Source organism: Hymenobacter nivis (assembly GCF_003149515.1).
In the GTDB taxonomy this organism is placed as follows: domain Bacteria; phylum Bacteroidota; class Bacteroidia; order Cytophagales; family Hymenobacteraceae; genus Hymenobacter; species Hymenobacter nivis.
In genome coordinates, this window is record NZ_CP029145.1 from 3,762,396 (window position 1) to 3,876,062 (window position 113,667).

Here is a 113,667-nt window from a genome sequence, read left to right on the forward strand (position 1 = left end):
CCGAAAACACGAACAGGGCCCCCAGCGCCACCCAGCACACACGGGTGAAGTAGCGCAGCGGCCGGGGCGGCGACATCGGCGGGGACGGCACGCTGGCGGCCGAGGCGTGGGGGGCAGGAATGGGCATGGCGAAAAAGACAGTAAGGAAACGGCGGGCGGGCCCCTGGGGCCCCGGGCTAGGCCCCGTTCAAAATCAAGGCAAACACGGCATAGTTGAGCATGTCGCGGTAGCTGCCCTCTACGCCTTCCGAAACCTGGGCCACGCCGCCGAGGTTCTCCAATTGCTTCACGCGGTGCAATTTCATCAAAATCAAGTCCGTGATGCTGCTCACGCGCATCTGGCGCCAGGCCTCGCCATAGTCGTGGTTTTTGGCCAGCAGCAGGCGGCGGTTTTCGGCGGCTTCGTGGTCGTAGGCGGCGGCCACGGCGTCGGGGCCTATGTCCAGGGGCGTGCCGGCGGGCAGGTGCAGTTGCATCAGGGCAATGAGGCAGTAGTTGACGATGGCCACGAATTCTTCGTCCACGCTGTCGGCAATCTGCTGGCTGCCAACTTCCTGAATGGTACGGATGCGGTTGGCCTTGATAAAAAGCTGGTCCGTGACGGACGGCAGGCGCAAAATGCGCCAGGCCGTGCCATAGTCGTGGGTTTTGGCCAGGAACAGCTGGCGGCAGCGCGCCAGCAGCAGGTCGTAGTGCGCGGGGGTGGCGGTCAAGGGGTGAATGAGTGAATGAGTGAATAAGTGAATTTGGCCGTGGTATTGTTGCCCTTCACCGCCGCAAGTTCGCCCCGCCCGGCGGATATTGAGCCACCTTGCCCCGCCCGGCTTATCCCAACCCACCCATGCTTTCCCCCCCGCTCGCCCCCGCCCATTCACGCATTCACGCATTCACGCATTCACTGCTGAGCCCCCACGGCCGCCTGCTCGACCTGCGCCGGCCGCGGGTGATGGGCATCCTGAACGTGACGCCCGACTCGTTTTTTTCCGGCAGCCGCGTGGCTGGGGAGGCCGACCTGCTGGCCCGCGCCGGGGCCCTGCTCGCGGCCGGCGCCACCGTGCTCGACGTGGGCGCCTATAGTACGCGCCCCGGCGCTGCCGACGTGCCCGTGGCCGAGGAGCTGGCCCGCCTACTGCCCGCCGTTGGGGCCCTGCGCCGCACGTTTCCTGGCGTGTTTCTGTCGGTCGATACCTTCCGGGCGGCCGTGGCCGAGGCCGCCGTGCACGCCGGCGCCGACCTGGTGAACGACGTGGGCGGCGGCACGCTCGACGCCGAAATGTTCGCCACCGTGGGCCGCCTACGCGTGCCCTACGTGCTGATGCACATGCGCGGCACGCCCCAAACGATGAGTAAGTTGACGGACTACGAAGACGACTTGGTGCTGACGCAGCTTCGGTTTTTCCGCGATGGGCTGGCTGCCCTGCGCGCCGCCGGGGCCCACGACGTGGTGCTCGACCCCGGCTTCGGCTTCGCCAAAACCGCTGCCCAGAGCTACGCGCTGCTGCGCCGCCTGCCCGAGCTGGGGGCCCTGGGGCGGCCCGTGCTGGCCGGCCTCTCCCGCAAAAAAATGGTGTATGGGCCCCTGGGCCTCACGCCCGAGGCGGCCCTCAACGGCACCACGGCCCTGCACGTGCTGGCCTTGCAGGGCGGGGCCCGCCTGCTGCGCGTGCACGACGCGGCCGAGGCTACGCAAGTAATTCAGCTGTATTTGAATATCTTTAAGCCAGAAGGCGCCAGCATAGGCTGAGCAGAGCAAGTTTTTGCATTCTGGCCGCGGTTTACTGGCAAAAAATTGCGTTCTTCGCAACGCCGGGGCGGTTTTCAAAATCTTTGCTTTGCCTGGATGCCCCCGCCGGGGCCCCGGGCCATTATCCCACCCTTCAGCGTCCTACCCGTGTCCGGCCCGTTCCCCGTCGACTTTTTGCGTTTCGGTTGGACCGACGCGGCCGATGTGCTGCTGGTGGCCGTGCTGCTCTACCAACTCTACAAGCTGCTGCGCGGCTCGGTGGCCCTGAGCGTGGCCGTGGGCTGGGCCTCGCTCTACCTGTTGTACCTGGTGGTGAAGGCGTTGGGTATGGAATTGCTCACCACCATCTTGGGCGAATTTATGAGCGTGGGCGTGCTGGCCACCATCATTTTGTTCCAGCAGGAAATCCGCCGGTTTTTGCTGACGGTGGGGCAGGCTACGGCCTTCGAACGGGTGCGGCGCTGGCGCTGGGGCTCGAACGCCGCCGAGCTGCTAGCCGTCGAGCCTTTCGTGGAAGCCGCCAAAAGCCTGAGCAACAAGTACACCGGGGCCCTTATCTGCTTCAGCCAGGCCTCCGACCTCAGCGCCTACGCCGAATCGGGCGACTGCCTCGATGCTGAGGTAAGCAAGCGCCTGCTGTTGAGCATTTTTAATAAAACCAGCCCGCTGCACGACGGGGCCGTGATTGTGGCTAATGGCCGCCTGCAAGCCGCCCGCTGCATCCTGCCGGTGAGCGACAACCCCGCCGTGCCCGCCGCCCTGGGCCTGCGCCACCGCGCCGCCATCGGCCTCACCGAAATCACCGATGCCGTCGTGCTGGTGGTCAGCGAAGAAACCGGCCAGATGAGCCTCGTGCGCCGCGGCGAGGTGTACCGCGGCCTCGATGCACCCACCCTGGCCGCCCGCCTCGGCGAGTGGCTGGGCGTGGACAATCGCTCCGCCGGCCAGCCCGTGTCCGTGGCTACCGCCACCTAGCCCCGGGAGGGGCACAAAGCCCAAGCTACACGCATAGAATGCGGATTTATACCTGTTCCGCGTCGAGCAGCGAGGCCGCTACTTGATAGCCAGGGGGGCCTTCGGGCTGCAGCTCGCTGAGCGAGGCGGGGGGGTGGCACAGCACGAGGCAGCCGCCGCGCTGGCGCAGGCGGTCGGCCCCCTGGCGCAGCAAAAACAGGGCGTGGGTGTTTAAATTGGCCAGGCTGCTGCAATCGACCCACACGCGGCGCTGGGGCTGGCGCAGGGCCCAGCGCAGGGCCCGGGCTAAGGGCGCGAGGCCCGCCCAGCCGTCGCTATCGGTGAGAATGAGGAGGCAGCTGTTGGGCAAAACTTCTTGGTAGACACGCATGACGGCTGGGCTTGTGGGAGGAAAGCGCCGGGCCCCCGGGCAGTTCGCGGGGCAGGGTGGTGGGTTGGCTGGCGCGGTGGGGAAGGCAACGCGGCAATCCAAGCTTCAAGCGTGTGCCATTGGATGGTAAACGCCTGAAGAGAAGAAGATATTGCAAATATACCAGCCAGGTCCAATGCTTTTACCTGGAAATATACTGATTTCACTTACGGACTATACGGAGGAAACTGCCAGGAACCGGGAGGCGCTGCGTCGGCCGTTTTGTCTTAAATAATTGAAGGATTGGTGCTTAATTCAAAGAAGCTCGCATAATTCCCACCAGTGCCGCTGTGCTACACCTAATCCAGCAGGCCCTCCGTTACGGCCCGGTGGATGAGGGCAGCGGTGTTCTTGGTTTGGGTTTTTTCCAGAATGTGCTGGCGGTGGGTTTCAACGGTGCGCTTGCTGGTGAAGAGCTTGGCGGCAATTTCGTTGGTGGTGAGGCCCGCGGCCAGCAGCTGAAGCACCTCCAGCTCGCGGGTGGTGAGGCGGCGGGCGCGCTGGCTGTTGGCCAGCGCCGCGGCCGTGGGGCCATGGGCAGCCGGAGCAGGGGCCAGTAACTGGTGCAACAAGCTCAGCCCCAGCTCCGAGCACAGGTACAGCTCGCCGGCCGCCACGGCCCGGATGGCCGCCAGCAACTCAATTTGCCCGGTGCTTTTGAGCAGGTAGCCCTGCGCGCCGGCTGCAAACAGCTCCCCAATGCGCTGGGGCTCGGCCACCATCGTGAGCACTAATACGCGCAGGGCGGGGTACTCGGCGCGCAGGCGCGCGGTGGTGGCCAGGCCGTCGAGCACGGGCATGGCAAGGTCGAGCAGTACCACGTCGGCGGGCGTGGTGGGCAGGCAATCGAGCAGCTCCTGGCCGTGGCTGGCTTCGCCCACCACTTCCAGGTCGGCCTCGGCGGCCAGCAGGGCACGCAGGCCGTTGCGCACAATGGAATGGTCGTCGACTACAAAGAGGCGGATCATGTCCGCCGGTGAAAAAAAGTGGGGCCCCGCGCCCCGCGCCGGTAATGCCGACCAGCCGGGAAGGTGAAGGGATGCATAGCGCTGGTTATTAACAGTAAACAGTGTAGCCAAGATAGAGAATTTTTTGAATATTCAATGGGTGTGCTTAGCTGAAAATTGCCGCGGGCGGCAGGGGCCGGGGCCCAACCCTATGCGGGGCCCTGCGTTAGCAAGCCCGCGCCCGTTGCGCCCCGTTTAGTCAATTCCCACCATGAAAATCGCCACCGAAAACCAAGACAAAGGCTTCCTGCCCGACGGTCGCCACCTGGTCGAAATCACCGGCATCGAAGAAGGCACCAGCGAGCACCAGAACGTGCCGTTTTTCGCCGCGCGCATGGAAAGCGCCGATGGCTTCGTGAGCCAGCGCTTCTACAATTCGCCCGCCGGCCATCCCATCATCCTGTCGCTATATGCGGCCGTGGGCATCCAGCCCCACGACGGCAAAGACCTGGACACCAAAGAGCTGATCGGCAAACACCTATCGGTGGAAGTGAGCGACCATAACTACACCGATCCCACCACCGGCAACGAGCGCAGCATCCGCCAGGCCACCGGCTTCCGGGCCGCGTAGCCGGGGCCCCAGGGCCCTAAAAAGAAAGGCGTCGCCCCGGCTGGGGCGACGCCTTTCTTTTTGGTTGTCCGTTGCTCGTTGCCAGTTGTCAGTCACTTGATGAGCAACGGACAACTGACGACGAGCAACTGACAACTAACGGATGACAACGAGCAACTGACAACTTACTTCAACACTTCCAGCTTCTTACCCACCTTTATGAAGGCGGCAATGGCTCGGTCGAGCTGGGTGCGGGTGTGGGCGGCGCTGAGTTGCACCCGAATGCGGGCTTTGCCCTGCGGCACCACGGGGTAGTAGAAGCCGACCACGTAGATGCCTTCGGCCAGCATTTGGGCGGCAAATTCCTGGGCCAACTTGGCGTCGTAGAGCATGACGGGCACGATGGGGTGCTCGCCGGCGGGGATGGCGAAGCCGGCGGCCGTCATCTTTTCGCGGAAGTACTTGGTGTTCTCTTCGAGCTGGTCGCGCAGTTGGGTGCTTTCCGTCAGCAGCTCCAGCACGCGCAGCGAGGCCCCCACAATGGCGGGCGCTAAGGTGTTGGAAAACAGGTAGGGACGGCTACGTTGGCGCAGCATGTCCACAATTTCCTTGCGGCCGCTGGTGAAGCCGCCCATGGCTCCGCCCAGGGCCTTGCCCAGCGTGCCGGTGATGATGTCGACGCGGCCCATCACGCCGCGCATCTCGTGGGTGCCGCGGCCGGTTTTGCCCAAAAAGCCGCTGCTGTGGCACTCGTCCACCATCACCAGGGCCTGGTACTTGTCGGCCAGGTCGCAGATTTTGTCGAGCTGGGCGATGGTGCCGTCCATCGAAAACGAGCCGTCGGTGACGATGATGCGGTGGCGCGTGCCCTTGGCCTGGGCGTCCTGGAGCTGCTTTTCCAGGTCGGCCATGTCGTTGTGCTGGTAGCGGTAGCGCTGGGCCTTGCACAAGCGCACGCCATCGATGATGGAAGCGTGGTTGAGGGCGTCGGAAATGATGGCGTCCTGCTCATTAAACAGCGGCTCGAATACCCCGCCGTTGGCGTCGAAGGCGGCGGCGTACAGAATGGTATCCTCGGTGCCCAGGAACTCGGCCAGCTTGGCTTCGAGCTGCTTGTGAATGTCCTGGGTGCCGCAGATGAAGCGCACCGAGCTCAGGCCGTAGCCGTGGGTGTCGATGGCTTCCTTGGCGGCCCGGATGACCTCGGGGTGCGAGCTGAGGCCCAGGTAGTTGTTGGCGCAGAAATTCAGCACTTCGCCGGCTTCTTCGGTGTCGATTTCCGCGCCCTGGGGCGAGGTAATTACGCGCTCTTTCTTGAAGAGGCCGTTGTCTTTGATTTCCTGGAGCTGCTGCTGAAGGTCGGGCTGGAGGGTGGCGTACATGGATGGGGAGTGAGGATAACTTTAGAACAAAGTTGGAAAATTTAATTCGTTGCCGGGCCGCCAGCAGATGCGGTACCGCACCGTGGCGCGGTGGGCGGCCGGGATAAGCTCTCGGGGCCCGAGAAGCTGTATAGCAAACAGGTCAATACAAACCAGGTTCCGTCGCGCAGCTCCCAAATCTGGTAAGAGTATCCCTTCCACAGGGCCCGACGTCTGAACGAGCGTCGGCTGTCGTAGCTCGTAATACCGGACACATCGGCCAGCGCAAAATGTAGTGCCGTACCAGCGTTGGTGTACGTGGCCGCCTGCGCGGTGCGGTCAATCGTCAGAGAGGCCCGCCGGTTGTGGCGCCAGTAGGTTAGGTGCAGCCAGAGGCCGCTGCCTCCCCAGCACAGTAGCACGGCGGCTAGTAGTAAGCTTAGGCCTGCCAGTGTGAGCTCATCGGCCAAGTGTACCGCGACGCTACCCATTGCAGCTCCCATCCACAACAGTGTGCCAGCCAGCAGCAGCGACAGCATATTTCGCCAGGGGCGGCTTTGGAAAACCACTACTGGCTTGTCCATTTTTTGGCTGTTGAAATGCAGCGCGTACGGGGCCCCCAGTATGAGTATAAAAGGCACGAGCAGCAGCAGATTCCACATGCCGTAAAGTTACCCATGCTTGCCACCGGCGACAAAAACGGCCGCGTGGGCGCGGCCGGTTGGGCGTTGGCATTCAGCGCTATAAATCTGAATGCAAACCAGTTTGGCGGCGCCAACATGCGGCTGAATATACCGTAGAACAAAGTCAAGCCAGGGCGTGCGCGCGCCTGTCCGTTCTTTTTTTTCCGCCTGGGCCCCTGGCCACCCGGCGCCTTATTCCGTTTCGCCATGCAAGCCCCCCAGAACCGAACAATTGTGCGCGGCAGCGAGCGTACCGCCCTGCCCCAGGCCCGCGCCGTGCGGCCCATCGCCCCCGACGAGCCGCTGGAAGTGACCGTGCGCCTACGCCCCCAGGGGGCCCCGGCAGACCTGTCGCCCAGCGCCTTTGCCGACCAGGCCCCGGCGGCCCGTACCTACCTCACCCGCACCGAGCTGGCCGCCCAAATGGGCGCCGCCCCGCAGGACGTAGCCGCCGTGACGGCCTTTGCCGCCGCCCACGGCCTGGCCGTGGTGCGCGCCGACGCTGCCCAGTGCTACGTGGTGTTGGCTGGCCCGGCCGGGGCCCTGAGCACCGCCTTTGGCACCGAGCTGCACCAGTACGAGTCGCCGGCCGGGCGCTACCGGGGCCGCACGGGGCCCCTGACGGTACCAAAGGCCCTGGGCGACATTGTGGCGGGCGTATTTGGGCTTGATGACCGGCCCCAGGCGCGGGCGCACTTCCAGGTACGGGGCCCCGCGGCGGGGGCCGTGGTGGCCCGCGTGGCGGGGCCCTCGTTCACGCCGCCGGCGCTGGCCAAGCTGTACAACTTCCCGGCCGGGCTCGATGGGCATGGCCAGTGCATTGGCCTTATTGAGCTGGGCGGCGGGTTTCGGCCAGACGATTTGACGGCCTACTTCACCCGCCTGAAACTGCCCGTGCCAGCCGTGGCCACGGTGGGCGTGGACGGCGGTAGTAACCAACCCACCACCGCCCAGGGCGCCGACGGCGAGGTGATGCTCGACATCGAAGTCGCCGCCGCCGTGGCCCCCGGGGCCCGCCTCGTGGTGTATTTCGCCCCCAACACCACCCAGGGCTTCCTGGATGCCGTGACGGCCGCCGTACACGACCAGGTGAACCAGCCGACGGTGATTTCCATCAGCTGGGGCGGGCCCGAAAATACCTGGACGACGGGGGCCCTCGACCAGTTCAACCAGGCGTTTCAGGCGGCGGCGCTGCTGGGCATCACCGTGTGCTGCGCGGCCGGTGACAACGGCTCGGGCGACGGCGTGGCCGATGGGCAGCCGCACGCCGACTTTCCGGCCTCCAGCCCGTTCGCGCTGGCCTGCGGCGGCACCAGGCTGACGGCGGCTGGCGCCAAAATCGGCAGCGAAGTGGTGTGGAACGCGGGCCCCGGCAGCGCCACCGGCGGCGGCATCAGCGCCCACTTTCCGGTGCCCGCGTACCAGAAAACCCTGAAGCTACCCATCGCCGCGCAAGCCAAGGCCGCTCAGCCCGGCCGCGGCCTGCCCGACGTGGCCGGCAACGCCGACCCTGCCTCGGGCTACGAGGTGCGCGTGGATGGCCAGGATTTGGTAATTGGCGGCACCAGCGCCGTAGCCCCGCTCTGGGCTGGGCTGGTGGCGCTCTTCAACCAAAAGCTGGCCAAGCCCGCCGGGTTTCTCAACCCGCTGCTGTACGGCTCGTTGGCCGGCCGGGGGCTGCTGCACGATATCACCTCGGGCACCAACGGCGCTTACGCCGCCCGCGCCGGCTGGGACGCCTGCACCGGCTGGGGTAGCCCCAACGGCGCGGCCCTGCTGGGGGCCCTGGCGGCCGCTCCGCCAACCAAACCTGCCTGACGGGCGCGGGCCGGCGGTATCTTTGCGGCCGATTTACGTTTCTCGTCTATTCTTTATTCTAGCGCAATGGCCCCCACCCCCGGCGATACCCCCACCTTACCCGGCACCGTGCTCGTTATCGGCGCCTGCGGCCAGCTCGGCCTTGAACTGACCGCCGCCCTGCGCCAGCGCTACCAGCCGCAAAACGTGGTGGCGGCCGACGTGCGGCCTCCCAAAAACCCGGAGACACTGGCCGGGGGGCCCTTCGAGCTGCTCGACGTGCTGGACAAGGACCGCCTGGAAGACCTCATCCGGCAGTACCGGCCGGTGCAGGTGTACCACCTCGCTGCCCTGCTCTCGGCCACGGCTGAGAAGGACCCGATGTTTGCCTGGAAACTGAACATGGACGGCCTGCTGAACGTGCTGAACCTGGCCGTGCAATACCGCGTGCCGCAGGTGTACTGGCCCAGCTCCATCGCCGTGTTCGGGCCCGACACGCCCCGCGAGCACACCCCGCAAACCACCGTCATGAACCCCAACACGGTGTACGGCATCAGCAAGCTGGCCGGCGAGCAGTGGTGCGAGTGGTACCACCGCCACCACGGCCTCGACGTGCGCAGCCTGCGCTACCCGGGCCTCATCGGCTACAAGAGCCTGCCCGGCGGCGGTACCACCGACTACGCCGTTGACATTTACCACAAAGCCGTGGCCGGCGAGAATTTCGAGTGCTTCCTGAAGGCAGATACATACTTGCCCATGATGTACATGCCCGACGCGCTAAAGGCCACCCTGGACCTGATGCACGCCCCGGCCGACCGCATCAAGGTGCGCACCAGCTACAACCTGGGCGCCATGAGCTTCTCGCCCGCCAAAATCACGGCCGCCATCCAGCAGGAAATCCCTGGTTTCCAGGTTAGCTATGCGCCCGACGGCCGCCAGGCCATTGCCGATTCCTGGCCCGCCAGCATCGACGACTCGGCCGCTCGCGCCGACTGGGGCTGGGCCCCGGAGTTCGATTTGGCCAAGATGACCCAGGACATGCTGACGCACTTGAAAGAGCCAGTGGTAGCATAATAAGAAAAAACGGGCGGTGGTCTAAACCGTGGTGATTTGTTTATTATGGTTATCGATACATATTTTGATTCTTGCATGGTGCAGGGTCAATGATTTACTGAACGAACAGGATTTGCGAACCAAGACCCCGCAGCGGTGGCGGAGCGACCAGTTGAGGGCCTCCACGGTACTGGTTCGCCCGCTGCCTTTGGCGCTGGGCAGGTGCGCGTGGGCGGGCAACACCGTGGCATAGGCTTCCCAGGCATCCGTGTAGTACGTCGTATTGGTCTGCTAACGGGCGGGTAAGGCTTGAAAGAGCCGCCGCTCTGTGGCCGCTCCCCGGCAGCCCAATACCCCGGCCACGATGCGCCGGGAGGCCCGTTCGACTGCCAACCACCGCCATACTTTGCGCTTGCCGACAAAGGTCCACCCTTCATCCGGTTCCAATACCGCTTCTTCCGGCTCAGCTACTTTCGTTCCAACCACCTTCGGTCCAACTACCTCCGGCTCAACCGCCTTCATTATGACTTTTTTTTATCCACCGCGCAATCGTCATGCGGGCAACACCCGTGACCCGCACCACGCTGCGTTGCGAGTTGCGCTCGACTAGCAACTTGAGCCCCTGCTCGTACTGAGCGGCCCGCTGCGGCGCGGCGGGGGCAAAAACCGCCTGATGGCCGCAGTCGTAGCAGCGATACTTGGCTTTGCCGCGACTCGCCCCGTTTTTTTAGAGCCGTTGGCTGGCACAATTGGCACACGTTAGAATAGTTAAAATCATACATAAATATAATAGCTCACCACGATTTAGACCACCCCCGTAGTTATTAAACGGCCCTTCTCAGCCCACACTGCTCTGTCCGCTCCCTACTCCACCACCAGCCCGTACTTCTCCAATAACCCCGGCAGGCTGGCCAGGGCGAACTGGGCCCCCGCGAGGCCGTTGGCTTCGGGGTCGAGGGCGAGGCCGGTGGCAGTGCGGAAATCGGCCCCGGCCAGCTGGGTGTCGTGGAAGACGGTGCCGGCCAGCGAGCAGTCGGCGAACAGGGCCCCGGTGAGGTCGGCGTTGGTGAAGTCGGCCTCGTCGAGGATGCAGTGGGCGAAGCGGGTGGCCGGCATTTTGCGGCCCCCGAAGGTGGCGTAGCGCAGCTGGCAATGGTCGAAGTGCACGCCGAAGAATAGGTCGCGGCAGGCGCCGAAGGGTACGCCCAGTAGCTTGCAGCCGTCGAAGGCCACGTTTTGCAGGGCGGTTTGGGTGAGCTGGGCCGCGGCCAGGTTGCAGCGCTCGAAGCGGCAGTCGAGGAAGCGCAGGCGGCTGAGGTCGGCCCCGCCAAAGTCGCCGCCGATGAAGTGAAACTGCTCGAATTCGGGGCCCTCGGCCAGCAGACGGCGGCCGTCCCAGCGCTCCACTACTTGGTCGGACGGGAAACGAGTGGGTGGGCGCAGCACAACGGGTTTGCGGGACGGTTTCATGGGTACGGAAGGCGAACGGTGGGGCCCCAAAAGTAGCGCCGCCGGCCGGCGCGCTTCATGCGGCGCACGGGCAAAGGCACTTTCTTTGCAGCCCGCTTATGCCGTTACTCCCGCTTGCTTCCGCCTGGCTGGCCGTCGTTGATTCGTACTGGGCCACCCTCACGTACCCCGTGGGGCTGGGCCTGGCCGTATGCCTGGGCAGCTGGCTGGCCCAGCGCCAGTACCTGCGCCACGGGCGGGCCTGGAAGCCCATTGGCGTGGAAGGCGGCATTTTTAGTATGTTCGGCCTGCTGCTCTCCTTCACGATGGTGGCCTCGGGCACGGCCGTGAAAGCCCGCGACGCCACTGTGCACGCCGAGGCCAGCAGCATTTCCGACCTGCACCGCCAGAGCCAGCTGTACCCGCCCGCGCTGCGGGCCCAGGTGCGGGCCTATCTGCTGGCGTCGTTGCGCGACCAGCTGGCCCACCCCACCCCCAACGCCGCCGAGTGCCTGCGCCTGGTGCACCGCGCCGACTCACTCAACCGCGCCCTCGACGCCGGCCTGCTGGCCCACCTGGCCGGGGCTCCCGCCGACCGCCCCGTGGTGCAGCAGGCGCTGACGCTGGCGGCGGCCAAAAATGCTAATTATTTCGCCTTGCTTTATACGTTTCGCGAGCGCACGCCGCGCACCATTCTGGTGGCGCTGGTGGTGGTTTCGCTGGGCATGGGCTTTTTGATTGGCTTCATGAACCGCTTCCAGGATTTTCCCAACCAGCTCATTCCCATCGTTTTCGTCGTCACGGTGGCCGTGCTCGTCACCACCATCCGCGACCTCGACAACCCCGGCCGCGGCGTGGTGACGCCCGATTACGACGACCTCTCCAACGTGGAAGCCGTCATCCGCCGGGGCCCCTAGCGGGCCCGGCATAACCTCGGCCGGCCTTTCGCAGTTTAGCGCAAATGGGCCGCCGCGCTCATCTTTTTTTCTTGCCAATGGTTGCTCGCTCCGTTTATTTTGAAAATGCCGTGGGGCGCGTTTGGGAAGAACCCCTGCACTACCTGCGGCTCGACTACTACGCCGCCCCGCGCGAGGAGGTGGCCTTTCGGGCCTTGCTCACGCACGCGCTGCACGCCCTGGTGCGGCGGGGCTGGGGCAAAATGCTCATCGACCAGCGCAAGATGGCGCCCTACTCCGACGCCGAGCGCGCCTGGATGTTGGACGAGTGGTTGCCGCGCGCCATCCGCGAGGGCGGCTACCGCTATGGCGCCGTGGTGCTGGCCGAAAACCCCTTCGCCCGCGTCAGCATGACGCGCCTCTCCCTGGCGGCCCGCGAACTGGGCAACACTTACAAAACCTTCGACACCGAAGCCGATGCCGCGGCCTGGCTCACGCAGGCTGTGGTGGCGCGGTAACCGCTTCCATAGTTCTATAAAAGCAAATAGGGGCCCCGGGCAATGCCTGGGGCCCCTGTCACGTAGAAACTGTCATGCTCATCTGGCGAAGCATCTTATCAGGGCTGAATGACCTGTTCGGCCCTGATAAGATGCTTCGTAAGCTCAGCACGATAGTTTCTATTCAGCTAGGCGCTTGCCGCGGCTTGGCGCGCTCGTACTGCACGGGCCAGGCCACGTCGGCGCCCAACTCGTGGGCGGCGTGCAGCGGGAAGTAAGGGTCGCGTAGCTCCTCGCGGGCCAGCAGCACGAGGTCGGCCTGGCCACTGGCCACAATTTCCTCGGCCTGGGCCGCGGTGGTGATGAGGCCCACGGCCCCGGTGGCCACGCCGGCCTCGCGGCGGATGCGCTCGGCAAATTCGACCTGATAGCCGGGCGCGCTCGGGATGCTGGCGTGGGGCACATTGCCGCCCGTGGACGTGTCGATGAGGTCGGCACCTTCGGCTTTCAGCACTTTCGCCAGCTCCACCGAATCCTCAATGGTCCAGCCGCCCTTCGTCCAATCGGTGGCCGAAATGCGCACGAGTAGCGGCAAGTGATTGGGTAATAGGGCCCCCACGGCGCGCACCACTTCCACCGTCAGGCGGATGCGGTTCTCGAACGAGCCGCCGTACTCGTCGGTGCGCTGGTTGCTGAGGGGCGAGTAGAACTCATGCAGCAGGTAGCCGTGGGCGGCGTGGATTTCAATAATCTGAAAGCCTGCCGCCAGGGCCCGCACCGTGGCGGCCCGGAAATCGGCAATAACTTTTTGGATGCCCGCCGCGTCCAGCGCCATCGGCTGCGGGTAGTCGTAGTTGAACGGCGCGTCGCCGGGGCCCACCACCTGCCAGCCACCGAAGAACACCGGCACGGCGCCGCTGCCCTTCCAGCTGGTGTAGGTGCTGGCCTTGCGGCCGGCGTGGGCCAGCTGAATGCCGGGCACGCTGCCCTGGGCCACGATGAACGTGTTGATGCGCCGTAGGAAATCGACGTGCTCATCTTTCCAGATGCCGAGGTCGTCGGGGGTGATGCGGCCCTCGGGCGACACGGCGGCCGCCTCGCAGATGACGAGGCCCGCGCCGCCCACCGCCCGGCTGCCCAGGTGAACCAGGTGCCAGTCGTTGGCGAAGCCGTCGATGCTGCTGTACTCGCACATGGGCGACACGACGAGGCGGTTTTTGAGGGTGACGCCGCGCAGGGCGAAGGAATCGAAGAGGGAGGGCATGGGCAAGGGGGTAAGGACTAATAACCGGGGCCCCGGCCGATGGTTTGGGGCCCCGCGGCCCGGGGTGGCCGGGGCGGGTATTCCCCCAGCCTTACCCCAATTACGCCGCGCCGGTTGCGCCGGGGCCCCACGCGGCGGGGCAGCGGCGCCCGCCCGGGCGGTAGCGGCGGCGGGCAATACCTTTGCTCGGGCCCCTTGGGGGCCCCACGCACCGGTTGCTCTTCGCTTCTCTTTCTCGTTCGCCCATGTTCAAAAAGGTTTTTCTCGCCGCGCTCTTGCTGAGCACGTTGGCCGGCCCGCTGGCGGCCCAAACCCTGAAGCTAGCCACCTACAACATTCGCTACGACAACAAGCAGGACACGGCCAACGCCTGGCTCCGGCGGCTGCCGTACATGGCGGGGCTCATTAAGTTTCAGGATTTTGACCTGTTTGGCACCCAGGAAGTGCTGCACAACCAGCTGCTAGACCTGGCCGGGGCCCTGCCTGGCTACGGCCACGTGGGCGTGGGCCGCGACGACGGCAAGGAGGCCGGCGAATACGCGGCCATCTTCTACAAAAAAGCCAAGTTCGAGCTGCTTAAACAGGGCACGTTCTGGCTCTCGCCTACCCCCGCCGTGCCCAGCAAGGGCTGGGACGCCGCGCTGCCGCGCATTTGCACCTGGGGCCAGTTTCGCGACCGGAGCACGGGCTTCGTGTTCTACTTCTTCAACACCCACTTCGACCACGTCGGCGTGGTGGCCCGTCGCGAAAGCGCCAAGCTGATTCTGGCCCAAGTGCAAGCCCTGGCCGGCACCGCGCCCGCCGTGCTGAGCGGCGACTTCAACGTGGACCAGCGCAACGAAAGCTACGCCCTGGTCAACGCCTCGGGCCGGCTGAAGGACGCCTACACCACGGCCGCGCTGGTGTACGCGCCCAGCGGCACGTTCAACAACTTCGACCCCAAAACTAAGTCCGACGCCCGCATCGACCACATTTTCCTGAGCCCGGCGTTCACCGTGGCCCGCTACGGCATCCTGACGGACACCTACGGCGGCGGCAAAATGCCCTCCGACCACTACCCCGTGGCCGTGGACGTGCGCTACGCCCGGCCCAAGTAAGGGCAACCCGCCCGCGGAAAGATGGGGCCCCGGCAAGCGCGGCCTTAGCAACGCAACCCCCGGCCCGGCACGTAAAGCCAAGCTGCTGCTCATCATTCCATCTTTTCGCGCTATGTTTCAAGAATCTTCCGCCCCGGCCTTCGTGCCCGAGGCCGACGCCCCCGCCGTGGGCGCCACCGACGCCTCGCGCCGCCAGTTCATCAACTACGCCGGGCACGGCCTGCTGGCCACCGCCGTGGCGGGGGCCCTGCCCCTGGCTGCCGCCGAAGCAGCCGACCTGAGCGGCTTCGGCACCCAGGCCCAAACGCCCACCGGCGACCTCGACATCAAGCTGCCGCCGCTGGATGCCTCCACCGACCCCAAGGCCGGCCCCTTCCCCAACCCCGACGCGCCCGACCAGCGCGTGGGCTACGCCATTGTGGGCCTGGGCCACCTCACGCTGGCCGAAATTTTGCCCGCCTTTGGGCAGTGCAAGCACGCCAAGGCCGTGGCCTTGGTGAGCGGCAACGCCGACAAAATGGCCACGGCCGCCAAGCAGTACGGCATCAAGCCCAGCAGCTGCTACTCGTACCAGACCTACGACCAGCTGAAGGATAACCCCGAGGTGCAGGTCATTTACATCGTGCTGCCCAACGCGCAGCACCACGAGTTCACCATCCGCGGGGCCCGGGCCGGCAAGCACATCCTCTGCGAGAAGCCGATGGCCAACTCTGTGAAGGAGTGCGAGGAAATGATTGCCGCCTGCAACAAGGCCAGCAAGAAGCTGATGATTGCTTACCGCATTCAGTACGAGCCCCTGAACCGGGCTGCCATGAAGCTGGTGCGCGACAAAACCTATGGCAAAACCAAGCTTATCCAAATGATGAACTGCCAGAACCAGGCCTACGACCAGCAGTGGCGCCACAAAAAAGCCCTGGCCGGCGGCGGCTCCTTGCCCGACGTGGGCTTGTACTGCCTCAACACCACGCGCTTTTTGCTGGGCGAAGAACCCAACGAGGTTTCGGCCCATATTTACAGCACACCCGGCGACGACCGTTTTAAGGAAGTGGAAGAGAGCGTGAGCTTTACGCTGCGTTTCCCGAGCGGAGTTATCTCGCAGTGCATGAGCGGCTACGGCTCGTTCAACGCCAAAAGCTACGCCGTGCACGCCGAAACCGGCACCATCAAAATGGACCCGGCTTTTCCCTACAAAGGCCTGAAGCAGGAGCTGGTGCACGCCCCCAACGGCAAGCAAGTAACCGAAATCCCCAACGACCCCGACAAGCAGCAGTTTGCCCTCGAAATGGACCACATGGCCGAGTGCGTGCGCAACAATAAAACGCCCTATACCCCGGGCGAAGAAGGCCTTCAGGACCAGCGTATTATGGAAGCTATCTACCAGTCGGCCAAGGAGAACCGGCCCGTGAAGCTGACCGCTGGCGTGGGCAAAACGGATGCCTTCCGGGGCCCCGCGCCCGCCGAAGAACCGGCGTAGCTTTGGCCGGCCTTTCCTACACTGCGGCAACGGCGCGGGCCCCCAGGGCCCCGCGCCGTTGCCTTTTCTACCCTTCCAAGCTATGTCCCTCCGCACTGTCCGGTAGCAGCACCGGGCCGTCAATGACCCCATTGCCGACCTGCTGACCTACCAGGCCCTGCCCACCAATTCGGTCGATTACGTCGACCCGTTTCTGTTCCGCAACCACCACGGGCCCCAGGTGTACCGGCTTTATAACCAGGGCCTTCCTTTCGGCCCGCACCCGCACTGCGGGTTCAGAACGGTGACGTTCATCCTGTAGGGCGACGTCCTGCACAAAGTACAGCAGCAGCTACGAGAGCGTGGTTGCGGCCGGCGGCGTGCAGTGTGTGACGGCCGGCGCGGGGCTGATTCACGCCGAAGTGCCGTCCGACGAGTTCAAGGAAGCCGTTGGGGGCCTGGAGATTTTGTAGCTCTGGATAAACCTGCCGGCCGAGCATAAGATGGCCGACCCGCACTACACCGGCCTTCAAAATCTTAATATTTAGCTGGTTACGGCCGTCGCCGGCGTTGCCATCCACGCCGTATCGGGCGAGTGGGCAGGCACCGTGGGGAGGCATCGCGTCGCTGATTGACGTGCACCTGGCCTGGCTCGATTTTGCGGCGGGGGCCCGGGTTGTGCTGCCCGTTGCGGCGGTGCGCACCATTTTCTTCTATACCGTGGCCGGCCAGCTGCGCGCCAACGGCACCGAAACCCAGGACCGCCAGCGTGTTGGAATTCAACCACGACGGCGATAAACTGACCGTCGAGGCCTTCACCGACAGCGTGGTGCTGCTCGGCCACGCCCTGCCCCTCAAAGAGCCTAAGGTGGCCTACGGCCCCTTCGTGATGAACACCTAAGCCGAAATCCAGCAAACCTACCAGGACTACCAACTGGGCAAATTCGGTACCTGGAACGGATAGCCGCGCCGCAACCGCAACAAATAAGGCCGCCGGTTCGCAACCCCTGAAATTGGTAAAAAACCAATTTTCTTCTTTACCAGGTGCCGGCCCCGGCACCGTATAGGATTACCGAAGCGGCGCCGGGGCCAGCTACGTGTTGGACACACGGGCCCGGACGGTTAGGCTAAAATGAGGATAGTTTTAAATTTATTTTCGGGCCGGGAAGTGAATTTAGACCAGCAATTATGCTAGAAATATGGTAGTTTATATGAGATGAATGCAAATAGCTATGTACCGCGCAGAAAGCGCTTAAAATGAATTGTGGGCCCAATAAATTCGGTGTTAATTTCATTAAAATCAGCAGCAGTCAACTAATAATGCCTGGCATTTTGCAAAAACAGTTTATGCATAATTTTTAGTTGTACTTCCTTAGCAGTCAATCTTTCATTCGATTTTCTATCATGCCCCATGAAAGCAGTAATCTTAGCGGGCGGCTACGGCACCCGCATTAGCGAAGAGAGTGGCGTGCGCCCAAAACCCATGATTGAGATTGGGGGCAAGCCGATTCTGTGGCACATCATGAAAATTTATGCCCACCACGGCATCACCGAATTTGTGGTGTGCTGCGGCTACAAGGGACACATGATTAAGCAATACTTCGCCGATTACTTCCTGCACAACTGCGACGTTACTTTTCGCATGGACCGCGACGAGATGCAAATCCACCGTACCCACGCCGAGCCTTGGACCGTGACGCTGGTGGATACCGGCCAGGAAACTATGACCGGCGGCCGCCTGCGCCGCGTGCGCGAGTACGTGGGCAACGAAACGTTTTGCCTCACTTACGGCGACGGGGTGAGCGACGTGGACATTCGCGCGTCCATCTGGCACCACCGGGCCGAGGGGGCCCAGGCCACGCTGACAGCCGTGCGCCAGCCGGGCCGCTTCGGCATGTTTAACCTGGCCGAGAACGACGACCGGGTAAGCAACTTTGAAGAGAAACCCGAAGGTGAAGCCACGCCGTGGATCAACGGAGGCTTTTTCGTGCTGGAGCCCAGCGTGTTCGAATATATTGAGGACGACACGACGGTGTGGGAAAAAGCGCCCCTCGAAAGGATGGCCGCCGCTGGGGCCCTCTCGGCCTACCGGCACACGGGCTTCTGGCAGCCCATGGACACGCTGCGCGACAAGAACGTGCTGGAAGACCTGTGGAAAAGTGGCCGGGCGCCGTGGAAAGTGTGGGACATAGCACCAGCCGCTGCTGCTGCCGAAGACGTGAACGTGCCCCTGGCCGGCATCCTGGCCGCCGCTGGCACCCGCCAGGGCCCCCGCGGCCCGGCGCACGAAAAATTCGCACGGATTGACGTACCTATGTAGAGGAAATAATTTCGACTTTATGAGCATTCCTACGCGCATTCTGATTACGGGCAACATGGGCTATGTGGGCCCCGGGGTGGTGCGCCACCTGCGGCACACCTTTCCCGCCGCTGAGCTGATTGGCTACGACGCGGGCTACTTTGCCCACTGCCTCACCGGCCCCCCCCGGCTGCCCGAATCGTATCTCGACCGCCAGGAATTTGGCGATGTGCGGACGCTGCCCGCGGCCTTGCTGGCGGGCGTGAACGCCGTGGTGCACCTGGCTGCCATCTCCAACGACCCGATGGGCCAAACCTACGAGGAGGCCACGCTGGCCGTGAACCACCGCGCCGGCATCCGGCTGGCCGAAATGGCCAAGGCGGCGGGGGTGCGGTCCTTTGTGTTTGCCAGTAGCTGCAGCATCTACGGGGCCGGCGGCGAAGGCGCCAAAACGGAAGATTCGGCCCTGAATCCACTCACGGCCTACGCCCGCTCCAAGGTGCTGAGCGAGCAGGATTTGGCCCCGCTGGCCGGCACGGGCTTCACGGTAACATGCCTGCGCTTCGCCACGGCCTGCGGCTGGAGCGACCGGCTGCGGCTGGACCTGGTGGTGAACGACTTCGTGGCCGGGGCCGTGGCCAGCGGCGACATCAACATCCTCAGCGACGGCACGCCCTGGCGGCCGCTCATCCACGTGCTCGATATGGCCCGCGCCATCGAATGGGCCGTGGCGCGCGAGGCCAGCAACGGCGGCGAATACCTGCGCGTGAACGTAGGCACCGACGTGTGGAACTACCAGGTGCGCGAGCTGGCCGCCGCCGTGGCCGAGGCCCTGCCCGGCACCAGCGTGCACCTGAACGCCGACGCGCCACCCGACAAACGCTCGTACCGCGTCGATTTCAGCTTGTTCCGAGCGTTGGCGCCCGACCACCAGCCCCTGCGCACCCTGGCCGGCACCATTGCCGAACTGCGCGACGGCCTGCGCGCCATGGGCTTCCACGACGCCGAGTTCCGCAATTCGCCCCTGATGCGCCTGCGGGTGCTCGGTGACTTGCGCGCCAGTGGCGCCCTGGGGCCCGACTTAGCCTGGGCCCCCGCCGCTACCGCGCCTGCATTGGCGGAAGCAACGGCCTAAGTATTGAGCTTTTAGCTGATAGCTTTCTTGTTGATGATTAGTTGGTTGCATCCGAATTAATGCGTGATTAATTCAGGCCAGGTATTTAGTATCCTTCCCTGCCAATCCTTCTCCCTCCTTATTGATGATTTTTACCGAAACCAAACTGTCGGGAGCGTTCATTATCGATGTGCAGCGCCTGAGCGACGAGCGCGGGTTTTTTGGCCGTTCGTGGTGCGAAGACGAGTTTGCCGCCCACGGCATTGCCATGCCGCCGGTGCAGGCCAACCTGTCGGCGAATCCCCGCCGCGGCACCCTGCGCGGCATGCATTACCAACTGCCGCCCCACGAAGAAACCAAGCTGGTGCGCTGCACGCGCGGGGCTATTGTCGACGTGATTGTGGACCTGCGCGAGGAATCGCCCACGTACAAGCAATGGATTGCGGTGGAGCTGACGGCGGATAGCTACCGGATGCTGTTCGTGCCCGGGCGGTTTGCCCACGGCTTCCTCACCCTTGAAGACAACACCGACGTGGCCTACCAGGTATCGGCCAAGTACACGCCCGGCGCCGAGCGGGGCCTGCGCTGGAACGACCCCGCCATCGGCATCGAGTGGCCGTTCGCGCCCGTGCTGGTGTCGGCCAAAGACGCGGGGCACCCCGATTTCCAGCCGCTGTCCATCGCGGCTGGCTAAACAATACTTTTTCTCTATAACAGACTTTTGCTCAGCTATTCATGATTATTGTTGACAATGCTTTAGCGGCGCGCGCCCGCGCCGGCCGGCCCATTCGGGTGGCCATGATCGGGGCTGGGTTCATGGCCAAGGGCGTGGCCCGCCAAATTTGCCGCTACGTGCCCGGCATGGAGCTGGTTGCCATTGCCAACCGCACGCTGGCCCACGCCCGGCAGGCCTACGCCGAAACCGACGTGCTCGGCGTGGCCGAAGTGGGCACTGTGGGGGCCCTGGAAGTCTGCATCGAACGGGGCCAGCCCGCTATTACCGACGATGCCCTGCTTGTCTGCCAAGCTGCGGGCATTGATGCCATCATCGAAGTGACTGGGGCCGTGGAGTACGGAGCCCACGCCGTGATGGAGGCCATCCGCCACGGCAAGCACGTGGTGCTGCTCAATGCCGAGCTCGATGGCACGGTGGGGCCCATCCTGAAGGTGTACGCCGACCGCGCCGGCATTATTTACACCGTGGCCGACGGCGACCAGCCCGGCGTGACGCTCAACCTGGCGCGCTTCGTGCAAGGCATCGGCGTGACGCCCGTGCTGTGCGGCAACATCAAGGGCCTGCACGACCCGTACCGCAACCCTACCACCCAGGCGGGCTTTGCCAAGCAGTGGGGCCAAAACCCGAGCATGGTCACGAGCTTCGCCGACGGCAGCAAAATCAGCTTCGAGCAGGCCGTGATTGCCAATGCTTTGGGGATGCGCGTGGCCCGGCGCGGCATGCTGGGGCCCACTGTGGCCCCCGGCACCCCCGTAACCGAAGCCGCCAACTGGTACCCGGCCGAGGAGCTGCTGAGCGGCGGCCCCGGCCTCGTCGACTACGTGGTGGGGGCCAGCCCGGGGCCCGGCGTGTTCGTGCTGGGTACCATCGACGACCCGGTGCAGCGGCACTATCTCAACCTATATAAACTCGGGGCGGGGCCCCTGTACTGCTTCCACACGCCCTACCACTTGTGCCACTTCGAAACGCCTACCTCAGTGGCGCGGGCGGTGCTGTTCCACGATGCGGCGCTGGCCCCCCGGGGCCCCATGTACGTGGAGGTGGTGACGGCCGCCAAAGTGCCGCTGGCTGCCGGCCAGGTGCTCGACGGCATCGGCCACTACCACACCTACGGCCTGGCCGAAAACGCCGACGTAGCCCAGCGCGAAAACCTGCTGCCCCTGGGGGTAGCCGAGGGCTGCACCCTGCGCCGCGACGTGCCCAAAGACTATGTGCTGACCTACGACGACGTAGTGCTGCCCGAGGGCCGGCTCATCGACCAGCTGCGGCGCGAACAAGCGGCGCACTTCCAAACAGCGGCGCAGGCCGTGGTGGCCCAGTGAACGAACCTGACCTACCCGCTGGGGCCCGCGTTTTCGTTGTGTCAGCCTACGACGACGCCGAGCCCATCGGTGCGTTTCGCCAGGCGGCGGCGGCCGACAAGTACAGCCGCCACCGCTTGGCAGACACGGCGGCGGATGCCGACTTGATTCTGTTCGTTGAAAACTCGCATTATCACCACGACCCGTTCTTCAAGCAGCTGCGCAACCACCCACTCGTGCGGCAGTACCCGGACAAGTCGTTCATGTACAACCCACACGATACGCCCTGGCTGGTGCTGCCCGGCCTTTACGCGTGCATGCGGGCCCCATTGCTCGACGCGGCCCGCGTCGCGGCCAATCCGTATCTTGAGAAAGTCAACGAACATATATACTGCGACTTCGGCATCGAGCCACAGTGGTTGTATTCATTCTATGGCAACGTGCAGCTGCCCGTGCGGCGCGAGCTTCCAAGCTTGCAGCATCCCCGGGGAGTGGTAAAATCGTGGGCCACGGGACTGTACCGGAACGACAAACCCCTGGCTCCCCAGCTGGAGTATGCCGACTTGCTGGCCAACAGTAAATTTATCCTTTGCCCGCGCGGTATCGGCCCGTCGTCCATTCGCCTGTTTGAAGCCATGCAAGCGGGGCGGGTGCCCGTCATTATTTCCGACGATTGGGCGCGGCCCCGGGGCCCTGTTTGGGACGAGCTGGCCGTATTCGTGCCGGAAGGGCAAGTCGCCCAGATCCCGCGCATACTGGAGGAAGCCGAAGCCCGATGGCCCGAAATGGCCCGCCGGGCCCGGGCTGCCTGGGAAGAGTTTTTTGCGCCCGAAACCATCTTTCACTACTGCATAGAGCAACTAGTGCTGCTAAAAAGCCCCGGGGGACGCATGAGGTTTCCTTTGCCGCTCTACCACAAAACGCAGTTTGCCAAGTGGTACTTTCGGGTTAAGGTGATCATGCCTGCCAAAAGCCTGGCGGCGAAAATAAGGCCCGCGGGGCCCCTGCCGGGTTTTATACCTCCACCTTGAGCGTGGCGGGCCGGTCGGTTACTTCGAACAGTTCGCCGTGGGGTACGATGGTGATTTGGCCGTATTCCTGGAGGAGCATTTTGTAGGCGTCGGCCACGGGGCGGGGCTTGCGGTCGAGGTCGTAGAGGCCGCAGGCGTTCACGGTGCCGGTTTTGGTGGCCAGGCCTTTGTCCCAGTCAATCTGGTCGATGAGCGAGTACCAGGTAAAGCCCAGCACGGGCACTCCTTCCTTGCGCATCTGCAAGATGTTGACCCACTGCTTCCAGAGCCACGTAGGGCCCTCCTTGGCTTCGAACACGTTAGTTTCGGTGTGCATCACCGGCTTTTTGTAGCGCTGGTAATATTCGCGGGTGATGCTGTACCAGCCCAGCACATCCATGCTGGTGACAATCTCGCCGTTGGGCAGCATGATTCTTTCGTTACGGCCGTAGTAGTCATTGCCCATCACCTGGTACCCGGGGGGCTCGCCGGCCATGAACCAGTCGTACTCGCGGCGGGTCAGACCGTTGTCGTACAGATAGTTGAGTGCTTCGCCTTCCGGGTGGTGGGCATACAGCAAATCCAGCGAGGTAAAGCGCAACAGGTTCTCCAACTGCACGGCCGGGGTATGTTCGGCGCGCAGCTCGTGGGTAAACTCCGCCGACTCGCTTTGCACAATTACGCAGTCGGGGCGCTGCTTGGCAATTTGCTGGGTGCCCATGATGCTGGCCGCCACGCAGTGCTTCAGGGCCGTCACGAAGGCCTTATCCGACTTTAGCTGCTCGTTCCAAACACCGTCCTTGGCGCTCATTTTGGCCGTCACGTAAATCTCGTTCACGGGCGTGTAGTAGCGCACCCACGGGTAGCGCCTAGCTACCTGCTCGCAGTAATCGGCGAAGTGTACCACCAGCTCGGGGTTCTGAAAATTGCCCAGCCAATCGGGTACCCCAAAGTGCATCAGGTCCAGGATGGGCGTGATGCCGAGGCGCTGCATTTCGGCCATCGCCAAGTCGGCAAACTCCCAATCGTACTTGCCGGGGCCCCGTTGAATTTTATAATAGGGCAATCCGTACCGTAATACCTTCAGGCCCATCTCTTTCACTAGGCCCAGGTCTTCCTTGTAGCGGTTATAGTGGTCGCACTCGGCCAGCATATCGCGGCGGGTAGTGCCGTGGTCGATAGTCGGGTAGCTGCACTCGATGCCGGTGGCAAACATGAAGTTGTTAGGCAAGCCCGTGGGCAAGCCGTTGCCGTTGTTGCCTTGGGCCCCGCCGAACTGGTCGCCCTCGTAGTTGCCGTCCCCAAAACGGTCTTTTATATCGGTGAGAAAGGATTTCATGCTGAATCAATTGATAATGAGTAATGAGCAACTAATCCTCCGATGCTACTGACAATTGCTCATTACTCATTGTCAATTGGTCATTGATTTATGCGTCCCGGTGCTGCTCGCGCTCCAGGAATTTATCGGCGGTGCGCAGGCTCAGGGCCATGATGGTGAGCGCCGGGTTTACGCTCAGGGCGCTGGGGAACGTGGAGTTATCGGAGATGTAGAGGTTGGGCACCTCGAAGGCGCGGCCGTCGCGGTCCACCACGGCGTCGTCGCCGCTCAGGCCCATGCGGGCCGTGCCGATGACGTGGGCGTAGCGGTTGAAGGCCCAGATATCGGTGGCCCCGGCGGCTTCCCAGATGTTGCGCATCACCTTTTCGGCGTGGGCGTTCATGCGGTGCTCGTTTTCCTGGGCTGTGAAGTGCAGGCGCGGCTTGGGCAGCTGGCGGGCATCCAGCTCATCGCTCAGCTCCAGGTAGTTGCTGGTGTGGGGCAGGCAGTCGCCGAGGATGTTGATGCCGGCGATGTGGTTGAAGTTGCGCATGTAGTCGCGCAGGGGCTGGCCCCACAGCTTGCGGCCCCGGGCCACCTGGCCCGAAAACGTCACGGGCATCACGCCGATGCTTTGCAGCAGGTAGCCGCCAGCAAAGTCAGCATCCTTGGGCCGGTGGGTGTCCTGCGAAATGAGGCCCCCGGGAATGCCCTTGTTGGGGCGCACTTCGTCGGCAAACGTGCCCCAGACCTGCACACCGGGGTGGGCCATCAGGTTGCGGCCCACCTGGCCGCTGCTGAGGGCCAACTCGTTCATTAGCAGCAGGCGCGGGGTTTCTACCGAGCCGCCGCAGAGGAACAGGTTGCGGCAGGGCTGGCGGTGCTGCTGGCCGTTTTGGGTGTACACCACGGCCGTGATAAGGCCCTGGGCGTTGCGCTCAATCTCGGTCACGAAGCTGTTGGGGCGGATGTCGGCCCCGTACTTCACCGCCAGCGGAATGAACGTCACATCCATGCTGGCCTTGGCGCCGTTCGAGCAGCCGGCCTGGCAGAAGCCGCGGTTGGTGCAGGCCTCGCGCCAGCCCACGCCCTCCTGGTAGTAGCGGGCCGACAGCGCCGCGTTGGGCGCCGGCGAGGTACGGATGCCAATTTTCTCGGCTCCGCGCACCATCAGTTGGGCGGCGCTATTGAGCGGCAGCGGGGCCAGGGCGTAGCCCTTGGGCCGGCTGGGGCCCCAGGGGTAGGGTGAGGGCCCCGAAACGCCCAGAAACTGCTCCACCTCCTCGTAGTACGGGGCGAGGTCGTCGTAGGTCAGGGGCCAGTCCTCGCCCTTGTCAAAGTCGCGCTTGATGTGCAAGTCGTCGGGCAGGGGCCGGGGCGTGTAAGCCGTATAGTGCAGCGTGGAGCCACCCACGCCGGTGCCCGAGTTGTTCTTGCCCATGGCCAGCGGGTCGCCGCCGGCCGAGAGGCGCTCGTCGTTCCAAAACAGGAAGTCCTGGGCCCGCTCGTCGGTGGCAAAGTCCTTCGCGGGGTTGTGCCAGGGGCCGGCTTCCAGGGCCACCACCTTCAGGCCGGCCTGGGCGAGGCGGGCCAGCAGCGGGGCCCCGCCAGCCCCGAGGCCGATGACCACGCAATCCACTTCTTCGAGCGGCGCGGTGGTGGGCTGGGCTTGTTCCTGCGGGATGGCCAGGGCCGGCGCGGTGGTGGGCGCGTCGGCCATCAGTTCGCGCAGCAGCGGGTCCTGAATTGCCGGCTGCACCGGGCTCAGCACACCTTCTTCTAATACTTCTTCGTCGGGCATTGGGGGAATGAGTAAATGAATGAATGGGTGAATGGACGGGGGCAGGCGCTAAGAGCTGGGGCGGTGTTTCGCTCCATCATTCCTTCAGTCCTGCGCTCATTCACTCATTGGTATTTCCCGGTCGTCCTTTTCGTTGAGGCCGATTTTCGTCCAGGCGGGCAGGTCGGCCATGCCCACGTAGCCGATTTCCTCCTGGGCCAGCGGGTGGGCGTAGTAGGTTTCGGTGAGCTCAGCCAGCATTTCTTCGAAAAAGCGGGCGGCGTCCAGCGTTTGCCAGGTGGTACCGGGCGGGGTGCCGCCGGCTACGGCTTGCATCACGTGGTGGCGCTGCTGGGTATCGAGAGTGGGGAAGTCGTTCAGGAACAAGGCCTGCGCCGTTTCCTGGATGCCACCCAGGCCCAGGCGGTAGGCTTCGCGGTCGGGCGGCAGGACGTCGTAGCGCCAGCCGTCGGCGCGGCCCTCGGCCAGGCGCTGATCCACGGACGGGGCCAGCGGAATGGGGTGCTCGGGACGGTCGGGCTGCGGAAACAAGCAGGCGGCCACAGCTTCGAGCAAAGCAAATGTTTCGGGGGCCAGCAGCTGCGGGGCGTAGTCGGCGGGCGCGTCGAGGCGCTGCTGCAAGGCGGCGCGGGTAGCGTCGGATACGTGGGCGGTGGGCAGCAGGGCGCGCACCGTGCCGGCCGGGTAGTGAGGAGCAGACATCAAGGATAGGGGGAAGCGGGCGGTGAAACGGCAGGAGCCAGTGAACTCAACGGCAGACGCCCGTTGCTGGTTGCTGCAAGCCTGCGTTACCGCTCAACCCGCCCGGGGCCCAATCGGTTGGCGCCGGGGCCCAAAAAAAGCAGCCGGCGGGGAGCCGGCTGCTTTCGTCAACAAGGAAAAGCGAGGACGGCTACTTAAACAGGGCCAGCGCCTTGAGGAACGTTTGCGAGACGCCCCAGGCGAGGGGCAGGCCCACGAAGAGCCAGGCAATGACGGCGGAACTACCCGACGAAGTATCGGCGGCGTTGGGGTTAGGGGCTTGCGGGTTCATGGCAAAGAGTGCTAAAAGGTGAAACGGCCGCAACTTAGTGGCCGCCTGCTTCGACGGTGACGGGGCCCTTTTCGTAGTACTGCTCCTTCACGGCCGTCACGGCCAAGTCGGCCAACAGGCCCACTACCAGCAGGCCCGCCATGGTGTAAAATACGTTCTGGTAGGCTGCCGCGCCGGTCAGGCCCTGCGCCTTGGCGCGGTCGTGCAGCTGGTGCACGATGAGCGGCCCCAGCACGCCGGCCGTGCTCCAGGCCGTGAGCAGGCGGCCGTGAATGGCCCCCACCTGGTACTTGCCGAACAGGTCGGACAGGAACGCCGGGGCCGTGGCAAAGCCGCCGCCGTACATGCTGACAATTACGCAGGCCGCAATTACATAGAACGTGAGCTGGAGGTTGTGCCCCAGCGTCGGTACCAGCATGTAGAGCAAAATGCCGAGGCCGAAATAAATGGCGTAGGTGGTTTTGCGGCCCAGCTTATCGGAGGCCGACGACCAGAAGAAGCGCCCCAGCAGATTGAACAGGCTGAGCAGCCCCACGAAGCCCGCAGCGGCGGCGGCCGTTACGCCCTGCCCAATGCCCATTGCTTTGTCCGAAAACGTGTCCTGGATGAGCGGCGAGGCAGTTTCGAGCAGGCCAATGCCAGCCGTTACGTTCGTGAGCAGCACCACCCACAGCAGCCAGAACTGCGGCGTTTTGATGGCATTGTCGGCCGATACGTTGCCCGTCGTCACGAGCGCGCTGTGCTCCATGTTGGGCACGTAGCCGGCCGGGGCCCAGTCATTGGCCGGCACCCGGATGGTCCACACCCCAAACTGCATAAAGATAAAGTAGATGATGCCCAAGGTGATAAAGGTGGGCGCTACGCCCTGCGGGGCCGTTGCTTTGAAGTGCGCCATCAATGCTACCGAGAGCGGGGAGGCAATCATGGCCCCGCCGCCAAAGCCCATGATGGCCATGCCGGTGGCCACGCCCTTGCGGTCGGGAAACCACTTGATGAGGGTGCTGACCGGCGAGATGTAGCCAATGCCCAGCCCAATGCCGCCCACGAAGCCGTAGCCGAAATAAACCAGCCAGATATTGTGCAGGCTGATGCCCAGCGACGCAATCAGGAAGCCGCCGCCGAAGCACAGCGCCGACGCCAGCATGGCCTTGCGGGGCCCCACGCGCTCCAGCCACTTACCAAACAAAGCGGCCGACAAGCCCAGCAGCACAATGGCGATGGAAAACGTGATGCCGATTTGAGTGGGCGTCCAGTCCAGGGCGTCGGGATTGACCGGGTCGCCGCTGATGAGCGAGCCCAACGGCTTGTTGAACACGCTGAAGGCATAGGCCTGCCCAATGGCCAGGTGAATGGCCAGGGCCGCCGGGGGCACTAGCCAACGGTTGTAGCCGGGGCCCGCAATGGTGCGGCTCCGGTCGAGGAGTGAGGTCGAAGTATCGGCCATTAAAAAGGGAAAGAGGGTGGGGAAAAGAAGTAGCCTAGCAAACCGGGCCCCGGGGGCTCGACGGTTCGCAGGAAGAAAGGTAGGTGGGTTTCTGAGCTTTCGGCCCTGCGGGCGCCAGGAAAGTTGCTAATTAGCTATACCTGCGTGGCCCGCCAATGAAAAGCCGGACCGCCCGCCCCGGAGGCAAGCGGTCCGGCCAGGGAGCCCAGTGGCCCCGGGGGCCCTACTCGTCGCTGCTGAGCTTGCCGCCGGTCACGTGCACGAGGCTGCCGGTCATGAACGAGCCGTCGTCCGAAGCCAGCAGCACGTAGGCCGGGGCCAGCTCGTCGGGCTGGCCGGGGCGCTTGAGGGCGACTTCGTGGCCGAATTTCTCAATCTCGTCCAGCGGCATGGTGCCGGGGATGTTGGGCGTCCAGACCGGGCCGGGCACCACGCAGTTCACCCGGATGTTGCGCTCGCCCAGGTACAGGGCCAGCGACTTGGTGAGGGCGTGAATGCCGGCTTTCGAGGCGGCGTAGTCTACCAAAAGCGGGATGCCCGTGATGCCCACGATGCTGCCCGTGTTCACGATGGCGTCGCCCGCTTTGAGGTGCGGAATAGCGGCCTGCGCCATCCAGATGTAGCCCAGGATGTTAGTATCGAACGTGCGGCGGATTTGCTCTTCCGGAATTTCCTCGAACTTCTCCTGCGCCATTTGGTAAGCGGCGTTGTTCACCAGGATGTTCAGCCGGCCGAACTCCTGCACGGTGCGGCGCACGGCCTGCTTGCACTGCTCGGGGTCGCGCACGTCGAGCTGGAGCACCAGGCAGCGGCGCTTTTCGGCCTCCACCATGGCCTGGGTTTGGTGGGCATCCTCCAGGTTTTCGTTGAACACGATGGCCACATGAGCGCCTTCCTTGGCGAAGGCCACGGCCACGGCCCGGCCGATGCCCGAGTCGGCCCCGGTAATGAGGGCAATCTTGTCTTGGAGCTTGCCGGCGGCGCGGTAGGCGCGCAGGTCCGACTGCGGCTGCATTTTCATGTCGGCCTGCTTGCCAGGGTAAGGCAGCTTCTGGGCCGCGGCCTTCATGTCCTTGGCCGTGGGGCGCACGGGAGCGTCGGAGGGCGCGGGCATTTTGGGCTTGGGGGCGTCGGTGGGGCCCTTAGGGGCCGCGGCGGTGGATTTTTGAGGAGGCATGGTGCGGAGGAAGAGTGACCCCCTGCTTTACGCAAAAAAGGTCGTGCCGGCCATGCGGAGCCCCGTTAGGCCGTGGCGTCGGGGTACACGGGTGGGCGCTCAGCCAGGGCTTTACGGGCCCGGTAGCGCCCAAACCACGCGGCCGCGGCCCACATGGCCAGCAGGGGCCCCACGAAGTAAAGCCACAGCGCTGGGGCCAGGCCGGCAGCGGCGGCCGTGCCCGTGGAGCGGGCCGGGTTCAGGCTCATGCCCGAAATGGGGCCCTCGAACACAATAAATACGGCCAGCATCAGCCCCGCCAGCGCCCCCACCCACGCTTTGAGCTGCGCCGAATGCAATGCCCGCAGCAGCAGCAGCATGAACGCCGCCGAAATGCCAGTTTCGGCGAGCAGCGCCCACAGCCAGCCGTAATCACCCTCGATGGGCCGGGTGGTGTTGTAATGAATGGCGGGGTAGCCAAACCATGGTCGCAGCAAGTGAAACATGGCAGAGCCCGCCGCCAGGGCCCCTGCAAACTGAAATGCGACGTACCACACCGCGTCGGCCGTGCGGATGTGGCCAATTTGCCAGAAACCCAGCGTCACGGCCGGGTTGAAGTGGGCCCCCGAGCGCTTGCCCCAGGGCGAGTAGGCCATGGCCATAATCAGCACCGCTATTACCAAGCCCAGCCCAACGCGCTGCCCCATTTCGCTGGGCCCGAAGGTGCGGGCCACCGCGGAATCGGGGTGGTGAAACACGACCGCCGCGGCGCTCGATACAATCAGAAAGGTTGCGGGGCCCGCTGCTTCTACCAGGTAGTAGGGCCAGTGGCAGCGCAGGGCCGAAAGCAATTCGGAGGCAAAACCCACGGGGCAAAAAGCGTTGGTAGACGCTTTCCAACGCAGAAACGCCCGGCGGGTTGGCAATCAGCGGCGAGCGGCGGCGGCGGGGTCGCGGGTGGCGGCGCGCAGCTCGGCGGCGGTGTGGCCGGCCTGCAGGGCCACAAATTCGGCCTGCCAGGCGCGCACGCGCAGCTCGTCGCGGGCGGGCAAGTCGAGGCGCACGCGGGCCAGGGCGGCGTTCACGTCGGCGTACACGGCGCGGGCGTAGTCCCAGTCGCGGTCGGTCCAGGCCTGGTGGCGCGCGCGCGTTTGCCGCAGCAGTTGCTGGTAGGGGCCCCCGATGGTGGCCGGCATCATGGCGTCGAGGTGCTCGGCGTAGGGCCCCAGCAGGTTGGCGGCGAAGATTTTTTTGCGGGCCGGGCTCAGGGGCTCGGCGCGGCGGGCGCGGTTGGCGGCGTCGTAGCGGGCGGCTTGGCGGCCCATGCGGGCCAGGGTTTGGCCGCCCTCGCGGGCCAGCGTGTCGAGCTTGCGCGACTGCTCGTGCACCACAGCTTGGCGCTCGCGCGGGGTCGAGTCGCAGGCCGTCAGCAAGCCGGCCAGGGCCCCCAGCGCCAGCGCGTGAATTGAAATAGAAAAGAACGTTTTCATGTTCGAAAGGTACTTTATGGCGTGCCGCCGTCCTCTAGCTGCTCGCGCAGGGCCAGCTGCTGCTCGCGCAGGCCGGGCAGGTGCGGGCACAGGGCCTCCAGCTGCTTTAGTGCGCGCAGGGCCCGGCGCGGGTCGGCCAGCTGCCGCAAAATGGCCGCCTGGCCCCACAGGGCCCCAAAGTGCCGGGGCTCGCGGCGCAGGGTTTCGGCAATGTCGGCCAGCGAGGCGCGGTAGTCGCCGCGCTGATAGTAAGCGGTGGCGCGCTTGTTCCAGCCCTCGGCCAGGTGTGGGGCGGCGGCAATCAGTTCGTCAAACACGCCAATGGCGCGGGTGAAATCGGCGGCTTGCAGGGCCCGCATGCCGGCCTCCAGTTGCTTGTCAAGGGCCGCGTCGCCGGTGGCCAGCCACACCTGCCAGATGCCGTTTTGCAGGGCCTCAATCTCGGCTGGCGCAGTGGCCACGCGGAGCTGGGCGAAGAGGTCGTCGAGCATATTTCAGTGAATAGTAAATAGTTATCAGTGAACAAGCATACGGTTTAACAGGGGGTGGTAGGGGCCCACTGGCTATCAGTCATTGCCAGCGCTAACTGTTAACTGCGCACTGTTAATTGATAACTAAAATTAAAACAGCTCCTTGGCCACTTTACGGATGCTTTCGGCCTTGCCCATCGAGTAGTAGTGCAGGCAGGGCACGCCGTGGGCCATCAGCTCGCGGCTTTGGTTGAGGCACCACTCGATGCCCACGGCGCGGGCGGCCTCGTTGTCGCGGCACTGGCTCACGGCTTCCACCAGGGCCTCGGGCAGGTTGAGGAAGAAGGTGCGCGGCAGCATGGTGAGCTGCGCTTTCGTCGTTAAGGGCTTGAGACCGGGGATGATGGGCACGGTGATGCCGGCTTCCCGGCAGCGGCGCTCGTAGTCGAAAAACTGCTCGTTGTCGAAAAACATCTGCGTCACGATGTAGTCCGCGCCGCGGTCCACCTTGTGCTTGAGGTAGCGGATATCGGCCCCGGAGTTGGGGGCCTCGAAGTGCTTTTCGGGGTAGCCGGCCGTGCCGATGCAGAAGTCGGTGGCCCAGGTATCGTCCTGGGCCTCGTCCAGGTACTCGCCCTTGTTAAGGTCGGCCAGCTGCCCGATGAGGTCGCAGGCGTAGGCGTGGCCGTCGGGCTCGGGCTTGAACACGCCGTCCGACTTTATCGGGTCGCCGCGCAGGGCCAGCACCGAGTCGATGCCGAGGAAGTGCAAGTCAATCAGCGCGTTCTCGGTTTCTTCCTTCGTGAAGCCGCCGCAAATGAGGTGCGGCACGGTGTCCACGTCGAAGCGGTTTTTGATGGCCGCGCAGATGCCCACCGTGCCCGGGCGGCGGCGCACGGTTTTCTTCTCCAGCAGGCCGTTGGGGTGCTGGCGGTACACGTATTCCTCGCGGTGGTAGGTCACGTCGATGAACGGCGGCTTGAATTCCATCAGCGGCTCGATGTTCGAGAACAGCGTGTGGATGTCTTCGCCCTTTTTGGGTGGCAGTACTTCGAAGGAAAACAGCGTCTTGCCGTCGGCTTGGGCAAGGTGGTCGGTGACTTTCATGGGGCGGGAACGGGCGGGGCGGGCTGCCGGCTTTTTCGCCGGCTGCCCGCTAATCGTAGAAGAAAATTTGGGCCCCCGACTGTCTGCTGATCGTCGCGGCCGTTGAATGCGTCTGGGGGCCCTGGGGGGTACCGGGCAGCCGGCGAAAAGCCGGCAGCCCGGGCCGGGTGGCGGCGCTACTTCGGTTCGTAATTCAGATTCGGCATCAGCCAGCGCTCCAGCTCGGGCAGGGCCATGTGCTTGCGCTGGGCCATGTCCGCCACCTGGTCGCGGCCGATTTTTCCGAGGCCGAAGTAGCGCGAATCGGGGTGGGCGTAGTACATGCCGCTAACGGCCGCCGTGGGGTACATGGCCAGGTTTTCGGTGAGGGTGATGCCCGTTTGGCGTTCGGCGTCAAGCAGTTGAAATAGGGTAATTTTCTCGGTGTGGTCGGGGCAGCCCGGGTAGCCGGGGGCTGGGCGCACGCCCCGGTACTTCTCCTGGATGAGGTCGTCGCCGGTCAGCTTTTCGTCGGCCGCGTAGCCCCAGAACTCTTCACGTACGCGCTGGTGCAGGCGCTCGGCGAAGGCCTCGGCCAGGCGGTCGGCCAGGGCCTTCACCATGATGCTGGAGTAGTCGTCGTGGTCTTTCTCAAAAGCCTCCACCAGCTTCTCGATGCCAATGCCGGTCGTCACAGCGAAGCCGCCCAGGTAATCGGCCCGGCCGGTTTCCTTGGGCGCCAGGAAGTCGGAAAAAGCGATGTTGGGGATGCCGGGGCCCTTCTCGCCCTGCTGGCGCAGGGTGAAGAACTCGGCCACGGGGGCCCCGCGCTCGTCGTTGGCGTACAGCTCAATGGTGTCGTAGCCCACGGTGTTGGCCGGCCAGAAGCCCACCACGGCGCGGGCCGTGAGCAGCTTCTCGTCCACGATTTTCTTTAGCATGGCCTGCGCGTCCTCGAAGAGCCGGGTGGCTGCTTCGCCCAGGTTTTCGTCGGTGAGGATGCGCGGGTAGCGCCCCTTCAGCTCCCAGGTGTGGAAAAACGGCGTCCAGTCGATGTACTGCGCCAGCTCGGCCAGGTCGTAGTTATCAAACGTTCGGGTGCCCAGGAAGGTGGGCTTGGTAATGGGGGCCCCGGCCCAGTCGATTTGCACGCCGTTGGCGCGGGCGGCGTCGATGGGCAGGTAGTTCTTGTCGCGCTGGCGGCCGGCGTAGTCGATGCGCAGGGCCGCGTAGTCGTCAGCCACGGTTTGGGCGTAAGCATCGCGGCCCGAGCCGAGCAGGCCAGCGGCCACGCCCACGCTGCGCGAGGCATCGTTGACGTGCACCACGGGCCCCCCGTAGCCGGGCGCAATTTTCACGGCCGTGTGCAGGCGCGAGGTGGTGGCCCCACCGATGAGCAGCGGTATTTCCAGGCCGCGCTTTTTCATGGCCTGCGCCACGTACACCATCTCGTCGAGCGAGGGCGTAATAAGGCCCGAGAGGCCGATGATGTCGGCGCCTTGCAGCACGGCCTCGTCCAGAATCCGCTCCAGGGGCACCATTACGCCCAGGTCTACGATGTCGAAGTTGTTGCAGGCCAGCACCACGCCCACGATGTTCTTGCCGATGTCGTGCACGTCGCCCTTCACCGTGGCCAGCAGAATCTTGCCGGCGGTTTGGCGGTCGCCGCTCTGCTTGTCGGCCAGCAGGTAGGGCTCCAGGTAGGCCACGGCTTTCTTCATCACGCGGGCCGACTTCACCACCTGGGGCAAAAACATTTTGCCGGCCCCGAACAGGTCGCCCACTACGTTCATGCCGCTCATCAGGGGCCCCTCAATCACGTCCAGGGGCCGGGCCACCTGCTGGCGCACCTCCTCGGTGTCCTGGTCAATGAACTCGGTGATGCCCTTGATGAGGGCGTGTTGCAGGCGCTCCTGCACGGGCAAGGCGCGCCAGGCATCGGCCACCACCTCGGCTTTGTCCTTCTTCTTGACGGTTTCGGCGAAGTCCACCAGGCGCTCCGTGGCGTCGGCGCGGCGGTTCAGCAGCACATCTTCCACCAGCTCCATCAGGTCCTTGGGCACGTCGTCGTACACGGCCAGTTGGCTGGGGTTCACGATGCCCATGTCGAGCCCGGCGCGAATCGCGTGCAGCAAAAACGACGAGTGAATGGCCTCGCGCACCACGTCGTTGCCCCGGAACGAGAAGCTGATGTTGCTCACGCCGCCGCTCGTGAGGGCCCCCGGCAGGGTAGCTTTTATCCAGCGCACGGCCTCAATAAAATCGAGCGCGTAGGTGCGGTGCTCCTCCATGCCCGTACCCACGATGAGGATGTTGGCGTCGAAAATGATGTCCTCGGCCGGGAAGCCGATGCCCATCAGCAGGTCGTAGCTGCGCTGGCAGATTTCCTTGCGGCGCGCCAGCGAGTCGGCCTGGCCGTCCTCGTCGAAGGCCATTACCACCATGGCCGCGCCGTACTGGCGCACGGTGCGGGCGCGCTGCAAAAACACTTCCTCGCCCTCTTTCAGCGAAATCGAGTTCACGATGCTCTTGCCCTGCACGCACTTCAGGCCGGCCTCCAGCACGCTCCACTTCGAGGAGTCAATCATCAGCGGCACCCGCGAAATGTCGGGCTCCGAGGCAATTAGGTTCAGGAAGGTGGTCATGGCCTGCTCCGAGTCGAGCATGCCCTCGTCCATGTTCACGTCGATGACCTGGGCCCCGCCCTCCACCTGGGCGCGGGCCACGGCCAGGGCCTCCTCGTAGGCCCCCGTGCGGATGAGGCGGGCAAAGGCGCGCGAACCGGTCACGTTGCAGCGCTCGCCCACATTCACAAACAGGCTGTCGTGGGTGATACCAAACGGCTCCAGGCCGCTCAGGCGGGTGGTTGGGGCCCCGGCGGCGGGCAGCGGGCGCGGCCGGTACTTTTCGGCCAGCTTGCTCAGTTCGGCGATGTGCTGGGGCGTGGTGCCACAGCAGCCGCCCACCACGGTGAGGATGCCGTCCTTTAAGTAGTCTTCCACCAGGGCTGCAAATTCCTGGGCCGACTCGTCGTAGCCGCCAAAGGCATTGGGCAGGCCGGCGTTGGGGTAGGCCGAAATGTGCACGTCGGAAATGCGGCTCAGCTCCTCCACGTACTGCTTGAGTTGGTTCGCGCCCAGGGCGCAGTTCAAGCCCACGCTCAGCAGCGGCAGGTGGCGGATGGAGTTCCAGAAGGCCTCCACCGTCTGGCCCGAGAGCGTGCGGCCCGAGGCGTCGGTGATGGTGCCCGAAATCATAACCGGCACCCGGCGCCCGCCGTCGTCAAAAAACTTCTGCACCGCGTAAAGGGCAGCCTTGGCGTTCAGGGTGTCGAAAATCGTTTCGATGAGCAGCGTATCCACGCCGCCGTCCACCAGCCCGCGCACCTGCTCCAGATAGGCCGCGGCCAGCTCGTCGAACGTCACGGCGCGGAAACCGGGGCGGTTCACGTCGGGCGAGAGCGAGGCGGTGCGGTTGGTGGGCCCCACGGCCCCGGCCACGAAGCGCGGCTTGTCGGGCGTGCTGTACTCGTCGGCCGCGTCGCGGGCCAGGCGCGCCGACTCGTAATTCAGCTCGTACACAATGTGTTCGAGCCCGTAGTCGGCCTGGGCGATGGTGGTGCCTGAGAAGGTATTGGTTTCCACCATGTCGGCCCCGGCGGCAAAATACTCGGCGTGAATGCCGCGGATAATGTCAGGCCGCGTCAGGCTCAGCAGGTCGTTGTTGCCGCGCAACGGCTTGGGGTGGTCGGCGAAGCGGGGGCCCCGGAAGTCCTCCTCCGTGAGCGGGTGGCGCTGAATCATGGTGCCCATCGCACCGTCCAGAATCAGCAAGCGCTGGCGCAGAATTTCTGGTAAAGGGCTACAACAAGCGGCGTCGGCCGCAGTCGTGGGGGGGGCAGTAAGAGTGGGTGAAGAAGCGAAACCGGACATGCTAACCAGATAAAAGCGGCGGATAAACGCGCCTATCCAGAAAGAAACCCGCCCCCTGTGAGGGCGGTCCCGGCTGTCATCTTCTTCGGCCAAACGCATTGGCAGAACGGGAGTTGGCACCTACTCAGAGCAGGTTGCCAAGACGTCACAGGGCCCAGTCCCTCGGTCTTTCTGGATAGCAGCTACTGCGAAGATACGCACGGCGCGTCACCTCACCCCGGCCCCTCTCCTGCGGAGAGGGGTGCCAGTATCTGGCCGTTGTGAAATGAACAAGCTTGTTGAGGTTCCGTGAGGTTTTCCGGGCCGGGATCCTACTGCTACGACAGCGGCCACGCCGGCCACACGGTGCCGGGGGCAAAGTCCGTCAGCTCGGCTGGCAGCTCCAAAAACGCATCGGCCCCGAGCAGGCCGGCCAAATCGCCGGAGCCGCCCACGGCTATCGGCGTGGCGCGGCGCACCCCCAGCGCATCCACGGCAATGGCCACCGGCAGCAGGTGCGCCAGCGCGGGGCGGAACTGCACGGGGGCCGTGAGCACGGCCGGCGTGGGCCCCGGGGCCCCGGCCGCCGGCTGCTGGGTGGCCAGCAGCCACGGCCGCACGTAGCGGGCCGCCGTCAGCAGCGTTGAAACCGGGTTGCCGGGCAGGCCGAACACCACGGGGCCTCCATCGGCCCGGGCCCCAAACCACATGGGCTTGCCGGGGCGCTGGTTCACTTCGTGGAAAATTTCCACCACGCCCAGCTCGCGCAGCAGCGTGGGCAGGTGGTCGGCGCGGCCCTTACTCACGGCCCCACTCAGCACCACGGCGTCGAAGCCAGCGGCGAGGATATTGGTCAGGCCCTGGCGCAGCCGGGGCAGGTCGTCGGGCAGATGAAACAGGTGCACGTCGGCCCCGGCGGGGGCCAGCAGGGCCTGCACTGCGTAGGCGTTGGAGCGCCGGATCTGGTGGGGCAAGGGCGTAGCGGCCACGTCCACCAGCTCGTCGCCGGTGCTCACCACCGCTACCCGGGCGAGGCGCGTCACGCGCACTTTGGGGGCCCCCACGGTGGCGGCTACGGCCAGGGCGGCGGGCGTGAGGCGGGTGCCGGCGGGCAGCAACAGATCGCCGCGGCGGCGGTCGGTGGCCTGGGTGTGCACGTTCGTGCCGGGCTGAGCGGGCGGCGCGATGTTAATGGTAGCCTGCTGGTTAGTAAGGGTGATGTCCTCGTAGCGTACCACCGCGTCGGCCCCGGGGGGCAGCACGGCGCCGGTCATCACCTCCACGGCCACGCCCGGGCCGGGTAGCGGCCGGGCGGGGGCCCCGGCAAACTGCGCGTGCGCCACCGGAAACACCGTTTGGCCCCCGGCCCAGGCGGCGTGGGCCACGGCAATGCCGTCCATTGCCACCCGGTCGAAGGGCGGAAAGTCGCGGTCGGCGGCCAGGTCTTCGGCCAGGATGCGGCCAGTGGCTTCGGGCAGGGGCAGGGTTTCGGGCGGCAGCGCGGGGGCGGTGGCCAGCACGCGGGCGTAGGCTTCGGCAACGGAAATCATAGCTAGTTGTCAGTTGTTTGTTGGCAGTTGCTGGGCGGCTGGTATGCGGGAAGTGCTCGGCTCGCAAAGGTGGCCCGGTCGCACCTTTGCGGCCACCAACTGCTAAAGCGGCCGGCGAAACGTATACGGCCCCATCGGCCTTCCGTCACGCTCGCCCTGACAACCGACAACAAACAACTGACAACTAGCAATGCTATCCGACAAATTCACCCACGTCAACGCCGCCAACCAGCCCACGATGGTGGATGTGGGCCAGAAAGTGCCTACCCGCCGCTTGGCCCGCGCCCACTGCCGCGTGGTGCTGGGCCCCGAGCTGCTGGGCCGCGTGCGGGCCGGCGAGCTGCCCAGCCACAAGGGGCCCGTCATTCACACGGCCATCCTGGCGGGCATCATGGGGGCTAAAAAAACCGCCGACCTCATCCCGCTCTGCCACCCGCTGGGCCTCGATGATTGCCAAATCACTATCGAGCCCGACGGCCCCGACGCCCTGCGCGTGGTGTGCACAGCCGTCGTCACGGGCCGCACCGGCGTCGAAATGGAGGCCCTGACCGGCGCCAGCGTGGCCGCCCTCACGATCTATGACATGTGCAAAGCCTTCTCGCACGATATCACCATTACGGGCGTGCAGCTGGTTGAAAAAACCGGCGGCAAGCGCGACTTTCTGCGGCCCGAAAACTCGTAATCCCCATGGAAAACCAACCCGATAAAGTGCCGAAACGCGCCAAGCACGCCGCCCTGGCCCGGCCCGACCTGGGCGAATTTGGCCGCCACGAACTGGCCATCCTGGGGGCCCCGTGCGGCGATATTCAAGCGCTGGTGGCGCGGCTGCTGCCCCACTTGGCCCCAGCCCTGCGCGTGGCCTACGTGGATGCCGACCACGCCGCCGCCGACGCCGCCCTAGGGGCCCCGGCATCCGCCCAGCTGGTGCCGGCCGTGGGCGAAAATGGCCTCTCGGCTGAGTTGATTGATAAAATCACGTACCGCCAGCTGAACACCGCCCGGGCCCTGGATAAGTTCTCGCAGCCCGAGCTGCTGGCCCACGAGAGCGTGGTGCTGGTGAACGGCAACCACTTCCGCGCCCGCCAGCAAGTCGTCATCGTCGACCCGCGCAAGCCCTTGGACAAGAAGCTCGACCGCCTCACCGACGTGCGCCTCGTGCTGCTGGCCGCCGGCCAAACCGAGCTGCCGCCGGTGCTGCTGGCACACCTGGCGGGGGCTCCGCAGCCGCCCGTGCTGCCCCTGGCCGATGCGGCCGGCATCGCCGCGTTCATCCAAAAATGGTACGCCGCGGCCGTGCCCGTGCTGCGCGGCTTGGTGCTGGCCGGCGGCCGCAGCGAGCGGATGCGCACCGATAAAGGGGCCCTGCGCTACCACGGCGCCGCCGACCAGCGCCAGCACACCGCCGCGCTGCTCCACGAGTTTTGCGCCGATGTGCGCGTGTCCGTGCGCCCCGACCAAGCCAACGAATTACCCGCCGGCCTCGTGCCGCTGCCCGACACGTTTGCCGGCCTGGGGCCCCTGGGTGGCCTCCTAAGCGCCTTCCGGGCCGACCCCAACGCCGCGTGGCTGGTGCTGGCCTGCGACCTGCCGCTGCTCACCCGCACCACGCTGGAGTTTCTGGTGAGCCACCGCCAGCCCGGCCGCTTCGCCACCGCCCTGCAAAGCCCCTGGAACGACTTCCCCGAGCCGCTCATTACCATCTGGGAACCAAGGGCCTACGGCGAGCTGATGCGCTTCCTCAGCCTCGGCTACTCGTGCCCGCGCAAGGCCCTAATCAACTCCGACACCGCCATACTAGCCCCGCCCGCGCCCGAGGAGCTGCGTAACGTGAACACGCCCGAGGAGCGCGCTGAAGTGGAAACAACGCTGCAAGGGGGTTGAGGAGAGGTGGTGGAAAGACCATTAATGCTAATGAAAAGGTCATGCTCATCTGGCGCCTGCATAGCCGAAGCATCTCTCCCGCTGAGTAACTATACTGCTCGCGAAGTGGAATGCAAAAACGAAGTAGGGTGCGGGGCTTGCCCCCGCCCGTCATTGAACGGTCCCGTCGGCTTTCGTGCAGCGACGGGCGGGGGCAAGCCCCGCACCCTACTTTGTGACGAGTATAATTACTACTGCGGGAGAGATGCTTCGGCTATGCGGGCGCCAGATGAGTATGACCTTTTTATTTTCTCTGGCCCTAAAATAAAACGGCATCAAATTCAAGACGATAGGGCCCCTACGGGTGCGCTGCTACCCACTCGGTGCCGTCCTCGTATTCCTCCCGCTTCCAGATGGTTACGACTTGCTTGAGCGTGTCGATGATGAACTGGCAGGCGGCGAAGCTCTCGGCGCGGTGGGGCGTGGCCACTGCTACCACCACGGCCACGTCGCCGAGGCTTAGGGTGCCTTTGCGGTGCACCACGGCTACTTCTTGCAGCATGGGCCACCGCTCGCAGGCCTGCGCCACCACGTGGCCCAGCTGCGTGAGGGCCATGCTGTCGTACGACTCGTAGTGCAGGCGGCGCACGCGGCGGCCTCCGCTCTGGTTGCGCACCGTGCCGATGAAGGAATTGACGGCCCCCGCGGCGTCGGTCTGCACGGCGGCCAGGGCCGCGGCCACGTCAATGGGTTGGTCGGTAATGGAGAGGTGGGGCGTCATTTTTCAGTTAAGTAGTTCGGTGGAATTGATTTAATTTTTTAGCACGTCATGCTGAGCTTGTCGAAGCATCTCTACCGCTCACTAAACCAATCGTTTAACGAAGTAGTAGAGATGCTTCGACAAGCTCAGCATGACCGCCTTTTTGCATAATCAATTCTACCAAACTACTTGTCAGTTAACAGTACGCAGTTAACAGGTCGGATAAAAACGATTCGATTATTGTTAACTGCGCACTGTTAACTAAAATGTTACCCGCCGGCTACGGGCGGAATCAACGCGATTTCGTCGTTGGAGCCGATGGCTTGCTCGGCGGGGGCGTACTCGCTGTTCACGGCCACGGCGCAGCTGCGCAACTGGCCCAGGGCCGGGTACTGGGCCCGCAGGTAGTCGAGCAGGGCCCCCACGGTGGCGGGGGCGGGGGTGGGCATCTCCAGCGTGGGCTGGCCCACAATGTCGCGGGTGATGCCGAAGAGAGCGATTTTCAGGGCCATAATTTTCGGTAAATTTACCCGAGCGGAAACGTCCGCCGGGGTCATTGGTGTTGCGCCCTTGAACACCGGCGGCCGATTAGAGGTTTAGCTGAGCCCGCCTGCTTTACGTACGACCGGGCAAATCCGGGACTGAATATGCTGACTTCTACGCTTTTGCCGGCTACCATCACGCCGGCTGCTACTCTTATCGACCAGCACGGCCGGCCGCTGGAGTACGTGCGCCTGGCCGTGACGGACCGCTGCAACCTGCGCTGCTTCTACTGCATGCCCGAGCAAGGCATCCAGTACATGCCTAAAAACGAGCTGCTTAGCTACGAGGAAATGCTGCGCCTGGTAGGCCTGCTGGCCGGCCTGGGTGTGCGCAAGGTGCGCCTCACCGGCGGCGAGCCCTTCGTGCGACGCGACTTGGTGCCCTTCATGGAGCGCCTGGCCGCCCTGCCGGGCATCGACGACCTCAGCCTGACCACCAACGGCGTGCTCACCGCGCCCCACGTGCCGGCCCTGGCCCGCATGGGCGTCAAAGCCGTGAACCTGAGCCTGGACACACTTGACCGCGAGCGGTTCTTCCAAATCACGCGGCGCGACGAGCTGCCGCGGGTGATGGAAACCTTCCACGCGCTGCTGGAGGCCGGTATTCAGGTGAAAATCAACGCCGTGGTGATGGACGGCCGCAACATCGAGGACCTCGTGCCGCTGGCTACCCTCAGCCGCGACCTGCCCGTGGACGTGCGCTTCATCGAAGAAATGCCCTTTAATGGCGGCAGCCACGTGGCCACGCCGGCCTCGTTGCCCTGGCACCACGGCCGCATCCGCCAGCACCTGGAAAACCACTTTGGAGCCCTGGCGCCGGTGGCCACGGAGGCTGGCGCTACGGCCTCAGAGTACCGCATTGCCGGGCACCGGGGCACGGTGGGCATCATTGCGGCGTATTCGCGCACCTTCTGCGGCACCTGCAACCGCCTGCGCCTCACGGCCGAAGGCGGCATCAAAACCTGCCTTTACGACCAAGGCGTGCTTGACGTGCGGGCCCTGCTGCGCGGCGGCGCCTCGGATGCCGACGTGGTGGAGGCCCTGGCCAATGCCTTCCGCTACCGTGCCGCCAACGGCTTCGAGGCCGAAAGCCAGCGCCCGCTGCACCAGCTCAACTTCGAGAGCATGGCCACCATCGGCGGTTAGGGCCCCGGGGCCCCGGCTTCAGGTTTTAAAAGCGGTGCTGCCGGGCCATTTCGCGCGCAAAACTTCGCTTGAAGCTCCGCTGCACGTAGGGCGGAAGCGGCTGGCCTTCCTCAAACTGCCGTACTATCGACGCTTCCCGGCGCTGGCTGAACCGCGCCCACCGCACAACGTCTATCACCATCAGGCCGGCGTAGTAGGGGATGACGGCGAACTGAACACCAGTGGTGAATTTTTTTTGGTCGCCAGGCCGGTTTGCTACGCTAACAACGCTCAGTGTGGTAGCGCCTGCGAGTACGAATGTGCCGATGCGGCCGCCAAGGCGGCCCCGGTGAAACACCCGGTGCAGCACGGCCAGACTATCGGCGTGCGTGGCACTGACGGCCGGGGGCCCCGGGGCCGGGCCGGTTTGGGCATGGGCTGGGCAAAGCCCGAGTAGCAAAGCCGCGGCGAGTAGGAGGTTCTTCATATAAACGGCTGGCTGACAAGTAGCCACGAATATATATCCCTTTCAGTATTTGGTTGATGAAGTTCAGTAAATAATACTTGCCGTGCTACTCCACCAGTTGCGCGTGCAGCTGGGCCAAGGTTTCGGCGGCGTTGGTGCATAGGCCGGGGTGCACGGGCGAGGTTTGCACCACGGTGCTGCGGGTGGCGGTGAGCCAGCGAAACCGTTCGGCAATAGCGAGTTGGCCAATGGGGCCCCCGGTGGCGCGGCCCTGGCAAATGCGCTCGAAGGCGTGCAAGCGCGCCGCCAGCTCGTCCAGGTCCAGCGCGGCCGAAAAGGCGCGCAGGCGGGCTTCGGGCAGCGTAAACCGGGCTTGCAGGAAGCCCTGGGCCCGGCAGTACACGATAACGCCCACGTTGAGGAATTCCTCGCGCTCGACGCGCGGTACCACGCGCAGCACGGCGTACTCAAATAAGTCCTTGGCGGGCATCGTCGGCTTCCTGAACAAAGGTGGGGGAGGCCGCCAGGCGGCTTTCGAGGAAGCGCACGTAGCCGGCGCGCTGGGCTTCGGGCGGGGCGTCGTCCGTCAGCCACTCGTCGGGCACCAGGGCCACCACGGCTCGGATGACGTCGGGCGTGAGGCGGGCATGGCCCTCGGCATCGGCCGCGGCCAGCGCGGTGGCCTGGGGCAGCAGCACGTGGGTTTTTATTTGCGGGAACAGGCGCTGGCCGCCGGGGCGCTCGGCCCAGTCGGGGCTGGTGTGGTGCACGTAGAGGGCCGCGCCGTGGTCAATCAGCCATAACTCCTTGTGCCACAGTAGTAAGTTGGTGTTGCGCACGGTGCGGTCCACGTTCAGCGTCAGGCAATCGAGCCAGACCACCAGCGAAGCCAGCGGGGCCCCCACGGGGGCCAGCAGCGGGTCGTAGGTGCTGGCCCCGGACAGGAAGTGCAGGGCCAGGTTGCGGCCGGTGCTGGCCCGCAGCAGGTCCTGAATTTCCTCGTCGGGCTCGGTGCGGCCGAAGGCTTCGTCGAGCTGGCAAAACACCAGCTCCGGCATCCGCAGACCCAGGGCCCGGGCCAGCTCGCCCACAATCAACTCGGCCACCAGCGCCTTCAGGCCCTGCCCCGCGCCCCGGAACTTCAGCACGTACAAAAACCCGTCGTCGGCCTCCACCAGCGCGGGCAGCGAGCCACCCTCGCGCAGCGGCGTCACGTAGCGCGTCACGTGCACGGTGCGGAGTTCTAAAGGAATAGCAGGCATGGGGGCAAGGAGGAAACGGGGGCTGCAAAGGACGCACAGATTGGCAGGTTTTGCGGTGCAGTGCGCCGCCCCGGGCCCCGGGCGGCGGCGATACCCCGGGGGGCCCGGGCGGCCGCATGGCCACCGGCAAGTGTTATAAAATCCTGTCTTTTTGTAAAGTATATTTTACATAAAGTAAATTATGCCTTACGTTTGCAGCGCAAGTTTCTCACTTCAACCAACTCATTATGCCGACGCAATTTTTGTTTCCGCACCGCTACAAGCGGGTGGGCTGGGTGCTGGCCGCCGGGGCCCTGGCGCTGGGCCTGCTGGAGATGTACGACGTGTTGCACCTGCCGCACCTGCTGGCGTGGCTGCCCTCGCCCATCGGCAACGGCGACCTGCCGGACGTAGTAGCCGGCCGTTCGGTGCGGGCCAACCACGATTTGTACGCCGTGCTGCTCATTGCCGGCAGTTTGCTGGCGGCTTGCTCGCGCGAGCGGCAGGAGGACGAATACATTGGCCAAATTCGGCTCGATTCGCTGTTGTGGGCCCTGTACACGTATTCAGCGCTGTTGGCGCTGGCCTTCTTGCTGGTGAGCGGCAGCGCGTTTTTTGTCGTGATGATGTATGCGCTGTTTACGCCACTGCTGCTGTTCATGGTGCGGTTTCAGGTGGCGCTGCGGCGCGGGGCCCAAGCGGCGGCGCATGACGAATAACCTGCGCGTGGAGCGCGCCATACTACGCCTCACGCAAGACGAGCTGGCCCGCCGCATCGGCGTGAGCCGCCAGACCATCAACGCCATGGAAGCCGGCAAGTACGTGCCCTCCACGGCGTTGGCCCTGAAACTAGCCCGTGTGTTCGGCAAGCCCGTCGAGCAATTATTCGGGCTGGAAGACGGCGACTGAAATGCCCCCGCTGGGGCCTTGGGCCCTTGGTAGAGGTTGCGCGGGCGCGGAATTTCAAGCCTTCCCAAGTCAGCTGGCGTTGGCCGCTGGGGGCACAAGCCGCGGCGGGCAGTTTATTTTGAGCCGTTGGGGCCCCAAACGAGTAGCGCGCGGCGGGCGCGTGGGTTTAAAAAACAATCCTTTGCGCTCGGCGAAGGCATAACCCTGGCCACCGTTTGGGGTTAGAGGAGATTGGTTTTTAACGCGCTTGGGGGCCCAGCGAGGCCCTGGGCATTAGTAGTGAATAGCGTATGATGGCCTTGGATTCTTCAGTTTTGGCGGCGGGCTCGCGCAAAAAGCACCGGGCGGCGGTGGGGGCCCTGTTTTTTTTGCTTGGGCTGTGCTTTGCCACGTGGGCCTCGCGCATTCCCAACATCCAGCAGCGCATGGGTGTGAGCGACGGCCAGCTAGGGCTGGTGCTGTTTGCCATTCCGGCGGGGCAGCTGCTGAGTTTACCGCTGGCGGGGTGGCTGGTGGCCAAACGCGGCAGCCGGCAGGTGGTGCTGGCAGGCGTATTGCTCTACGCCGTGGACCTGGCGGCGCTGGGCTGGGCGGCCAACCTCTACCAACTGGTGCCGCTGCTGATGATATTCGGAGTGGGCGGTAACCTGACTAACATCTCGGTTAATACCCAGGCCATCAACGTAGAGCGGCTGTACACCAAACCCATCATGGCCTCGTTCCACGGGCTCTGGAGCCTGGCGGGGTTTGCCGGCGCGGCCATCGGCACGGTGATGATTGGGGCCCGGGTGCCGCCGGGGTATCACTTCCTGCTCATCGCGCTGCTCATTGCCGCCGGCCTGGCCGTGAGCGCCAGCAATGTGGTGCGCCACGACAGCGGCGTTGACCCCAACCAACCAGCCTTCGTGCGGCCCGACAGCCACCTGCTGGGCCTGGGGGCCATTGCCTTCTGCGCCCTCATTTGCGAAGGCGCCATGTTCGACTGGAGCGGCGTATACTTCAAAAAGGTACTGCAAGTAGACCGCAATTGGGTGGGCGCGGGCTACACAGTCTTCATGAGCACCATGGCACTGGGCCGCTTCGGGGTCGACGGGCTGGCGGCCCGCCTGGGGGCCCGGCGCGTGATTCAGGGCAGCGGGCTGCTCACGGCCACGGGGCTGGCGCTGGCGGTGGCGTTCCCGGTGCTACCGGTGGCGCTGCTGGGCTTTTTGCTGGTGGGCTTCGGCACGTCGTCGGTGGTGCCGCTGGTGTACAGTGCAGCGGGGCGCTCCACCACCATGTCGGCGGGCATGGCCCTGGCGGCGGTGTCCACCCTCGGGTTCGTGGGCTTTTTGCTGGGGCCCCCGGTCATCGGCCTCATCGCCGGGGCCACCAGCCTGCGCGTATCGCTGGCCCTCGTCGCCGTGATGGGCCTGTGCGTATCGGCCGTGGCCAGCCGGGTAAAGATTTGATTTTTTAAATGTGGAGATATAAGGAGATGTGGGGAAATATGAAAATGTGGGAATAAGCCAAGGCCTAGTATTTTTTCACATCCTTCACATCCTTCACATTCTCATACATTTCACTACGCCCTCACTTGTGCCCTTTTAGCCACACGGAAGCTTCTTTATAAGATGGGGCCGTGCGGTCGCCGCCGGCCACCACCATTTGGAAGTAGCGCTTGGTACTGCGCAGGTCGGTGTCGGCCTCGGCCAGCTTGCCCAGGTTGAAGGCCGCGCCCTGGTAGTAGCCGCCGCTGGTGTTGGCCAGGGTTTCGGAAAACACGATGCAGCGCTGGTAGTAGTCGCGGGCGGCGTCGAGCTTGTGGTAGCGGTACTGCATCAAAAAGCCCAGGAAGTAGGTGGCGTAGCGCCCCGAGTAGCCCTCGTAGCCGGGCAGGCCCGCGTTGAGCTTGGCCAGGATGGATTTGCTGGCCTGCTCGCAGTTCGCCCAGTCGCCCTCGCGGAAGCAGAGCATGGCGTAGTTGCGCTCGAAGTAGCTGTTGTCGGGAAACTCGGCCACCAGCTGGCGGGCCACGTTCAGGGCCGCGGTTTCCTCGTGCTCGCGCTCGCTGCCCAAAATGCGCATGAGGAAGAACCGGGCCTCGATGGCCGTGTAAAAGCCGGTTTTGCCCACCGTGCGCAGCTGGGAAATACCGGCGTCGCGGTTGCCCTTCGGGAAGAAAAACAGCACCGGCCGCAGCCACGGATACTCGTCGGCAATCCACACGGCGTAGTAGTTGAACAGGCCCTGGCCGAAGAGAAATTCCGGACTCAAGTCGTTGGCCTCTTTGCTTTTGTCGAGGTATTCGAGCGAGCGTTTACTGCTCACCGTGGCCTTGCGCCAGTCGTGGCGCTCGGCGTGCAGGCGGGCGTCGAAGGCGTAGGCGGCCGAGAGGAAAAAGCAGGCTTCGTAGTTGTGCTTGTCGGCGTCGTACAGCTTTTTGGCTTTGGTGGTGGCCGTGTCCATGTAAGCAAAAAAGGTGCGGTCGTACTGTGTGGTGCCCATATTGGTGGGCAATATTTTCCACCACGTACTCAAGCCCATCAGGAAGTAGGCCATGGGGTGCTCGGGGTAGCGGCGGCGCAGCGACCGAAACTGCCGGTCGGCCCGGTCGAACTTAAAGTTGTAGAGGTTGTGCACGGCCCCGTTCAGCTCCTGCTGCACGTCCTGATCGAGCAGCAGCCAGCCCTTGGTATCGACGGCTTGCGGGGCCACTTCCACATCGGTCAGCTCAACTTCCTTGATGCCGGCCATGTGCCGCGCTGTATCAGCGACCTGGGCCACGGCCGAAAAAACCGGTAGCAGTAGCGCCAACGCCAGCAGGACCCGCCGGCCACGTGCTAAGAATTGGACAATATCCATAAAATAAGTGTATAAAGAATTGTTCAAGCAATTATAACCTCTTAGTCCCCTAAAAGTAGGTTTTTTGATTGATTATTGCCGCATGACAGTTGGTGATAAAGGGCCGGTTTTCTTGAAAATATTCTAAATGCCTCCCACCTGCCCAAATGCCGGGGCCCCTAATCCGGCAACTGCGGCAACCGCTGGGGGCCCCGGCCAGTACACAGGCAGCCCTTTTGCCTAATGCCCCGTTCGTTTTGACCGATACCTTATCCCACCGTCAGAAGATGCTCACCTTCGGCGGCATCCTGCTAGCCATGTTCCTGGGGGCCCTCGACCAAACCATCGTGTCCACGGCGCTGCCACGCATCGTGGCCGATTTGCACGGCCTCGACCGTTTCACGTGGGTGGCCACGGCCTATCTGGTGGCCAGCACGGCGCTGGTGCCCATTTATGGCAAGCTGGCCGACATGTACTCGCGCCGCACCATTGAGGTGGTGGCGGTCAGCGTGTTTCTGCTGGGCTCGGGGCTGTGCGGGCTGGCGGGAAAGTTTGGTACGCTGCCGCTGCTGGGCGACGGCATGACGCAGCTCATCGTGTTCCGGGCCGTGCAGGGGCTGGGCGGCGCGGGGCTGTTTGCGATGGCCTTCATCATCATTGCCAACCTGTTTCCGCCCGCCGAGCGGGGGCGCTACCAGGGCTACACGGGGGCCGTATTCGGCACGTCGTCGGTGCTGGGGCCCCTGCTGGGCGGCTTCCTCACCGACCGTGGCGGGGGCCTGATTCCGGGGGTGGAGGGCTGGCGGCTAGTGTTCTACGTGAACCTGCCGCTGGGCCTGGTGGCGCTGTGGTTCATCCTCAAGTACATGCCGCCGCTGCGGCCGCGCACCGCGCCCAAGTCGTTCGATTTTGTGTCGGCCCTGCTGCTGGTGAGCGGGCTGGGGCCCCTGGTGGCGGCCTTGCAGCTCAACCGGGCGCAGTACGGCTGGACGGCCCCGCTCACGCTGGGCCTGCTGGGCGGGGCCCTGGGGGCCCTGGCGCTGTTCGTAGGGCGCAGCCTGCGCCACGAAAACCCCATTCTCAACTTCAGCTTGTTCAAAAACAAGGTGTTCCGCACGGCCAACGCCGCCTTGTTCCTGCTGGGCGGGGCGTTCCTGGGGGTCATCATCTTCGAGCCCCTGTTCATGGTGAACGTGCTGGGCGAGTCGGCCACGCGGGCCGGCGTCAGCCTCATTCCGCTCTCGCTGGGCGTGGTCACGGGCTCGCTGCTGGCGGGCCAAATGGTGTCGCGCTACGGCCACTACAAGCGCTGGATGCTGGCGGGCATCTCGCTGCTGCTGGTAGGCCTGTCGCTGCTGGCCACCATGCCGCCCACTGTGCAATACTACCAAGTGCTCATCTACTTAGCGGTGTGCGGCCTGGGCCTGGGGCCCACCATGCCACTCTACACCCTGGCCGTGCAAAACGCCACCGCGCCCCAGCTCATGGGCCAGGCCACGTCGGCCAGCCAGTTCTCCCGGCAGATTGGCGGGGCCCTGGCCGCCTCGGCGCTGGGCGCGGTGCTCAGCCTCACGCTGGCCCATGCCCTGCCCGCCCAGGCGGCCAGGGCCCCGCGCCAAACCATCGCGGCCGCAAGGCCAGTGGCTGCTACCGGGGCCCCCAGCCCTGCGGTACGCAATGCCTTCGCCAAGGCCATCGGGCGGGTCTATTTATTAAATATTTTCCTGGTCGTGGGCGGGCTTATCACGACGCTTTTCATTCCGGAGCTGCCGCTGCGCAAAAGCAACGACGGGCCGCCCGCCGAATAGTGACCGTTGCCCGTCCCTGGTTTCGGTAAGCCAAGCCAATCCCCGCATATGCTAGCCATTGTAGGCGTCGCGGTAAAATGTCAGGGGCCGCAAATAACCGTCCAGCGAAGCCTTGGCTAGCTCGCCCCGCTTGCGGTACTCTTGCTCGCCCATGTCCACGGCCAAGCGCATGCACCGGGCTAGGTCGTCCACGTCGCCGGGCTCGGCCACCAGCGCAGCGGGGCCCCCAGCCTCGGGCAGCCCCCCATCGCGGGTGACGATGGACGGCACCCCCACGTTGCGGGCCTCGATGGGCGTCAGGCCCAAATCCTCCTTGGTATTGGCAGGAGCCAACAGCCAGCACGTGCTTGCCAGCAGCTTTTCCTTCACCTCGACCTCGACGAAGCCCGGCAAGTTCACCGAAGTCAAGCCCAGCTCGGTAATCAAAGCCAAAACCGTGGGCTTCAGGGGCCCGTTGCCGAGCAGCGTCAACGGCCAGGCTTTGGGGTCAAGGTTGCATTGTGAGTAGGCCCGAACGATTTCCTCCAGCCCCTTACCCGGAATCCAGCGGCCGATGAACAGAAACCCGCGCCGTTGCTCGGGCGGGCACCAACCCTCCGGCAGCTTCGATACCGTGGGGAAACTGTCGCTGGTGGCCGATTTCTCGTTCGGCTCCCACGTGTCCCACACAAACTTAGAGTTGAACCACCGGCGGTGCGCCAACTGCACCGACAGTCCCCACAGCACGTTGTGCAAGTTGAGCGTCCGGCGGCGCCAGTTGTGCACAGTCAGCAGAATCTTTTTTCGCAGCAGGCTGGCGCTAAAAACAACGTCGGGCGGGGTATTTTGAATATGCAGAACATCGGCCCACGTAATTAATTTTAATAATTGCAACGAGCTGCTTTGCACAAAATATACCTGAGAACAAACGGCGTTGGCCTGCTCCACCAAATCAGGAGCAGGCTCATGCCCCTTCACCATCTTAAAGCAGAGTTTTACTTCAAACTCGGGCCAGTGGGTTGCGGCTTCCGCCAGGGTTATCATAAATGCTTCCATTCCCCCGTAGGGCCCAAGGGTAGAGCCGATTATTAAAAGATTTTTAGTGCTAATGCCCATGTAAAGTAGTTGAGTTCGTTGGTACTGCTTGGGTCAAATATATTGTCGAAATCAATCAATTAATCAATCGTTGACTACGAGTAACTTTTTGAGCCTTTCCCAAAAGCCGACAAGCTAATTAATCCAGCTAGTACGATTTATAATGGTCAACTTAATTAGGTCGACTTGTCAGGTAATGTTGCGGGCAGCAATTAGACAATGCGCATGCTTCTTGACGATTCAAAAACCCTAATGTATTTCTCAGCAGCCTGGCTCACGCCGTAGTTGTCAGAGAAAGTATTTTTTTGACTCATGAATTGGTCAAGGTTACCAATCCGGTGGGCTTCCTCAACCCAATCAATTTTTCTCTCGTCGGTGACGAATGAATCCCTTAGTAAGAGTACGGGCAGGCCATTATTGAGCATGGCGGCAATGCTGCCACTCTTTTCAAATACAATCTTGGGATAAGTGCTCAATCCTACATCCGTGGAGCAAAAATAGTCAGCAATGTCCTGGTCGTTGCACTCACCAAATATATGGGTTTCCAAATTAAGCAACTCGCTCAGTTTTAAAAAAAAATTACTTACGCCAGTAGCTCGCCCCACGTGCGTAACTAAGAGGGTTTTGTCGGTGCTGGCAGCTAAAAACTTCAGGTTTGCAATGGTTAAGTCAGGGTTTCGATAATCCGAAGTACCAAAAAATGAAGCAATCAGGTACTGGTCCCTGTTTCGGCGTACTTTCCCGGGTAATTGGTCGTACAAACCCGTCCGGGGTTTATGGCCAACCGGTAAGTTGCTGAAGATATTTATTTGCCCCGCGTCAACACCGATCTTTGCCAAGCAAGTTTGATAAAATGAATTACTGGTTGAAACAGCATCAAACGCCAGGGTCTTGAATAGCAAGCGAATAGTTGCCTTCTGAAGCCAGCCTAAGACTTGCTCTTTTGAGAAAGATTTCGTGTCCTCGCCGACCCATAACTCGTGCACCATAACGTGCAACTTTCTTCCTTGGCAAATAAGATTAAGGTGTCCGCCTAAATCAAAATTTAACCCTTTGGGGTGAAATGAAAAGCAAACAAACTGCAAACTGATCCACTCAGGGTCAAACTGGTCAATCCATTCCCTGGCTACCGCGCTTCGCTTTTGTAGGGGCCACGTGTGAGGCAGCCGGAGAACGGAGATGCTACTGCCATCTAAGTGTTGCGTTTCAGCCAGCTGTTGTTCTGTGTTGCTGTCGGCCAGGGCCACGGCGGCTACTTCATGCCCTTGTTCGAGCAGCTTTCCGGCGAGCCGCCTGGTATAATCACCTACGCCGTCGCGGCCCGGTTCCAGCCCACCACAAAGAAAAATAATTCTCATAAAGTACTCGTTGCTAATTAGTTTGATGTAAAAAACGTCATGCTGAGCGTAGTCGAAGCATCTCTTATTCGGGGTTAACCACAATATTTAGAGTTAGTTACGCAGCATATATGCTTCAACAAGCTTAGCATGGCCGTCTGTTTTAGCATAAGCTATTTACCGACGGGTACTCAATGCTTTACAGAAAAAATGCCCCAGTTGCGCCGGCACCCGCACCAGGTGTAGGCACCGCACCTGCCGCATCCTGCGGGCGGGGCGCTTTTCCTGGGGCACGATGATTTGGTAGGGGCCCGACTTGGCCAGCAGGGGCTGGCCGAATCGGGCGGTGGCCAGCAGCACTACTTGGCTGGCAAACGCGTCGTCGAGCTCGGGCAAGGCAAAGACCCCGTGGTAGCCGTCGGCGGCTTCGGCCACCAGGGCCAGGGCCTTGCCGTGGATGGCCTTGCCCTGCGGGGCCCCCACCAGGGCCAGCACATCGGCCAGTGCCACGCCCTGGTAGGTGTGGGCCTGGTTATCTTTGCCGGTGGCGCGCACCTCCTGGCGGGGTAGGGCGGCGAGGGCGGCCGCCGTCAGGTTGCGGTTTTTGCCATCGAGGCCATCGAGGCCATCGAGGCGCAAGGCAGCTGGGGCCGTAACGCCGGGCGTCGGTTTGGCGGCGGGCGTCTGGGCTTGCGCTGGTGGGCCCCTGAGGAGCAAGGCAACGGCCAGCGCGGGCCCCCAGGAGCGCAGGGATGAATAAGGCATGAGAAAAGGCGCAGTGATTAGGGCAAATATAAACCTTGCCCGTTTGCCTGGCGTGGGCCCCCAGCGCGGCGGCCAAAACACCGGTCCGCTTCGGTGGTTTCATGCTTATAGCCTTTTTTGCATGGAACCCGCCATCTTGTTGCCCGCCGCTAGTTACGAGTACGCCACCGTGCAAAAGGTGTACGGCGAGGGCCCCGCCGAACCCGCTACCGACCAGCTGGCCGCCGAGGAGCCGCTGGAAATCCGGCTGGGCTACGCGGTGGCCGGCGGCCGCTCGCACCGCACGCTGTCCGTGACGATGCGCACGCCGGGGCAGGACGAGGAACTGGCCGCCGGTTTTTTGCTGACGGAAGGCATCATCCATGGCAAAGCCGACCTGCTGGGCGTGCGCCCCTGCCCCGACGTGCGGAAGCCCGAGGAGGCCGGCAACGTGGTGCGCGCCGAGTTGGCCGACCACGTTCCCGTTGATTTTCAGGGCCTGGAGCGGCATTTCTACACCAGCTCTAGCTGCGGGGTGTGCGGCAAAACCAGCATCGACGCCATCCAAACCACCACCTGCCCGGTGCTGCCCGCCCAGGGGCCCCACTTGGCCTACGCCACCGTGCACCAGCTGCCCGCGCGGCTGCGCGCCGCCCAGGCCGGCTTCGAGCAAACTGGCGGGCAGCACGCGGCGGCCCTGTTTTCGCCGGCGGGCGAGCTGCTGCTATTGCGCGAAGACGTGGGCCGCCACAACGCCCTCGACAAGCTCATTGGGGCGGCGCTGCTGCAAGACTGGCTGCCGCTGCACCAGCACGTGCTGCTGGTAAGCGGCCGCGCCAGCTTCGAGCTGGTGCAGAAAGCGGCGGCGGCGGGCCTCGGTATTTTGGCCGCCGTGGGGGCCCCCAGTAGCCTGGCGGTGCAGGCCGCCGAGCGGTTCGGGATGACGGTGCTGGGCTTCGTGCGCAACGAGCGGTTCAATATTTACTCGCACCCGTGGCGGGTGGGGCCCGCGGGCGAATAGCTGGGGCCCCGGGTGCTGCGCTACAAAGCCGGCTTCACTTCGAAGGTGAAGCTGGTGCTGCCGGCCAGCCCATTGGCGGCCACGCCCTGCACCACTACCCGGTAGCTGCCCACTTGGTCGGAGGTGTAGAACGTGGGCGCGGGGCCCGCACCGGCCCTGATTTCCGGGTTCCAGTAGAGCAGGTTGCGGAAGTCGGGCAGCCGGCTCTGGCGCTGCTGGGGCGTTTCGTAGCGGGGGGCGTAAAATTCCCGCTGGCCTTGCAGGCCTTCGTATTCTTGCAACAGCGCGTACGCGGCAAGGGGAAAGCCGGCCAGGTCGCCCTTGTAAGTGGCGTAGCTCACGATGCCGTTGAATACCTGGGGCCCCAGGATGTAGCGCTTGGTGACAACATCCAGCTGCTTGATTTTCAGCGGGTCGAAGGCCATGATGCGGTTGGTGTCGAAGATGGGCAGGCCGTCCAGCAGCACCAGCGGGTCCTCCAGCACACCCCGGGCGTCGTCGTTCATCACCAAAAAATGAAAGCCGTCTTTACGGATGCGCACCAGCACGCCCGGCACGTATTCGCGCATCACCTCCTCCAGCACCTTGAAGCGGGTGTAGTCGTCGAGCCGGTAGTGCTCGTCCGGCTTGCCGTAAAACGCCAGGCTGTCGGTGCGGGGAGCCCGGTACGCCACGGGCGGGCCCTGGTAAAACTGGCGCTGCACCCCGGCTTGCACGTGCCGCCGCAGCAGGGCGGGGGCCAGGCCCTCGCGCAGCCCGGGGGCCCCGGGCCGCGGGGCCGCGTACTGCCGCGCGAACGGGCTAAAAATTTCCACCTGGTAGAGGCTGTCGCGTCGGCCGTCGGGCTGGGCCACCAGCTGCTGGGTCCCGTACAAGTCGCCCACTTCAAACTGCACGCTGCCGCCGGCCTTGCTGATGGAATTGTAGAGCTGGATGCGGCGGCTGGGGGCGCTGAGGTAGGCCGTGACGCCCACCGCCGGGGCCCCCGTGGCGCGGCTCACCACCCGGCCCCGCACCAGCTGGCCGTGCAGCTCGGGCAGGTAGGCCAGCGAGTCGGGCCGGCCGGCCAGCACGGCGGGCCACCGGAACCGGCTCCAGCCCTGGGTCAGCATCAGGTCGTCGGCGGCGGCGGCGGCTTCGGGGCTGGCGGCCAGGTAGTAGTCCGGGTGTTCCACGGGGCCCCGCAGGTCGGCGGTCAGCCAGAGGTAGCTGGCCACGTCGGGCCCGCCGGTGGCCGCGAGCGAATCGAGCTGGTACACCGCTACCGACAGGCTGGCGGGCAGGGGCGCGCCCGGGGCCCCGGCGGCTAGCTGCAAGGTCACCTTTTGGCGGGGGCCGTACTGGGGCTGGTCGGCCCGGGCGGTGAGGGGCAGCTGGGTAGCGGGCGGCCGAAAGTAGAGCCGCTCGCACACCGGCTGCTGGTGGCCGTCGAACAGCGTAAAATGCGAAATGCCGTCGGCCAGCCGTTGCTTGTTCACCACGAAGCTGGCCTGGCCGTCGCGCAGCCGGGCCCCAGCCGCCACGCCGATTTGCTGCCCGGTGTGGCCCAGCAAAAAGAGGGTGTCGGTGGCCAGGGCCGCGCCGCTGGCCTGCACCACCACGCGCAGCTGCGCGGGGCCGGCCTCTTCCAGGCGCAGCACGTAGCCCTGCTCGCGCACCGGCGGCAGCGGGCAGGTAAAGGCTTGCCCGTTGGCGGTGACGACGGCCGTGTAGGCCGCGCCGGCCCGCACCGGCGTGAAGGCGAAGCTGCCCAGGCCAAACTGCCGCGTTTGGAAGTGCGCCACCACAGCCCCCGCCGCGTCCAGCACGGTGCCTTCGGCGGCCACGCCCCGGCCGGTGCCGTCGGTAATTTTGAACCCCACCCGGCTGCTGAGGCCCCGCACCAGGTAGCCGCCCTCGGGGAAAAACTGCGGGTCGTAGGCCGGGGCCGGGCGGGCCGGCGGGGCCCCCGCCGGGGCGTTGGTGTTCACCACGGCAATGCTGGTTTGGAAGTACAGCCCGGGGTCGAAATTGCGCATCCAACTGGTGTAGGCCCGCACCGTGTAGCGGCCCGACGCCAGGGCCGCGGGCAGCACCAGCGAGCCGTGCCCGGTGGCGTGCCGCAGGGCAATGGCGGCTTGCAGCACGGGTTGCTGCGCGCCGTCCAGCACCTCCACGTAGGCCACCTGGCTGGCCGGTAGGGGCCGGTGCCCGGTGCCCTCCACGGCGTAAATCTTAAACCACAGCGTTTCGCCGCTCGCGTAGCAGGGGCGGTCCAGGTGCAGGAACAGCTTCTCGGTGGGCGTGCGTTGGGCGTAGCGGGCCAAGCGCTGGCCGGGGCCCCGGAGCGAGTCGGCCTGCCCAAACGCCGGGCCCGCGCCCAGCAGCCCGGCCAGCCCCAACCCGGGCAGAACGGCCCGCCGGAGCAGGCGGCGCAGCGAAGCGGCAATCAGCGAACGGCGAACGGTCATGGGGCGGGCACGCGGGGTAAGGGTAGTAACAAAAGCGGTATCAACCAAAAGGCTATGGCCAGAAGCTTGGTTTTACGTTGGTGCCCCGCAGGCGGCAGTCCACGCAGCCCGCCGAAGCCCCGCTGTACCCCATCAAGGTCCCGTCTCTGCTATTGTACAGCTCCTCGAGGGGCAGCGACGTGGGGCTGCTGAAGTACGATTGGGCGGCGCTCAGGCGCACGGTATCGGGCGGGACGCACGTTTCGTAGCCGGTTTGGAACTTGATGGAGCGCGGAAACGAGCTGTTGTCGATGAACAAGCGCCGCTCCGTGACGGTGGTGGCCCCCACGTAGCCCAGCACCGGCTCGGCGGCGTCCTGGAGGCAGTGCACGTTGCCGGTGAGCTGCGTGGGCAGCGGGTCGAACAGGGTGCCGATGTCTTCCGTGTTCTTTTTTAGCTTTTCCCAATAGGCGTATTCCTCCGGGGTTTGGGCGTATTGCCGCACCAGCACGCTGTACTTGATGCGCAGCTTCGCGGAGTTTTCCGGCAGCGAAACCACGGGGAAATTGGCTACTACGTCCTGGCTCAGCGCCGTGGTTTTGCCCAGCGGAATGGTGGTGGAGGGGGCCGTGGCCCAGCAGTGGTAGATGTCTTCCGTCCGCGGTTCTATGACGCGGGTATTCGGGTTGTACATTAAAAACGACGGGTAGGCCGACCGGAATTCCCACGTTTCAACGTAGGTCCAGCGGTAGTAGCGCGTAGCGCTGGTGGCGTCGTGGGCACTCACTTGCACGTGCACGCCCAGGGCGTCCCGGTCCCACGACAGGTTGTCGATGGGCGGGGCCAGCTTGGCCGCCACCAGGTCCGATTCGTAGTCGCGGCCGGCGGCGGTGTGCAGGTGCAGCTGGTACTTGCGGGCGGGGCTCAGGTACAGAAAGGCCGAGGCGTAGGTGCCGGCCCCCAGCTCGGCGAGCGGGTAGCGGGCCCCGGCGTCGTCCTGGAGGTAGCCGGTGGCCCGCGTTTCGGCCGGCGGCGGCACGGGGTCGTTCAGGCCCTTGGTGCGCGAGAGCCGGATGGTGCTGATGCCCTGGAGGTTGACGAAGCCATCAACGACTAGGTAGCTATTGGGCGCGCTGATGACGTCGGGCGCGTAGGGCTCGACGCACCCCGCCAGCCCCGCCCCCAGCGCCACGGCCAGGGCCCCCGAAAAACACTTTCTCAAACGCAGCATGGCGGCAGTTAAAACTTGAAATTGTAGGTGACCGACGGAATGGGCTGGCCGAAGAGTGAGAGCTGGTAGCCCGAAATTTTACCGTCCACCGACTTGAAATACACCGAGTACGGATTTTTGCGGCCGGTCAGGTTGTACACCGAAACCGTCCAGGAGCTGCGGGCCAGCCGCTTCACCTTGTGGCCGCCCTCGATGTTGAGCGCAAAGTCAACCCGGTAGAAGTCGGGCACCCGGTAGGCGTTGCGGTCGGAGTAATACACCCGCTCGGCCCCGCCGATGACGTACGTGGCCAGCGGCAGCGTAATGGGCCGGCCGGTGGAGTAGTTGAAGTTGAGCGACGTGCTGAAGCGCCTACTGAAACGGTAGTTGCCCACCAGCGTCACGTCGTGCGGCTTGTCGAAGTTGCTGGGGTAGTAGTTACCCCCGTTGATGCGCTCGGCCGGCGTGCCCGGGTTCACCCGCACCAGCGAGCGGGCGTAGGTGTAGCTCAGCCAGCCGTTAATTTTGCCCGTTATCTTCTTGATGGACAGCTCCACCCCGTAGGCCTTGCCCTCGGCGTTCACCAGGTCGGTTTCGAGGTGGTGGTTGAGCAGCAGCGAGGCCCCGCTTTTGTAGTCTACGAAGTCGTGCACGGCCTTGTAGTAGGTCTCGACCGACGTCTCAATGGTGTTGTGCTTGAAGTTGTGGTAGTAGCCCAGCGCCACCTGGTCGCCCACCTGGGGCCGGATGTAGGCGTCGCTCAGCTTCCAGATGTCGGTGGGCGACACCGTGGCCGTATTCGACAACTGGCTGATGTACTGGCGCGTGCGGTTGTAGCTGGCCTTCACCGAGGCGTTGTCGGCCAGCGCGTACCGCACCGACACCCGGTACTCGGGGCCGTGGTAGGTGGCCACGGCGGCCCCCGCGCCGTAGTGCAGCGTGTCGCGGGCCCCGCCGGGCGAGGGCGGCTCGCCGGGGGCGTACTGGGCCACGTCGCGGGGCCCCAGCGCCTGGTAGAGCGAGTAGCGCAGGCCCAGGTACACGGCCAGCCGGGGCGTCAGGTTGAGCTGATCCGACACGTAAAGGGCGCTTTCCTGGGCCTGCTCGTGGGCCAGCGCGTCGGGCAAAATCAGCGACGCGCTGCCCAGCGGGGCCAGCGTGCCGGGCGCGGTGCGGTAGCGCAGGGTGCTGCCCCCAAACTCGACGGTGTGCGTGGCGTTGTGGAAGTAGCTGAAATCGGCCTGGAGGCCCACCTGGCCGATGCCAAAGGTCAGGGCCGAGGCGTTTACCGGGATTTTGTCGTTCGTGATGCGGTACTGGTACTGGCTGGCGGTGCCGGTCAGCACGCCGTACAGCTTGTTGCCGAAGATGTGCTTCCACTTCAGGCTGGCGGCCCGGTTGTCGTAGGCATACGCCGTGTCGGCGGCCAGCTTAAACCGGTCGTGGCTGAGGTAGCCGGTGGCGTACACGGTGTTGTTGGCGTTGAACTGGTGCGTGATGTGGGCGCTCACGTCATAAAACGAAGCCGCGCTTTGGCGCAGCGCCTGGCTCGGCAGCGTGTGCAGCAGCCAGTCGGAATACGAAGTGCGGCCCCCGATGATGAACGAGCTTTTGCCCTTGGCCAGGGGCCCCTCCAGGGTGAGGTGGCTGGTGAGCAGCCCGATACCGCCCGTGCCGGCAAACTGCTTGTTGTTGCCGTCGCGGGTGGCAATGTCGAGCACCGACGAGATGCGCCCGCCGTAGCGGGCCGGAATGGCGCTTTTGTACAGCTCCACCGATTTGAGCAGGTCGGAGTTGAAGGCCGAAAAGAAGCCGAACAGGTGCGAGGGGTTGTAAATCGTCGCGTCGTTGAAGAGAATCAGGTTCTGGTCGGTGGCCCCGCCGCGCACGCTGATGCCGGTGCTGCCCTCGCCGATGGTTTTCACGCCGGGCAGCAGCATCACCACCCGCAGCACGTCGATTTCGCCGAAGGCCGTGGGCACCTGGCGCAGGGTCTTGATGTCGAGCCGCTCCAGGCCCATCTGCATACCGGCCACGTTCTTGTCCTTCTCCGCCTCCACCAGCACTTCCTTGAGCGCGGTGATGTCCTCGGCCACTTCCACGTCCAGCTGGCCGTCGGCGCGCAGCACAATCCGGCGCTGGGTATTCTTAATGCCGATGCCCCGGATGTTCAGCACGTGGGGCCCCACGGGCAGCGTAAGGGAGTAGTACCCAAACTGGTCGGTGGTCGCCCCGATGGCCGGCGACACGACGTACACCGCCGCCCCCAGCACCGGCTCGCCCGATTTGGCCTCCCGGATGTGGCCCGCCAGGGTAGCCCGGCCGGTGCCGGCCGCGCTCGCCGGGCCAATCTCGTAGAGCCGCGCCGGGGCGTCGGTTCCGCGGGCCGTGGCCGCGGGGGCCCCCGGCCCGGTGGCGGGGGCGCTGCTGGCTACGGCCCCGGGGGCCCCGGGGGCCCCGGGGGCCCCTTGGAAGTAGCCGTCCGGCAGGGCGGTGGGCACGGCCGCGCCGGCCGTGAGGAACACGTTGTGCTCCTCGTCGATGGCGAACCGCAGCGCCGTGGGCCCTAGGGCCTGCTGCAACACGCTGGCCAGCGGCTGGCCCTGCGCCTGCACCGTGAGCCGCACGCCCCGCACGGCCACCGAATCGAAGAAAAAGCGGTACGGGGTCTGGGCTTCAATCCGCCGCGCAAACGCTTCTACGCTCAGGTCCTGGAAGTTACCGCTGACGAGGGGCGCCGGGGCCTGGGCGTAGCAACAGAAGCTGCTGGCCCCCAGCAGGGCCATTAGAACAAGCGCATAGAGGTGTTTCATGCATGCAAAACCGGGTAGAGGATGCTGGTGGGCGGTGAGCGGGTTAGGGGGTGCTGGCCGTGGGGGGCGGGGCTAGGGTGGCGTAGTAGCGCACCACGGCCGCGATGGAAAGCTCGCGGCTGGCGGCTCTAAACGTCAGCTTTTGCGCTCTAATGTAGGCACGCAGGGGCCCCTTGCTTTCCGGAAATAAGCGCAGCAGTTCCTTGGCTCTGCTGACGGGGTAGTAGTGGCGGTTTTTATAGAGAAAAACCTCGTCTATTTGGGATATTTCGCCCTGCATGCCTTCTAAGGTGGCGCGCGTCTGCACGTCTTTGCGGCGGGCGGCCAGCACCCGCACGGGGCCCTCCACCAGCAGGTCGTAGTAGCCCGTCGGTGCGGGCGAGCCGGCGGAGTCGGCCACCAGGCGAATGAAGGTGTGGCCCCCCAGGGCAAACCGTACCACTTTTTCGTTCACCAGGTACATCTCCGTAACGCCCGGCGGCACCCGCAGCACCAGCTGGCCTAGCACCAGGTCGTAGCGCAGGGGCACGCCGGTGTACGTGTTGCCGTCGTAGTCCACGGTGGCCAGCTGCGGCGTGGCCGACTCAAAAAAAGGCTGCCCTTTGACGAAGGACTCGATGCGGCCCGCGTAGGCGGGGCCGTTGTACAGGCGCGACTCGACGCCCAGGGCCGCTGCGTAGCGCTGGCCCAAGGCCGCCAGGGCGCTGGAATCGGGGCCCGCGGCCTGGCCCAAGGCCTTATTGCTCAGTAGTAATACGAAGCACAGGCAGCAAAGCAGCGGGGTTCTCATGCGAAGTAGCTGGGCCGGGCCCCTGGGTTGAAGCGTGGGCGCGGGCCCCTAAAACTATGTCAGTGCCGGAACATACAGGATGCCCACAGTGCCGCCACGGTTGCACGGGCCTGGGGCGCCGGTAAAATTTAAAGGCCAGGACCGTTTAGCCCTCCGCTGCTGCTCGCGGCTTGCTGCCTTCCTCGGACGAGAGCCGGACGGCTGGCGGAAATTTGCGTGGGCCGTCTGGCCGTCGTGTGGGCCCGGGCGGCGAATATTTTTATCCCGCGGGCTACTTCTGTCCGTAATTTGCTGTTCGTTCTGGTCAGCAGCTCGTAAAATTAAATCCTTATCCCCCTCGCTCCATGAAGCTCCGCATCGAAGACGACACTCTCCGCCTGCGCTTGTCCGACGCCGAAGTGCGGGAGTTTGCGGCCACGGGCCGGGTAGTGGCGGCGGTGCACTTCGGGGCCGCGGCGGGCCAGCAGCTGACCTACGCCCTGGAGCGCGCCGAGGCCCCCGCCGTGGGCGTGCGCTACGCGCCCGGGGCCCTCACGGTGCTGGTGCCCGGGGCCCTGGCCGACGCCTGGACCGGCACCGCCCAAAATGGCTTTTCGGAGCACGTGGCATTGGCCGATGCCCAGCAGCTGCGTATCTTAGTAGAAAAAGACCTCGACTGCCGCCACTAACCACAGCGACTCATAAATATATCATTCATACGCTTTCAGCCTGTCCCACCCCATGGAAGATTCTCCCACCAACGACCCCAGCAAAGCCGGCAAAGCTGAGCAGCAAGGAGCCCAAGACAATAAGCCCAAGAGCGGCGAACGCGCGGAGCAGGGCGAAGCGCCCGCCCCCGACCACTACCGCCCCGACCCCCAGATGGACCGCGACCAAACCCACATTCCGGCCCCCGACAACACGGGCGCCAAGTACCAGTACCCCGTGCTGGCCCAGCCCCCCGAGGCGCTGACCGGCCTGAAGCTGGAGCCGCGCATGAAAATCGCCGCCGGCGTCACGGCCGTTATCAAGTCGATGGAGTTCAGCTGGACCGAGGGCGGCGTGAACCGCGGCACCCGGGGCCTGCTGAAAATGAACCAGAAGGACGGCTTCGACTGCTCGAGCTGCGCCTGGCCCGATCCCGACGACCACCGCTCGTTTGCCGAGTTTTGCGAGAACGGCGCCAAGGCCACGGCCTCCGACGCCGACGACCGGGCGGCGGGCCCCGAGTTTTTTGCCAAGCACAGCCTGGCCGACCTCTCGCGCATGACCGACCGCGACCAGAACAACTCCGGCCGCCTCACGCACCCCATGGTGAAGCGCCCCGGCGGTACCCACTACGAGCCCATCGAGTGGCCCGAGGCGTTCGATATTATTGGTAAAGAGCTGAACGCGCTGGCCTCGCCCGACGAGGCAATTTTCTACACCTCGGGTAAGGTGCCCAACGAGCCGGCTTTCTTGTTTCAATTATTTGCCAAGCAGTTCGGCACCAATAATTTGCCCGACTGCTCCAACATGTGCCACGAGAGCAGCGGCGCGGCCCTAAGCCCCACGCTGGGCCTGGGCAAGGGCTCCGTTACGCTCAACGACTTGTACGATGCGGAGGTCATCCTCATCATCGGCCAAAACCCGGGCACCAACCACCCACGGATGCTGTCGGCGCTGCAAAAGGCTAAGCAAAATGGCGCCAAAATTATCAGCATCAATCCGTTGATTGAAGCCGGCCTGAACCACTTCAAGAACCCGCAGGACTTCATGAACCCGCTGAAGGCGCTGGGCGTGCTGCTCGGCGACGGTACCACCATCACCGACCTGTTCCTGCAAGTGCGCGTGGACGGCGACATGGCCCTGCTGCGCGGTATCATGAAGCACCTGTTCGAGGCCGAGGACCGCAACCCGGGCAAGGTGGTCGACCACGACTTTGTGAAGGAGTTCACCACGGGTTTCGAGTCGTTCGAGCAGAACATCCGCAACACCAGCTGGGAGGATATCGAGCAAATTAGCGGTATCAGCCGCGCCGATTTGCTGGAAGCAGCCAACATGCTGGCTACCAAGCAGAAAATTATCACCTGCTGGGCCATGGGCGTGACGCAGCAGCGCCAGGGCGTGCAAACGATTCAGGAAATCGTGAACCTGCACCTCATGAAGGGCGCCATCGGCAAGCCCGGCGCGGGCACCTGCCCGGTGCGCGGCCACTCCAACGTGCAGGGCGACCGCACGATGGGCGTGTGGGAGCAGCCCACCAAGACGTTCCAGGACGCGCTGGGCAAGGAGTTTAAGTTCCAGCCGCCCTACGAGCACGGCCTCGACGTAGTGGACAGCCTCAAGGCCATGTACCACGGCAAAACTAAGGTGTACTTCAGCCTGGGCGGCAACCTGCTGGCGGCGGGCCCCGACACCGAGGTCATCGCCGAAGGCATGCGCAAGCAGAGCCTGACCGTGTACGTGGGCACCAAGCTCAACCGCGGCCACCTCGTCACGGGCACCACCAGCCTGCTGCTGCCCTGCTTCACGCACCTTGACATTGACATGCAGAAGGCGGGCCACCAGATGACTTCGTGCGAAAACTCGATGGGCGTGGTGAGCCAGAACAAGGGGGCCCTGGTGCCGCTGCCCGGCCAGATGCTGAGCGAAGTGGCCATTCTGGCCGGTGTGGCCATTGCCACGCTGGGCCCCGACCGCACCGACGTGGCCGACTGGGTGGCCATGACGGAGAACTACGACGTGATCCGCGACCACATTTCGCGCGTGATTCCCGGCTTTGAGAAGTTCAACGAGCAGCTGCGCAAACCCGGCGGCTTCTACCTGCCCAATGGGCCCCGCGAGCGGAAGTTCACGACCGCCAACGGTATGGCCAACTTCAGCACCACCGAGCTGGAGAAGTACACCCTGGAGCCGGGCCAGCTCGTGCTGATGACCGTGCGCAGCCACGACCAGTTCAACACGACCATCTACGAGTACAACGACCGCTACCGCGGCATCTACAACGAGCGGCGCGTGCTGTTCATGAACAAGGAAGATATTGCTGAGCGCGGCCTCAAGGCCAAGGACCTCATCGACATTACGAGCCACTACGAGGGCGAAGAGCGCACGGTGGAGAAATTCGTAGTGGTGCCCTACGAAATTCCGCGCGGCAACGTATCGGCCTACTTCCCCGAGGCCAACCCGCTGGTGCCCATCGCCAGCGTGGCCAAAGTCAGCAACACCCCCACCTCTAAATACGTGGTGGTGACGGTAGCTCCCGCCAAAGTGGGCGCTGCCCCGCAAGTGCGGAAGCCGCGCGCGGAAGCTGTGCCCGCCTAGGGCCCCAGCGGCTTTTTAGGATGTGAAAAAGGCCCTGCTACGTTACGTAGCAGGGCCTTTTTGTGCCGAAGCTGTTCATTAGAATTCCTGAATAGCTCTGCTGTTTCTAGTTGCCTTTCGTTGTTACGAGACGCTACCCCTGGGGGCCCTAAAATGGGTAGCCGATGGCCAGGTTCAGGCGGCCGGTGTGGCTCACATTGCCGGCGTCGTCGACGGGGGTGCCGTAGCCGGCGCGCAGGGGCACGGCGTAGTCGAAGCGGATGACGAAAAACTGAATGTCGATGCGGATGCCGGCGCCCGCGCCCACGGCCAGCTGGTTGAGGAAGGAGCTGGCGTTGAACTGGCCACCGGGCCGGGCGGGGTCGTTGTTCACGAGCCAGATGTTGCCGGCGTCCATGAACAGGGCCCCCTTCACGTAGGGAAACAAATCCTGGCGGTACTCGATGTTGCCCTCCAGGCGCATGTCGCCCACCTGGTCGTAGAAGCTGTTGTTGACGTCTTTGCCGGTGGGGCGGTAGGTGCCGGGGCCAATGCCCCGGGCGGCAAAGGCGCGGATGGAGTTGGGGCCCCCCACGCCGTACTGCTTGATGTAGGGCAGCACGCTGGAGTTGCCGTAGGGGCGGCCCACGCCGGCCAGCAGGCGGCCCACGATGCGGTTGCCCTTGGCCGGGTCGGCCGAGAGGCGAAAGTACTCGCGGATTTCCAGGTCGAGCTTGGCGTACTGGCTGAATACTTGGTTGCCGATGGTGTACTTGCCGTCAGCATTCTGCGTGCCTATTTTGCTGGAAATTAGCGCGGCCAGGTTGCCGCTGGTTTCGATGCCGCCCTGGAAATAGATTTGCTGGCGGCGCTGCTCCAGCGTCTGCTGGTTGTAGGTATAGCGGTAGCTGCTGGCCAGAATGAACTGCTCGCGGAAGGAGTTCTTCAGGAACGGCTTGCGGTCCAGTAAATTAGTAAAAGCAGTATCGGTGTTCGAGAGCCGCACGTACGACACGTCGATGGGCGTGATGACCTGCTCGTTGGTAATCTTGGTTTTAAAGCTGTAGCCGTAGTTCAGGTTAAAGAGCTGCTCGGTGAAAAACCCGGCCCGCGTCACCAGCTTGATGCCCGCCCCAAAGGTGGTGCGGGGCTGGAAATCGGAGTTCACCAGGCGCGGGTTGAAGAACGGCAGGTTGGGCACGATGAGGCGCGGCACGAGCAGCTGCGCATCTACGCCCAGCTCGTAGCTCGTCAGGCCCAGGGCCCCCGAGCCGCCGGCGTTGCTCTGCGTCTCAGTCGAGGCCGTGGCGTTCACCAGCAGCTGTTCGGCCCCGCGGAAGGCCGAGCGGTTGCGGAACGTCACCTTCAGGGCAGGGCCCACAAAGCCGTTGCTTTTGCTGACGAGGCCCAGCTCGGCGCGCAGGCTTTTCTTCTTGAGCTGGGTCATCAGCACGTCAGCATCGAGGCGGCCCAGGCCTACGGCTCCGCTGAGGGCCGGGAACTGCTGGGTAGTGCCGATGTCCGTCGAGTCGGCCCGCAGGCTGGCCGGGGCGTTGGCGCGGTAGCGGGCCGTGGGGCCCGCCGAGTCGCCGGCGGCCACGGGCCGGAACCGGATTTCGACGAACTTGAACGTGCCCAGGCTCATGAGGCGGCTCAGGGTCTGGTCGCGCCGCCTGCGGCGGTACAGGCTATCGGGAAAGATGAACGTGGCCCGCGCAATGGCCTGGGCCCGGAACATCTCCTCGTCGGGGAAGTACCGGAACCGGTCGGCCATGATGGGGGCCCGGTTGGTGGTGTCGGTCAGCACGTAGTTCGTGTTCAGCGTCACGTGGCGCAGCTGGTAAGGCTGGCGCGAGCGGGTCGGGGTGGTGCCCTTCACGGTCACGAACACATTCAGCTCCTTGTGGTAGGTGCTGTCCACTTCAAATAGCAGCGCATCGGCTGAGAAGTAGTAGTAGCCCTGGTTTTTCAGGGCCTCGTCGATGCGCAGCCGCTCGTTGGTGAGCACGCCCAGGTCGTAGGGGGCCCCCACTTTCAGCAGCGTGTTGGGCGCCGTGGCCCGAATAGCGGTGCTAAGCAGCGTGTCGCCCGGCGGAAACGTGACGCTGCGGATAGTATAGGCCCGGTCCACGGTGGCCTTATAATCCACCTGGGCCGTGTTGGCTTTTTCCTTGACCTCGTGGCTCACCTTGGCGGCGAAAAAGCCGTGGTTGTAGAGGCGGTTGAGCATCAGGTTCTCAGTGGCCGGAATCTTCACCTGCGAAAGTAGCACCGGGGCCTCGCCCAGCTTGTCGGCAAAGAAGTGGCCCAGGCCCTTAGTTTTGCCCTCGCCCAGGTGCCAGAAAAACAGCTTTGGTCGCAAGCCCAAAAACGAGAAATTGGGCTTAGGCCGCACCACGGCTTCCAGCTCCGTTACCAGGGCCGACTCGTTTTTGGGTTTCTCGGGGGCCTCAATTTTTACCGACGAGCCGGTGTACAGCTTCTCGTTGGCCGGAATATATTTCAGCCCCGAGCAGGCCGACAGCCACAGGGCCGCGCCACCCACGAGCAAGTAGCGAAAACGGAGCGGAGAGAGTAAATGGGTCAACAGCAATACGATGGGATTAAAAAGGTGCGCGGGCTGGCGCGCCCGGAGGCGGCGGGCTGGGGCCCCCGGGTGGTGGATCGGGGGCTGCTTCATTTCACACGGCTGCTATCGGCCTGGGGGGGCGTGGTTTTCACCGAGTCGCGCTCGGCTTTGCGGCCAATTTTCTCCTGCTGGCGGCTTTCCTTGCGCCGCTGCTTTATGGGGGCGCTCACCTTGGCAAACAAGTCGCCGAGGTTGTCGTAGTCGCGCTGGAACACCAAGGCCGCCCCGGTGCGCACAATGGGGCCGTCGATGTCCTCGTAGCCGTTCTGGCGGTAGGCGCGCAGGCGCAGGCGGCCATCGCGCAGCAGGGAATACTCCAGGCTCACGTCGCCCACCAGGTTACTGGGGCTGTTCTGGCCTTGGGTGGACTGCGTGCCGTTGCCGCCCGAGAGGGCGATGTCGGTGCCCACGCGCACGGTGAGGCGGTTGTTGAGCAGCTGGCGGCGCACGGCCACGTTCAGGTCGGTGCGGCTGCCTTGGCTACCGTCGGTGCCGTAGGTGGCCTGGTTGGTCACGCCCAGGTCGAGGCCCAGGCCGGAGAGGTACTTGCCGGTGAGGCTCTGGAGCTGGTCGGTGAGCACAGCGCTGGCCGAGCCGCGCAGCTGCGAGGCCACGAAGCCCTCGCCGCTGCTGCTCTGGAACGGGTTCTGGGCCACGAACCGGCCCAGAATCAGCAGCGAAAACACCTGCTTGCTCAGCTCCGAGGACTGGTTAGGCTGGCGCAGGGCCGCCAAACGGGTTTCCACCTGCCCACCCAGGGCCCCCCGCTGGTCTTCGGGCAGCGTGATGTCGAAGCCAATGGTGGGCTTGCTGAGCTGGTCGGTAACATTCAGCAGCACGCTAAACGGCAGTGGGTTGCGGGCGATGCTGGCGGTGCCGGGGTCGTCGGCGCCCTGGCTGGCAATCAGCTCCGCCGGTGGGGCTTTTACTTTATACACGGCCGTGATGTTGAGGTCGGCATTGTAAGGGTCGCCGCTCCAGCTAATGGTCGAGCCCCGGCGGATGATAAAGTCGCGCGTGGCCAGGTCGTAGAGCGACAAGTGGTACTTGCCGCGCGCCACGGTCAGGCGCCCGCTCAGGGTGATGGTGCCGGCCGGGTCAATCTCGGTGTCGAGGGTGCCGTTGGCGCGCACCTCCAGGTTGTCGCCACTCACCGGGTCGATGACGATGGTGAAGGGCGTACGGTTCGTCACCGTTACCTGGGCCGTGATGCGGTAGCCCGTAGCCCCGGTTTGCACCGTATCTAAGCGCACCTTGCGGGCCAGTGAGGTGTCGAGGCGGGCGCGCTTGTCCACAAATTTCACGATGCCATCGCGGGCTACTGTGGCCGGGGCGTCGGTCGGCGATTCCACCGTGAGGCGCGAGCCGTCCACGATGGTCACCTTCGTGTTCACGGCAATCAGCGACAGGGGCCCCGTGATGCGGGTGTCCGAATCGAGCACTAACCGGCCGTAGAAGAGTTGGTTGTCTTTGCGCGTGTTGTTCACGGCCACGAAGTTGTTGGTCACGGCCCGCAGGTCGAACACATAGTCGATGAAGTTCTTGGTGCGCAGGTAGCCGTTGGCCACCGCCTTGTTCGAGGCCGAATCGAGCACCGTGAAGTTGTCGAACTTGATGCCCTCGGCGTCAAAGGCCAGCGCCTGGCCGGGCAGGCGGTAGGGGGCCCCCAGCTGCGGCACCACGAAGCTGGCGTCGTCGGTAGTCACCAGGCGGCCGCGCACGATGGGCGCTTTGGGCGTGCCCGTCACCGCCAGCGCGCCGGTGAGGGCCCCGGTGGCTTTGCGAACCTGCCCGACCGAGAACGGCTCCACCAGCTTCAGGTTGAGGCGCTGGGCGGTGAGGGTGAAGTTGAGCGGGCTGGGGCTGTTGGGCGTGGTGAGGTAGTAGCCGGCCAGGCGCACGTCGTTGGGAGCCCCGCCGGGCACGCCGCCGGTGAGGCGGGCGTCCACGTCGTAGCGGTCGGCGCTGGGGTTGGTGGCGCGCAGGGTCAGGTCGCCCAGGTTGGCTTTCTGAAACACGAGGCCCTTCACGGTGGCGTCGGCCACGAAGGCCAGGCGCGGCGTACCCAGCCCGTGCAGCTCGGCCGTACCATTCAGGGTGCCAGCCACCAGCGAATCCTGCTGCTGCACCACCTTGGCCAACTCGGCCAGGTCGAAGTTGGTGAACGTGACGTTCAGCGGCGAGGTAGGCTGGGCGGGGTTTTTGCTCTGCACGGCCAGCGTGCTCTGGCCGTTGGTCAGGTTGAGCTTGTCGGCCACCACGGCGCCGCTGGGGTAGTAGCGCACGAAGTTGCCCGCGCCCGCCGTCCAGTTCTCGTAGTTCAGAATCTGCGCGGGCGCGGCCTCAAACTGGTACACCACGGCCCCCGCAGCCTGCCCACGGCGGGCCGGCGCATCCAGGGTTTGCAGGGTGCCGGCCAGCGCCAGCCGCTCGCGGTTGGCCGAGTCACCGAGGATAGAGGCGCGGGCAAACACCTTGTTATCGGCAATGCTGCCCACCACGGCGGGCCGGCGCAGCTTAATGGTGGTATCCTGGGCCGCTTTGGCCAGGCGCAGGGCATAGTCCAGCTTCCGGGCGTTCGAGCCCACGTTCAGGTTCAGCGAATCAATCCGGTAGTTCTGGTAACGGATGACGGGGATGCTGGTGGTGGCCGTCAGCTTGGCCTGGGGGCGGCTGTACTCGCCGGCCAGCGTGAAGGGCGAAATCTCCTTCAGGCCCGCCACCAGCTTGGTGGCCAGCTTGGGGTCTTTCAGCTCCAACGAGTAGGTAAAGTGGCGGTCGGCACCGGTGGCCACGTAGCGCACGCCGGGCAGCTTGAGGTAGCGCGCCAGGTGCTGCTGCAGCTCGGGGGCCAGGTCGCCCAGGTGCACGTTGCCATCAAGCTGGGCCGCAAACAGGTCGGAGTCAAAGTTCACCGCCGTGCGCGTGGCCGTCTGAATGATGCGGCCCTCCAGGGTTTTGAACGCAAACGGCTGGTTGTCACGCACCACCACCACGTTGGTGCCGCTAAACGTGCCCTGAATCGTGTTCAGGCTGCTGCCGCTCAGGTCAGCTTTCAGGTTGCCTTGCAGGCGCAGGTCGCCGTTGTACAGGCCCAAAGCCTTCAGGTTCAAGCTTTTCAGGCCCACGTTGAAGGCGTAAACCGGGTTGTTGCTGTTGCGCAGGTTCACCACGCCGTTCAGGTCGAAGGCCAGGTTGGGATCCTGCCGGCTGCTGGCTTGGATGGTGTATTTGTTGCGGTCGATGTCCACCGTGGTAGTAATGCCGCGGTAGTTGTAGCCGTTGTAGCGGGCGCTCTGCACGGTGGCGTTCACGCGGCCTATCAGCGTGGCGGGGTCCTGCAGGTTGCCGGTCGCGTTGATGCGCCCCGAGGCCGTGACGCGCCCCAGCTGCGGGTTTTTCAGCAGCTGGCCAAAGTCGAAGTTCTTCACCGCGAACGTGCCCACCAGCGGCTGTTTGCCGTTGGCCTGCGCCGCGCCCAGGTTGCCGTTGAACGCCAGGGCCCCGTAGGTAGTGTTCAGCTGCAGGTTGGTGGCGAATTGCAGTGTGGTGGGCCGGCCCCGGAAGGTGCCGCTCAGCGACAGGGTAGGGGGTACGTTGATGGTGGCCGGGATGCTGCCCTTCGGCGCCAGGCTCAGAATATCGGCCCGCGTGGTGCTAAACTGCTGAATGTCAAAGTCGGTGTACAGCCGCCCGTCCACGTTGGGCAGGCCGGTGATGCGGGCCCGCCGCGCCTTCAGCACGGTGCCGCGCAGGGCCACCGCGTCGAGGTTGCGAATCGTGAGGTCGTCCACCCGCCCGTTCACCAGCCCGCTGATGAGCAGCGACTGGGTGGGCCCCGTGTTGAAGGGCGGCGTATCGGCCAGGCTCGGCGCCAGGTACAGGATGTCGCGGAAGCCTAAACGGACATTACGCAAATCGCCTTCCACGCGCATCTTGGCTAGCTGCCTGGGGTCGCTCAGCCCGCTTAGGCTCTGGAAGCCAATGGCTAGCGTGCGCCGGATGCGGGTGTGCGGCGTAATCAGGTCGAGGCTGTCCAGGCGCACCTGCACCGAGTCGTAGATAACGTTGGCGCGCCACGAGTCGATGCGGAAGCCACTCTGCTCCTTGCCCGCCAGGTTGTCCACCTGGGCCGTGGTGCGGTTGGCCGAATACGCCAGGTTGTGGGTGTTCAGCACCAGGTCCGTGAAGTGCAGGTGGTTGTAGTCCAGGGCCGGCAGCTTGGTCTTCTGCTTGGGTTCGTTAAAGTTGTCGAACGCCACGTCCAGGCCGCTGATGTCGGACTCGCCCAGCGTCACGCGCCAGCTCAGCGGGGCGCTGGCGGGCGCCTGGGCTTGCTGGTTTTTGGTGGCGGCCTCGTTGATTTTACGCACCGCCTCGGCTGGGTTCACTACGCGGTCCGCCACGGGCGTTTGGGCGTTTTGGGCATAGGCGAAGTGCGTGTTTTTCAGCGTGAGCTTGGTCAGGTCCACGCGCTCCTTTTGCAGGTCGATGCGCTTGGCCGTCACGTCGGCCAGCCCAATGCGGGTATCAATAAATTGCGCCGAGGCCCCGTTTTTATACACAAAGCTCACGCTGTCGAGCACGGCGTGGTTCAGGCCAAACTGCAAAGTGAGGGGCTTGGTGGGAGCGGGGTTGTCCACTTCCGGGGCCGTCTTGGTTTGGTTAATGAGGATGGACGCCCGCCGCAGCGTAGCCTCGTCCACCTTGTAAATGGATTTGTTGACGTTCACCTCGTCCATGGTTACGGCCAGGGCCCCCAGCCGAGCCCGCACGTCCGAGCCCGTAATCTGGTCGTTTTGAGTAAAGTAAATATTGGTGAGCTGCACCTTGCCGATGTCGTACTTCAGGCTCGACGAGGTGGTGTCTACCGGGGCCGTCGGGTCGGTAAAGGCCTTGATGATGAAGTCGTAGTTGTTCACCGAGTCGGGGGCGGTGCGGGTGAGGCGCACCCGGCCGTCGTTCAGCTCCACGGCGCTGATGCTCACCTGCTTCCTGGCCAGCGCAAAAATGTCAATGCTCACGCCCAAGTGGCCCACCGCCAGCAGCGTATCGTTTTTCTGGTCGGCCAAGTACACGTCGTCCAGATTGATGGCGTGGCGGAAGTCGGTGCGGAATTTTCCAATGCGTACGGCGGTGTTCAGCTTGCCTTGCAGGTAGCTTTCGGCCCGCCGGGCCACAAAATCCTGGGTGGCCGGGAACTGGAGCGCCACCACCACCACAACGAGCAGCAATAGCACAAAACCAATCAGCCCCAGCAGGGCGTAGAGGGCGCGGCGTAGGTAAAGGGAAGAAGTGCTGATGGTTCAGGCGGAAAAAGGTAAGGTCGTCTAAACGCAAACTTAAGCAACCGGGTTGGGGGCTCAACCGAAAGAATCGACGCGAAAATACCGGTTCCAGCACCCGGCTTGGCCGGGCCTAATTATCTTTCGGCGGTTTTTTTGCCCTTCTTTATGACCATACAATTCTCGCTTCCGTACCGCACGGCCTGGGGCCAGCGCCTGGCCGTGTGCGGCGCCGGCCCCGCCCTGGGCGACTGGCAAGCCGCCGCTGCCTCCCTCATGAACTACGACGAAGTGGCCGGCCGCTGGTACCTCGACGTGGAGCTGCCCGCCGGTCTGCTCTCCTATAAGTACGTGCTGCTCGCCGCCGACGGGGCCCCCACCTGGGAGGCCCGGGCCAACCGCACGCTGGTGCTGGCCGGCCCCGCCCAGCGCCTGCTGCTGGCCGACTACTGGCACGCCCCCGCCGTGCCCGAAAACGAGCTGTTCACGGCCGCCTTCACCAAGGCGCTGTTCCGCCGCCCCGCCGCCGGGGCCCCCGTCAAAGCTGCCAAGGGTAAAAAGAAGCCGGGGCCCCCAGCGCCCGCCGGCGCGGGGCCCCCACCAGGCAGCGTAGTGCTGCGCCTGGCCAACCCGCGCGTGGCCCCGCACCTGGGCCTGTGCGTGCTGGGCTCCGACCCGGCCCTGGGAGCCTGGGACAACCGCCAGTGCCTGGTACTGTCCGATGCCGACTACCCCACCTGGGCCGCCACCGTGCAGCTGCAAAACCCCGGCGAAGACTGCGTCTATAAGTACGCCATCTGGGATGCCGCCGCTGGCCACGCCCTCGACATGGAAGGCGGCGAAAACCGCATCATTCCCGCCACTGGCGACGCGGCGGCCGTGCGCGTGTTCAACGACGAGGATTACCGGCAGGCCACCGCGTGGCGCGGGGCCGGCGTGGCGCTGCCTGTGTTTGCCATGCGCAGTGAAAGCGGCCTGGGCGTGGGCGAGTTCGCTGACCTGAAGCTGCTGACCGACTGGGCCGTGCAAACCGGTTTGCAGCTGGTGCAGGTGCTGCCCATCAACGATACAGTGGCCACCCACACCTGGGTCGATTCGTACCCCTACGCTGCTATTTCGGTGTACGCACTGCATCCGCAATTTCTTCACCTCGAAGGTATTGCGCCGCTGAAAAGCAAAAAAGACGCCGCCGAGCTGGCCCGCCTTAAGCAGGAACTGAACGCTAAGGACTTCGTGGACTACGAGCCGGTAATGGCCGCCAAGTGGAAATTCCTGCGCCTCCTGTATCAGCAGGAGAAGAAGGCCTTCCTGGCCGACGCCGACTACCGGCAGTTCTTGGCCGAGCAGGGGCCCTGGCTGGCGCCCTACGCCGCCTTCTCGGCCCTGCGCGACCGGTTCGGCACTGCCGACTTCACCCAGTGGCCGGCCGGGTTCCGCACCCCGCCCGACCTGGGGGCCCTCACCGCCGAAACCGCGGCCGACTACGACGACTTCGGCCTGTTTTTCTTCCTGCAATTCCACCTCGATAAGCAGTTGCGCGACGCCGTGGCCTACGCCCGCAGCCGGGGCGTGGTGCTGAAGGGCGACCTACCCATCGGCATCTACCGCCACTCGGTGGAGGCCTGGACGCAGCCCGAGCTCTTCCATATGGATCAGCAGGCCGGGGCCCCGCCCGACGACTTTTCGACCACCGGCCAGAACTGGCGCTTCCCCACCTACAACTGGCCGCGCATGGCCGAGGACGGTTACGCCTGGTGGCAGCAGCGCCTCGGCCACCTTGGCCGCTACTTCGACGCCCTGCGCATCGACCACATCCTGGGCTTCTTCCGCATCTGGGAAATGCCCGCGGATTCAGTCGAGGGCCTGCTGGGGCATTTTTCGCCCGCCCTGCCCCTGCACCGCCACGAGATTGAGCAGCGCCTGGGCTGGTTCGACTACGGCCGCCTCTGCGAGCCCTACATCCGCTGGCACGTGCTGGAGGCCATTTTCGGCCAGGAAGCTCAGGGCGTGTTCGAGGAATACCTCGACGACGCCGGCTACGGCACCTGCCGCTTTAAGGCCGGCCTGGGCACCCAGCGCGCGCTGGAAACCTACGTGCAGGGTAAAATTGCCACCGAACCCCAGCACGCCGACTACTTCAACTGGCTGCTGCCCAACTTATACCAGCTAGTGAACGAGGTGCTGTTCGTGCCCGCCGCCACGGCCGACTTCTACCACCCGCGCATCACGCTCAATAAAACCTGGTCGTTCCGCGGGCTGGACGGCGACGAGGCCCGCCGCCGGCTCTACGACGACATTTACGTGGACTTTTTCTTCCATCGCCACGAGGAGTTCTGGCGCCAGCAGGGCCTCACCAAGCTGCCGGCCGTGCGCTACGCCACCGACCTGCTCATCTGCGGCGAAGACCTGGGCATGGTGCCCGCCTCGGTGCCCGGCGTGATGAAGCAGCTCGGCATCCTGGGCCTGAACATTCAGCGCATGCCCGCCACGCCCGGCCTCGAATTCAGCCACCCCTACGACGCGCCCTACCTGAGCGTTGTTACGACCAGTAGCCACGACATGAGCACCTTGCGCAGCTGGTGGCAGGAAAACCGCGTGGCCACCCAGCGCTACTTCGAGACGCTGCTGGGCCACTGGCGCGAGGTGGCCCCGTATTACTGCGAGCCCTGGGTGGTGCGCGAAATTGTGGTGCAGCACCTGCAATCGCCGGCCATGTGGGCCATCCTGCCCCTGCAAGACTACCTGGGCATGGACGGCCACCTGCGCCGCGCCGACCCCGCCGCTGAGCAAATCAACGTGCCCAGCAACCCCGCCCACTTCTGGAAGTACCGCCTCCACCTGCCCCTCGAAGAGCTGGTGGACGCCGTGGGCTTCAACGAGCCGCTGCGGGCCCTGGTGCAGGACAGCGGGCGCGGGTAGCGGATAATCCCAATGCGAAGGGCCCCGGCGGGCCGGCCACTGTGGCCGGCCCGCCGGGGCCCTTCGCATTGGGATTATATCGTCCGCAGGGTACGATGCGCAATAACATACCGCAATAAAATGCGCTTCCCGACGCATGAATGTTATAATAAAAAATATGACTTTATTAATTAGGAGATACTATGCTTCTTGACAAGAAGTATGAGCTTAACTAAGCGCAGAAGTAAATTAGTTTTATCACTATGTTAATAAAATAAGTTTACTTATCTGGATGAATACAAGTTATTACAGGGATAATCTATTAATGGAGGTGTCAGGGGTGCTAAAAGCGAAAGCGTCATTCCTGGTACGAGCTTAGGTAAGTCTTGCCACAGTTATTTGAAAGCAATATGTGGCAAGAATTATTATTTGTAAACTATTAGTAATGAAAGTATTAAGATAAAAATATGTATTCTATTGCGCATCTCTGCCATAGTTATTTGGAATAAATACAGTTAAAAAAAGCTGCTTTGGTATTCAGAATATAAAAATTTGTACTGTCCCGTAATGGGAATAATTTCCATTATTGGGATAGAATAATCATCCGTTCGGCAAGTAATGTGCACTGATTGCGCGGAATATTGTAATTGTACTTTTTCGAATATCTTTGGACGATATATAGAATGGGCAATGACTCTTATCGCTCATTAAATGATGCTTTGACTTGGTACTTTCTGAATAACACTTTATAAACCGATCGATTAGGATGAAAAAACAATTACACGCTTTTGCGTGGCCCGGGGTATTGGTAGCGCTGCTAATTGCTGGCCGTGCCCAAGCCCAGGCCGACATAGCGACGACGCTGGCCGTCTCACCGGCCTCGGTGCAAGCCGGTAACAACATCACCTTCACCGCGACGGTGAAGAACACCAGCCCCTCGCCAGCGGCTGGTGTGGTGCCCAAGGTGCAGCTGCCGGCCGGCCTGTTGCTGACGGCGGCCAACCTGCCTGCTGGGGCTAGCTACAGCAACGCCACTGGCGTTGTGACGCTGCCTACCACGGCTACCCTGAACAACGGCAGCACGCTGACCTATCCCATTACCTTCCCCGCGCCGAACTACACGGCCACGCTGCCAGGCACCGCTTCCTCGACCACCACCACTACCGACCCCACCCCCGCCAATAACGACGGCAGCCGGGCCGATGCCAAAGCCTCGGTGGCCGTAACCTTGCCGGTGAACGGCTGCGCCGGGGCCCCCTACGGCCCATCGGCCAGTAGCGGCTTGTATGCCGAGTACTACGCGGGTTACTTTAATGGTAGCATGACGTATTTTTCGTCCAACTCGCCGGGGCTGGTGCGGACGGACGGGACGGTTAACTTCCCGAATCAGAATAGCTTTGGTGGCGTTGTACCGCCGGCTACCGGCAACGCCGATAACCCGGATTCGTTCAGCGCCCGGTACCGGGGCAGCATCAACATTGCGGTGGCGGGCAGCTACTCGTTCACGCTGTCTTCGGACGACGCTTCTTTACTCTGGCTCGATGGCGCGGCGCTGGCCCCTACCACAACCCCGGCCAATTACCTGGCTGCCGCTAGTTACAACAGACCCCAGACAAGGACCGTTACCTTATCGGCCGGAGTTCACAATGTGCTGATTTACTATGGCGAAAATACGGGGGGCAACTACCTCACGCTGCAATACAACGGGCCGGACACCGGCGGCAGCACCGTCATAGTGCCCAATTCAGTGCTGTGCGCCAGCATGTCGCAGGTGCCCGTGGCCAGCGCGGTTACCAACTCGCCTAGCATCCCCAGTAACAACGGCCCGACGGCCATTGCCGCGCCGAGTGCCACCGATGCCGACGGGCAAATCGACTCCTACACCATCCTGACGCTGCCGGCCAGCAGTGCCGGCATCCTCTCGTTCAACAACGGCACGACGATTACCGCCGTCACGGCCGGCCAAGTGATACCGACGACCAGCTTTGGCAACTTGGTGTTCAATCCCGTAGTTACGTTCGGCAGCACCGCCAGCTTTACCTACGCGGCTACGGACAACAGCGGTGAGCTTTCCAACACCGCCACTTACAGCATTCCCGTGACGCTGGCCGTGGCCGACGTGACCACGACCCTGACAGGGCCCCAGCAGCTCGGCGCCGGTCAGCCCGCGGGGCCCTACACGGCGGTGTTCACCAACAACGGCCCTAACCAGGCCACGCATGTCACCCAAGTCATCACGCTGCCCGTGGGTGCTACCATGACCCCCGCCCAGGTAACGGCCAGCGGCGGCACTTACACGGCTGGCAACGGCACCACGGCCGGCACGCTTAGCTTCGGCGCGGCCCCCGTAACCATCGCCAACGGTGCCAGCAACTCGTACAGCTTTAGCCTCACGGCCCCCACGACCGTGGGTACCAACTACTCGATGACGAGCACGGTGGGCACCAACACCAACCAGGGCAACGCCGGGGCCCCCGATGCGGCCACGCTTGCCATCGCGGTGACGCCGGCTAACCGCTTCGTGACCTACAGCGACAACAATAGCCTGGCTGCCAATACTAAAGTGACGGCCAGCGTAATTCTCAACGACGACAACCCCGACGCCACTACTGCCTTCACCGCTACGGTGGTGACGCGGCCGACGCACGGCGCCGTGACCCTGAACGCCAACGGCGGCTACATCTATACGCCCAACCCGAACTACATCGGCACGGACTCGTTCACGTACCAGATTTGCCAGACGGGCACCACGCCGACCTGCTCCAACGTATCCCTGGTCAGCCTGAATATCTATGACCCGAACCTGGTCTGCACCTCGGGCACGGGTAACAACTTGCTGGTAAACCCCAGCTTCACCAACGGCAACACAGGCTTTACCAGCGGCTATAACTATCAGGCGCAGTCGCCCAAAGCCCTGGTGCCAGAAGGAACTTACGGTGTGGGTAGCAATGCCAATAATTACCACCCCAGCTTTCAGGGTACCGGCCGCACGGGCCCGGGCGACAACTTCATGATCGTTAACGGCGCGGCCAACATCCAGCGCGTGTATGCCCAGACGGTAACCGTATTGCCCAACCGCTACTACACCTTCTCGGTGTATGCCAACAGCGTGAACCCGGCCAGTCCGGCGCAGCTCGGGTTTGTTATTAACAACGAATCGACGTCGGTGGTGACCACCCTCGACGGCACCACCAACTTCGTGAAGCTGTCCGACGTGTGGTTCTCGGGCAACAGCACTACAGCTACTTTCGAAATCCGCGACGTGAACCGGGCGGCGCAGGGCAACGACTTTGGCCTGGACGACGTGTATTTCGGCACCTGCACCAAGAACCTGCTGGTGAATAACATTACGGCCCCGGCAGTGTCGAAAAGCTCGCCTGCGGTAACCATCCCGGTGCTCATCGGCACGGCTTCGGGCGGGCCCACGCTGGCCTCGTTCACCGTTCAGACGCTGCCCCCCGCCGCCAGCGGCATCCTGTACCTAGACGGCACCGCCGTAACGGTGGGCCAGGTAATACCCGTGGCGGCCGACGGTAAATCGTCCGCGGGCACCCTCACCTTCAACCCGGCGCCTGCGGCCAACTTCGCGGGTTCGCAGGCCGTCTTCACCTATACTGCTACCGATAGCAACGGCGCCGGCAGCGACAACACCGGCACCTACACCATTCCGCTCGACACGCCCCTGGTGGCCGTGGACGATGCGGCCACCACGTCGCTTAATACTGCGGTAACTGTGGACGTGACCGCTAACGACCGCAAAGGGGCCAACAATAGCGCCATTGTCCTCACAACGATTGATCTTCAGCCCGGCGTGGCCGGCGTGCAGCAAGGCACCGCCGCCAGCCCGATTACCGTGAACAATGGCATGGCTTACGTGAACGCGGCCGGGCAGGTGGTTTTCACCCCAACGACGGGTTTCCTGGGCACAGCCTTCATTCCGTACACGGTGAACGATGCCAGCGGCATCCTGTCTAACCAAGCCACCCTGGTGGTACAGATGGTGAGCCAGCTCGATTTGGCCACCACCATTACCTCGCCCGCCACTGGGAGCGCCGTTACGGCGGGCCAGCCGGTGACCATTGCCGGTACCACGGCCAACAACAGCCCCGCCGGCACCAGCGCCAGCGCCGTGCAGCAGCTGCAGCTCCCGGCCAACCTGACCGGGACGCCCACCTTCACTCGCAACGGGGCCCCCGTGGCCGCCACCTACAACGCGACCAGCGGCTTGGTGGTGTTCCCGGCACTTGCCCTGGCTTCCGGCGCTTCGGCTACGTTCGGCGTTACGTTTGTGGCGCCGGGTATGGGGCCCCTTACGGCCACGGCCTCGGTGAACAACAGCGGCCCCGACGTGAATCTGGTAGACAACGTAGCCGCCATCACGCTGGCCGTGACGCCGCAGTTCGACCTGGCTACCACCCTGACCGGCCCGGCTTCGGCCACCGCCGGCACCTTGGCTACCTATACCATAGTAACGGCCAACAACGGTCCCTCGCCGGTGGTGGGGGCCCAGCAAACCGTGCAGCTGCCCACCGGCTTGGCCGGCGCCTTTGCCACCAACGGCGGCACTTATAGCAGCAGCAGCGGCGTAGTGACCTTCCCTACCCTGAACCTGGCCAGCGGCCAGGCCCAGACCAATAGCGTCAGCTTCTCGCCCACGGCCGGCTTCTCACCCTCGGCCCTGGTGACGCCGAACACGAACGGCGCCGGCGACCCCGCCCCCACCAACAACACGGCGTACCTCAACGGTGCCACCAGTAGCACGGCCGTGGCCGTGGCCGCCCCCGCCATCACCGACCGGGCCAACCTCTACGTGGCCGTGAAGGGCCCCAGCCAAGTAGCCCCCGGGGCCGCCGTGGCCTACACCGTGACGCAGGGCAACAACGGCCCCAGCGCCGCCACCGGTGTGCAAACGCAGGTTAGCCTGCCGGCGGGCCTGGGCATTACGGGCTTCCTGGTGAACACCGTGGCCGGTACGCTCAGCACGGACAGCAAGACCATCACCTTCGGAACCAACGGCTCCACCTACACCGTGGCCACCGGCCTGCTAGTGCTGCCCGCCCTGACGGGCAGCCAAGCCAGCGGCGCCGCTTCCCAACCGTACGCCCTTAGCCTGCCGGCCCCGGCCGCGGGCCCCTCGATGGCCATCACGGCCAGCGTGCGCGCCACCACCCCCGACCTGGTGCCGGGTAACAATGTGGCCACGGCGGAAACCGAAATCCGCCCCCTCGCCGAACTGGCCATTTCGCTGAGCCGGATTGAAGGCGGCACCACGGCTACGGGCACCGCTCTCACGGCCGGCCAAGTGGTAGCCTACTCGGTGCAAATAGTGAACAACTCGGCCAACTCGGCCCAGGGCGTGCAACAAACTGTGGTCATTCCGGCCGGCATTCCGGTGGCGTCGCTCCAGCTGAACGGCCTGATTGGTACCTTCAGCAACAGCGTCATTACCTTCGGCAGCGGCGCGACCTACAACGTGGCCAGTGGCCTGCTGGCCCTGCCCACGTTGCCTGCTCTGGCCGGCAACGCGGTGCAAACGAACACCCTCAGCTTCGCCGTGCCCGCCGGTAATACTGCGCTGCAAGCCGTGGCCACCGTCAGCAGCCCCACCGCCGACGGCACCCCGGCCAACAATACAGCCACGGTTTCCAACACCGTGATGGCCCTGCAAGACCTCTCCATCGCGCTGTCGGGCCCCGCCCAGGCGGTGCAGGGCAGCCCCGCGTTCTACACCGTGACGGCCACCAACAACGGTGCCTCGGCTACCGGTAGCCAGACCACTACTGCGCAGCTGCCCACCGGCCTCGGGGCCCTGGGTTTCGTGGTGAACAATACGGCCGGCACGCTCAGCGCGGATAGCAAAACCATCACCTTCGGCACCAATGGCCCGGCCTACACCGTGGAAACGGGCTTGCTTGCCATGCCGGCCACTGTGGTTGGAGCCCCGGGTACCAGCACCGTTACGGCGGTGCAGTTCCTGGCCCCCACCAGCATCGCGCAGCTCGACGTGGCCGCTGCTGTGCTAGTACCCAGTGGTACCGAAAGTAACCTCACCAACAACTCGGCCCAGCTGAGTACCCTGACGGTGAAATCGGCCCTCGCCAATGCTAACCTTTCCACGACCATCACTTCGTCGCTGGCCGGCGCTCAGTCTGCCGGTACCACAGCTACTTACTCCGTAAAAACGGCGAATGCCACTACCGGGGCCGCCGCCCAAAACGTAGTGCAAACCGTGGCTCTGCCCGCTGGGCTGGCCACGGCCACGCTCAGAGTAAACAGCAGCTCCGGCTCGTACAGCGCAGCCACGGGCCTTGTAACATACAACTATGGTGGCCTTACTGCTACCTACAACCCCACAACGGGGGCTCTGGTCTTCCCCGCGTTAGGGTCGCAGGCCCTGAATACGAGCTTCACGAATACCATTGTCTTTCCCTTGCCCGTGAGCGGCCCGGTGGTGGTCACGGCCACTTCGTCGGCGGATAACCTTGACGACGCTCCGGCCGACAACACGGTTACCAGCTCAACCACCGTGACGTCGACGGCCACCGTGGCCTTCGGTGTGAGCGGCCCGGCTACCACCACGGCTGGCAACACCGTCAGCTACACGCTGGCGGCCACCAACAACGGCCCCGCGGCGGCTAATGACCTGGGCATGACCGTGACCCTGCCCACGGGCGTAACCAGCTACACCCTCAACGGCGTGGCCAAAACGGGCAGCGGCACCATCACCGTCTACGGCGGCGCGGGCACCACGGTGCCGGCCGGCCAGTCTGTCACGAACGTCATCGCCTTCGGGGCCCCGTCTGGCTCCTTCACGGTGAGCGGCGCAGTGAGCAATAGCAACTCGCCCACCGGCACGGCCACCACCACCGGCAGCGTAACCACGACCCAGGCCAACCTGGCCCCCGTAGCCAACGACGTGGCCAACACCTTGCAGGGGCCCCAGGGCAACACCGGCAGCGGAATGCTGCTCTCGGCCATCAGCGGCACCGACGCCGACGGCAGCGTTAATAACTACACGATTACGAGCCTGCCGACCACCGGCCAGGGCGTGCTCCAGCTCGGCACCAACGCCGTGAAGGTCGGGGACCCAATTACGCCTGCCCAGGCGTCGCAGTTCACGTTCACCCCGGCCAGCAACTTCGTGGGCAACGCCTTCTTCACCTACACGGCCATCGATAACGGTGCTACGCCGCTCGCTTCAGCCCCAGCCATCTACACCATCCCGGTGACGCAGGACATCAGTTCGGCCTACGCGCTCTTCAACACGGGTAAGGGAGGCACGGCGGCCAATAAGTACGCCACCGGCGATAACCTGGCCCAAGTGCTCGACGCTAACACAGCAGTGTACGCCGCCGCCTCGGCCACTGTGTTCGACGCCACCACCGGGGCTCTGCAAGTGGGCGCTGCCAACGGGTTGCCCACCGCGGCAAACTCTGTGAACGCCGTGCTGACCACGGGCACGCTGCCCGCCGGCGTGTCCCTTGACGCCACCACCGGCCGCATCTACGTGAGCGACGCCAGCAAGATGCTAAACTATAGCAACGCCCGCACGTACCCGCTGACCATCACGACGACCGACCTGAACGGCGGCACCAACACGGTGCCCGTCACCCTCGCCATCGGGGCCTACCCGCTGCCGGTGGAGCTGACAGCCTTCACGGCCTCGGCCGTGGGCAACCGCGACGTGGCGCTGGCCTGGGCCACGGCTTCGGAGAAGAACAACGACCACTTCGACGTGGAACGCAGCCTCGACGGCACGACCTTCGTGAAAATCGGGCAAGTGAAAGGCCAGGGTAGCAAGTCCAGCGCGACCGACTACGCCCTGACCGACGCCAATGTGGCGGCCAAGGCAACCGGCGCAGTGTACTACCGCCTGCGCCAGGTGGACGCCGACGGCACGGCGAATGTGTCGCTGGTGCGTAGCGTCTCGTTCACGAAGGCCCCGGCCCCGGCCATCGGCCTGTACCCGAACCCGGCCGTGGCCACCACGAAGCTCGACCTGAGCCAGCTGCCCGCGGGCACGTACCAGGTAAGCCTGGTGGACATGACGGGCCGCGCGGTGCTCAGCGCTTCGCTGGCCGGGGCCCAGCAGCACACGCTGGACCTGGCCCCGCTGGCCAGCGGCAGCTACGTGGTACAGGTGCGCGGTACGGCTACTGACGGCACGGCCGTCAGCCTTACCAAGCGCCTGGTGAAAGAGTAAGTTTCGCCCCCGGCCGCGTTGGCCGGGGCCCTGTGCAAGGCCCTTCCCTTAGCTTGGGGGAAGGGCCTTTGTGCGTTTGGGGGCCCGGGTGGCTGGGCGGGGCCCATCCCGGCAGTGCTGTTTGCCGTATGCGGGGCCATGCCTGACTCCGCTACTCCCGCCGCCGTTCTGGCCCTGCACTACTGGGCCGGGGCCGGCCACGAATTCGACGCCCTGCGCCCGCTGCTGCCCCCGGGCACCACCCTATTTGCCCCCGACCTGCCCGGCTTCGGCGCGCAGGGGGCCCCCGCGGGGTTCGACTACTCAGTGGGGGCCTACGCCGATTGGGTGGCGGCCTTCGTGGCTGAAAAAAAGCTGACCGATTACGTGCTGGTGGGCCACAGCATGGGCGGCAAGGTGGCCCTGGCGCTGGCTGCCACCCGGCCCGCCGGCCTGCGCCGGTTGGTGTTGCTCTCGCCCTCGCCGCCCAGCCCCGAGCCGATTTCGGACGATGACCGCGCCGCCGCGCTGGCCGCCTACGGCCAGCCCGCCGAGGCCGAGAAGACCTTCCACATAATCACGCAGGCCGCCCTGCCCGCCGCCGTGCATCAGCAAGTAGTGGCCGACAACCTGCGCAGCCGCCAGGCCGCCTGGGATGCCTGGCTGCTGGCTGGCTCGCTGGAGGACCTGACGGCGCTGATGGGCGAAATTGCCGTGCCCTGCCACTTGCTGGTGGGCGCCGCCGACCGCGCTATTCCCGCCGCCGCCCAGCGCCAGCAAACCCTGCCGGTGCTGCCCCCCGGCACTCTGTTCACGGAGGTGCCCGGTGCCGGCCACCTGCTGCCTTACGAGGCCCCGGCCGCTGTGGCCGCGGCCATCGCGGGGTAATATTTCGCCCACAAAAAAGCCCCGCTGAGCACCAGCGAGGCTTTTTTGCTGCGGGCCCGGGCTTACTCCAAAGCCCGGCCGCGGAAGAGCAGGTAGCCCAGGTGGGCGTACACGCCAAAGTGCTCGTTGGGGTCGTCGTAGTAGCGGGCGTGCAGGGCCAGGGGCCCCACGGGCGTCATCAAAATGAAGCCCGTGCTGACCGTCAGGCGGGGCCGCTCGAAGCCGCTGGTGCGGATGGCCGTCTGGTCGGCGGCCTGCTCGAAGGGCTGGAAGTTGACGTGCACGTACAGCTCGGAGCGCCACTGAAGGCTGCCCAGCACGGCCTGGCTGTAGCGCACACCCACGGCCGCGTAGCGCCCGCTGCGGTACTTGGCGAGGAACAGCGTGCGGGCGTCGGGCAGCGGCGAAAACACCGGCGCGATGGCCTGCGAGGCCCGGAAGTTGCTGAACGTGCCCTGGCCCGTGGCCATCAGCTCGCCGAAGTAGCCCCAGGCGCGGCGGTTGCCGGGCAAGGCAAAGTAGCGCTCCACCGTGGCCCGGAGTTGCAGCCACTGGTGGTGGCGCTCGTTGGCCGCCACCAGCGACGTGGAGCCCGGCGTGTAGGCAGCTGCCCCCGTAACGCCGCGCAGCGAATACGAATAGCGGTGGCCGCCGGTGGCGTACTGCTTCTCGTTTAGTGTGTTGCGGTCCAGGCGCAGGGCCCCCGTGAAGCCGTGGAAAATGGTTTTGTCGAGCACGTCGCTGCTGTTGATTTCCGTGCGGTTCGTGTAGTCGTCGTGCGTCTGGAACAGGCCCGCGTCGAGCAGCAGCCGGCTGCGGTAGGTCGGCGTCACGCCCACTTGCACGCCCACCTTCGTGTCCTGCTGCCGGATTTGGGTGCCCAGCGCGTTGCGCCCCAGCAGGCCACCCGTGCTCTGGTAGTCCCACTGGTTGTAGGTGATGCCCGGCTCCACGTAGAACGGCACCGTGCCCGGCACGCTGATGCGGAACGAGCCGCGGGCCCCGTTGTAAAAGCGCCCCAGGCTCACGTCGGCCGCCGTGGTGTAGAGCAGCCGGCGCAGCACCCGGTACTCCAGGCCCAGGAAAAAGTTGTCGATGGGCCGGGTGCTCAGCACGAAGCCCACCTCCGCCGTCACGTTGTTGTTGCGTTGCGCGTCGAGGCTGAAAATGTAGCCCTTGCGCGCCGCGTCGTAGCGAATGCGCGGGTAAATATTCTTGAAGTAGTCGTCCGACGCCAGCCGGTAGTAGCCCTCCTCAATCTCGTCGAGGCCAAAATCGCGGCCCTCGCGCTGGAAAAACTTGGCTACGTATGCGTTCTGGTCGGGCCGCAGGCCGTGCACCTGCACCTCCAAAAAGCGCGGCGTGGGCACCCCTTCCTGGAACGCCCGCCGCCGCGCCAGCAGCGCCGTCGAGTCTTGGCGGCGGCCGATGCGCTGCTTAATGAGGTCCATTTTCAGCAGCGTGGCCGTGTCGCCCTTGCCGATAAAAGCTTTTACCTGGTCGAAGTCGCCCACGCCCAGGGCCCCCAGGTTGGGCTGGATATAAATACCATTTTTGCCCACGCTGGTCGTGTCGGCCACGCTCGTGCCTAAAAATAGTACCGTGCTGGCCAGCAGGGCGTCGTCGGTTTTGAATGGGTACTTTTTGAGGGCCACATCGCCCACGTTCACCCCGATGATGACGTCGGGCGCAAACTCCGTTTTCATGGCCGCCGTGGGGAAGTTGTCGAACACTGCTCCGTCGTAGTAGTATTTCCCGTCGAGGTTGCGGATGGGCCGGAACGCCAGCGGAAACGTCATCGAGTTGCGCACCGCATCGCTCAGGGAGCCCTTGCGCTGCACCACCTCCTGCCGCGTAAATATCTCCGACGCCATGCACCGAAACGGCACGAACAGCTTATTAAAGTCGTAGCCCGCCTCGGCCCCCGACGGGGCCATGAGCTTGGCCAGGGCCAGGTTCAGGTTCAAATCGTTCACCAGGTTCGAGCTGACGCGCGCGTGCAGCGTCGAGTCCACGGCCACGCCGAGGCGCAGGGCCGAGGGCGAGGGCTCGCGCGTGGTGAAGTTGAACGTATTGCTTTCCAGGGCTTTGCCCGACGTCCACTTTTGGAATTCCGGGCTCAGCACGATCTGCTCGATGTCGGCTGGTGAGTAGCCCGAGGCGTACATGGCTCCCACCACGGCCCCCATGCTCGTGCCCACGATGTAGTCGATGGGGATGTGGTTCTTTTCCAGCTCTTTGAGCACACCCACGTGGGCGAGGCCCTTGGCGCCGCCGCCGCTCAGTACCAGCCCCACTTTCTGGGCGTGGGCCGGGCCTGTCAGGCCCAGCGTACCAGCCCACAGGCCCACACATAGTATTTTTTTAATCATAAAATAATTTAATAGCTTCGCGGTTGGCCCGCCTGCCCTGCGCCGAAAGTACAACACCGCCCCGAATGCGCCCAGGGCTCCCGGGGCCCTTCACAGCTGGTTGGCTCAGCCCCGATTTCCGCCCGGAAAGCCAAAAAGGCCGGAAGCCACGCCCGGGCCTTGCTTACCAGATTTGCAAAACCGCCGCCGCCACGGGGCCAGTTTCGGCGGCCGGATTGTCGTGCCAACCAGCAACAAAGGGCCCGGGGGTGCCCGGTGCGTACGGACCCCAAAACCGCTCCAGGAAAGGGTTTTCAAGTGGCGCAGCAGCAGTCCTGCGTTGCTGGGCTTGCCGCGGGCCAGCCGCACGCCCAAGCCCTGGGCCAGGCGGCCGGCAATCCACAGGCCCAGGCTGGTGCCGGGGGGCAGCGGGTCCGCCTGGTACCAGGTGGCGGTGAGGTGGGCCAGGTGGGGCCCCAGCGGCACGGCCAGCGCATTGGCCACGCTATATAAAAGTGAATGGGGCGTCGGCCGGCTCCGGTGGCCTTTGCGACGCTACAAAATTTCTACCGCGCCCTGAAGCCGGCCTGAGCCAGACATTAATTTTTCTTCAGGCCCCCAATTTGCCCGCGCTCACCACTTCTTGAAGATGACGTACACCGCCACCAGCAGCACGAAGCCCGCCAGGTGGTTCCAGCCCAGCTTGTCGGGCTTAAAAACGAACAACGTGCAGAGCGTGAACACGGCCAGCGTTACCACTTCCTGAATCACCTTGAGCTGGAAAAGGCCGAACGGCCCGTCGTTTTTCTCAAAGCCCAGCAGGTTGGCTGGCACCTGAAAAATATACGCGAATAGGGCCAGGTCCCAGCTCATCATTATGACGCCGAATAGGCCTAGCTTGGCAAATCAGGCCATTTTTTGAACAAGCGCAGGTGCCCGTACCAGGCAAATGTCATGAATAGATTGGAGACGGTGAGGAGCAGAATGGCGTAAAATCCGCGTATGAGAATGAAAGAAAAAATGAGAACAGGATAAACCAGCTAATTTTTTCTCCACGCCAAGCCAAAATTGGTGGCCATAACCTGGGGCCCCGGTGCGGCCAGTGGCGGCCGGGGTGGCGTTCTTCGCAGCGCACTTCTCATCCCCCACAGCATGGCCTCGCTCGACCCTGGCATTGGCGAAAAATTCTCGCGGCCCACCCAGCGGGCCATCAACCACGACGGCTCCTTCAACGTGCGGCGGCGCGGCGGCCCGCCCATCCGCGACCCCTACCAGCGGCTGATTCTGATGCCGTGGGGCCGGTTTTTTCTGGAAGTGAGCGTGCTGTTTGGGGTGCTGAACGCGGCGTTTGCGCTGGCCTACATGGCCTTGGGCCTCGAAAACCTGCCCGGCGTGGCGGCCCCTCACGGCTGGGTGCAGGACTTCCTGAGCGCGCTATTTTTCTCTGTTCAAACCTTTACCAGCGTGGGCTACGGGCACGTGTACCCGGGCAGCAACGGAACTGGGGCCCTCTCCAGCCTGGAGGCGCTGGCGGGCGTGCTTACGTTTGCGCTGGCTACGGGCCTGCTCTACGGGCGGTTTTCGCGGCCCACGGCGCGCATTCTGTTTAGCCGCGCGGCCATCGTCAGCCGGCGGCCCGACGGCACGCCGTGCCTGCAATTCCGGGTGGCCAACCGCCGGGCCAACATCCTGATTGAGCTTTCGGCGCGGGTCATCGTCAAGTTCACCGACGCCGCCACTAAAAACGTGTCCTACGCCGCCCTGGCCCTGGAGCGCGACGCCGTCAGCTTCCTGCCCCTGACCTGGACACTGGTGCACGACCTGATTCCCGGCAGCCCGTTGCACGGCCTGGAAGCTGCCGACTACGCGGCCCGCGCCGTGGAAATCATCGTCATGCTCAAGGGCTACGATGACACCTTCGCCCAGGACGTGTACGCCCGCAACTCCTACATTGCTAGTGAAATAATCTGGAACCACCGCTTCCGTCGCGCCTACGACGTGGACGAAAACGGCCTCGCCGTAGTAGACCTCGACGCGCTCGACGCCACGGAGGAGTTGTGAAGGAAGGGTAGGAGGGTGCGAGGGTAGGGGGGCTATATACTCACACCAGCCTACCCTCACATCCCCACACCCTCCTACCCTCGCACCCTACTCCTCGTGCCCGGGCACGCTACCCACCGCTGGCGCCCCGGCCGCGTCGGCGGCCTCGCGGGCCAGGCGCAGCTCCTCCACGGCTGAGGTGGTGCGGGGCAGCTTGTCCAGGTCAGGGGCCCCGGCGTCGACCCAGCACGTGTACCAAAAGGCCCCGATGAGGCGGCTGGCGTAGCGCAGCTGCCGCTCCACCTGCCCGCCGAGCCGGGCGTGGTAGGCCCGGCTGAAGTCGCGCGAGTACACGCGCACCGTGGTGGCCCCGCGAGCCTCGTAGCCGTACTTGCGGTCGGCGGGGAACGTGGCCGTCAACTCTTTCTCAAACAGCAGCACCGAATCGACGGCGGCGTGGGAGCGCGCCAGGGCCCCCCAGGCGGCGTCGCCGGGGTGCTCCAGGTACGGCGCGGGCCCTGTGAACAGGTCGTAGTCGGCGGCTAATAACTCCGGCAAGCGGCTCTCCCAAAGGCCGTGGATGCCGCGCTGGCCCGTCAGCTGGCCGTTGTAGTTCTGGGTGGCGTGCAGCGGCACGCAGGCGTCGGCCACGTAGTGCCCGAGGTCGGCCGAGAGGCGCAGGATGGCGTCGGCGTCCTGGCGCTGGAAGGCGGCGGTGAGCTGGTTTTTCATCCGGGCGATGTTCCAGGGTACGATGCCGTGGCGCAGCAGCGAGTCCTCGCCGTAGCGGGCCACGGCGTCTTCGTAGCGGCGCGGCAGGCCCCGGCCGTGGGTGGTCAGGCAGCTGTCGCCGTAGCGGTCCACGTCCATGAAGTGCTTGGCTGCTTCGCCGGGTACCACCGTGCGGCGGGCGTCGGGTCGGGTGGCGTTCGCCGTCATGTAGTCAATGTGCGCCTTGTAAAAGCCCACCATCTTCGGCGGCAACGTGTACACGGCCAGCCGGTTCAGTAGCCGGTGCCCAAAAAAGCCCCAGGCCCGCGCCGGCCGGGGCCCCAGGGAGATTAGAAGCAGGAAGGATAACAGCGCGTAGCGTTTGAGCATAATTATAGAGATATTGAAGCTGTTTAGGAAGTGGGTGGTCGGGTAATTTTACGCAGTAGCAGCACGACAAAGGCGAGCCAGTGGAAGGCCAGCCAATTTTCCAGGCAGGTTTCGTAGCGCACCAGCAGGGTCTTGAAGCCGTCGAGCCAGGCGTTCATTTGCTCGATGACCAGCCGGCGCCGGTAAAGTTCGGGGTCCAGCGGCGTGTCATCATCCGTTTGCCAGTCGGTCGAGCGCCGGTTGCGGGGAATGTTGGCTTCGATGTCGCGCCGGGCGCAGGCCTGACGCAAGCTAGTGACATCAAAGGCTTTGTCGGCATTCAGAAAGAGGCCTTCCAGGCGCAGGTGCGCTTGTTCGAGCAGCTCACAGAGTTCGGCGAAGACGTGTTCGAGGGCAAACGTATCGTGGTGGTTGCCGGCTTGCGGCGTGGCCACGGCTAGGGGCTGGCCCGTGTTGTCGGCCAGAAACAGGGCGTTGGTGGTGCGGGCCGCCTTGCGGCCTTGATAGCCGACAGCCGCCCCGCCGTTTTTAGCCGGGGTGTGGCTGCCATCGAGTTGCACACTCGACAAGTCCAGCGCCGCGTGGTTCAAGCGCAAGACGCTCAACCAAAGCTGTTTCCAAGCACCTTGCTTGCGCCACTGGTTGAAATAATAGTAGACGCCCTGCCACGTCAGGGGGTGGGTTGGCAGCAATTCTCGCACGGGCAGCCAGCGCCACTGACAACCCGTTTTGAGCTTGTAGAGAATGGCGCCGACGACTTCCACCGGCTGGGCCGCCCGCCGACGGCCGTGGGCGCTAAAGGGCAAATGGGGGAGTATCCAGGCGGTAATGATATCTTTGGGCAGGACTTCCATGACGGAGGGAAAGGAGATGGGTCGCACCTCAAATTTCGCTCTGCCGTGGGAGTCTTTTCTGTTTTGAGCCCGCCTGACTACTTCCTAAACAGCTTCATTGGATAAATCGGAAAGGGGCTTTGGTATGCCAGCAAAATCAAAAAAAACTGGCATACCCCACGGGATATGCCAGTTTTGTTGTCATACTGGTTTGATAAAATATAAGGCCCCTACCGCCGCCCGGCGCTTGCGAATTTCATGCGGTAGTCATGGGCCACGTCGCCTTTGCCGATGCGGGCCAGCTTGCCCTTGAGCAGCTGCTTTTTAAAGGAAGAAAGCTTGTCGGTGAACAGCACGCCCTCCAAGTGGTCATATTCGTGCTGGATGATGCGGGCGTTCATGCCCGAAAAGCCTTCCTCGTGCACCTGGCGGTTCTCGTCCTCGTAGCGCAGCACAATGTCGGGGCAGCGCTGCACCAGCTCGCGCACCCCGGGAATGCTCAGGCAGCCTTCCTCGAAGCCCCACTTCTCACCGGTTTCACTCACCATCACGGGGTTGAGGAAGGCGCGCTTGATGGCGGGCTCGGCCTCCACGCCCTCGGCAATGTCCTCCTCGTCCAGCTCCACCATGGGGGTCGAGTCAATTACGAACAGGCGCACGCTCTTGCCGATTTGCGGGGCGGCCAGGCCCACGCCGTGGGCGAAGTACATGGTTTCGAGCATGTCGGCGATGAGCTGCTGGAGTTCGGCGGCGGGCAGGTCGGCGGGCAGGTTTTTGGCGCGGGCCTTCAGCACGGGGTCGCCGATGGCAACGATGGGGTGTATCATCTAAGTAAAACGTTGATAAAGAATTAAAGCAAACAAGGGCGGGGGCCCCCGGGGTTCCGGCTAGGCCACGGCCCGCCCCGCCGGCGACTCCAGAAACGACTGGAGGATAATGGCCGCGCTCACCCGGTCCACGGTGGCTTTGTCGCGGCGGGCCTTTTGGCCCAGGCCCCCGGCTAGCATGGCCGCGTGGGCCATGCGCGAGGTGAAGCGCTCGTCGATTTCGTGGACGGGCACCTCGGGCAGCTCCTTGCGCAGGCGGCGCAGCAGGCCCACCACGGCGCTGGTCACGTCGGTGGGCTCGTTGAGCAGCGTGCGCGGCATGCCCACCACGATGGCCGCCAACGGCTCGCGCCGGTGGTAGGCCAGCACGTAGGCCAGTAAATCCTGGCTGTGGATGGTGTCGAGCGGCGAGGCAATGATGCGGCTGGGGTCCGTCACGGCCAGCCCCACGCGCTTGTTGCCGTAATCGATGGCGAGGATGCGGCCCACGGCGAAAGAGACTAAAACGAAAGCAAAAAACGGCGCCGACCCCGGCGCCGACGCAAAGATACGGCCGTCGCTAGGGCCGGGGCCGCACCGCGGCACACCCTACGTGAGTAATATTGCGGACTACAATTTAATGTAAAAATTATATTTAATTCAATTCATGGTAATATGCAATTATAATTAATTAACTATTAAATTATGGCGGTGGTCTATTAGCGAGTGAGGTTGTAAATTAGCGCATGGTTTATACGCAACACTTATGTGCCCGCTGTGGTAGTGAACACATCCGCCGCAATGGCACGCAGGGTGGTCAGCCTAAATACCAGTGCAAGGCGTGCGGGTATCAGGCACGGTTTATACCAGCGGCCGTGGCCAAGGCGGCACAGTATGCGCAGGTGGAAGCCTTGCTCACCGAGCGTAACTCCCAACGTAGCATCGTGCGCGCCACCGGCGTGGCACGGATGACCATCGCCAAGCTGATAAAAAAAAGCGGCCTTGGACTCGCCCCGGCTGCCGCGTCGCCGGACGAAAAAGGCCCAACGCCGGAAACCTGAAGCCCTCGAACTTGACGAAATGTGGACCTTCGTGGGCCGGCGCACGTGCAAAGTCTGGTTGTGGCTGGCCGTTGAACGGGCCTCGCGCCGCATCGTGGCCTGGGTGCTGGGTTGCCGGGGAGCCGCCACGGCCCGGCGCTTGTGGGCCGCGCTGCCGCGACGCTACCAACGCCACTGCCGCTACCACACCGACCAGTGGGAAGCCTACGCCAAGGTCTTGCCCGCCCACCAGCATCGGCCTCATCCCAAAGGCAGCGGCAAAACCAATATTGTTGAGGCTATCAACTGCTCCTTACGCCAGCGCTGCGGGGTATTGGTCCGCAAATCCTGCTCCTTTAGTAAAAGTTTGCGCATGCACACGGCTCGCATCAAGATTGTGATTGACAATTACAACCTCACTCTTCAATAGACCGCCGCCTAAATTAGTATTTAAATAAGCTAAAAATGACCTAAAAAGGGTATTAAACCCCATTTTTCAATTATTCAATTACGTTCGACTAAAATCTATTTTGCAGAACATGTATCATGGAAAAATTTAATTAAGTTTGAATATCCTTCCCGCGCTGCCAACTCGGTAACGCCTTTTCCTTCGCTCCGCCGCCATGGCTTTTTCCGCGCTCTTCCGCGCTTCTTCGCGCCCCGCCGGGGCCCGCCGCACCGGGCTGCGCGGGGCGGTGCTGGTGGCCCTGGCGTTTGGCAGCGGCCTGCTAATTTCCAACAACCCGTTCCGGCCCTCCACCACCAACCCTGATGCCACGGCCCGCGGCTACCTGCGCTTCAAGGAGGTGCTCAGCTACGTGGACCGCGACTACGTGGACTCGGTGAACACCGAGGGCCTGGCCGACTACGCCACGGCCCAGATGCTGGAGCGCCTCGACCCGCACTCGGTGTACATCCCGGCCGCGGAGCGCGAGCAGAACGATGTTTTTTTGCAGGGCGACTTTGATGGCGTGGGCCTCGATTTCAACCTTTTCTGCGACACCATGACGGTGGTGGCCCCGCTCGGCGGCGGGGCGGCGGCCCAGGCCGGCCTGCTGCCCGGTGACCAGGTGCTGCGCGTGGGCGGGCAGGCCGTGTCGGGGGCCCGCCTCACCAACGCCCGCATTGCGCAGCTGCTGCGGGGGGCCCGCGGCAGCACCGTGGCCCTGGAGGTGCACCGGCCCGCTTCGGCCCGCACCTTTGCCCTGGCCCTGGTGCGCAGCCGGGTGCCCAACCCGTCCATTGACGCGGCGTATTTGCTTGATGAGCAGACGGGCTACATCAAAATCAACCGGTTTGCGGCTACCACTTACGACGACTTCCGGGCCGCGCTGGCCGACCTGCGCCGCCAGGGCCTGGCCCGCCTCGTGCTGGACCTGCGCGGTAACCCCGGCGGCTACCTCGACCGCGCCACCCGTGTGGCCGACGAGCTGGTGGGCGGCTCGCGCAAAATCGTGGCCATCGACGGCAAGGGCGATACCTACGACTCGCAGGTGTATGCCAAGGTGGCCGGCGAATTTGAGGAGGGGCCCCTGGTGGTGCTCGTCGACGAGGGCAGCGCCTCGGCTGCCGAGGTGCTGGCCGGGGCCCTGCAAGACCACGACCGCGCCCTGCTGGTGGGCCGCCGCACTTTCGGCAAGGGCCTGGTGCAGCAGCCCATCGCCCTCAGCGACGGCGGCGAGCTGCGCCTCACCATTGCCCGCTACTATACGCCCAGCGGCCGCTCCATCCAAAAGCCCTACGGTAGCAGCCGCGCCGAATACCGCCGCGAGCTGGCCGAGCGGGCCGCCCATGGCGACCTGGCCTCGGCCGACAGCAACCGCGTGGCGGGCGGCCCGCGCTTCCGCACCGACCGCGGCCGGCCGGTGTACGGCGGCGGCGGCATAATGCCCGACGTGTTTGTGCCGCGCGATACGCTGGCGTGCTCGGCCTACTACGCCCGCTTGCAGGCCCACCAAACGCCTCGCGCCCTGGCCCTGGCCTTCTACCAGGCCCACAAAGCCGAGCTGGAAGGCCTTCGCTTCGCCCAGTTCAACGCCACCTTCCGCGTGAGCGATGCGCAGCTGGGGGCCCTGGCCGCCGCCGCCGCCCGCGACGGCGTGCCGGCCGACCCGGCCGCACTGCGCCGCTGCGCCGCCTTACTCCGCAATCAAATCAAGGCCTACATCGCCCAAAGTGCCTACGGCGCGGTGCCCTACTACACGGTGCTGGGCGCGCACGATGCCGAGCTGCAACAGGCCCTGCATGCCCTCGGCGACGGCAGTGCCCAACTGGCCCTGGCCAGCAATAAGTAGGGCCCCCGCGGCGTTGCAAAAGGCCGCTGGCTAATGCGGCACCGACGGCGGTTATTGCGTATTTTTGAAGGCGTAGGAGTTGCCGGCAGGTCTATTCGTTAGCTTCCAATCAATCAATTACTATCGCTTCTTCTATGCTAAAAATAGCTAAACTACTGCTATTGTTGCCCGCCCTGCTGGGTGTACTGCTAATGGCCGGGGGCTGCAACAAAGTGCTGAGCCTGTTGCGCTTCAACGTGAACGACACCCAGAGCTTCACAGTGCCGGCCGCGTACCCCTACGGCACGGTCCCGGTTACCTTGCCCGCCGTGACGGTGAATTCCACCTCCACCACTACCTACGCTAACAACAACACCAAGGCCCAGTACGTGCAGGAGGTGAAGCTGGAGCAGCTCACCCTGACCGCCACCAGCCCCGCCGGCCAAACATTCGACATCGTGAAGAGCGTCAAGCTCTACATCAGTACCGACGCCGCCGGCACCAACAAAGTACTCCTAGCCTCGCTCGACAACGTGCCCAAAGGCGCCACGTCCATCCAACTCAACCCCGCCCCCGACACCAAGCTTGACGCGTACCTGCGAAATAGTAGCTATGCCCTCACCAGCGAAGTGCTGCTCAGCACGCGCCCGGCCCAGGACGTGGTGGTGCGCGTCGACAGCAAGTTCAGCGTGGCGGCCAGTCTGCCATAGAGGGCCCCGGGTGAGCGCCTGGTTTCTAAAAGGCCACTCCCGTTGGAGTGGCCTTTTCGCGTTTAAAAAGCAGTTTGACTTGATGGCTTTGGCTCCTGGAACACTGTAGAGACGTAAGGATACGTCTCTACAGTGTTCTGAATCAGGCAGTTTGTTTAGGGTCCTGGCAGTAAGGTGGCGTTGAAGTGGTCCACCAGCTGCACCACCTCGGTCAGGTTGTCGTAGCGCAGGCTGTGCTGCTGAGCATAGAGGGCCATGTCGCCCGCAGCCGCCCCGAATAGGCGCAGCACCGTCCGCTGGCTCAGCGCCAGGGGTTGGGCCAGCGGCTGGGCCAGGGGCCGGGCCGGGATGGCCACGTACAGCTCGGAGGTGCGCCGGAACTGCGCGGCCTGGGTCTCGACGCCGATGGCCGCGTTGCGCACCGCGCCTACTAGTTCCAGGTCGTAGCCCAGCAGCAGGCGCACGGGGCCTTCGGTCAGCTCTTCGAGCAGCAGGCGGCCCGCGCCGCCTACGCGGTAGGCCCCGAAGCGGTGGCCCGGCCGGCCGGGCGCGTTGTTCAGCACGAAGCCCCGCAGGCTGCCCACCGGGTAGAGGCGCACACCGCCCGGCACAATGGCGTCCCGCACTTCTACCCAGTGGTGCACCAGGTTGTAGCGCAGGCCGGGCACGGGCTGCGGCTCGCCCTTGATGGGCAGCAAGGAGCCGGGCACCCAGTCGGGGTCGTAGTAGTGGGCCACGTGGGCGGCTGCGGCAGCCAGGGCCCGCTCGTCGACGGTGTTGGCCTGATTCAGGTTCTGGGTCGAGGTGGGCCGGCCGTGGCTGATGTCTTCCAAGTCTTTGCTGTTCAGGCCCGCCTGGGCCCAGGCGGGCCGGCTAATCAACCCCAGGGCCCCCAGCACCAGGTAAAGCAAAACAGACGAGCGCATGGCAGTAAAGAAAGGCAGAAAGTGCGCCTAATATACTGCTGCTGCCCCTAGTATCTGGGGCGGGGCAGCCTAAGGGAACCTCATCCCCTAGCCCCCTCTCTCAAAAAGAGGGGGAATTAGCCCTAGTTCTAAAAACCTGATTTCTAGAAGCTAAAACTAAAAACTAGTCCCCCTCTTTTTTGGAGAGGGGGCTAGGGGGTGAAGTTCCCCGCCCTGGGGCCCCTAGCGGTTGCGGCCGTATTGCTCGTGGCTACTCACCCAGTCCGAGCTGCTGATGGCGGCGCCCAGGCTCAGCTCGCCGGCTAGTACCACGCCGGCCACGATTTCGGCGAACTTGTACACCGTGCCGCGGCCTGTGCAGCCCAGCAGGCGCAGGCATTCGTTTTGGGTAGCCAGGCCGGTGCCGCCGCCGTGGGTGGCCACAATCAGGCTCGGGGTGGTGATGTTGATGTACAAGTCGCCCTCCTTTGTCACCTCTGAGTACAGCACGCCGGCGCTCGACTCGCTCACGTTGGCCACGTCCTGCCCCGTGGCAATGAACAGCGCCGTAATGCCGTTGGCCGAGTGGGCCCCGTTGTTATTAGCGCCTGAGAGAAAGGCACCTACGTTGCTCACCTGCCCGTGGTAGGCCAGCTGCTCGGGCGTCACGCGCATGCGCTGTTGCAAGATGTCGCGCTTAATTACGGCCTCCGCCGTCACGCGCTTGCCGCGGGTGCGCATCACGTTGATTTGCGAGGCCTTTTTATCGGTGGTGAAGTTCGATTCGAGGTAGAAATGCTCGACTTTAGGGCCCCCGTAGTTGGCCAGAATCCAGGAGCAGGCGGCGAAGGTGGCGCGGCCCACCATGTTCTGGCCCGCCGCGTCGCCGGTCGAAAAGTTGAAACGCAGGTAGGCAAACTTGTTGGCCAGGTACGTGTCGATGTACTGGAGCTTGGCGATGCGCGACGTACTTTCGGCCTCCGGCCGGATACGCTCCAGGTTGTCGGCCACCCACTTACCGAAGTCGCGGGCCCCGCGCGCGTCGCTGAACACAAACACCGGGGCCCGCTGCATGGCGTCGCCAATCACGGTGCACTTCACGCCGCCGCACAGGTTCAGCACCTGCATGCCGCGGTTGTAGCTGGCCACGAGCGTGCCCTCGGTGGTGGCCATCGGGATGAGGAAGTCGCCCTGCGCATGCTCGCCGTTCACGGTCAGGGGCCCCGCCAGGCCCACCGGCACCTGCGCCACGCCCATGAAGTGCTCGCAGTTGCCCTGCAAGTCGTGCGCATCAAACGAGTACGACTTCAAGTGCTTGAAATGCTGCTGCGTAAACTCTTCGGCAAACCGCTGGCGGGCCCAGCTGGCCTGGGCCTGGCCGCCCTTTCTGCCCCCCGACCGCTGGGTGGGTTTGCTGGCGGCCGTGGCACAGCACGACGACGAGCAGGCGGCCTGGCACGGCCGCGGCGGCCACCACGGCCTCACGCCCGCCGGGGCCCCGGTCAACTTCACGCAAAAGGATTTCTCGCAGGCGCAGGCGCAGGATCTGCTGCACGCCGCCCGCTTCCAGGGGCAGTGGCGCAGCTTGCTTGCCAGCCTGCATCTGAGCTGCTTGTACGAGCCGCTGCGCGGCAGCGCGCCCACTACCACGGCCTTCCTCGACGAGCTGAAGGCCAGCCAGCAGCGCTGGGGCCTGGCCCTGGGCACCACGCCCGCCGAGGCTCGCCGCGCCTACGACCTGCTGCACTGGTGCGCCCGGCTCTCGCTCATCCTCTGCCGGCACGAGCTGCCCGAGATGAGCCGCGAGGTGGAAATCAGCCCGCTGCCGGCCGGCCACTGGGCCTACGCCAGCTTCGTGCGCCAGCCCGGGGGGGGGGCGGCGCGCCTGCCGTGCTGCGGCCCTGGCCCTTCGCCGCCGACGCGCTGGCCGTGAGCGTAGAGGCAGTGGAATTGCACCAGTTGCGCTTCCGCGATGATGCGGCCCTGGCCGGGGCCCTGTGCGCGGCCCCGGTGCGCATCCTGCGTTGGGAGCTGCGCCGCCAGGAATAAAGAAATAATCCTTTCGTAACCAGGATATTACTTGCTTTACAAACGAAAGGCCGGGGCGGCCGTACTAGGAACCTACTTTTTAGCTGTTTAGATGGCGACGTATAAATTTTCGGATATTCTGCAAGTGTTGAAGTCGTCGGCCAGCGAGTTCATGGAAAACAACTCGTTCCGGCACGCGGCGGCGCTGTCGTACTACACCATTTTTTCGCTGCCTCCGCTATTAATCATCGTCATCACGGTGGCCAGCAAGTTCCTGGGCCACGACGCCGTGACGGGCCAGGTGTACGGCCAGCTCAAGGGGTTGGTGGGGCCCGAATCGGCTAAGTTCCTGCAAGACAGCATCGCCACCTTCACCTTGCAAAACAAGAGCGGGCTGGCTACCGCCATCGGGGTGGGCACGCTGATTTTTGCGGCCACCACGTTCTTCGTCACGCTCCAGGAAAGCATCAACGACATCTGGAACCTGAAGGTGAAAACCACCGGCATCGGTATCGGCGACTACGTGCGCCAGCGCCTGCTCTCCTTCGGCCTCATCCTGAGCGTGGCCCTGCTGCTGCTTATATCCTTCGTCATCAGCGCCGTGCTGAGCGCCTTCACCGGCTGGCTCCAGTACCTGATTCCGGCCGCCGGGGTTATTGCCATCAAAGTGGTGGATTTTGCGCTGTCGCTGGGCGTCACCACGCTGCTGTTTGCCCTCATCTACCGCTTCCTGCCCGACGCCATTATCCGGTGGCGCGACGTGAGCGTGGGGGCCTTCATCACGGCGTTGCTGTTTGTGCTGGGGAAGATCCTCATCGCCGTGTATATCGGCTTTGCCAACCCCGGCTCGGCCTTCGGGGCGGCGGGCTCGGCCATCGTGCTGCTGCTCTGGATCAACTACTCCTCGCTCATCATCTTTTTCGGCGCCGAGTTCACCCAGGAATTCGCCGATGCCTTCGGCCAAAAAGTACAGCCCAAGGCCCACGCCGTACGCGTGCGCGTCGAGGAAGTGAAGCCCGGCGAGTCAGATGAGGAAAAAGCCACTGGCCGCCCCCAGGCCACGGGAAGGTGGCGCGATTAGGGCCCCGGGCTTCCCCAAGTACAAAGGCAAGGGCCCCACCGTTCTCAAAACGGTGGGGCCCTTGCGCTTGATTAGAGCAGTATTCAGGTCGGTGTACGGTCCGGTCGGCTGGCTCTTTCAGCTGGTCGACCGATTAACCAGCCGCCGTTTGTTTTCCCTGACGGTAATCGGTCGGCCGGCAGAAAAAGCCGGCGGGCTGGCAGTAACCAGGCTGTGCACTGACCTGGAAACTGCTCTACCAATCCCGCTAAGCTGCCGCCGCCTTCTCCTTCACCGCCAATTGTCCGCAGGCGGCGTCGATGTCCTTGCCACGCGAGCGGCGCAGGTTGGTTTGCACGCCGCGGTCGGCCAGGTACTGGTGGAACGACATGAGGTTTTCCTCGCCGGTGTTGCGGTAGTCCGCGTTTTCGATGGGGTTGTACTCGATGAGGTTGATTTTGCAGGGCAGCCACTTGCTGATTTTCAGCAGGTTCTCGGCGTCTTCCAGCGTGTCGTTGAAGTTCTCAAATACGATGTACTCGTAGGTGACTTTGCGGCCGGTTTTGGCGTGGTAGTACTGCAAAGCTTCCTTTAGGGCCCCCAGCGAGTTGGCCTCGTTGATGGGCATGATTTCGTTGCGCTTGGCGTCGGTGGGCGCGTGCAGGCTCAGGGCCAGGTTGGCCTTCACGTCGTCGTCGGCCAGCTTCTTAATCATCTTGGCGATGCCGGCCGTGCTGATGGTGATGCGGCGCGGGGCCATGTTCAGGCCGTCGGGGGCGGTGATGCGGCGCACGCTTTCCACCACGTTGGCGTAGTTGAGCAGCGGCTCGCCCATGCCCATGTACACGATGTTGGTAAGCGGCGTGCCGTACTGGCCCTCGCACTGCTCGCGGATGCGCACCACTTGGTCGTAAATCTCGGCCGCGTCCAGGTTACGCTTGCGGTCCATGTAGCCGGTGGCGCAAAACTTACACGTCAGCGAGCAGCCCACCTGGCTGCTGATGCAGGCCGTCATGCGCGTATCGTGCGGGATGAGCACGCCCTCCACAATGTTGCCGTCGTAGAGCTTGAAGGCCGACTTGATGGTGCCGTCGTTGCTGCGCTGCTGGTTTTGCACCGTCACGCCGTTGATAACGAAGTGGGCCCCCAGTAGCTCGCGGGTGGCCAGCGAGAGGTTGTTCATCTCCTCAAACGAGCCGGCCGCGTTCTTCCACAGCCACTCCTGCACCTGCTTGGCGCGGAAGGGCTTCTCGCCGTGCTCCACCAGAAAAGCCTTCAGGTCGTCGGCCGAAAGTTTGCGGATGTCGCGCTTGGTGGGCGCGGGGGCGAGGGGCAGTTCAAATAGCATCGGGCAAAGATACAAGCAGGCAAGGCGTTGGGTTCCCGCTTATCCTAGCCGCGCCGCCAACTCCTCGGGTAGCCCGCGCAGTTTGCGGGTGTTGTAGTCGAAGCAGAGCATCCCGGTTTTGGCGCGGGCTATTTCCTTGCCGGCCTGGTTTTTCACCCAGTACACTAGGTCGAACCCGTACTTATTCAGGTCCAGGGGCCCTACTTCGATGCGCAGCACATCGCCGTGAAACGCCTCGCCCTTGTACTCGATGGCCACGTCGGCCATGATGAAGCCCAGGCGGGTGGCGGCGTCAAATTCGGCCGTGCCGAGGTGGGCCAGGTACTGCACCCGCGCCTCGTGCAAGATGCTGAGTAGCGCGTCGTTGCCGAGGTGGGCCCCGTAGTTGAGGTCGGTGATGCGGACGGGGATTTCCACCGCGAAGGAGAAAGCGGCGGGCAACTCTACTTTTACGCGGGCCATGCAGTAAGGAGGCTAACGGACGTTTTACATTTAACTGCCATCGTTTTGGAGAATAGCGCTACGCTTAAAAAATGCCCATTTTGTGCGGAGACAATCATGGCCGAGGCCCGCAAATGTCGGTACTGCGGCGAAATGCTCGACCAGGCGCCGGGGCCCCGCCCGCTGCCGGCCGGGGCCCCATCGGTGCTCATGACTGGGGAGGCCGTCCGGCGGGGCGTGAGCCAGGCCCACCAGGACCACAAGTTTCGCAACGTGCTGGGTGTGGAAATGCTCGTGCTAGCCGGGCTGGTCGGCTTGGTGCGGCATTCCTGGTGGGTGTTTGGGTGGGGTGTTTGTGGTGCTGGCGGTTTGCCTGCGGTACCGGGCGCTGGCGGTGGCCCTATGCGTCTGTTTCAGCCTGTTTTGGGAAGCCATTGGCTACTCACTGGCGTTGGGTTTGTTCTCGAGCACGGCGGCGGGGGTGGTGGTGGGCATCCTGGCCTTCCTGGCTTCCTACGGCGCTCATTCTTCCTCCGCCCGGTGGATGCGCAACGACTAGCGCAGTTGTTTTCCACTTGCTAACCAACTAATTAATGAGCAATTTGCTGGTAGAGGTGCGCACCACGGAGGACGGCTCGCTCACGCTGTTCGTGCCGGCGCTGCACGAGCATTACCACTCCACGCACGGGGCCCGGCGGGAGGCGGTGCACGTGTTCGTCGGGGCCGGGCTGGGGCCGCTGCTGGCCGCCGGCCCCACTGCCGGTGGGCCCCTGCGCATCCTCGAAGTGGGCCTGGGCACTGGCCTGAATGCCCTGCTGACGCTGGCCGCTGGCCAAGCCGCGGGCGCGCGCATTGCCTACGACGGGCTGGAAACCTACCCGCTGCCCCGCGCCGTGGTGGCCGCCTTGCAGCCCGAGTGGGACCAGCAGGGCCCCGGGCCGGCCGGGCAGTTTGCCCGCCTGCACGCCGCGCCCTGGAACGTGCCGGTGGAACTGGCGCCCGGCTTCACCGTGCAAAAAGTGCCCCGGGCCGTGCAAACCGTCGCGCTGGCCCCGGGCCACTACCACCTGATTTATTTCGACGCCTTCGCCCCCGAAAAGCAGCCCGAGCTGTGGACGGAAGCCGTATTTGCGAAGCTATTCGCGGCCGCTGCGCCCGGGGCCCTATTGGTGAGCTACTGCGCCCAGGGCCAGTTCCGGCGCAACCTGCGGGCCGCCGGCTGGCTTACCGAGAAGCTGCCGGGCCCCCCCGGCAAGCGCGAGATGACGCGGGCCCGCAAGCCGTCGTAGCTGTTTATCCGTTAGGGGGCAGATAAAAAAATACACCAAACAGAACGTCATACGGCGCGCAGCGAAGCATCTTTTCCGCGTAACTAACCCTGATTACTGGCGCCGGAAAGATACTTCGCTGCGCGCTGCATGACGTTCCTTACGTCCCCGCTCGCCTCAGGGCTATGGTGCAAGCAGGGGCCCCGGATGACGTTCCTTGCAGAACAAATATGTTAATTTAACCGCCTCATGACCAACGATTTATTCCTGGCCATTTACTGCCCGCACTGCCACTGGGAGCCCGACGGCGGGGCGCACTGGCAGTGCACCTGCGGCTGCGTGTGGAACACCTTCGCCACAGCGGCCGTGTGCCCGCGCTGCCAGCGCCGCTGGCGCGATACCGACTGCCCGCCGCGGCCCGGCGGCTGCGGGGCTACCTCGCCGCACCTCGACTGGTACCACGGGCTGGACGAGGCGGTGGCCGAGCTGATGGAAACGGCGCTGGCCGTGCCGGCTAATGTATGTTGCAGCTAGAATGAGCCATAAATTTCTCCGTATCGAAAGCCCGGCCTGGGTGGCCGAGGGCCTCATCACGGAGGCCCAGCGGCAGCTGCTGCTGGCCCGCTACCCGCCCGATGCCGTGCCCGCCGTGGGCCTGCTGCCGCTGCTGGGCAGCCTGCTGGTGGCCCTGAGCGCCCTGAGCGTGGTGGCGGCCAACTGGGCCGCGTTGCCGCCGGTGGCGCGCCTGGCCCTACTACTGAGCAGCTTGGTAGGGTCCTACGCGGGTGGACACTACTTCATGCAGCGCGGCAACCGCACGCTGGGCCGGGGCCTGGTAGGCCTGGGGCTGGTGCTGTTCGGCGTCAGCATCATCCTCGTCAGCCAGACCTACCAGCTGGTGGGCTACGACGCTAGTGGGCTGCTGGCCTGGGTGGTGGCTGGCGTGGCCCTGGCCTACGCGCACCGCAGCCGCATGCTGGCCGCCCTCACCGTGCTGATTGGGGCGGCGGTGCAAACCTATTGCACCCAGGCGCTGGGCAGCTTTAGCTACGCCACCGCCGCGCTACTGGCCGGGGGCCTGGGCTACCTTTGGTGGCGCCGTCCCGATGGCCTGCTGAGCACCGTGCTGTCGGCCGGCTTGCTGTGGCAGGCGGCGCTGTGGGTGGGCGTTTCGCACGCCAAAATCACCTGGTTTTTCATCCCAGCCATGGTCGTGTACGCGGCCGGCGACTGGCAGCCCGACCGCCACGCCGGCCGTAATGCGCAGGCGCCCCCGCTAATAGCGGCCTACCTGTTTGCCCTGGGCCTGGCCCTGTTTGGCGAAACCGATGCCTACGCTGGCCTGCTGCGGCCGCCGGTGCTGGCCTACCTGGGGGCCCTGGCGGCGGTGCTGGCGCTGTCGGTGGCGGGCAAAAAGCAGCGCGGCCGCCTCGATACGCTGCCCGACTGGCTGCTGCTACTGCCGGGCTTTTATTTGCCGGGCGGGCTACCGCTGGCCATTGCCACGCTGGTGGTGCTGTACGCCCACGCCGGCTCGGTGCTGGTGCGCGCCCACCGCGCCGGCGACGCCGACCAGCTCACGCTGGGCACGGTGCTGTTTGTGGGGGCCACCATGGTGGCGTACTTCAAGCTGACGTGGGCGTTCCTCGACAAGTCGCTGTTCTTCCTGCTCGGCGGGGTGCTGCTGCTGGGCCTGAGCTGGTACCTGCGCCGCCGCAACGCCCGGGTGCTGGCCGCCGCCGGGGCCCCGGGCCCCGCCGCCAAACCTACCGAGTAGCCCACTTCGCTAAGTTGTTAGTTGCTCGTTGTCAGTTGTTAGCGCCTTGGTAAATGCGTAACCATCAATTGGCAACGAACCAACTAACAACTGACAACTAAACAACCGACCACTTAAAACAACGCCCTATGGCCCCCGTTGCCGCCGCCGTTCCCGAAGCCCCGCCCCGGTTCAAGCTGCTGCCGCGGCTGCTGGTGGGGGCCCAGGTACTGTACGTGCTGGGCGTGGCCGGCGCGGGCTACGCCACCACCGCCCTGGGCAAAGCCGTGGTGCTGGCCGCCACCCCCGCCGACCTCACCACCCTCAAAACCACCGATTTCGTGCGCCTGCGCTACGCCGTGGCCACCGTGCCCCGCGCCCAGTGGCAGGGTCCCGAAGCGCCCCACACCCGCCAAAGCGTGTACGTGCTGCTTGCTTCGGCCGGGGCCCCCGCCGCGGCCACCGTGCTGGGTGTGTACGCTGCCGAGCCCCGCGCCGCGGCCGGCCAAGCGGTGCTGCGCGGCTGGGTCACCGACGTATTTCCGCGCACCCTGGGGCTGCGCTACGGCCTGGAGCGCTACTACGTGCCGGCGGCCAGCGTGCTGCGCAAGTCCACCGTGGCCCGGCCGCTGCGGGTGCAGGTGCGCATCGCGCCCTGGGGCCAAGCCCGCATTGTGGAGGTGAGCGAATAAGCTGGGCAGCTGACGTGTTTTTAATGCCGCCAACCAGGAATAATCAAACGTCATGCTCATCTGGCGTCCGCGCAGCCGAAGCATCTCTCTCGCTGATTAAATAATTAATTACTGCCGCGGAAGGGATACTTCGGCTGCGCGGACGCCAGATGAGCACGACGGTCAATTAACGCGAATAATTATTAATTAGCGTTAAATAGAAAAGCCCCTGGCTGTGCGGCCAGGGGCTTTTTTGTTGCTAAAACTGTTGCTCTACTTATCCATGCGGAAGGAAATCGGTACGGTGTACTGCACGCTCACGGCCCGGCCGTTTTGCCGTCCAGGTATGAAGCGCGGCAGCTTGCTGATGGCGCGTAGCGTTTCTTCGTCCAGGCCCGAGCCCAGGCCCTTCACAATTTTCAGGTCCGTTACTTCGCCCTGCGCGTTCACCACGAAGCTGGCGAATACCTTGCCCTCCACGCCGTTGGCCAGGGCCTGAGCGGGAAAGCGCGCCGCCTTTTGGATGGCCGCCACAATGGCCTCGGTGCCGCCGCCGCCGGGCAACTGCGGCATCTGCTCCACCGATATGTAGGACTTGTCGCTGACGGTTTCGCCCGTAATAGTGTTGGGCCCCACGGTGCTTTCCAGCTCTTTAAGCGCGCCTTCGTCAATTCCGCCTTTGATGGTCACGGCGGCTACGTGGGTGCTGGCCAATGCTTCCTGCTCCGGAATTTCCTCGGTAATCACATTATTGTGGACGATCTTGATGCTGTCGAATTTGGTCGAATTGACGGCCATCGTTTTGGATTGCACGGCGGCTACGGGCGGCGGCGGCAACACAATTGGGTCAATAATTAGCGGTTTCACCTCGGGGTTGCCAATTCCGGTGGGCGCGAAGGGAACCACCACTTCGGGGCCCCTAATTAGCCGTGCCAGGGCCTGGCCGCCCACCAGCAATGCCAGCAGGGCGAGGGCAATGCCGAGCGCCCGCGTCACGTGGCGCTGGTAGAGGTGGCGCAGCACGTAGGCCCCGTAGGTTCGGTTGCGGCCGTCGAATACGATGTCGTCGAGGCTGGCCGTGGCCAGCTGGGCATTGTTCATCATAATGGGTTGCTGGTTAAAAGGGTGAGGTCGGCGGGGGAAAGCTTGGTGAGGGCATATTGCCGCTGGTTGGTGATGCTCATCTCGTCGAGAATGTCCACCATGTCTTTGTACTGCGAGTCGGCGCCGGGCTTGATGAGCACCACCACGGGGCCCCGCTGCTGACGGGCTAGCAGCACCTGCCGGACGCCCCGGGGCCCAAAATCCGTGGTTTCCAACCGGGCGGCGGCCACCGTTTTGTCGGCCGGCTGGTTCAGGCCGAAGTAGTAGTGCACCCGGTGGTTTTTGCCCAGGATGACGGTCAGGCTCTTCGAAGCGGGCACGGCCGTGGGGTGCGCTTCATCGGGTACGGGCATGGTCAGCTGCATCACGTAGGGTTTGGCGAACGTGGTGGTGAGCATGAAAAACGTGAGCAGCAGAAACGCGAGGTCCACCATCGGCGTCATGTCGATGCGGGTCGACACCTTCTTACTTCGTCGGCGGCCGTTGGGAGTGGGGGCGGAGGCTTTCGGTTCGAGGGCGGCCATAGGCAACGGGGCGAATGAGTGGAAGATGAACCACCAACGCACCGCTATATTGCCTTATTGCAGGCTTTTGGGCCCCCAGCCACTATTTATTTTCGGCCCGCCAGAGGTCCTAAAAATGCCACACGCCCGCCGGCGTCACGAGGGCTGTCAGGGCCACGTCGGTGGGCAGCATATCAGCCAGCGAGGCCCCCGGCGGCTCGTCCAAAATGTTTAGCCCAATGAATATGGTGCCCGGTCGGCACTGCGCCAAAAACCGGTCGTAAAACCCGCCGCCGTAGCCCACTCGCTGCCCCGCCACGTCGCAGGCCAGCAGCGGCACCAGCACCGCATCGAAGGCGGCGGGCGCAACTGCCGCCGCTGGGGCCCCCACCGGCTCCGGGATGCCCCAGCGGTTGGCCACCAGCGGCGTAGCGGCTATCAACTCGTAGTGCTTCAGCGAAATGCCGTCGGGCTGTACCACCGGCGCCGCCAGCCGCAAGCCCGGAAAATCGGCCCAAATGTGCCGAATAACCGCCCAGGTATCCGGCTCATTCTTGCTAATTAATGGTAGAAACACGTGCAGCCACCGCCACGCCACCACCGGGAAATACTGGAATAATTGCGCGCTAATTAATTCGCTGCGCGCCGCCACTTCGGCGGCCGTTAGGGCCCCGCGGCGGGCCAGGGCGGTGCGGCGCAGGGCGGGTTTGGTCATTCCCAGAGGAACTAACAAGAAGTTGCTTGAGCTAATAAAACGGTCATGCTGAGCGCAGTCGAAGCATCTCTACCGCTAACTACTCAGTTATTACTGCTGCGCTAGAGATACTTCGACTGCGCTCAGCATGACGGTCTAATGTGCTCTCTAATTATTCTAGGTAGCTTCTTAAATGTGCGGCGAAAATTTCCTTACGCCACGCACTGGGCTATAATGCTTCCATTTAATCCATAAGATGTATCAATTTCACAGTTGACTAATCCATCTTCTTCATTGAAGCGAATATCAAAAATCACATTTTGATGATTAAATCCATCGAGTTGATAATCCCGCACTTCTTGAAATTCTAATTCTACCAAGCAAACCCCAATAATGTCGATTTCTAGACAAATTACTGGCCAGTACTCGGGTACACCCCGCGTAAATTTTAAGCTTACTATTTCGGCATCGTGAAACGAAGGCCAATGCCCCAAATACTGAATAAGTGATTCTTTGTTTGCAACATTAGGCGTAGGCATAATTTTGGTTACTAGATGTCTACTCTTCCTCCACCACAGCGAAGTTCAGCGCTAGCGGTTCCAGGGCCCCTATTAATTGATTGATGAATTCGGGGTTATTAATTAACACGTTCAGCACATTGTCGGTGCGCTCTTGCAGGCCGCCGCCGGGGAAGAGCTTTTCCTTGATGGCGGCGAGTTGGGCGTAGGCGGTTTCGTGCTTGGTTTCGGCGGCTTTGCTGAGGCGCTTTTCGAGGCCAGCGAGTCCGACGGCGGCTTTTTGGGCTTCGGCGGCTACGGTGCGCACCAGCGAGGCATCGAGGCGCTGGGCCAGGTCCTGCACCTGCTGGAAGGTGGCGGCCAGCGCCTCCTGCTGCTCCTTCAGGCTGATTTCTTCCTGGCCCAGGGCGGCGCCTACTTGCTTCTTTAGCTCGGGCAGCGGGCGGAAAATATCGGTGGTGCTTAGGCCCAGCTTCTTGAGTTTGCCGGCGTTGGCGCGGCTCACGTACAGCGCTGAATTGCGGGGCAGCACGATGGGGAACGGCACCTTAAATGCCGCGAACACGTCCTTCAGCTGGAACCAGTACGCCACCTCCGCGCCCCCGCCGATGTAGGCTAGGTTGGGCATTAGCAGCTCTTGGTACACGGGCCGCAGCACCACGTTGGGGCTGAAGCGCTCGGGCTGCTGGCGGGCCAGCTCCAGCAATTCGGCCTGGCTGTGGCAGCGGGCAGTGTTGCGCACGGTCACCTCCACGCAGTCGGCACCGCTGGCGTCGGGCTCCAGCCGCTCACGCAAGCCGCTGTCGGTGAGGAAGAACAGGTTGAGGGGCCGCGAGTACACCTGCGGCTTGTAGCCGGCGGCGGTGAGGCGGGCGTTGGTGGCCTGCACGGCGGCGTTGGAGGTTTGGTGCTGGATTTCCTGCTCCAGCACTGGCACCAGGGCCTGCTTCAAATCCGGACGGTCGGCGTCGAGCGTTACCAGGCCGTACTGGCCAAACAGGCCGTCGGCCAGGCGTTGGGTGGCGGCGGCCAGCGTGGGGGCCCCCCGGTAGGCCTCGCGGAATAGGGCCGGCACCTCGGGCGGCAGCTGGCTCAGCAGCTGCTCGTCGAGGCCGGCCAGGGGCAGGCGGCCTACTGGGCCCCCGGTGCCTTCGGCGTCCCACTGGTAGGTTTTGCCGAAGAGCGAGAAGTGGTTGATTTCGGCAAAGTCGTGGTCCTCGGTGGCCATCCAGTACACGGGTACGAAATCGTACTGCGGGTATTTAGCCTTCAACTCGCGGCTCAACTTAATGGCCGACACAATTTTGTACACAAAGTACAGGGGCCCCGTGAGCAGGTTGAGCTGGTGGCCGGTAGTGATGGTGAACGTGGTGTCCTTCGCCAGCAGCTCAATGTTGGCGGCCACAGCGGCGGGCACTTCGCCGGCGGCGTACTGGGCGCGCAGGGCCTCTACCAGCCGCTGCCGCGCCGCGGACGAATAGGCGGCTTGCTTCTCTTCAATTTGGGCCGTGAAGTTTTCGAGCGCCGGCCAGCGGTGGTAGAATGGTGCCAGCGCGGGCTTTTGGGCCAGGTAATCGGTGAGGAGGCCGGAAAAAGCGCCGGTGTCGGCATAAGAAAGTGTCTGAACCACGGATTTATCGGATTGAGCGGATTGGTCGGATTTTGGGGACGATTCCCGGCGGCCGCCCCGCTAGGCAGCGCAAAGGTCGGGACTAAACAAAAAAGGCAGCCGTTTGGCTGCCTTTCGGAGGAGGTTGTGCGGCGGGGCCCCAAAGACGGGCGCGTAGACCCCCCGAGATTGCCTACCCTGAAACGTTATGCTCATCTGGCGTCCGCTTGCCGAAGCATCCCTCCCGCTGACTAACCATGATTACTGCTGCGGGAGAGCTGCTCCGGCAAGCGGACGCCAGATGAGCATGACGTTCTAAACTGCCTTAAACAAGTGTTCCGTAGAGGTCAAAATCCGTGGCGGAGGTGATTTTCACGTTCGCGAAGTCGCCCAGGCGCACGAATGTATCCTTCTCTACCGGCACCAATACCTCGTTGTCTACCTCGGGCGAGTCGAACTCGGTGCGGCCCACGAAGTGCCCGCTTTCCTTGCGGTCGAACAGTACCTTGTATGTCTGGCCCACGCGGGCCTCGTTCAGTTCCAGCGAAATGCCCTGCTGCAGCTCCATGATGGCGTCGGCGCGCTCTTGCTTAAGATTGGCGGGTACGCTGTCTTCCAGCGTGTAAGCGTGCGTGTTGTCTTCGTGCGAATACGTGAAAATACCCAGCCGCTCGAACCGCGTCTGGCGCACAAATTCGTACATCTCCTCAAAGTCGGCCTCCGTTTCGCCGGGGTGGCCGGCGATGAGCGTGGTGCGCAGCGCAATGCCCGGCACCCGCTGCCGGATGGTATCGACCAGTTCCGACGTGCGGCGGCGGGTGATACCGCGGCGCATGATTTTCAGCATGTTGTCCGAGCCGTGCTGCAAGGGCATGTCGAGGTACTTGCAGATGTTGGCGCGCTCGGCCATCACGTCCAGCGCCTCCAGCGGGAACTGCGACGGGTAGGCGTACTGCATCCGAATCCACTCGATGCCGTTCACGTCGGACAGGCGGCGCAGCAGCTCGGGCAGCTTGCGCTCGCCGTAGGCTTGCAGGCCGTAGTAGGTCAGGTCCTGGGCAATGAGAATCAGCTCCTTGGTGCCCTGGGCGGCCAGGCGGCTGGCGTCGCGCACGAGGTCGTCCATGGTGCGGTCCACGTGCTTGCCGCGCATCAGCGGGATGGCGCAAAACGAGCAGGGGCGGTTGCAGCCCTCCGCAATTTTGAAGTAGGCGTAGTGGCGCGGCGTGGTCAGCAGGCGCTCACCCACCAGCTCGTGCTTGTAGTCGGCGTTCAGCACCTTCAGCAGCTGGGGCAGCTCCAGGGTGCCGAAATAGGCGTCCACCTGCGGGATTTCTACCTCCAGCTCGTCCTTGTAGCGCTGCGAGAGGCAGCCCGTCACGTACAGCTTCTCCAGGCGACCGGCTTCTTTCTCGTCGGCGTAGCGCAGGATGGTGTCGATGCTTTCCTGCTTGGCATTGTCGATGAAGCCGCAGGTGTTGATGATGACGATGTTGGCGTCGCTTTTCGTCGCCTCGTGCGTCACGTCAAAGTCGTTGGCCTGGAGCTGGCCCATTAGCACCTCGCTGTCCACGATGTTCTTCGAGCAGCCCAGCGTGATGACGTTGACCTTGTTCTGGTTTTGATTTCTAACTTTCACTATTGTTGATTTTATCGCTGATTTCTACTGATTAACCGTGATTTCGCTGATGCTAATTAATTATTTGGCGGTGGTCCAAAGCGGGGTGATTCCAGTATTTAATTCTGCTTCTTGACGCACTTTTTCCCGTTTTTCTGACTCCATTCAAGTGGTTCCCATTAGAACGCGCTAATAACTGAAAATAGAATATCATCCCACTTTGGACCACCGCCAATTATTTTTCTATTTTGCTAACGAAGGAAGCATCTTCTCACGCTAGATAACCGCGCAACAGTGAAAATATGCTTCGCAGGTTCAGCATGACAGACCATTAACAATTACCACGGAAGATTTTTAGTGCTGAAAAACTAGCGCAATGCGCTCAAATTGAAGCTGAAGCTGGGCAGAACGTCTTCGCCGCTCAAGGTCTCGGCAAATGATTTGACTACGCTCACCGAACCGTCGGCGCGGAAAATGCGGGTGGTTTCAGTTTTGGGGTCGATTAGCCAAGCCAGGCGGCAGCCGTTGGCTATGTACTCCAACAGCTTGGGTGTCAAATTAGTTAGGCTATCGGATGGGCTGGCCATCTCCACCATAAAATCGGGGCACAGCAGCGGGAAACGCTCCTGCTGCTTGGCCGTCAGGGCCCCCCAGCGGTCAGCGCGGACCCACGCCATGTCGGGCGAACGCACCGCGCCGTTGGGCAACCGAAAACCAGTGGACGAGTTGAACATTTTGCCCATCCGGCCTTGGCAGTTCCAGATGGTTAAACCCGTCAGCAGTTCGCTGTTGCGGCGGCCCGTAGTTCCTCCGGTCATGCTCAAAAACTCAATGGTGCCGTCGGCCCGGCGTTCAAACTTTAGCTCGGCGTTGCGCTGGCAGAAGACGTAGAATTCGTCCTCCGTCATGTGGTTCAGCCAGTCGGCCAAGCTGATGGCCGGGGCGGAGGCTTCGGGCAGCGCGGCGGCCGGCGGCAGCACAGGGGGCAACAAGTTGGGCATCATGGCAAAGGCAACAGCAAAACCAGGCGAATTAATTCAGAACCTAGGGGCCCTATACGGCCTCGAACTGCCGCAGGAACCGCAGGTCGTTTTCCGTGAATAGGCGCAGGTCCTTGATTTGGTACTTGAGCATGGCGATGCGCTCGATACCCATGCCCCAGGCGTAGCCAGCGTATTTCTCGGGGTCGATGCCGCTATTTTCGAGTACGTTGGGGTCCACCATGCCGCAGCCGCCAATTTCCACCCAGCCCGAGTACTTGCAGATGTTGCAGCCCTTGCCCTTGCAAATGAGGCAGGTGATGTCAATCTCGGCGCTGGGTTCGGTGAAGGGGAAGAAGCTGGGCCGGAACCGGATGTTAATATCGGCCCCAAACATCTCACTAACAAAGTAATACACCGTCTGTTTGAGGTCGGCAAAGCTTACGCCCGCGTCAATGAACAGGCCCTCCACCTGGTGGAACATCATGTGGGCGCGGGCCGAAATGGCCTCGTTGCGGTACACGCGCCCCGGCATTACGGACCGGATGGGCGGGGCCTGGGTTTCCATTACCCGCACCTGCACGTTGCTGGTGTGGGTGCGCAGTAGCAGCGGCACGTCGGGGGCCCCGGATTCGGCCGGGTCAAGCGGACTTTTGAGCGCGGGCGGGGCGATGAAGAACGTGTCCTGCATGTCGCGCGCCGGGTGGTTCTCGGGGAAGTTGAGGGCCGTGAAGTTGTGCCAGTCGTCCTCAATCTCGGGGCCCTCGGCCACCGCAAAGCCGATGCGGCCGAAGATGCGCAGCATCTCCTCGCGCACCAGGCTCAGGGGGTGGCGGGTACCCAAGGCGTTGGGCACGGGCGGCAGGGTATAGTCGTAGCCGGCATCGGCGGGTTGGTTGGCAGTGGCGGCTTCCAGGGCCTGCTGGGCGGTGTCGTGGCGGGCCTGGGCGGCTTGCTTGAGCTGGTTGAGCTGCTGGCCCACGGCGCGCTTCTGGTCGGCGGGCACGGTTTTGAGTTGGTCGAATAAGTCGGCCAGGCGGCCCTTGCGGCCGAGGTAGGCAATGCGGAAAGCGTCGAGCTGGGCCGCGGTGGCCAGCTCCTGGGCGCTGATTTCGGCCTCAAGGCCGGCAATGGAATCCTGTAGCATAGCCACAAAGTTACGGCCGGGCGGCACCCCGGCGGGTAGTTCTGCGTACGCACCGCCAGGGCCGGCCGGGAGGCGGGCCCAACGTTGTTGTTTCTCCCTGATCTTTCATCATCATGCTGCGTTCTTTCTTCACGTTGCTGCTGGCCGCCTCGGCCCTGGCCGCCATCGCTCAAACGGCCCCGCGCCCCATCCACAAAACTACCCTGCACAAAACTACCGCCCACAAAACCGCAATGCACGAAGCGGCCGCGCCCGTGCCGGCTGCCACTTCCGACGCCACCGCCACCGATGGCAGCTTCGGCAACGGAGCCCCCAGCTCGTCGTCCGCCAACGACGGCGGCCAGGGCCAAGGCGTGTACGCCGCCCCCGGCATGGCTGTGGACATAAAATCGGGCAAAGAAGTGGAGCCTTATAACTCGACCAACGAGAAGCCGGGCGATAAGCCCGCCAAGCGCACCACCACGCTCTCGCCCAAGTAAGCGCCGGGGCCCCCGGGCCCATTGCTTTTTGTCGAAACGCCCCGCTTGGCTCGCGCAGCCGGGCGGGGCGTTTTTGGGTTGAAGTGGTTCTTTGGGGCCCCGGGTGGTTTCAGCAGCGGCCTGGGGCCCCAGGCAATAGAATCTGAGTTTGGCACGGTCTTCGACTTTGGGTAAGCAACTCCCTACTCCTTAAGCCCGTTTCGCCCATGTTCCGCTCCCTTGTTACCCTCGCTTTGTCGGTGTTGCTAATTGCCGAGGCCAGCGCCCAAACCGCGCCGGCCGTCACCAAAAAAACCGCCCGTACCACCCGCCGCGTGGCTAAGAAAACGCAGCGC

The 113,667-nt window shown here is 64.0% G+C and carries 100 protein-coding genes, 1 pseudogene and 1 riboswitch (2 of these 102 running past the window's edge); of the genes and pseudogenes, 45 read left to right on the forward strand and 56 right to left on the reverse strand.

Annotated features, from left to right (window positions below):
- Both DDQ68_RS16715 and DDQ68_RS16720 read right to left on the reverse strand, forming a co-directional pair.
- Nucleotides 1-127, reverse strand: the beginning of a protein-coding gene (locus DDQ68_RS16715; RefSeq protein WP_245897083.1) for a BT_3928 family protein. Its footprint begins 1,049 nt before the window's first position; the window shows 127 of its 1,176 coding nt (coding positions 1-127); the start codon lies at nt 125-127; the stop codon falls past the left edge of the window.
- 49 nt (nt 128-176) lie between these two features.
- Nucleotides 177-713 (reverse strand): DUF1599 domain-containing protein, encoded by a 537-nt coding sequence (locus tag DDQ68_RS16720; protein ID WP_245897084.1) that lies wholly within the window; start codon nt 711-713, stop codon nt 177-179.
- Nucleotides 714-841: 128 nt separating this feature from the next.
- Between DDQ68_RS16720 and folP the strand changes: the two genes are divergently transcribed.
- Both folP and cdaA read left to right on the forward strand, forming a co-directional pair.
- Complete coding sequence (gene folP, locus DDQ68_RS16725) at nt 842-1,744, forward strand: dihydropteroate synthase (RefSeq protein WP_109657324.1); 903 nt, start codon at nt 842-844, stop codon at nt 1,742-1,744.
- A gap of 147 nt (nt 1,745-1,891) precedes the next feature.
- The gene (gene cdaA / locus DDQ68_RS16730) at nt 1,892-2,719 is read left to right on the forward strand and encodes a diadenylate cyclase CdaA (protein WP_245897085.1); all 828 of its coding nucleotides are present in this window, start codon (nt 1,892-1,894) and stop codon (nt 2,717-2,719) included.
- Nucleotides 2,720-2,765: 46 nt separating this feature from the next.
- Here the strand turns inward: cdaA and DDQ68_RS16735 are convergent, their stop codons facing one another.
- Nucleotides 2,766-3,089, reverse strand: coding sequence for a hypothetical protein (locus DDQ68_RS16735; protein ID WP_109657326.1), 324 nt, complete (start codon nt 3,087-3,089; stop codon nt 2,766-2,768).
- A gap of 338 nt (nt 3,090-3,427) precedes the next feature.
- Entirely contained in the window at nt 3,428-4,096 is a 669-nt protein-coding gene (locus DDQ68_RS16740) for a response regulator transcription factor (RefSeq protein ID WP_109657327.1), read from the reverse strand.
- A 250-nt stretch (nt 4,097-4,346) separates the two neighbouring features.
- On the opposite strand from DDQ68_RS16740, the gene DDQ68_RS16745 reads away from it, so the two are divergent.
- Nucleotides 4,347-4,706: a hypothetical protein gene (locus tag DDQ68_RS16745; RefSeq protein WP_109657328.1), complete on the forward strand. Its 360-nt coding sequence runs from the start codon at nt 4,347-4,349 to the stop codon at nt 4,704-4,706.
- 164 nt (nt 4,707-4,870) lie between these two features.
- On the opposite strand, the gene kbl is transcribed toward DDQ68_RS16745, so the two are convergent.
- Both kbl and DDQ68_RS16755 read right to left on the reverse strand, forming a co-directional pair.
- Complete coding sequence (kbl, locus tag DDQ68_RS16750) at nt 4,871-6,067, reverse strand: glycine C-acetyltransferase (protein ID WP_109657329.1); 1,197 nt, start codon at nt 6,065-6,067, stop codon at nt 4,871-4,873.
- 41 nt (nt 6,068-6,108) lie between these two features.
- Complete coding sequence (locus DDQ68_RS16755; RefSeq protein WP_109657330.1) at nt 6,109-6,708, reverse strand: PH domain-containing protein; 600 nt, start codon at nt 6,706-6,708, stop codon at nt 6,109-6,111.
- Nucleotides 6,709-6,936: 228 nt separating this feature from the next.
- On the opposite strand from DDQ68_RS16755, the gene DDQ68_RS16760 reads away from it, so the two are divergent.
- Complete coding sequence (locus tag DDQ68_RS16760; protein WP_109657331.1) at nt 6,937-8,547, forward strand: S53 family peptidase; 1,611 nt, start codon at nt 6,937-6,939, stop codon at nt 8,545-8,547.
- A 66-nt stretch (nt 8,548-8,613) separates the two neighbouring features.
- Nucleotides 8,614-9,600 (forward strand): NAD-dependent epimerase/dehydratase family protein, encoded by a 987-nt coding sequence (locus DDQ68_RS16765; RefSeq protein WP_109657332.1) that lies wholly within the window; start codon nt 8,614-8,616, stop codon nt 9,598-9,600.
- Between the two features lie 21 nt (nt 9,601-9,621).
- Here DDQ68_RS16765 and DDQ68_RS24835 read toward each other — a convergent pair.
- Nucleotides 9,622-10,101: pseudogene (locus tag DDQ68_RS24835) on the reverse strand (IS1 family transposase).
- A 342-nt stretch (nt 10,102-10,443) separates the two neighbouring features.
- Nucleotides 10,444-11,049 (reverse strand): pentapeptide repeat-containing protein, encoded by a 606-nt coding sequence (locus DDQ68_RS16780; protein ID WP_109657335.1) that lies wholly within the window; start codon nt 11,047-11,049, stop codon nt 10,444-10,446.
- A 98-nt stretch (nt 11,050-11,147) separates the two neighbouring features.
- Between DDQ68_RS16780 and DDQ68_RS16785 the strand changes: the two genes are divergently transcribed.
- Both DDQ68_RS16785 and DDQ68_RS16790 read left to right on the forward strand, forming a co-directional pair.
- Complete coding sequence (locus DDQ68_RS16785) at nt 11,148-11,945, forward strand: bestrophin-like domain (protein ID WP_109657336.1); 798 nt, start codon at nt 11,148-11,150, stop codon at nt 11,943-11,945.
- Nucleotides 11,946-12,022: 77 nt separating this feature from the next.
- Entirely contained in the window at nt 12,023-12,442 is a 420-nt protein-coding gene (locus tag DDQ68_RS16790; protein WP_109657337.1) for a hypothetical protein, read from the forward strand.
- A 163-nt stretch (nt 12,443-12,605) separates the two neighbouring features.
- Here the strand turns inward: DDQ68_RS16790 and DDQ68_RS16795 are convergent, their stop codons facing one another.
- A complete protein-coding gene (locus DDQ68_RS16795) occupies nt 12,606-13,685 on the reverse strand; it encodes an NADH:flavin oxidoreductase/NADH oxidase (protein ID WP_109657338.1) in 1,080 nt (359 codons plus the stop codon).
- 245 nt (nt 13,686-13,930) lie between these two features.
- On the opposite strand from DDQ68_RS16795, the gene DDQ68_RS16800 reads away from it, so the two are divergent.
- The 10 genes from DDQ68_RS16800 to DDQ68_RS16840 all read left to right on the forward strand — a co-directional run bounded on the left by DDQ68_RS16800 (nt 13,931) and on the right by DDQ68_RS16840 (nt 22,716).
- The gene (locus tag DDQ68_RS16800; protein WP_109657339.1) at nt 13,931-14,782 is read left to right on the forward strand and encodes an endonuclease/exonuclease/phosphatase family protein; all 852 of its coding nucleotides are present in this window, start codon (nt 13,931-13,933) and stop codon (nt 14,780-14,782) included.
- A gap of 112 nt (nt 14,783-14,894) precedes the next feature.
- Entirely contained in the window at nt 14,895-16,256 is a 1,362-nt protein-coding gene (locus DDQ68_RS16805; RefSeq protein WP_109657340.1) for a Gfo/Idh/MocA family protein, read from the forward strand.
- Between the two features lie 193 nt (nt 16,257-16,449).
- Nucleotides 16,450-16,557, forward strand: a complete 108-nt coding sequence (locus tag DDQ68_RS24450; protein ID WP_342767453.1) for a cupin domain-containing protein — start codon at nt 16,450-16,452, stop codon at nt 16,555-16,557.
- 314 nt (nt 16,558-16,871) lie between these two features.
- Nucleotides 16,872-17,033, forward strand: coding sequence for a cupin domain-containing protein (locus DDQ68_RS24455; RefSeq protein WP_342767408.1), 162 nt, complete (start codon nt 16,872-16,874; stop codon nt 17,031-17,033).
- The gene (locus DDQ68_RS24460; protein WP_342767409.1) at nt 17,008-17,136 is read left to right on the forward strand and encodes a pirin-like C-terminal cupin domain-containing protein; all 129 of its coding nucleotides are present in this window, start codon (nt 17,008-17,010) and stop codon (nt 17,134-17,136) included. Before DDQ68_RS24455 ends, DDQ68_RS24460 begins: the two co-directional genes overlap by 26 nt.
- A 510-nt stretch (nt 17,137-17,646) precedes the next feature.
- The gene (rfbF, locus tag DDQ68_RS16820) at nt 17,647-18,555 is read left to right on the forward strand and encodes a glucose-1-phosphate cytidylyltransferase (RefSeq protein ID WP_109657341.1); all 909 of its coding nucleotides are present in this window, start codon (nt 17,647-17,649) and stop codon (nt 18,553-18,555) included.
- A 19-nt stretch (nt 18,556-18,574) separates the two neighbouring features.
- On the forward strand, nt 18,575-19,669 hold the full coding sequence (locus tag DDQ68_RS16825; RefSeq protein WP_109657342.1) for an NAD-dependent epimerase/dehydratase family protein: 1,095 nt from the start codon (nt 18,575-18,577) through the stop codon (nt 19,667-19,669).
- Between the two features lie 124 nt (nt 19,670-19,793).
- Nucleotides 19,794-20,342: a dTDP-4-dehydrorhamnose 3,5-epimerase gene (rfbC, locus tag DDQ68_RS16830; protein ID WP_109657343.1), complete on the forward strand. Its 549-nt coding sequence runs from the start codon at nt 19,794-19,796 to the stop codon at nt 20,340-20,342.
- Between the two features lie 41 nt (nt 20,343-20,383).
- A complete protein-coding gene (locus DDQ68_RS16835; protein WP_109657344.1) occupies nt 20,384-21,706 on the forward strand; it encodes an NAD(P)H-dependent oxidoreductase in 1,323 nt (440 codons plus the stop codon).
- 38 nt (nt 21,707-21,744) lie between these two features.
- The gene (locus DDQ68_RS16840; RefSeq protein ID WP_109657345.1) at nt 21,745-22,716 is read left to right on the forward strand and encodes an exostosin domain-containing protein; all 972 of its coding nucleotides are present in this window, start codon (nt 21,745-21,747) and stop codon (nt 22,714-22,716) included.
- Here DDQ68_RS16840 and DDQ68_RS16845 read toward each other — a convergent pair.
- The 12 genes from DDQ68_RS16845 to DDQ68_RS16895 form a co-directional block, all read right to left on the reverse strand.
- Entirely contained in the window at nt 22,700-24,034 is a 1,335-nt protein-coding gene (locus DDQ68_RS16845) for a family 1 glycosylhydrolase (protein WP_109657346.1), read from the reverse strand. The two genes, DDQ68_RS16840 and DDQ68_RS16845, sit on opposite strands and share 17 nt — an antisense overlap.
- Before the next feature lie 88 nt (nt 24,035-24,122).
- A complete protein-coding gene (locus DDQ68_RS16850) occupies nt 24,123-25,814 on the reverse strand; it encodes a GMC family oxidoreductase (RefSeq protein ID WP_109657347.1) in 1,692 nt (563 codons plus the stop codon).
- A 96-nt stretch (nt 25,815-25,910) separates the two neighbouring features.
- Nucleotides 25,911-26,516: a gluconate 2-dehydrogenase subunit 3 family protein gene (locus DDQ68_RS16855; protein WP_109657348.1), complete on the reverse strand. Its 606-nt coding sequence runs from the start codon at nt 26,514-26,516 to the stop codon at nt 25,911-25,913.
- A gap of 190 nt (nt 26,517-26,706) precedes the next feature.
- Nucleotides 26,707-26,847, reverse strand: a complete 141-nt coding sequence (locus tag DDQ68_RS23295; protein WP_170121928.1) for an MFS transporter small subunit — start codon at nt 26,845-26,847, stop codon at nt 26,707-26,709.
- A 34-nt stretch (nt 26,848-26,881) separates the two neighbouring features.
- Complete coding sequence (locus DDQ68_RS16860) at nt 26,882-28,291, reverse strand: L-lactate MFS transporter (RefSeq protein ID WP_109657349.1); 1,410 nt, start codon at nt 28,289-28,291, stop codon at nt 26,882-26,884.
- 223 nt (nt 28,292-28,514) lie between these two features.
- Nucleotides 28,515-29,405, reverse strand: a complete 891-nt coding sequence (locus DDQ68_RS16865; protein WP_109658481.1) for an SDR family oxidoreductase — start codon at nt 29,403-29,405, stop codon at nt 28,515-28,517.
- A 128-nt stretch (nt 29,406-29,533) separates the two neighbouring features.
- Nucleotides 29,534-30,316, reverse strand: a complete 783-nt coding sequence (locus DDQ68_RS16870) for an MIP/aquaporin family protein (protein WP_162550187.1) — start codon at nt 30,314-30,316, stop codon at nt 29,534-29,536.
- Nucleotides 30,317-30,373: 57 nt separating this feature from the next.
- Nucleotides 30,374-30,937, reverse strand: a complete 564-nt coding sequence (locus DDQ68_RS16875) for a hypothetical protein (RefSeq protein ID WP_109657351.1) — start codon at nt 30,935-30,937, stop codon at nt 30,374-30,376.
- A gap of 14 nt (nt 30,938-30,951) precedes the next feature.
- Nucleotides 30,952-31,428, reverse strand: a complete 477-nt coding sequence (locus DDQ68_RS16880) for a tetratricopeptide repeat protein (protein WP_109657352.1) — start codon at nt 31,426-31,428, stop codon at nt 30,952-30,954.
- Between the two features lie 129 nt (nt 31,429-31,557).
- Complete coding sequence (gene metF / locus DDQ68_RS16885; RefSeq protein WP_109657353.1) at nt 31,558-32,514, reverse strand: methylenetetrahydrofolate reductase [NAD(P)H]; 957 nt, start codon at nt 32,512-32,514, stop codon at nt 31,558-31,560.
- Between the two features lie 176 nt (nt 32,515-32,690).
- Complete coding sequence (gene metH / locus DDQ68_RS16890) at nt 32,691-36,305, reverse strand: methionine synthase (RefSeq protein ID WP_245897450.1); 3,615 nt, start codon at nt 36,303-36,305, stop codon at nt 32,691-32,693.
- A 193-nt stretch (nt 36,306-36,498) separates the two neighbouring features.
- A riboswitch (SAM riboswitch) is annotated at nt 36,499-36,607 on the reverse strand.
- A 135-nt stretch (nt 36,608-36,742) separates the two neighbouring features.
- A complete protein-coding gene (locus DDQ68_RS16895; protein ID WP_109657355.1) occupies nt 36,743-37,954 on the reverse strand; it encodes a molybdopterin molybdotransferase MoeA in 1,212 nt (403 codons plus the stop codon).
- A 190-nt stretch (nt 37,955-38,144) separates the two neighbouring features.
- Here DDQ68_RS16895 and moaC point away from each other — a divergent pair, with 190 nt between their 5' ends.
- Both moaC and DDQ68_RS23535 read left to right on the forward strand, forming a co-directional pair.
- Nucleotides 38,145-38,636 (forward strand): cyclic pyranopterin monophosphate synthase MoaC, encoded by a 492-nt coding sequence (gene moaC, locus DDQ68_RS16900; RefSeq protein ID WP_109657356.1) that lies wholly within the window; start codon nt 38,145-38,147, stop codon nt 38,634-38,636.
- Between the two features lie 5 nt (nt 38,637-38,641).
- Entirely contained in the window at nt 38,642-39,835 is a 1,194-nt protein-coding gene (locus DDQ68_RS23535; protein WP_211320165.1) for an NTP transferase domain-containing protein, read from the forward strand.
- A 337-nt stretch (nt 39,836-40,172) separates the two neighbouring features.
- Here DDQ68_RS23535 and DDQ68_RS16910 read toward each other — a convergent pair whose 3' ends face one another.
- Both DDQ68_RS16910 and DDQ68_RS16915 read right to left on the reverse strand, forming a co-directional pair.
- Nucleotides 40,173-40,595 (reverse strand): molybdenum cofactor biosynthesis protein MoaE, encoded by a 423-nt coding sequence (locus DDQ68_RS16910; protein ID WP_109657357.1) that lies wholly within the window; start codon nt 40,593-40,595, stop codon nt 40,173-40,175.
- A 248-nt stretch (nt 40,596-40,843) separates the two neighbouring features.
- Complete coding sequence (locus tag DDQ68_RS16915; protein WP_109657358.1) at nt 40,844-41,086, reverse strand: MoaD/ThiS family protein; 243 nt, start codon at nt 41,084-41,086, stop codon at nt 40,844-40,846.
- 135 nt (nt 41,087-41,221) lie between these two features.
- Here DDQ68_RS16915 and moaA point away from each other — a divergent pair, with 135 nt between their 5' ends.
- Complete coding sequence (gene moaA, locus DDQ68_RS16920) at nt 41,222-42,262, forward strand: GTP 3',8-cyclase MoaA (protein ID WP_109657359.1); 1,041 nt, start codon at nt 41,222-41,224, stop codon at nt 42,260-42,262.
- A 25-nt stretch (nt 42,263-42,287) separates the two neighbouring features.
- On the opposite strand, the gene DDQ68_RS16925 is transcribed toward moaA, so the two are convergent.
- The 3 genes from DDQ68_RS16925 to DDQ68_RS16935 all read right to left on the reverse strand — a co-directional run bounded on the left by DDQ68_RS16925 (nt 42,288) and on the right by DDQ68_RS16935 (nt 43,969).
- Nucleotides 42,288-42,728, reverse strand: coding sequence for a hypothetical protein (locus DDQ68_RS16925; protein WP_109657360.1), 441 nt, complete (start codon nt 42,726-42,728; stop codon nt 42,288-42,290).
- Between the two features lie 85 nt (nt 42,729-42,813).
- The gene (locus DDQ68_RS16930; RefSeq protein ID WP_109657361.1) at nt 42,814-43,197 is read right to left on the reverse strand and encodes a DUF3037 domain-containing protein; all 384 of its coding nucleotides are present in this window, start codon (nt 43,195-43,197) and stop codon (nt 42,814-42,816) included.
- Entirely contained in the window at nt 43,175-43,969 is a 795-nt protein-coding gene (locus DDQ68_RS16935; protein ID WP_109657362.1) for a HipA family kinase, read from the reverse strand. The genes DDQ68_RS16930 and DDQ68_RS16935 overlap by 23 nt, the downstream gene beginning before the upstream one ends.
- Before the next feature lie 227 nt (nt 43,970-44,196).
- Here DDQ68_RS16935 and DDQ68_RS16940 point away from each other — a divergent pair, with 227 nt between their 5' ends.
- The 3 genes from DDQ68_RS16940 (at nt 44,197) to DDQ68_RS16950 (ending at nt 46,308) form a co-directional block, all read left to right on the forward strand.
- Nucleotides 44,197-44,667 carry a hypothetical protein gene (locus tag DDQ68_RS16940; RefSeq protein ID WP_109657363.1) on the forward strand — a complete coding sequence of 157 codons (471 nt, stop codon included), beginning with the start codon at nt 44,197-44,199 and terminating at the stop codon, nt 44,665-44,667.
- The gene (locus DDQ68_RS16945) at nt 44,657-44,857 is read left to right on the forward strand and encodes a helix-turn-helix transcriptional regulator (protein WP_109657364.1); all 201 of its coding nucleotides are present in this window, start codon (nt 44,657-44,659) and stop codon (nt 44,855-44,857) included. The genes DDQ68_RS16940 and DDQ68_RS16945 overlap by 11 nt, the downstream gene beginning before the upstream one ends.
- Nucleotides 44,858-45,156: 299 nt before the next feature.
- Nucleotides 45,157-46,308, forward strand: a complete 1,152-nt coding sequence (locus DDQ68_RS16950; RefSeq protein WP_245897086.1) for an MFS transporter — start codon at nt 45,157-45,159, stop codon at nt 46,306-46,308.
- Nucleotides 46,309-46,429: 121 nt separating this feature from the next.
- Here DDQ68_RS16950 and DDQ68_RS16955 read toward each other — a convergent pair whose 3' ends face one another.
- Nucleotides 46,430-47,701 carry a tetratricopeptide repeat protein gene (locus DDQ68_RS16955; RefSeq protein ID WP_109657365.1) on the reverse strand — a complete coding sequence of 424 codons (1,272 nt, stop codon included), beginning with the start codon at nt 47,699-47,701 and terminating at the stop codon, nt 46,430-46,432.
- A gap of 236 nt (nt 47,702-47,937) precedes the next feature.
- Between DDQ68_RS16955 and DDQ68_RS16960 the strand changes: the two genes are divergently transcribed.
- The gene (locus DDQ68_RS16960; RefSeq protein ID WP_245897087.1) at nt 47,938-49,488 is read left to right on the forward strand and encodes an MDR family MFS transporter; all 1,551 of its coding nucleotides are present in this window, start codon (nt 47,938-47,940) and stop codon (nt 49,486-49,488) included.
- Nucleotides 49,489-49,539: 51 nt separating this feature from the next.
- On the opposite strand, the gene DDQ68_RS16965 is transcribed toward DDQ68_RS16960, so the two are convergent.
- The 3 genes from DDQ68_RS16965 to DDQ68_RS16975 form a co-directional block, all read right to left on the reverse strand.
- Complete coding sequence (locus DDQ68_RS16965; protein WP_162550188.1) at nt 49,540-50,376, reverse strand: glycosyltransferase family 4 protein; 837 nt, start codon at nt 50,374-50,376, stop codon at nt 49,540-49,542.
- A gap of 398 nt (nt 50,377-50,774) precedes the next feature.
- Nucleotides 50,775-51,920, reverse strand: coding sequence for a glycosyltransferase family protein (locus DDQ68_RS16970; RefSeq protein ID WP_162550189.1), 1,146 nt, complete (start codon nt 51,918-51,920; stop codon nt 50,775-50,777).
- A gap of 156 nt (nt 51,921-52,076) precedes the next feature.
- Nucleotides 52,077-52,664 (reverse strand): molybdopterin-binding protein, encoded by a 588-nt coding sequence (locus DDQ68_RS16975; protein ID WP_109657369.1) that lies wholly within the window; start codon nt 52,662-52,664, stop codon nt 52,077-52,079.
- A 121-nt stretch (nt 52,665-52,785) separates the two neighbouring features.
- Between DDQ68_RS16975 and fdhD the strand changes: the two genes are divergently transcribed.
- Nucleotides 52,786-53,664, forward strand: coding sequence for a formate dehydrogenase accessory sulfurtransferase FdhD (gene fdhD, locus DDQ68_RS16980; RefSeq protein ID WP_109657370.1), 879 nt, complete (start codon nt 52,786-52,788; stop codon nt 53,662-53,664).
- Nucleotides 53,665-53,684: 20 nt separating this feature from the next.
- Here fdhD and DDQ68_RS16985 read toward each other — a convergent pair whose 3' ends face one another.
- From DDQ68_RS16985 to DDQ68_RS17000, 4 genes are read right to left on the reverse strand one after another with little or no spacing between them, the layout of a single operon-like run.
- A complete protein-coding gene (locus DDQ68_RS16985) occupies nt 53,685-56,114 on the reverse strand; it encodes a hypothetical protein (RefSeq protein ID WP_109657371.1) in 2,430 nt (809 codons plus the stop codon).
- A 52-nt stretch (nt 56,115-56,166) separates the two neighbouring features.
- A complete protein-coding gene (locus DDQ68_RS16990; protein ID WP_109657372.1) occupies nt 56,167-57,324 on the reverse strand; it encodes a DUF4249 domain-containing protein in 1,158 nt (385 codons plus the stop codon).
- 8 nt (nt 57,325-57,332) lie between these two features.
- Complete coding sequence (locus DDQ68_RS16995; protein WP_109657373.1) at nt 57,333-60,116, reverse strand: TonB-dependent receptor; 2,784 nt, start codon at nt 60,114-60,116, stop codon at nt 57,333-57,335.
- A gap of 43 nt (nt 60,117-60,159) precedes the next feature.
- Nucleotides 60,160-60,906 (reverse strand): hypothetical protein, encoded by a 747-nt coding sequence (locus tag DDQ68_RS17000; protein ID WP_109657374.1) that lies wholly within the window; start codon nt 60,904-60,906, stop codon nt 60,160-60,162.
- Nucleotides 60,907-61,250: 344 nt separating this feature from the next.
- On the opposite strand from DDQ68_RS17000, the gene DDQ68_RS17005 reads away from it, so the two are divergent.
- Both DDQ68_RS17005 and DDQ68_RS17010 read left to right on the forward strand, forming a co-directional pair.
- Nucleotides 61,251-61,574 (forward strand): DUF7009 family protein, encoded by a 324-nt coding sequence (locus DDQ68_RS17005; RefSeq protein ID WP_109657375.1) that lies wholly within the window; start codon nt 61,251-61,253, stop codon nt 61,572-61,574.
- A gap of 52 nt (nt 61,575-61,626) precedes the next feature.
- The gene (locus DDQ68_RS17010; protein ID WP_109657376.1) at nt 61,627-64,188 is read left to right on the forward strand and encodes an FdhF/YdeP family oxidoreductase; all 2,562 of its coding nucleotides are present in this window, start codon (nt 61,627-61,629) and stop codon (nt 64,186-64,188) included.
- A gap of 148 nt (nt 64,189-64,336) precedes the next feature.
- On the opposite strand, the gene tamL is transcribed toward DDQ68_RS17010, so the two are convergent.
- Together tamL and DDQ68_RS17020 are read right to left on the reverse strand one after the other, a co-directional pair.
- Entirely contained in the window at nt 64,337-66,754 is a 2,418-nt protein-coding gene (gene tamL, locus DDQ68_RS17015) for a translocation and assembly module lipoprotein TamL (protein ID WP_162550190.1), read from the reverse strand.
- Between the two features lie 89 nt (nt 66,755-66,843).
- Nucleotides 66,844-72,036: a translocation/assembly module TamB domain-containing protein gene (locus DDQ68_RS17020; protein WP_162550191.1), complete on the reverse strand. Its 5,193-nt coding sequence runs from the start codon at nt 72,034-72,036 to the stop codon at nt 66,844-66,846.
- Between the two features lie 213 nt (nt 72,037-72,249).
- Between DDQ68_RS17020 and DDQ68_RS17025 the strand changes: the two genes are divergently transcribed.
- From DDQ68_RS17025 to DDQ68_RS17035, 3 genes are all read left to right on the forward strand, one after another.
- Nucleotides 72,250-75,000, forward strand: coding sequence for a 4-alpha-glucanotransferase (locus DDQ68_RS17025; RefSeq protein ID WP_109657379.1), 2,751 nt, complete (start codon nt 72,250-72,252; stop codon nt 74,998-75,000).
- A 745-nt stretch (nt 75,001-75,745) separates the two neighbouring features.
- Nucleotides 75,746-83,182, forward strand: coding sequence for an Ig-like domain-containing protein (locus DDQ68_RS17030; RefSeq protein ID WP_109657380.1), 7,437 nt, complete (start codon nt 75,746-75,748; stop codon nt 83,180-83,182).
- 138 nt (nt 83,183-83,320) lie between these two features.
- Nucleotides 83,321-84,049, forward strand: a complete 729-nt coding sequence (locus DDQ68_RS17035; RefSeq protein ID WP_109657381.1) for an alpha/beta fold hydrolase — start codon at nt 83,321-83,323, stop codon at nt 84,047-84,049.
- 62 nt (nt 84,050-84,111) lie between these two features.
- On the opposite strand, the gene DDQ68_RS17040 is transcribed toward DDQ68_RS17035, so the two are convergent.
- The 4 genes from DDQ68_RS17040 to DDQ68_RS24465 form a co-directional block, all read right to left on the reverse strand.
- Nucleotides 84,112-86,421, reverse strand: a complete 2,310-nt coding sequence (locus DDQ68_RS17040; RefSeq protein ID WP_109657382.1) for a patatin-like phospholipase family protein — start codon at nt 86,419-86,421, stop codon at nt 84,112-84,114.
- A 105-nt stretch (nt 86,422-86,526) separates the two neighbouring features.
- Nucleotides 86,527-86,904, reverse strand: a complete 378-nt coding sequence (locus DDQ68_RS17045) for a hypothetical protein (RefSeq protein WP_109657383.1) — start codon at nt 86,902-86,904, stop codon at nt 86,527-86,529.
- Between the two features lie 129 nt (nt 86,905-87,033).
- Complete coding sequence (locus tag DDQ68_RS17050; RefSeq protein ID WP_342767410.1) at nt 87,034-87,276, reverse strand: DMT family protein; 243 nt, start codon at nt 87,274-87,276, stop codon at nt 87,034-87,036.
- 17 nt (nt 87,277-87,293) lie between these two features.
- On the reverse strand, nt 87,294-87,356 hold the full coding sequence (locus DDQ68_RS24465) for a hypothetical protein (RefSeq protein WP_342767454.1): 63 nt from the start codon (nt 87,354-87,356) through the stop codon (nt 87,294-87,296).
- Between the two features lie 196 nt (nt 87,357-87,552).
- Between DDQ68_RS24465 and DDQ68_RS17055 the strand changes: the two genes are divergently transcribed.
- A complete protein-coding gene (locus DDQ68_RS17055; RefSeq protein ID WP_109657384.1) occupies nt 87,553-88,461 on the forward strand; it encodes an ion channel in 909 nt (302 codons plus the stop codon).
- 87 nt (nt 88,462-88,548) lie between these two features.
- Here the strand turns inward: DDQ68_RS17055 and DDQ68_RS17060 are convergent, their stop codons facing one another.
- The 4 genes from DDQ68_RS17060 to ruvX all read right to left on the reverse strand — a co-directional run bounded on the left by DDQ68_RS17060 (nt 88,549) and on the right by ruvX (nt 91,690).
- Complete coding sequence (locus tag DDQ68_RS17060) at nt 88,549-89,541, reverse strand: zinc dependent phospholipase C family protein (RefSeq protein ID WP_109657385.1); 993 nt, start codon at nt 89,539-89,541, stop codon at nt 88,549-88,551.
- A gap of 23 nt (nt 89,542-89,564) precedes the next feature.
- The gene (locus tag DDQ68_RS17065; RefSeq protein WP_109656237.1) at nt 89,565-90,395 is read right to left on the reverse strand and encodes an IS5 family transposase; all 831 of its coding nucleotides are present in this window, start codon (nt 90,393-90,395) and stop codon (nt 89,565-89,567) included.
- Between the two features lie 209 nt (nt 90,396-90,604).
- Complete coding sequence (def, locus tag DDQ68_RS17070) at nt 90,605-91,201, reverse strand: peptide deformylase (RefSeq protein ID WP_109657386.1); 597 nt, start codon at nt 91,199-91,201, stop codon at nt 90,605-90,607.
- A gap of 60 nt (nt 91,202-91,261) precedes the next feature.
- Nucleotides 91,262-91,690, reverse strand: a complete 429-nt coding sequence (ruvX, locus tag DDQ68_RS17075) for a Holliday junction resolvase RuvX (RefSeq protein ID WP_109657387.1) — start codon at nt 91,688-91,690, stop codon at nt 91,262-91,264.
- A gap of 236 nt (nt 91,691-91,926) precedes the next feature.
- Here ruvX and DDQ68_RS23005 point away from each other — a divergent pair, with 236 nt between their 5' ends.
- From DDQ68_RS23005 to DDQ68_RS17090, 4 genes are all read left to right on the forward strand, one after another.
- Nucleotides 91,927-92,241, forward strand: a complete 315-nt coding sequence (locus DDQ68_RS23005) for a transposase-like zinc-binding domain-containing protein (protein WP_162549800.1) — start codon at nt 91,927-91,929, stop codon at nt 92,239-92,241.
- Nucleotides 92,242-92,260: 19 nt separating this feature from the next.
- Nucleotides 92,261-92,650, forward strand: coding sequence for an IS1 family transposase (locus DDQ68_RS17080; RefSeq protein WP_162550044.1), 390 nt, complete (start codon nt 92,261-92,263; stop codon nt 92,648-92,650).
- A 193-nt stretch (nt 92,651-92,843) separates the two neighbouring features.
- Nucleotides 92,844-94,514 carry a S41 family peptidase gene (locus tag DDQ68_RS17085; protein WP_109657388.1) on the forward strand — a complete coding sequence of 557 codons (1,671 nt, stop codon included), beginning with the start codon at nt 92,844-92,846 and terminating at the stop codon, nt 94,512-94,514.
- A gap of 134 nt (nt 94,515-94,648) precedes the next feature.
- Complete coding sequence (locus tag DDQ68_RS17090) at nt 94,649-95,203, forward strand: hypothetical protein (RefSeq protein WP_109657389.1); 555 nt, start codon at nt 94,649-94,651, stop codon at nt 95,201-95,203.
- 155 nt (nt 95,204-95,358) lie between these two features.
- On the opposite strand, the gene DDQ68_RS17095 is transcribed toward DDQ68_RS17090, so the two are convergent.
- Nucleotides 95,359-96,129: a hypothetical protein gene (locus tag DDQ68_RS17095; protein WP_162550192.1), complete on the reverse strand. Its 771-nt coding sequence runs from the start codon at nt 96,127-96,129 to the stop codon at nt 95,359-95,361.
- Nucleotides 96,130-96,351: 222 nt separating this feature from the next.
- Complete coding sequence (locus DDQ68_RS17100; RefSeq protein ID WP_342767411.1) at nt 96,352-97,419, reverse strand: hydroxymethylglutaryl-CoA reductase; 1,068 nt, start codon at nt 97,417-97,419, stop codon at nt 96,352-96,354.
- Between the two features lie 4 nt (nt 97,420-97,423).
- Here DDQ68_RS17100 and DDQ68_RS17105 point away from each other — a divergent pair, with 4 nt between their 5' ends.
- The 3 genes from DDQ68_RS17105 to DDQ68_RS17110 all read left to right on the forward strand — a co-directional run bounded on the left by DDQ68_RS17105 (nt 97,424) and on the right by DDQ68_RS17110 (nt 99,217).
- Nucleotides 97,424-98,041 (forward strand): DUF3891 family protein, encoded by a 618-nt coding sequence (locus tag DDQ68_RS17105; RefSeq protein WP_211320166.1) that lies wholly within the window; start codon nt 97,424-97,426, stop codon nt 98,039-98,041.
- Entirely contained in the window at nt 97,999-98,157 is a 159-nt protein-coding gene (locus DDQ68_RS23010) for a hypothetical protein (protein ID WP_162550194.1), read from the forward strand. The genes DDQ68_RS17105 and DDQ68_RS23010 overlap by 43 nt, the downstream gene beginning before the upstream one ends.
- Nucleotides 98,158-98,248: 91 nt before the next feature.
- On the forward strand, nt 98,249-99,217 hold the full coding sequence (locus DDQ68_RS17110) for a YihY/virulence factor BrkB family protein (RefSeq protein WP_109657391.1): 969 nt from the start codon (nt 98,249-98,251) through the stop codon (nt 99,215-99,217).
- A gap of 247 nt (nt 99,218-99,464) precedes the next feature.
- Here the strand turns inward: DDQ68_RS17110 and rlmN are convergent, their stop codons facing one another.
- Entirely contained in the window at nt 99,465-100,544 is a 1,080-nt protein-coding gene (gene rlmN / locus DDQ68_RS17115) for a dual-specificity RNA methyltransferase RlmN (protein ID WP_109657392.1), read from the reverse strand.
- A 39-nt stretch (nt 100,545-100,583) separates the two neighbouring features.
- Nucleotides 100,584-101,006 (reverse strand): thioesterase family protein, encoded by a 423-nt coding sequence (locus DDQ68_RS17120; protein WP_109657393.1) that lies wholly within the window; start codon nt 101,004-101,006, stop codon nt 100,584-100,586.
- 319 nt (nt 101,007-101,325) lie between these two features.
- Between DDQ68_RS17120 and DDQ68_RS17125 the strand changes: the two genes are divergently transcribed.
- The 5 genes from DDQ68_RS17125 to DDQ68_RS17145 all read left to right on the forward strand — a co-directional run bounded on the left by DDQ68_RS17125 (nt 101,326) and on the right by DDQ68_RS17145 (nt 104,701).
- Nucleotides 101,326-101,544, forward strand: a complete 219-nt coding sequence (locus tag DDQ68_RS17125; RefSeq protein WP_162550195.1) for a hypothetical protein — start codon at nt 101,326-101,328, stop codon at nt 101,542-101,544.
- A 34-nt stretch (nt 101,545-101,578) separates the two neighbouring features.
- The gene (gene mnmC2 / locus DDQ68_RS17130) at nt 101,579-102,274 is read left to right on the forward strand and encodes a tRNA (5-methylaminomethyl-2-thiouridine)(34)-methyltransferase MnmC2 (RefSeq protein WP_162550196.1); all 696 of its coding nucleotides are present in this window, start codon (nt 101,579-101,581) and stop codon (nt 102,272-102,274) included.
- Between the two features lie 228 nt (nt 102,275-102,502).
- Nucleotides 102,503-102,787, forward strand: a complete 285-nt coding sequence (locus tag DDQ68_RS17135; RefSeq protein WP_109657395.1) for a hypothetical protein — start codon at nt 102,503-102,505, stop codon at nt 102,785-102,787.
- Between the two features lies 1 nt (nt 102,788).
- Complete coding sequence (locus tag DDQ68_RS17140) at nt 102,789-104,030, forward strand: DUF2157 domain-containing protein (protein WP_162550197.1); 1,242 nt, start codon at nt 102,789-102,791, stop codon at nt 104,028-104,030.
- A 128-nt stretch (nt 104,031-104,158) separates the two neighbouring features.
- Nucleotides 104,159-104,701 carry a GDYXXLXY domain-containing protein gene (locus DDQ68_RS17145; protein ID WP_109657397.1) on the forward strand — a complete coding sequence of 181 codons (543 nt, stop codon included), beginning with the start codon at nt 104,159-104,161 and terminating at the stop codon, nt 104,699-104,701.
- A gap of 252 nt (nt 104,702-104,953) precedes the next feature.
- On the opposite strand, the gene DDQ68_RS17150 is transcribed toward DDQ68_RS17145, so the two are convergent.
- The 8 genes from DDQ68_RS17150 to pheS form a co-directional block, all read right to left on the reverse strand.
- On the reverse strand, nt 104,954-105,784 hold the full coding sequence (locus tag DDQ68_RS17150; RefSeq protein WP_109657398.1) for an energy transducer TonB: 831 nt from the start codon (nt 105,782-105,784) through the stop codon (nt 104,954-104,956).
- Nucleotides 105,781-106,308, reverse strand: a complete 528-nt coding sequence (locus DDQ68_RS17155) for an ExbD/TolR family protein (RefSeq protein ID WP_109657399.1) — start codon at nt 106,306-106,308, stop codon at nt 105,781-105,783. The genes DDQ68_RS17150 and DDQ68_RS17155 overlap by 4 nt, the downstream gene beginning before the upstream one ends.
- A gap of 109 nt (nt 106,309-106,417) precedes the next feature.
- Nucleotides 106,418-107,002 carry a 5-formyltetrahydrofolate cyclo-ligase gene (locus DDQ68_RS17160; RefSeq protein ID WP_109657400.1) on the reverse strand — a complete coding sequence of 195 codons (585 nt, stop codon included), beginning with the start codon at nt 107,000-107,002 and terminating at the stop codon, nt 106,418-106,420.
- A gap of 191 nt (nt 107,003-107,193) precedes the next feature.
- Nucleotides 107,194-107,520, reverse strand: coding sequence for an Imm50 family immunity protein (locus DDQ68_RS17165; protein ID WP_109657401.1), 327 nt, complete (start codon nt 107,518-107,520; stop codon nt 107,194-107,196).
- Nucleotides 107,521-107,539: 19 nt separating this feature from the next.
- Nucleotides 107,540-109,129: a bacillithiol biosynthesis cysteine-adding enzyme BshC gene (bshC, locus tag DDQ68_RS17170; RefSeq protein ID WP_109657402.1), complete on the reverse strand. Its 1,590-nt coding sequence runs from the start codon at nt 109,127-109,129 to the stop codon at nt 107,540-107,542.
- Nucleotides 109,130-109,433: 304 nt separating this feature from the next.
- A complete protein-coding gene (gene rimO / locus DDQ68_RS17175; RefSeq protein WP_438830723.1) occupies nt 109,434-110,663 on the reverse strand; it encodes a 30S ribosomal protein S12 methylthiotransferase RimO in 1,230 nt (409 codons plus the stop codon).
- A 431-nt stretch (nt 110,664-111,094) separates the two neighbouring features.
- Entirely contained in the window at nt 111,095-111,730 is a 636-nt protein-coding gene (locus tag DDQ68_RS17180) for a Uma2 family endonuclease (protein ID WP_245897089.1), read from the reverse strand.
- Between the two features lie 49 nt (nt 111,731-111,779).
- A complete protein-coding gene (pheS, locus tag DDQ68_RS17185) occupies nt 111,780-112,853 on the reverse strand; it encodes a phenylalanine--tRNA ligase subunit alpha (RefSeq protein ID WP_109657404.1) in 1,074 nt (357 codons plus the stop codon).
- 113 nt (nt 112,854-112,966) lie between these two features.
- Between pheS and DDQ68_RS17190 the strand changes: the two genes are divergently transcribed.
- Nucleotides 112,967-113,332: a hypothetical protein gene (locus tag DDQ68_RS17190; protein ID WP_109657405.1), complete on the forward strand. Its 366-nt coding sequence runs from the start codon at nt 112,967-112,969 to the stop codon at nt 113,330-113,332.
- Between the two features lie 206 nt (nt 113,333-113,538).
- Nucleotides 113,539-113,667, forward strand: partial view of a hypothetical protein gene (locus DDQ68_RS17195; RefSeq protein ID WP_162550198.1) — the 5' end (the start) only. The gene runs 264 nt beyond the window's last position; 129 of the gene's 393 nt are visible here — the first part of the coding sequence; it begins with the start codon at nt 113,539-113,541; its stop codon lies off the right edge, out of view.

Excerpts from the sequence above, each read along its gene's own strand:
- DDQ68_RS17095 (WP_162550192.1), bottom strand. The coding sequence starts at position 96,129 with ATGCGCTCGTCTGTTTTGCTTTACCTGGTGCTGGGGGCCCTGGGGTTG.
- DDQ68_RS16800 (WP_109657339.1), top strand. The coding sequence starts at position 13,931 with ATGTTCAAAAAGGTTTTTCTCGCCGCGCTCTTGCTGAGCACGTTGGCC.
- DDQ68_RS16780 (WP_109657335.1), bottom strand. The coding sequence starts at position 11,049 with ATGAAACCGTCCCGCAAACCCGTTGTGCTGCGCCCACCCACTCGTTTC.
- rlmN (WP_109657392.1), bottom strand. The coding sequence starts at position 100,544 with ATGCTATTTGAACTGCCCCTCGCCCCCGCGCCCACCAAGCGCGACATC.
- DDQ68_RS16765 (WP_109657332.1), top strand. The coding sequence starts at position 8,614 with ATGGCCCCCACCCCCGGCGATACCCCCACCTTACCCGGCACCGTGCTC.
- DDQ68_RS16845 (WP_109657346.1), bottom strand. The coding sequence starts at position 24,034 with ATGAAATCCTTTCTCACCGATATAAAAGACCGTTTTGGGGACGGCAAC.
- DDQ68_RS23535 (WP_211320165.1), top strand. The coding sequence starts at position 38,642 with ATGGAAAACCAACCCGATAAAGTGCCGAAACGCGCCAAGCACGCCGCC.
- DDQ68_RS17155 (WP_109657399.1), bottom strand. The coding sequence starts at position 106,308 with ATGGCCGCCCTCGAACCGAAAGCCTCCGCCCCCACTCCCAACGGCCGC.
- DDQ68_RS17135 (WP_109657395.1), top strand. The coding sequence starts at position 102,503 with ATGACCAACGATTTATTCCTGGCCATTTACTGCCCGCACTGCCACTGG.
- DDQ68_RS16735 (WP_109657326.1), bottom strand. The coding sequence starts at position 3,089 with ATGCGTGTCTACCAAGAAGTTTTGCCCAACAGCTGCCTCCTCATTCTC.
- DDQ68_RS17165 (WP_109657401.1), bottom strand. The coding sequence starts at position 107,520 with ATGCCTACGCCTAATGTTGCAAACAAAGAATCACTTATTCAGTATTTG.
- metH (WP_245897450.1), bottom strand. The coding sequence starts at position 36,305 with ATGGGCACCATGATTCAGCGCCACCCGCTCACGGAGGAGGACTTCCGG.
- DDQ68_RS16785 (WP_109657336.1), top strand. The coding sequence starts at position 11,148 with ATGCCGTTACTCCCGCTTGCTTCCGCCTGGCTGGCCGTCGTTGATTCG.
- DDQ68_RS17085 (WP_109657388.1), top strand. The coding sequence starts at position 92,844 with ATGGCTTTTTCCGCGCTCTTCCGCGCTTCTTCGCGCCCCGCCGGGGCC.
- DDQ68_RS16895 (WP_109657355.1), bottom strand. The coding sequence starts at position 37,954 with ATGATTTCCGTTGCCGAAGCCTACGCCCGCGTGCTGGCCACCGCCCCC.
- DDQ68_RS17040 (WP_109657382.1), bottom strand. The coding sequence starts at position 86,421 with ATGATTAAAAAAATACTATGTGTGGGCCTGTGGGCTGGTACGCTGGGC.
- DDQ68_RS17035 (WP_109657381.1), top strand. The coding sequence starts at position 83,321 with ATGCCTGACTCCGCTACTCCCGCCGCCGTTCTGGCCCTGCACTACTGG.
- DDQ68_RS17090 (WP_109657389.1), top strand. The coding sequence starts at position 94,649 with ATGCTAAAAATAGCTAAACTACTGCTATTGTTGCCCGCCCTGCTGGGT.
- DDQ68_RS16740 (WP_109657327.1), bottom strand. The coding sequence starts at position 4,096 with ATGATCCGCCTCTTTGTAGTCGACGACCATTCCATTGTGCGCAACGGC.
- DDQ68_RS16985 (WP_109657371.1), bottom strand. The coding sequence starts at position 56,114 with ATGACCGTTCGCCGTTCGCTGATTGCCGCTTCGCTGCGCCGCCTGCTC.
- DDQ68_RS16865 (WP_109658481.1), bottom strand. The coding sequence starts at position 29,405 with ATGCCCGCGCCCTCCGACGCTCCCGTGCGCCCCACGGCCAAGGACATG.
- DDQ68_RS16925 (WP_109657360.1), bottom strand. The coding sequence starts at position 42,728 with ATGAAGAACCTCCTACTCGCCGCGGCTTTGCTACTCGGGCTTTGCCCA.
- DDQ68_RS17180 (WP_245897089.1), bottom strand. The coding sequence starts at position 111,730 with ATGATGCCCAACTTGTTGCCCCCTGTGCTGCCGCCGGCCGCCGCGCTG.
- DDQ68_RS16850 (WP_109657347.1), bottom strand. The coding sequence starts at position 25,814 with ATGCCCGACGAAGAAGTATTAGAAGAAGGTGTGCTGAGCCCGGTGCAG.
- rfbC (WP_109657343.1), top strand. The coding sequence starts at position 19,794 with ATGATTTTTACCGAAACCAAACTGTCGGGAGCGTTCATTATCGATGTG.
- DDQ68_RS17120 (WP_109657393.1), bottom strand. The coding sequence starts at position 101,006 with ATGGCCCGCGTAAAAGTAGAGTTGCCCGCCGCTTTCTCCTTCGCGGTG.
- DDQ68_RS16910 (WP_109657357.1), bottom strand. The coding sequence starts at position 40,595 with ATGACGCCCCACCTCTCCATTACCGACCAACCCATTGACGTGGCCGCG.
- DDQ68_RS17080 (WP_162550044.1), top strand. The coding sequence starts at position 92,261 with ATGTGGACCTTCGTGGGCCGGCGCACGTGCAAAGTCTGGTTGTGGCTG.
- DDQ68_RS17055 (WP_109657384.1), top strand. The coding sequence starts at position 87,553 with ATGGCCTCGCTCGACCCTGGCATTGGCGAAAAATTCTCGCGGCCCACC.
- DDQ68_RS17160 (WP_109657400.1), bottom strand. The coding sequence starts at position 107,002 with ATGACCAAACCCGCCCTGCGCCGCACCGCCCTGGCCCGCCGCGGGGCC.
- DDQ68_RS16795 (WP_109657338.1), bottom strand. The coding sequence starts at position 13,685 with ATGCCCTCCCTCTTCGATTCCTTCGCCCTGCGCGGCGTCACCCTCAAA.
- DDQ68_RS16875 (WP_109657351.1), bottom strand. The coding sequence starts at position 30,937 with ATGAAAACGTTCTTTTCTATTTCAATTCACGCGCTGGCGCTGGGGGCC.
- DDQ68_RS16940 (WP_109657363.1), top strand. The coding sequence starts at position 44,197 with ATGCCGACGCAATTTTTGTTTCCGCACCGCTACAAGCGGGTGGGCTGG.
- DDQ68_RS16805 (WP_109657340.1), top strand. The coding sequence starts at position 14,895 with ATGTTTCAAGAATCTTCCGCCCCGGCCTTCGTGCCCGAGGCCGACGCC.
- DDQ68_RS16970 (WP_162550189.1), bottom strand. The coding sequence starts at position 51,920 with ATGAGAATTATTTTTCTTTGTGGTGGGCTGGAACCGGGCCGCGACGGC.
- DDQ68_RS16835 (WP_109657344.1), top strand. The coding sequence starts at position 20,384 with ATGATTATTGTTGACAATGCTTTAGCGGCGCGCGCCCGCGCCGGCCGG.
- DDQ68_RS17150 (WP_109657398.1), bottom strand. The coding sequence starts at position 105,784 with ATGATGAACAATGCCCAGCTGGCCACGGCCAGCCTCGACGACATCGTA.
- DDQ68_RS16975 (WP_109657369.1), bottom strand. The coding sequence starts at position 52,664 with ATGCCTTATTCATCCCTGCGCTCCTGGGGGCCCGCGCTGGCCGTTGCC.
- DDQ68_RS16915 (WP_109657358.1), bottom strand. The coding sequence starts at position 41,086 with ATGGCCCTGAAAATCGCTCTCTTCGGCATCACCCGCGACATTGTGGGC.
- DDQ68_RS17145 (WP_109657397.1), top strand. The coding sequence starts at position 104,159 with ATGGCCCCCGTTGCCGCCGCCGTTCCCGAAGCCCCGCCCCGGTTCAAG.
- DDQ68_RS17000 (WP_109657374.1), bottom strand. The coding sequence starts at position 60,906 with ATGAGAACCCCGCTGCTTTGCTGCCTGTGCTTCGTATTACTACTGAGC.
- DDQ68_RS16760 (WP_109657331.1), top strand. The coding sequence starts at position 6,937 with ATGCAAGCCCCCCAGAACCGAACAATTGTGCGCGGCAGCGAGCGTACC.
- rfbF (WP_109657341.1), top strand. The coding sequence starts at position 17,647 with ATGAAAGCAGTAATCTTAGCGGGCGGCTACGGCACCCGCATTAGCGAA.
- DDQ68_RS16935 (WP_109657362.1), bottom strand. The coding sequence starts at position 43,969 with ATGCCTGCTATTCCTTTAGAACTCCGCACCGTGCACGTGACGCGCTAC.
- DDQ68_RS16930 (WP_109657361.1), bottom strand. The coding sequence starts at position 43,197 with ATGCCCGCCAAGGACTTATTTGAGTACGCCGTGCTGCGCGTGGTACCG.
- DDQ68_RS17060 (WP_109657385.1), bottom strand. The coding sequence starts at position 89,541 with ATGCTCAAACGCTACGCGCTGTTATCCTTCCTGCTTCTAATCTCCCTG.
- DDQ68_RS16990 (WP_109657372.1), bottom strand. The coding sequence starts at position 57,324 with ATGCTGCGTTTGAGAAAGTGTTTTTCGGGGGCCCTGGCCGTGGCGCTG.
- DDQ68_RS23005 (WP_162549800.1), top strand. The coding sequence starts at position 91,927 with ATGGTTTATACGCAACACTTATGTGCCCGCTGTGGTAGTGAACACATC.
- DDQ68_RS17065 (WP_109656237.1), bottom strand. The coding sequence starts at position 90,395 with ATGGAAGTCCTGCCCAAAGATATCATTACCGCCTGGATACTCCCCCAT.
- DDQ68_RS17110 (WP_109657391.1), top strand. The coding sequence starts at position 98,249 with ATGGCGACGTATAAATTTTCGGATATTCTGCAAGTGTTGAAGTCGTCG.
- DDQ68_RS17005 (WP_109657375.1), top strand. The coding sequence starts at position 61,251 with ATGAAGCTCCGCATCGAAGACGACACTCTCCGCCTGCGCTTGTCCGAC.
- DDQ68_RS16825 (WP_109657342.1), top strand. The coding sequence starts at position 18,575 with ATGAGCATTCCTACGCGCATTCTGATTACGGGCAACATGGGCTATGTG.
- DDQ68_RS16790 (WP_109657337.1), top strand. The coding sequence starts at position 12,023 with ATGGTTGCTCGCTCCGTTTATTTTGAAAATGCCGTGGGGCGCGTTTGG.
- metF (WP_109657353.1), bottom strand. The coding sequence starts at position 32,514 with ATGAAAGTCACCGACCACCTTGCCCAAGCCGACGGCAAGACGCTGTTT.
- DDQ68_RS17025 (WP_109657379.1), top strand. The coding sequence starts at position 72,250 with ATGACCATACAATTCTCGCTTCCGTACCGCACGGCCTGGGGCCAGCGC.
- DDQ68_RS17050 (WP_342767410.1), bottom strand. The coding sequence starts at position 87,276 with ATGATGAGCTGGGACCTGGCCCTATTCGCGTATATTTTTCAGGTGCCA.
- kbl (WP_109657329.1), bottom strand. The coding sequence starts at position 6,067 with ATGTACGCCACCCTCCAGCCCGACCTTCAGCAGCAGCTCCAGGAAATC.
- moaC (WP_109657356.1), top strand. The coding sequence starts at position 38,145 with ATGCTATCCGACAAATTCACCCACGTCAACGCCGCCAACCAGCCCACG.
- DDQ68_RS16945 (WP_109657364.1), top strand. The coding sequence starts at position 44,657 with ATGACGAATAACCTGCGCGTGGAGCGCGCCATACTACGCCTCACGCAA.
- DDQ68_RS16880 (WP_109657352.1), bottom strand. The coding sequence starts at position 31,428 with ATGCTCGACGACCTCTTCGCCCAGCTCCGCGTGGCCACTGCGCCAGCC.
- DDQ68_RS17010 (WP_109657376.1), top strand. The coding sequence starts at position 61,627 with ATGGAAGATTCTCCCACCAACGACCCCAGCAAAGCCGGCAAAGCTGAG.
- DDQ68_RS16745 (WP_109657328.1), top strand. The coding sequence starts at position 4,347 with ATGAAAATCGCCACCGAAAACCAAGACAAAGGCTTCCTGCCCGACGGT.
- moaA (WP_109657359.1), top strand. The coding sequence starts at position 41,222 with ATGCTGACTTCTACGCTTTTGCCGGCTACCATCACGCCGGCTGCTACT.
- pheS (WP_109657404.1), bottom strand. The coding sequence starts at position 112,853 with ATGCTACAGGATTCCATTGCCGGCCTTGAGGCCGAAATCAGCGCCCAG.
- DDQ68_RS17140 (WP_162550197.1), top strand. The coding sequence starts at position 102,789 with ATGAGCCATAAATTTCTCCGTATCGAAAGCCCGGCCTGGGTGGCCGAG.
- DDQ68_RS16855 (WP_109657348.1), bottom strand. The coding sequence starts at position 26,516 with ATGTCTGCTCCTCACTACCCGGCCGGCACGGTGCGCGCCCTGCTGCCC.
- DDQ68_RS23295 (WP_170121928.1), bottom strand. The coding sequence starts at position 26,847 with ATGAACCCGCAAGCCCCTAACCCCAACGCCGCCGATACTTCGTCGGGT.
- DDQ68_RS17030 (WP_109657380.1), top strand. The coding sequence starts at position 75,746 with ATGAAAAAACAATTACACGCTTTTGCGTGGCCCGGGGTATTGGTAGCG.
- mnmC2 (WP_162550196.1), top strand. The coding sequence starts at position 101,579 with ATGAGCAATTTGCTGGTAGAGGTGCGCACCACGGAGGACGGCTCGCTC.
- DDQ68_RS16860 (WP_109657349.1), bottom strand. The coding sequence starts at position 28,291 with ATGGCCGATACTTCGACCTCACTCCTCGACCGGAGCCGCACCATTGCG.
- fdhD (WP_109657370.1), top strand. The coding sequence starts at position 52,786 with ATGGAACCCGCCATCTTGTTGCCCGCCGCTAGTTACGAGTACGCCACC.
- DDQ68_RS16755 (WP_109657330.1), bottom strand. The coding sequence starts at position 6,708 with ATGTGGAATCTGCTGCTGCTCGTGCCTTTTATACTCATACTGGGGGCC.
- rimO (WP_438830723.1), bottom strand. The coding sequence starts at position 110,663 with ATGGGCCAGCTCCAGGCCAACGACTTTGACGTGACGCACGAGGCGACG.
- folP (WP_109657324.1), top strand. The coding sequence starts at position 842 with ATGCTTTCCCCCCCGCTCGCCCCCGCCCATTCACGCATTCACGCATTC.
- DDQ68_RS16995 (WP_109657373.1), bottom strand. The coding sequence starts at position 60,116 with ATGAAACACCTCTATGCGCTTGTTCTAATGGCCCTGCTGGGGGCCAGC.
- DDQ68_RS17190 (WP_109657405.1), top strand. The coding sequence starts at position 112,967 with ATGCTGCGTTCTTTCTTCACGTTGCTGCTGGCCGCCTCGGCCCTGGCC.
- DDQ68_RS16955 (WP_109657365.1), bottom strand. The coding sequence starts at position 47,701 with ATGGATATTGTCCAATTCTTAGCACGTGGCCGGCGGGTCCTGCTGGCG.
- def (WP_109657386.1), bottom strand. The coding sequence starts at position 91,201 with ATGATACACCCCATCGTTGCCATCGGCGACCCCGTGCTGAAGGCCCGC.